The sequence below is a fragment of the Lactiplantibacillus sp. B652 genome (assembly GCF_023806745.1).
Classification (GTDB): Bacteria; Bacillota; Bacilli; order Lactobacillales; family Lactobacillaceae; genus Lactiplantibacillus; species Lactiplantibacillus pentosus.
On the sequence record NZ_JAMSKY010000010.1, the window covers coordinates 57,220 to 172,562 of the forward strand.

92 protein-coding genes, 1 tRNA gene and 2 pseudogenes (2 of these 95 only partly in view) are annotated in these 115,343 nt (G+C 46.6%); 78 read left to right on the forward strand and 17 right to left on the reverse strand.

Annotated elements, in window-relative coordinates; genetic code table 11:
- Window positions 1-569, reverse strand: the 5' end (the start) of a protein-coding gene (locus tag MZO40_RS12365; protein ID WP_105961336.1) for an ABC-F family ATP-binding cassette domain-containing protein. The gene continues 1,414 nt to the left of window position 1, outside the view; the window shows 569 of its 1,983 coding nt (coding positions 1-569); the start codon lies at window positions 567-569; its stop codon lies beyond the left edge, outside the window.
- 168 nt (window positions 570-737) lie between these two features.
- On the opposite strand from MZO40_RS12365, the gene MZO40_RS12370 reads away from it, so the two are divergent.
- Window positions 738-1,415, forward strand: coding sequence for a redox-sensing transcriptional repressor Rex (locus tag MZO40_RS12370; RefSeq protein WP_050339161.1), 678 nt, complete (start codon window positions 738-740; stop codon window positions 1,413-1,415).
- 111 nt (window positions 1,416-1,526) lie between these two features.
- On the opposite strand, the gene MZO40_RS12375 is transcribed toward MZO40_RS12370, so the two are convergent.
- Window positions 1,527-2,171: a CPBP family intramembrane glutamic endopeptidase gene (locus tag MZO40_RS12375; protein WP_105920649.1), complete on the reverse strand. Its 645-nt coding sequence runs from the start codon at window positions 2,169-2,171 to the stop codon at window positions 1,527-1,529.
- Between the two features lie 1,075 nt (window positions 2,172-3,246).
- Here MZO40_RS12375 and groES point away from each other — a divergent pair.
- The 5 genes from groES (at window position 3,247) to MZO40_RS12400 (ending at window position 10,014) form a co-directional block, all read left to right on the forward strand.
- Window positions 3,247-3,531 (forward strand): co-chaperone GroES, encoded by a 285-nt coding sequence (groES, locus tag MZO40_RS12380; RefSeq protein ID WP_003637813.1) that lies wholly within the window; start codon window positions 3,247-3,249, stop codon window positions 3,529-3,531.
- A gap of 55 nt (window positions 3,532-3,586) precedes the next feature.
- On the forward strand, window positions 3,587-5,212 hold the full coding sequence (groL, locus tag MZO40_RS12385) for a chaperonin GroEL (RefSeq protein ID WP_003637814.1): 1,626 nt from the start codon (window positions 3,587-3,589) through the stop codon (window positions 5,210-5,212).
- A gap of 251 nt (window positions 5,213-5,463) precedes the next feature.
- Complete coding sequence (locus MZO40_RS12390; protein ID WP_252133309.1) at window positions 5,464-7,299, forward strand: APC family permease; 1,836 nt, start codon at window positions 5,464-5,466, stop codon at window positions 7,297-7,299.
- Between the two features lie 216 nt (window positions 7,300-7,515).
- Entirely contained in the window at window positions 7,516-8,613 is a 1,098-nt protein-coding gene (locus MZO40_RS12395) for a glycosyltransferase family 4 protein (protein ID WP_082230276.1), read from the forward strand.
- Window positions 8,614-9,108: 495 nt separating this feature from the next.
- Window positions 9,109-10,014 (forward strand): phosphate ABC transporter substrate-binding protein, encoded by a 906-nt coding sequence (locus tag MZO40_RS12400; protein ID WP_003637817.1) that lies wholly within the window; start codon window positions 9,109-9,111, stop codon window positions 10,012-10,014.
- 79 nt (window positions 10,015-10,093) lie between these two features.
- Here the strand turns inward: MZO40_RS12400 and MZO40_RS12405 are convergent, their stop codons facing one another.
- The gene (locus MZO40_RS12405; protein ID WP_105961334.1) at window positions 10,094-10,735 is read right to left on the reverse strand and encodes a YigZ family protein; all 642 of its coding nucleotides are present in this window, start codon (window positions 10,733-10,735) and stop codon (window positions 10,094-10,096) included.
- 65 nt (window positions 10,736-10,800) lie between these two features.
- Here MZO40_RS12405 and MZO40_RS12410 point away from each other — a divergent pair, with 65 nt between their 5' ends.
- The 20 genes from MZO40_RS12410 (at window position 10,801) to galU (ending at window position 31,850) form a co-directional block, all read left to right on the forward strand.
- Window positions 10,801-12,153 (forward strand): DEAD/DEAH box helicase, encoded by a 1,353-nt coding sequence (locus MZO40_RS12410; protein ID WP_105961333.1) that lies wholly within the window; start codon window positions 10,801-10,803, stop codon window positions 12,151-12,153.
- Window positions 12,154-12,187: 34 nt separating this feature from the next.
- The gene (locus MZO40_RS12415) at window positions 12,188-12,799 is read left to right on the forward strand and encodes a ComF family protein (RefSeq protein WP_225367214.1); all 612 of its coding nucleotides are present in this window, start codon (window positions 12,188-12,190) and stop codon (window positions 12,797-12,799) included.
- Between the two features lie 133 nt (window positions 12,800-12,932).
- The gene (gene hpf / locus MZO40_RS12420; RefSeq protein ID WP_003637821.1) at window positions 12,933-13,499 is read left to right on the forward strand and encodes a ribosome hibernation-promoting factor, HPF/YfiA family; all 567 of its coding nucleotides are present in this window, start codon (window positions 12,933-12,935) and stop codon (window positions 13,497-13,499) included.
- 316 nt (window positions 13,500-13,815) lie between these two features.
- Window positions 13,816-16,179: a preprotein translocase subunit SecA gene (gene secA / locus MZO40_RS12425; RefSeq protein ID WP_003637822.1), complete on the forward strand. Its 2,364-nt coding sequence runs from the start codon at window positions 13,816-13,818 to the stop codon at window positions 16,177-16,179.
- A gap of 104 nt (window positions 16,180-16,283) precedes the next feature.
- Window positions 16,284-17,400 (forward strand): peptide chain release factor 2 gene (prfB, locus tag MZO40_RS12430; RefSeq protein ID WP_105961331.1). Its coding sequence is split into 2 segments (ribosomal slippage): window positions 16,284-16,355 and window positions 16,357-17,400, totalling 1,116 coding nucleotides; the frame shifts between segments, so codons are not numbered across the junction.
- Window positions 17,401-17,584: 184 nt separating this feature from the next.
- Window positions 17,585-18,760, forward strand: coding sequence for a PDZ domain-containing protein (locus MZO40_RS12435; RefSeq protein ID WP_056952481.1), 1,176 nt, complete (start codon window positions 17,585-17,587; stop codon window positions 18,758-18,760).
- The gene (locus MZO40_RS12440) at window positions 18,760-19,488 is read left to right on the forward strand and encodes a response regulator transcription factor (RefSeq protein WP_082230274.1); all 729 of its coding nucleotides are present in this window, start codon (window positions 18,760-18,762) and stop codon (window positions 19,486-19,488) included. Before MZO40_RS12435 ends, MZO40_RS12440 begins: the two co-directional genes overlap by 1 nt.
- Window positions 19,481-20,881 carry a two-component system histidine kinase PnpS gene (gene pnpS, locus MZO40_RS12445; protein ID WP_088769988.1) on the forward strand — a complete coding sequence of 467 codons (1,401 nt, stop codon included), beginning with the start codon at window positions 19,481-19,483 and terminating at the stop codon, window positions 20,879-20,881. The genes MZO40_RS12440 and pnpS overlap by 8 nt, the downstream gene beginning before the upstream one ends.
- Window positions 20,882-22,125: 1,244 nt before the next feature.
- A complete protein-coding gene (locus tag MZO40_RS12450) occupies window positions 22,126-23,001 on the forward strand; it encodes a phosphate ABC transporter substrate-binding protein PstS family protein (protein ID WP_050339151.1) in 876 nt (291 codons plus the stop codon).
- A 10-nt stretch (window positions 23,002-23,011) separates the two neighbouring features.
- A complete protein-coding gene (gene pstC / locus MZO40_RS12455) occupies window positions 23,012-23,941 on the forward strand; it encodes a phosphate ABC transporter permease subunit PstC (RefSeq protein ID WP_003637827.1) in 930 nt (309 codons plus the stop codon).
- Window positions 23,931-24,815, forward strand: coding sequence for a phosphate ABC transporter permease PstA (gene pstA / locus MZO40_RS12460; protein ID WP_003637828.1), 885 nt, complete (start codon window positions 23,931-23,933; stop codon window positions 24,813-24,815). Before pstC ends, pstA begins: the two co-directional genes overlap by 11 nt.
- A 14-nt stretch (window positions 24,816-24,829) precedes the next feature.
- The gene (gene pstB / locus MZO40_RS12465) at window positions 24,830-25,639 is read left to right on the forward strand and encodes a phosphate ABC transporter ATP-binding protein PstB (protein ID WP_105961330.1); all 810 of its coding nucleotides are present in this window, start codon (window positions 24,830-24,832) and stop codon (window positions 25,637-25,639) included.
- 11 nt (window positions 25,640-25,650) lie between these two features.
- Window positions 25,651-26,406: a phosphate ABC transporter ATP-binding protein PstB gene (gene pstB / locus MZO40_RS12470; RefSeq protein WP_003637830.1), complete on the forward strand. Its 756-nt coding sequence runs from the start codon at window positions 25,651-25,653 to the stop codon at window positions 26,404-26,406.
- A gap of 11 nt (window positions 26,407-26,417) precedes the next feature.
- Complete coding sequence (gene phoU / locus MZO40_RS12475; RefSeq protein ID WP_003637831.1) at window positions 26,418-27,092, forward strand: phosphate signaling complex protein PhoU; 675 nt, start codon at window positions 26,418-26,420, stop codon at window positions 27,090-27,092.
- 100 nt (window positions 27,093-27,192) lie between these two features.
- On the forward strand, window positions 27,193-27,510 hold the full coding sequence (locus MZO40_RS12480; RefSeq protein WP_050339150.1) for a PspC domain-containing protein: 318 nt from the start codon (window positions 27,193-27,195) through the stop codon (window positions 27,508-27,510).
- A gap of 15 nt (window positions 27,511-27,525) precedes the next feature.
- Window positions 27,526-27,891 (forward strand): phage holin family protein, encoded by a 366-nt coding sequence (locus tag MZO40_RS12485; RefSeq protein ID WP_088769986.1) that lies wholly within the window; start codon window positions 27,526-27,528, stop codon window positions 27,889-27,891.
- A 145-nt stretch (window positions 27,892-28,036) separates the two neighbouring features.
- Window positions 28,037-28,987 (forward strand): HPr(Ser) kinase/phosphatase, encoded by a 951-nt coding sequence (hprK, locus tag MZO40_RS12490; protein ID WP_003637834.1) that lies wholly within the window; start codon window positions 28,037-28,039, stop codon window positions 28,985-28,987.
- 15 nt (window positions 28,988-29,002) lie between these two features.
- Window positions 29,003-29,851, forward strand: a complete 849-nt coding sequence (lgt, locus tag MZO40_RS12495; protein ID WP_050339148.1) for a prolipoprotein diacylglyceryl transferase — start codon at window positions 29,003-29,005, stop codon at window positions 29,849-29,851.
- Window positions 29,852-29,867: 16 nt separating this feature from the next.
- On the forward strand, window positions 29,868-30,884 hold the full coding sequence (locus MZO40_RS12500; RefSeq protein ID WP_105922692.1) for an NAD(P)H-dependent glycerol-3-phosphate dehydrogenase: 1,017 nt from the start codon (window positions 29,868-29,870) through the stop codon (window positions 30,882-30,884).
- A gap of 42 nt (window positions 30,885-30,926) precedes the next feature.
- Window positions 30,927-31,850, forward strand: a complete 924-nt coding sequence (gene galU / locus MZO40_RS12505; RefSeq protein ID WP_050339146.1) for a UTP--glucose-1-phosphate uridylyltransferase GalU — start codon at window positions 30,927-30,929, stop codon at window positions 31,848-31,850.
- 274 nt (window positions 31,851-32,124) lie between these two features.
- On the opposite strand, the gene MZO40_RS12510 is transcribed toward galU, so the two are convergent.
- Entirely contained in the window at window positions 32,125-32,805 is a 681-nt protein-coding gene (locus MZO40_RS12510) for an EAL domain-containing protein (protein WP_050339145.1), read from the reverse strand.
- A 549-nt stretch (window positions 32,806-33,354) separates the two neighbouring features.
- On the opposite strand from MZO40_RS12510, the gene MZO40_RS12515 reads away from it, so the two are divergent.
- The 8 genes from MZO40_RS12515 to trxB all read left to right on the forward strand — a co-directional run bounded on the left by MZO40_RS12515 (window position 33,355) and on the right by trxB (window position 45,242).
- Complete coding sequence (locus MZO40_RS12515; protein ID WP_105924316.1) at window positions 33,355-34,767, forward strand: FAD-dependent oxidoreductase; 1,413 nt, start codon at window positions 33,355-33,357, stop codon at window positions 34,765-34,767.
- Window positions 34,748-35,899, forward strand: coding sequence for a glycosyl hydrolase family 8 (locus tag MZO40_RS12520; RefSeq protein ID WP_252133310.1), 1,152 nt, complete (start codon window positions 34,748-34,750; stop codon window positions 35,897-35,899). The genes MZO40_RS12515 and MZO40_RS12520 overlap by 20 nt, the downstream gene beginning before the upstream one ends.
- 16 nt (window positions 35,900-35,915) lie before the next feature.
- A complete protein-coding gene (locus MZO40_RS12525; protein WP_216746693.1) occupies window positions 35,916-37,412 on the forward strand; it encodes a hypothetical protein in 1,497 nt (498 codons plus the stop codon).
- Complete coding sequence (locus MZO40_RS12530) at window positions 37,405-38,982, forward strand: hypothetical protein (protein WP_105961328.1); 1,578 nt, start codon at window positions 37,405-37,407, stop codon at window positions 38,980-38,982. The genes MZO40_RS12525 and MZO40_RS12530 overlap by 8 nt, the downstream gene beginning before the upstream one ends.
- A gap of 1,018 nt (window positions 38,983-40,000) precedes the next feature.
- The gene (locus MZO40_RS12535; protein WP_050339140.1) at window positions 40,001-41,278 is read left to right on the forward strand and encodes a glycosyltransferase; all 1,278 of its coding nucleotides are present in this window, start codon (window positions 40,001-40,003) and stop codon (window positions 41,276-41,278) included.
- Window positions 41,217-43,361 carry a cellulose biosynthesis cyclic di-GMP-binding regulatory protein BcsB gene (locus MZO40_RS12540; RefSeq protein WP_252133311.1) on the forward strand — a complete coding sequence of 715 codons (2,145 nt, stop codon included), beginning with the start codon at window positions 41,217-41,219 and terminating at the stop codon, window positions 43,359-43,361. The genes MZO40_RS12535 and MZO40_RS12540 overlap by 62 nt, the downstream gene beginning before the upstream one ends.
- A complete protein-coding gene (locus MZO40_RS12545; RefSeq protein ID WP_003637845.1) occupies window positions 43,354-44,211 on the forward strand; it encodes a diguanylate cyclase domain-containing protein in 858 nt (285 codons plus the stop codon). The genes MZO40_RS12540 and MZO40_RS12545 overlap by 8 nt, the downstream gene beginning before the upstream one ends.
- Before the next feature lie 92 nt (window positions 44,212-44,303).
- Window positions 44,304-45,242, forward strand: coding sequence for a thioredoxin-disulfide reductase (gene trxB, locus MZO40_RS12550; protein WP_003637846.1), 939 nt, complete (start codon window positions 44,304-44,306; stop codon window positions 45,240-45,242).
- Window positions 45,243-45,372: 130 nt separating this feature from the next.
- Here the strand turns inward: trxB and MZO40_RS12555 are convergent.
- Both MZO40_RS12555 and MZO40_RS12560 read right to left on the reverse strand, forming a co-directional pair.
- Window positions 45,373-46,004, reverse strand: a pseudogene (locus tag MZO40_RS12555) (DUF421 domain-containing protein).
- Window positions 46,005-46,457: a DUF3290 domain-containing protein gene (locus MZO40_RS12560; protein WP_050339138.1), complete on the reverse strand. Its 453-nt coding sequence runs from the start codon at window positions 46,455-46,457 to the stop codon at window positions 46,005-46,007.
- 218 nt (window positions 46,458-46,675) lie between these two features.
- On the opposite strand from MZO40_RS12560, the gene MZO40_RS12565 reads away from it, so the two are divergent.
- Window positions 46,676-48,403 carry a phospho-sugar mutase gene (locus tag MZO40_RS12565; RefSeq protein ID WP_105961326.1) on the forward strand — a complete coding sequence of 576 codons (1,728 nt, stop codon included), beginning with the start codon at window positions 46,676-46,678 and terminating at the stop codon, window positions 48,401-48,403.
- Between the two features lie 177 nt (window positions 48,404-48,580).
- Here MZO40_RS12565 and MZO40_RS12570 read toward each other — a convergent pair whose 3' ends face one another.
- Window positions 48,581-49,294 carry an EAL domain-containing protein gene (locus tag MZO40_RS12570; RefSeq protein ID WP_105961325.1) on the reverse strand — a complete coding sequence of 238 codons (714 nt, stop codon included), beginning with the start codon at window positions 49,292-49,294 and terminating at the stop codon, window positions 48,581-48,583.
- Window positions 49,295-49,447: 153 nt separating this feature from the next.
- Here MZO40_RS12570 and MZO40_RS12575 point away from each other — a divergent pair, with 153 nt between their 5' ends.
- Window positions 49,448-50,806, forward strand: coding sequence for an FAD-dependent oxidoreductase (locus tag MZO40_RS12575; RefSeq protein ID WP_105961324.1), 1,359 nt, complete (start codon window positions 49,448-49,450; stop codon window positions 50,804-50,806).
- A 66-nt stretch (window positions 50,807-50,872) separates the two neighbouring features.
- Here MZO40_RS12575 and MZO40_RS12580 read toward each other — a convergent pair whose 3' ends face one another.
- Window positions 50,873-51,430, reverse strand: a complete 558-nt coding sequence (locus MZO40_RS12580) for a M15 family metallopeptidase (protein ID WP_105961323.1) — start codon at window positions 51,428-51,430, stop codon at window positions 50,873-50,875.
- Between the two features lie 356 nt (window positions 51,431-51,786).
- Here MZO40_RS12580 and MZO40_RS12585 point away from each other — a divergent pair, with 356 nt between their 5' ends.
- The 12 genes from MZO40_RS12585 (at window position 51,787) to MZO40_RS12640 (ending at window position 70,253) form a co-directional block, all read left to right on the forward strand.
- The gene (locus MZO40_RS12585; RefSeq protein WP_209040960.1) at window positions 51,787-52,983 is read left to right on the forward strand and encodes an MFS transporter; all 1,197 of its coding nucleotides are present in this window, start codon (window positions 51,787-51,789) and stop codon (window positions 52,981-52,983) included.
- A gap of 1,193 nt (window positions 52,984-54,176) precedes the next feature.
- Window positions 54,177-54,824 (forward strand): HD domain-containing protein, encoded by a 648-nt coding sequence (locus MZO40_RS12590; RefSeq protein ID WP_050339134.1) that lies wholly within the window; start codon window positions 54,177-54,179, stop codon window positions 54,822-54,824.
- Between the two features lie 148 nt (window positions 54,825-54,972).
- A complete protein-coding gene (gene uvrB, locus MZO40_RS12595) occupies window positions 54,973-56,976 on the forward strand; it encodes an excinuclease ABC subunit UvrB (RefSeq protein WP_003637855.1) in 2,004 nt (667 codons plus the stop codon).
- A gap of 37 nt (window positions 56,977-57,013) precedes the next feature.
- Window positions 57,014-59,869, forward strand: coding sequence for an excinuclease ABC subunit UvrA (gene uvrA / locus MZO40_RS12600; RefSeq protein WP_252133312.1), 2,856 nt, complete (start codon window positions 57,014-57,016; stop codon window positions 59,867-59,869).
- Between the two features lie 61 nt (window positions 59,870-59,930).
- Window positions 59,931-60,407, forward strand: coding sequence for an S-ribosylhomocysteine lyase (locus tag MZO40_RS12605; protein ID WP_003637857.1), 477 nt, complete (start codon window positions 59,931-59,933; stop codon window positions 60,405-60,407).
- A gap of 467 nt (window positions 60,408-60,874) precedes the next feature.
- On the forward strand, window positions 60,875-62,116 hold the full coding sequence (locus MZO40_RS12610) for an argininosuccinate synthase (RefSeq protein WP_021337461.1): 1,242 nt from the start codon (window positions 60,875-60,877) through the stop codon (window positions 62,114-62,116).
- Window positions 62,116-63,519, forward strand: coding sequence for an argininosuccinate lyase (gene argH, locus MZO40_RS12615; protein ID WP_050339130.1), 1,404 nt, complete (start codon window positions 62,116-62,118; stop codon window positions 63,517-63,519). The genes MZO40_RS12610 and argH overlap by 1 nt, the downstream gene beginning before the upstream one ends.
- 1,107 nt (window positions 63,520-64,626) lie before the next feature.
- Complete coding sequence (locus MZO40_RS12620) at window positions 64,627-65,163, forward strand: HdeD family acid-resistance protein (RefSeq protein WP_105961321.1); 537 nt, start codon at window positions 64,627-64,629, stop codon at window positions 65,161-65,163.
- Window positions 65,164-65,351: 188 nt separating this feature from the next.
- A complete protein-coding gene (gene rapZ / locus MZO40_RS12625; RefSeq protein WP_003637861.1) occupies window positions 65,352-66,236 on the forward strand; it encodes an RNase adapter RapZ in 885 nt (294 codons plus the stop codon).
- On the forward strand, window positions 66,233-67,234 hold the full coding sequence (gene yvcK, locus MZO40_RS12630; RefSeq protein ID WP_003637862.1) for a YvcK family protein: 1,002 nt from the start codon (window positions 66,233-66,235) through the stop codon (window positions 67,232-67,234). The genes rapZ and yvcK overlap by 4 nt, the downstream gene beginning before the upstream one ends.
- 12 nt (window positions 67,235-67,246) lie before the next feature.
- Window positions 67,247-68,179 carry a DNA-binding protein WhiA gene (whiA, locus tag MZO40_RS12635; protein ID WP_003637863.1) on the forward strand — a complete coding sequence of 311 codons (933 nt, stop codon included), beginning with the start codon at window positions 67,247-67,249 and terminating at the stop codon, window positions 68,177-68,179.
- A 451-nt stretch (window positions 68,180-68,630) separates the two neighbouring features.
- Window positions 68,631-70,253, forward strand: coding sequence for a peptide ABC transporter substrate-binding protein (locus MZO40_RS12640; RefSeq protein WP_165860999.1), 1,623 nt, complete (start codon window positions 68,631-68,633; stop codon window positions 70,251-70,253).
- Window positions 70,254-70,403: 150 nt separating this feature from the next.
- On the opposite strand, the gene MZO40_RS12645 is transcribed toward MZO40_RS12640, so the two are convergent.
- From MZO40_RS12645 to MZO40_RS12655, 3 genes are all read right to left on the reverse strand, one after another.
- Entirely contained in the window at window positions 70,404-71,375 is a 972-nt protein-coding gene (locus MZO40_RS12645) for a 2-hydroxyacid dehydrogenase family protein (RefSeq protein ID WP_105961319.1), read from the reverse strand.
- Window positions 71,376-71,588: 213 nt separating this feature from the next.
- Window positions 71,589-72,179: an ATP-dependent Clp endopeptidase proteolytic subunit ClpP gene (gene clpP / locus MZO40_RS12650; RefSeq protein ID WP_003637866.1), complete on the reverse strand. Its 591-nt coding sequence runs from the start codon at window positions 72,177-72,179 to the stop codon at window positions 71,589-71,591.
- A 282-nt stretch (window positions 72,180-72,461) separates the two neighbouring features.
- Complete coding sequence (locus MZO40_RS12655; protein WP_105961318.1) at window positions 72,462-73,205, reverse strand: SDR family NAD(P)-dependent oxidoreductase; 744 nt, start codon at window positions 73,203-73,205, stop codon at window positions 72,462-72,464.
- A gap of 85 nt (window positions 73,206-73,290) precedes the next feature.
- Between MZO40_RS12655 and MZO40_RS12660 the strand changes: the two genes are divergently transcribed.
- Window positions 73,291-73,428, forward strand: coding sequence for a MerR family DNA-binding transcriptional regulator (locus tag MZO40_RS12660; protein ID WP_082230272.1), 138 nt, complete (start codon window positions 73,291-73,293; stop codon window positions 73,426-73,428).
- Between the two features lie 615 nt (window positions 73,429-74,043).
- Here the strand turns inward: MZO40_RS12660 and MZO40_RS12665 are convergent.
- Window positions 74,044-74,115 (reverse strand) — tRNA-Arg (locus MZO40_RS12665).
- An 82-nt stretch (window positions 74,116-74,197) separates the two neighbouring features.
- Between MZO40_RS12665 and rpoN the strand changes: the two genes are divergently transcribed.
- The 17 genes and pseudogenes from rpoN to MZO40_RS12745 all read left to right on the forward strand — a co-directional run bounded on the left by rpoN (window position 74,198) and on the right by MZO40_RS12745 (window position 97,902).
- The gene (gene rpoN, locus MZO40_RS12670) at window positions 74,198-75,532 is read left to right on the forward strand and encodes an RNA polymerase factor sigma-54 (protein ID WP_088769968.1); all 1,335 of its coding nucleotides are present in this window, start codon (window positions 74,198-74,200) and stop codon (window positions 75,530-75,532) included.
- Window positions 75,533-75,751: 219 nt separating this feature from the next.
- Window positions 75,752-76,783 carry a sugar-binding transcriptional regulator gene (locus MZO40_RS12675; RefSeq protein ID WP_003637870.1) on the forward strand — a complete coding sequence of 344 codons (1,032 nt, stop codon included), beginning with the start codon at window positions 75,752-75,754 and terminating at the stop codon, window positions 76,781-76,783.
- 66 nt (window positions 76,784-76,849) lie between these two features.
- On the forward strand, window positions 76,850-77,872 hold the full coding sequence (gene gap, locus MZO40_RS12680) for a type I glyceraldehyde-3-phosphate dehydrogenase (protein WP_003643974.1): 1,023 nt from the start codon (window positions 76,850-76,852) through the stop codon (window positions 77,870-77,872).
- A gap of 117 nt (window positions 77,873-77,989) precedes the next feature.
- Window positions 77,990-79,192, forward strand: coding sequence for a phosphoglycerate kinase (locus MZO40_RS12685; protein WP_003637872.1), 1,203 nt, complete (start codon window positions 77,990-77,992; stop codon window positions 79,190-79,192).
- A gap of 26 nt (window positions 79,193-79,218) precedes the next feature.
- On the forward strand, window positions 79,219-79,977 hold the full coding sequence (gene tpiA / locus MZO40_RS12690) for a triose-phosphate isomerase (protein ID WP_003637873.1): 759 nt from the start codon (window positions 79,219-79,221) through the stop codon (window positions 79,975-79,977).
- Window positions 79,978-80,057: 80 nt separating this feature from the next.
- Window positions 80,058-81,386, forward strand: coding sequence for a phosphopyruvate hydratase (gene eno, locus MZO40_RS12695; RefSeq protein ID WP_003637874.1), 1,329 nt, complete (start codon window positions 80,058-80,060; stop codon window positions 81,384-81,386).
- A 147-nt stretch (window positions 81,387-81,533) separates the two neighbouring features.
- Window positions 81,534-82,409 (forward strand): hypothetical protein, encoded by an 876-nt coding sequence (locus MZO40_RS12700; protein WP_252133313.1) that lies wholly within the window; start codon window positions 81,534-81,536, stop codon window positions 82,407-82,409.
- Window positions 82,410-82,427: 18 nt separating this feature from the next.
- Window positions 82,428-83,977 (forward strand): annotated as a pseudogene (locus MZO40_RS12705) (ClC family H(+)/Cl(-) exchange transporter).
- A 99-nt stretch (window positions 83,978-84,076) separates the two neighbouring features.
- Window positions 84,077-84,313: a preprotein translocase subunit SecG gene (secG, locus tag MZO40_RS12710; RefSeq protein ID WP_003637877.1), complete on the forward strand. Its 237-nt coding sequence runs from the start codon at window positions 84,077-84,079 to the stop codon at window positions 84,311-84,313.
- Between the two features lie 63 nt (window positions 84,314-84,376).
- On the forward strand, window positions 84,377-84,457 hold the full coding sequence (locus MZO40_RS17655; RefSeq protein WP_323128385.1) for a hypothetical protein: 81 nt from the start codon (window positions 84,377-84,379) through the stop codon (window positions 84,455-84,457).
- A 137-nt stretch (window positions 84,458-84,594) separates the two neighbouring features.
- Window positions 84,595-85,344, forward strand: a complete 750-nt coding sequence (locus tag MZO40_RS12715; protein WP_105961315.1) for a carboxylesterase — start codon at window positions 84,595-84,597, stop codon at window positions 85,342-85,344.
- A gap of 8 nt (window positions 85,345-85,352) precedes the next feature.
- Window positions 85,353-87,755, forward strand: coding sequence for a ribonuclease R (gene rnr / locus MZO40_RS12720; protein ID WP_050339120.1), 2,403 nt, complete (start codon window positions 85,353-85,355; stop codon window positions 87,753-87,755).
- 25 nt (window positions 87,756-87,780) lie between these two features.
- Window positions 87,781-88,251 (forward strand): SsrA-binding protein SmpB, encoded by a 471-nt coding sequence (gene smpB / locus MZO40_RS12725; RefSeq protein ID WP_252133314.1) that lies wholly within the window; start codon window positions 87,781-87,783, stop codon window positions 88,249-88,251.
- Window positions 88,252-88,644: 393 nt separating this feature from the next.
- On the forward strand, window positions 88,645-93,432 hold the full coding sequence (locus MZO40_RS12730) for a BspA family leucine-rich repeat surface protein (protein ID WP_105961313.1): 4,788 nt from the start codon (window positions 88,645-88,647) through the stop codon (window positions 93,430-93,432).
- A 517-nt stretch (window positions 93,433-93,949) separates the two neighbouring features.
- Window positions 93,950-95,386: an amino acid ABC transporter substrate-binding protein/permease gene (locus tag MZO40_RS12735; RefSeq protein ID WP_003637882.1), complete on the forward strand. Its 1,437-nt coding sequence runs from the start codon at window positions 93,950-93,952 to the stop codon at window positions 95,384-95,386.
- 2 nt (window positions 95,387-95,388) lie between these two features.
- Window positions 95,389-96,123: an amino acid ABC transporter ATP-binding protein gene (locus tag MZO40_RS12740; RefSeq protein WP_088769962.1), complete on the forward strand. Its 735-nt coding sequence runs from the start codon at window positions 95,389-95,391 to the stop codon at window positions 96,121-96,123.
- A gap of 1,026 nt (window positions 96,124-97,149) precedes the next feature.
- A complete protein-coding gene (locus MZO40_RS12745) occupies window positions 97,150-97,902 on the forward strand; it encodes a Fic family protein (protein WP_105960668.1) in 753 nt (250 codons plus the stop codon).
- A gap of 63 nt (window positions 97,903-97,965) precedes the next feature.
- Here MZO40_RS12745 and MZO40_RS12750 read toward each other — a convergent pair whose 3' ends face one another.
- Both MZO40_RS12750 and MZO40_RS12755 read right to left on the reverse strand, forming a co-directional pair.
- Window positions 97,966-98,553, reverse strand: coding sequence for an LURP-one-related/scramblase family protein (locus tag MZO40_RS12750; RefSeq protein WP_050339116.1), 588 nt, complete (start codon window positions 98,551-98,553; stop codon window positions 97,966-97,968).
- A gap of 23 nt (window positions 98,554-98,576) precedes the next feature.
- Entirely contained in the window at window positions 98,577-99,446 is an 870-nt protein-coding gene (locus MZO40_RS12755) for a Cof-type HAD-IIB family hydrolase (RefSeq protein ID WP_105960667.1), read from the reverse strand.
- A 115-nt stretch (window positions 99,447-99,561) separates the two neighbouring features.
- On the opposite strand from MZO40_RS12755, the gene MZO40_RS12760 reads away from it, so the two are divergent.
- The 4 genes from MZO40_RS12760 (at window position 99,562) to MZO40_RS12775 (ending at window position 102,354) form a co-directional block, all read left to right on the forward strand.
- On the forward strand, window positions 99,562-100,254 hold the full coding sequence (locus MZO40_RS12760) for a uracil-DNA glycosylase (RefSeq protein WP_050339114.1): 693 nt from the start codon (window positions 99,562-99,564) through the stop codon (window positions 100,252-100,254).
- A gap of 23 nt (window positions 100,255-100,277) precedes the next feature.
- Window positions 100,278-101,255 (forward strand): phosphate acetyltransferase, encoded by a 978-nt coding sequence (gene pta / locus MZO40_RS12765; protein ID WP_003637888.1) that lies wholly within the window; start codon window positions 100,278-100,280, stop codon window positions 101,253-101,255.
- A gap of 116 nt (window positions 101,256-101,371) precedes the next feature.
- On the forward strand, window positions 101,372-101,833 hold the full coding sequence (gene tsaE / locus MZO40_RS12770; RefSeq protein WP_050339113.1) for a tRNA (adenosine(37)-N6)-threonylcarbamoyltransferase complex ATPase subunit type 1 TsaE: 462 nt from the start codon (window positions 101,372-101,374) through the stop codon (window positions 101,831-101,833).
- A 5-nt stretch (window positions 101,834-101,838) separates the two neighbouring features.
- Entirely contained in the window at window positions 101,839-102,354 is a 516-nt protein-coding gene (locus tag MZO40_RS12775) for a GNAT family N-acetyltransferase (RefSeq protein ID WP_050339112.1), read from the forward strand.
- Window positions 102,355-102,414: 60 nt separating this feature from the next.
- On the opposite strand, the gene MZO40_RS12780 is transcribed toward MZO40_RS12775, so the two are convergent.
- Window positions 102,415-102,951: a 3'-5' exonuclease gene (locus tag MZO40_RS12780; protein ID WP_252133315.1), complete on the reverse strand. Its 537-nt coding sequence runs from the start codon at window positions 102,949-102,951 to the stop codon at window positions 102,415-102,417.
- 62 nt (window positions 102,952-103,013) lie between these two features.
- Entirely contained in the window at window positions 103,014-103,778 is a 765-nt protein-coding gene (locus tag MZO40_RS12785; RefSeq protein ID WP_021337446.1) for an exodeoxyribonuclease III, read from the reverse strand.
- Between the two features lie 1,150 nt (window positions 103,779-104,928).
- On the opposite strand from MZO40_RS12785, the gene MZO40_RS12790 reads away from it, so the two are divergent.
- The 4 genes from MZO40_RS12790 to MZO40_RS12805 all read left to right on the forward strand — a co-directional run bounded on the left by MZO40_RS12790 (window position 104,929) and on the right by MZO40_RS12805 (window position 109,736).
- Window positions 104,929-105,831 (forward strand): Gfo/Idh/MocA family protein, encoded by a 903-nt coding sequence (locus MZO40_RS12790; RefSeq protein WP_105960666.1) that lies wholly within the window; start codon window positions 104,929-104,931, stop codon window positions 105,829-105,831.
- A 184-nt stretch (window positions 105,832-106,015) separates the two neighbouring features.
- Window positions 106,016-106,924 carry a UDP-N-acetylmuramate dehydrogenase gene (murB, locus tag MZO40_RS12795; protein WP_105960665.1) on the forward strand — a complete coding sequence of 303 codons (909 nt, stop codon included), beginning with the start codon at window positions 106,016-106,018 and terminating at the stop codon, window positions 106,922-106,924.
- A gap of 34 nt (window positions 106,925-106,958) precedes the next feature.
- Window positions 106,959-109,088 (forward strand): sodium:proton antiporter, encoded by a 2,130-nt coding sequence (locus MZO40_RS12800; RefSeq protein WP_050339109.1) that lies wholly within the window; start codon window positions 106,959-106,961, stop codon window positions 109,086-109,088.
- A 135-nt stretch (window positions 109,089-109,223) separates the two neighbouring features.
- A complete protein-coding gene (locus MZO40_RS12805) occupies window positions 109,224-109,736 on the forward strand; it encodes a MarR family transcriptional regulator (protein ID WP_003637896.1) in 513 nt (170 codons plus the stop codon).
- Between the two features lie 84 nt (window positions 109,737-109,820).
- On the opposite strand, the gene MZO40_RS12810 is transcribed toward MZO40_RS12805, so the two are convergent.
- On the reverse strand, window positions 109,821-110,480 hold the full coding sequence (locus tag MZO40_RS12810) for a DUF1361 domain-containing protein (RefSeq protein WP_105960664.1): 660 nt from the start codon (window positions 110,478-110,480) through the stop codon (window positions 109,821-109,823).
- Window positions 110,481-110,662: 182 nt separating this feature from the next.
- Between MZO40_RS12810 and cdaA the strand changes: the two genes are divergently transcribed.
- From cdaA to glmS, 4 genes are all read left to right on the forward strand, one after another.
- Window positions 110,663-111,505: a diadenylate cyclase CdaA gene (gene cdaA, locus MZO40_RS12815; RefSeq protein WP_050339106.1), complete on the forward strand. Its 843-nt coding sequence runs from the start codon at window positions 110,663-110,665 to the stop codon at window positions 111,503-111,505.
- Entirely contained in the window at window positions 111,502-112,479 is a 978-nt protein-coding gene (locus MZO40_RS12820; RefSeq protein ID WP_050339105.1) for a YbbR-like domain-containing protein, read from the forward strand. The genes cdaA and MZO40_RS12820 overlap by 4 nt, the downstream gene beginning before the upstream one ends.
- Window positions 112,480-112,509: 30 nt before the next feature.
- Window positions 112,510-113,868, forward strand: coding sequence for a phosphoglucosamine mutase (gene glmM / locus MZO40_RS12825; RefSeq protein ID WP_050339104.1), 1,359 nt, complete (start codon window positions 112,510-112,512; stop codon window positions 113,866-113,868).
- Between the two features lie 768 nt (window positions 113,869-114,636).
- Window positions 114,637-115,343: the start of a glutamine--fructose-6-phosphate transaminase (isomerizing) gene (glmS, locus tag MZO40_RS12830; protein WP_105920629.1), read on the forward strand. The gene runs 1,111 nt beyond the window's last position; only the first 707 of its 1,818 coding nucleotides appear in the window; it begins with the start codon at window positions 114,637-114,639; its stop codon lies off the right edge, out of view.

Below are 115,343 nucleotides of genomic sequence, written 5' to 3' on the forward strand. Positions count from 1 at the left end.
AGAATCAGTAAATCGCGCTTTTCTAGTAGTAGCTTTGCTAAGGCCAGTTGAGTTTTTTGTCCACCGGAAAGTTCGGTGACCGACTTGTCATAAACATCGGCATCGAACTGAAAACCGTGTAGGACACCACGGATTTCGGCCTGGTAGCCATAGCCATTTTTCTGTTGAAATTCTGTCTGAACTTGGTCGTAAGTTTTTAAGGTTTGTTGGTAGGCCTGGTCATCGTTCATGATGGCGGGGTCGCTGAGCTGATTTTCAAGCGCATGCATCCGCTTTTCAATGGCGTGTAGTTCAGCAAACACGCTGCTCATTTCTTCCCAGATCGTATTTTGACTATCCAATCCTTGGTCTTGAGCTAAGTAACCGATCGTTAGACCCTTGCGCATCGATATTTGGCCTTCGTCAGGCACGGTCTCGCCGGCAATCATTTTAAGTAAGGTTGATTTACCAGCACCGTTGCGGCCGACTAAGGCAACGCGGGCGTGTTCTTGGATGTCCATTTGTACGTTATCGAACAAGACATCGGCGCCAAAACGCCGCATAACTTGCTGTACTTGTAGTAAAATCACGCTTTATTAAGCTCCTTTCACATTTGATTCGTGAGATAATTGTAGCATATTGTTACGGTTCGACCCAATTATTCGGAATAATAAGTAATTATTATTTCACAAAGTCACAGGTTATGCTAGAATAGTGTCAGCAAATTCACAAACTTTTGATTGGGAGGAAACGTCCGAATGGCAGAGACAAAGATTCCACGGGCAACGGCAAAACGATTACCAATTTATTATCGCTATTTGAATATTTTACTAGACGCAGATAAGAAACGGGTATCGTCAACTGAATTGTCCGAGGCGGTTAAAGTAGATTCAGCAACGATTCGGCGTGATTTTTCGTATTTTGGGGCCCTCGGTAAACGCGGGTATGGATACGATGTTGAAACGCTGCTGGCATTTTTCAAAAAAATTCTAAATCAGGACACGCTAACCAACGTCGCGCTGATTGGGGTCGGTAATTTAGGCCACGCCCTGTTGAATTTTAATTTCCATAAAAATAGTAATGTCCGGATCTCAGCGGCTTTTGATGTTAATGAAGCCATTGCAAATACGGTCCAGAGTGGGGTTCCCGTCTATCCAATGACGGAACTCAAAAAGCAATTGATCGAACAACAGATTGAAATTGCCATCTTAACGGTGCCAACAACGGTTGTTCAAAAGATTACCGATGAGTTAGTTGATGCGAATGTTAAAGGCATCATGAACTTTACCCCATTGCGGATCTCAGTTCCAGAAACAGTGCGGGTTCAAAACGTTGATTTAACCAATGAATTACAGACCTTAATTTACTTTATTGAACATTATGGTCAACAATTGGGTGACAACGGTCAAGATGAACCAGACGAAGATGAAGATTAGTCTGCGCATGCATCTCAAGATTATGATACCAAAAAGCTTCTCTGAAATAAATTTTCGGAGAAGCTTTTTTGAACGTCTAAATTAATGCCACGAACGAATAAGCGACGCAATCTAATGAAGTGCAGTCAAGAGCGTCGGTACTACGACCGCAGCGTTCATCAAAATATGAGACGTCATCGAAGTCTGAATTCGGCCGGTATGTTGATAGAGCCAGCAGAACAGCAATCCAACGAAGGCGTAGAGAATTAGATGACCATCTGCGTGGGCGAGGCTGAAGAGAAAGCTCGAAATCAAGGCGGCCCCGATTTTGCCGGTCACCGCACTCAAGTTGCCAAAGATGACCTTGCGGAAGACGATTTCTTCCATAATTGGGGCACCCACGATAATGGCTAAGAAAAATACCGGGTATTGTTGCCCAACGGTGAGTAGGGTCGACGTATTGTTGGAAGCCGTCGATTGCCCCAACATCGCAGTTATTTTAAGAATCAGGACTTGGCCGACAATGACTAGGACGAGCCCAATCAGGCCCCATAGGATGGCGACCAGCCAGTTACTGCGCTGCTGCTCAACGGCGTTTTTGGCTGTCATTCGGCGTGCTAGCCACAGCAATAACAGTGCGCCGACCAAGTAGTCGACCGTTTGAATCAAGAAGACTTGGGACCCCAGTTGATGAAAGGCGGCCACTAAGACGCTTGGTAGCGCATAAACAATAAAATAAATAATCAGAATTAAGATTGATTGGCGGCGATTAACCATCAGCTCACGTCCTTTTTGAAAGTTTGTTTGATTTTTTCATTAACACACGCATTGTGTTCGTTAATTTATCATGAATCATGATTAAATCATGGTGTTTTCTGAGTTCAAGCCCGCCAGCTGAGACCCGCTGGAAACAGTGCGAATTTGCGTAAACCTGCTGTTGTGGATGCTTCCTACGCCGGCTGGAAGGTATTTCTGACAACGCTGGAACGCGATGGACACAGATTTAAGCCGACAAACCACGTCTTAAATACTGGTCTTCCACTAACCAAGCACACAACGCTTGCTAAGTGGAATTTCATCGCTGAGCATTGTCAGAAACACCTTCCAGCCGGGGATGGTATTCGAAAGGCAGACATGTGCGGCCCCAACATTTTGTTGGATTAGTCGTTGATTCCCTGGTACAGGGCCATTTTGACTTTAACTGTCAGACCGACTCCAACATATAGCAATACTTTTTACCAATGCTTTAAGGTTCCTGACAAACAGCTTCACTTAGCTTGTCAGAATCTTCTTTAGTCGTTTGAGATAGCAAAGTTTCGAATTATAAACAAAGGCTATTTTATCGACTAAATTCAAAACTAGTGTCCGTTGAAATTAGTGAATCATATCCAAGTAATCTGATCAGTACTAAAATGCCATAAAACAGCATCAATACTGATCAAAAAGTTTGCCTGAAGGGCCGGTCACTTAATATCCAGTGGTCAATTGTACCAAGATAGCTGGGCGTTCATCCGTCATTCGAGCGGTTTCCCGACCGGAGGGGCTGGCTGACAATGCTCAAATCGATGTCCGCCCTGTTCCAGCGTTGTCAGCCAGCCCCGGAGGTCGGAATCGGACGCGCATCGGCTGACGAACAGGAATCCACCAACTGGCACATTTTAATTATCATGAATACAAAATAATAACAAGCACAACACATATTAACACGATAATACCCATTATAGTCGATTTGACATTCTTTGACTAATAATTGACAAATCACTTGCAATCTCAAATTAAAATGATATAGTTGACAATGTAATTAGCACTTGAGGTTCAGGAGTGCTAAAAAAGAATAAATGGAGGGATTCACGTGTTAAAACCATTAGGAGATCGCGTTATCTTGCAACAACAAGAAGAAGAAGAACAAACCATTGGTGGTATTGTTATCGCCAATAACGCTAAGGAAAAGCCCCAAAGCGGCAAGGTTGTTGCCGTCAATGACGGTCGTGTTTTAGATAACGGGACAAAAGTTGACCCCAGCGTGAAGGTCGGCGATCAAGTCTTATTTGACAAGTATGCCGGTACTGAAGTGAAGTACCAAGGTGATAAGTACTTGGTATTGCACGAAAAAGATATCGTTGCAATCGAAGACTAATCCATTTAAAGGACGCAATTTAAAATAAACTAAATTCATGAGGTGAATAAGGATAATGGCTAAAGAATTAAAGTTCTCTGAAGATGCACGTTCAGCTATGCTAAAAGGTGTCGACCAATTAGCTAACACAGTTAAGTCAACGTTAGGGCCTAAGGGTCGCAACGTCGTATTGGAACAATCATATGGTTCACCAACCATTACTAATGATGGGGTTACCATTGCCAAAGCCATCGAATTAGATGACCACTTTGAAAACATGGGTGCCAAGTTAGTTTCTGAAGTTGCTTCAAAGACTAATGACATCGCCGGTGATGGGACGACCACTGCGACTGTTTTGACGCAATCCATCGTAACGGAAGGTATGAAGAACGTTACGGCCGGTGCTAACCCTGTTGGCATTCGTCGTGGGATTGAAGAAGCTACTAAGACGGCTGTTGACTCATTACACGCGATGGCACACGAAGTTAAGACGCAAGAAGATATTGCGCAAATCGCTTCTGTTTCATCAGCAAGTGAAGAAACTGGTAAGTTAATTGCTGAAGCCATGGAAAAAGTTGGTCATGATGGTGTCATCACGATTGAAGAATCCCGTGGTGTTGATACGAGCTTGGACGTTGTTGAAGGGATGCAATTCGACCGCGGCTACTTATCACAATACATGGTTACTGATAATGATAAGATGGAAGCCGACTTGGACAACCCTTATATCTTAATCACAGATAAGAAGATTTCAAACATTCAAGATATCTTACCATTGTTACAATCCATCGTTGAACAAGGCAAGCCATTGTTGATCATTGCTGATGACATTTCTGGCGAAGCTTTACCAACCTTAGTATTGAACAAGATGCGTGGGACGTTTAACGTTGTCGCTGTTAAGGCACCCGGTTTTGGTGATCGGCGTAAGGAACAATTACAAGATATCGCTATCTTAACTGGCGGAACGGTTATCACTGACGATCTTGGCCTTGAATTGAAAGATACGACGATCGATCAATTAGGTCAAGCGAACAAAGTAACGGTTACTAAGGACAACACGACCATCGTTGAAGGTGCGGGTTCTAAGGACGCCATCTCCGAACGGGTTGAATTCATCCGTAACCAAATCAGCGAAACGACTTCTGACTTTGACAAAGAAAAGTTACAAGAACGTTTAGCTAAATTAGCCGGTGGGGTTGCCGTTGTTCGTGTCGGTGCCGCTACTGAAACTGAATTGAAAGAACGCAAGTACCGGATCGAAGATGCTTTGAACGCCACTCGGGCCGCTGTTGAAGAAGGCTTTGTTGCCGGTGGTGGTACTGCCTTGATCAATGTCATCAAAGACGTTGCTGCATTGAAGGAAACTGGTGACGTTCAAACTGGGATCAACATTGTCAAACGTGCTTTGGAAGAACCAGTTCGTCAAATCGCTGAAAACGCTGGTTTGGAAGGCTCCGTTATCGTTGAAAAGATGAAGGAACAAAAGCCAGGTGTTGGTTTCAACGCTGCGACTGACGAATGGGTCGACATGATTGAAGCTGGTATCGTGGATCCTACTAAGGTTACACGTTCTGCTTTACAAAATGCCGCATCTGTTTCAGCCTTACTCTTAACGACTGAAGCCGTTGTTGCTGAAAAACCTGAAGAAAATGCACCCGCTGCACCAGCCGCACCAAACCCAGGTATGGGCGGTATGATGTAAACAAATCGTAACATTAAGCACTTACTCGGCTGAGTAAGTGCTTTTTTAATGCTGTTGGGGTGCAAATCAACTAAAATATGGGTATTGATTTATCCATAATGGAGCGGTAGGATTAGTCGTTAACGCAAAACAGGGGTACCTGGTCGTGCCCGGTAGTTTTAACTGGTAGTATTAATCAAGCTAAAGTAGTAGAATCTACTTTGACTTAGCTTACTTGGGATAATTATTTTGGACATAAAGGAGTTATTATCATGTGGCGTTATTTAAAACGGTTAGTTATTGGGAAACCGTTAAAAACCATGGACGAGGGTGGGCAAGCGCTCACTAAGTTCAAGGCCCTGGCGCTGCTGTCGTCAGATGCGCTATCATCAGTGGCTTACGGTACTGAACAGATTACGACGGTCTTAATTACACTTTCAGCGGCTGCTTTGATGTATCAATTGTATGTCGCGGCGTTAGTGCTGGTCCTACTGTTTGCCATCACGATGTCGTACCGGCAAATTATCCGGGCTTATCCATCTGGCGGGGGCGCCTACGTGGTTGCTAGTACTAACTGGGGTCGTCCAGCTGGACTAGTGGCTGGGGGCTCGCTGCTCGTCGACTACATGCTGACGGTGGCGGTTTCAGTGACTTCAGGGACTGAAGCCATTACGTCGGCAGTTCCGGCGTTAGCCAATTACCAAGTGCTGATTGCGGTACTGATCGTGATCGCAATTATGGCGCTGAATCTGCGTGGAATGCGTGAATCCGCATCATTCTTAACGTTCCCCGTATACTTTTTCATTATTATGATTATTGGCATGATTCTGTGGGGCATTATGAATATTGCGAGTGGTAACTTAACTTACCATGCATCCGCCGCTGTTGGGGCGCCCGTACAAGGTATGACGCTAGTACTGTTCCTGCGAGCCTTCTCCTCTGGGTCGTCATCACTGACCGGGGTTGAAGCCATCAGTAACGCGGTGCCAAACTTTAAACGGCCTAAGCGTAAAAATGCGGCCAATACACTTGCCATTATGTCGCTCGTGTTGGCAGTATTCTTTGGTGGAATCACTTATTTGAGTTACTACTTGGGAATCAAACCGCAAGCAGACAATACCGTGCTGTCACAAATTGCGACGGCGGTCTTTGGTCACGGCTTGTTCTACTACTTGCTCCAATTAGCCACTGCCTTGATTTTAGCGGTTGCCGCTAACACCGGTTTTTCCGCGTTTCCAATCTTGGCGTACAACTTGGCGAAGGATAAATTCCTGCCACATGCTTACATGGACCGGGGCGACCGGCTAGGCTACTCTAATGGGATTATCTCGTTAGCCGTCGGGGCGATCGCGCTCATCTTTATTTTCCATGGTAAGACGACGCTCTTGATTCCGTTATACGCGGTCGGGGTGTTCGTGCCGTTTACGTTATCTCAATCCGGGATGATCGTGCACTGGTTGCGCGAACATGGTCAATGGTGGTGGATGAAAGCCGCTGTTAACTTCCTCGGTGCCTTGATTTCGTTAGGACTAGTGGTCTTCTTATTCTTGCTCCACTTCGGCAACGTTTGGCCATACCTAATCGTGATGCCACTGTTGCTTTACATGTTCTTCCGGATTCACGTGCATTATAAACGAGTAGCTGCCCAGTTGCGGGTAGTCGCAAAGGAAAAGGCCGCTATTCATGATTATGACGGGGCTACGGTGATCGTGCTCGTTTCAAATGTTACGCGGGTAACGGCCCAAGCGGTCAACTATGCGCGTTCGATTGGGGATTACGTGATTGCGATGCACGTGTCCTTTGATGAAAATCCTGAAAAGGAACATAAAACGGCCGCGGAATTCAAAGAAACCTTCCCGGATGTTCGGTTCGTCGATATTCATTCGTCGTATCGTTCGATTGCCACGCCAACGTTACGCTTCTGTGATGTGATTGCCAAACGGGCGGCGGAACGGAACTTCTCTACTACCGTTTTGGTCCCACAATTTGTGCCTAAAAAGCCTTGGCAGAATATTTTGCATAACCAGACCAGCTTACGGCTACGCGCGGTATTAAATTCGCGTGAAAATATTATTGTGTCGACTTATAACTACCATTTAAAAGAATAGTAACTTGATATTGAAACCCGGTATAACTGCCGGGTTTTTAATTTTGTGTCATAATATGAGTAACGATGGTTATAATTTAAGGGTTTGATTAGCACGTGACGGTTCAAATGTGAACGAATTGTGTTGCCTTTCCTAAGTTTTGGTGAAGCAAGTTGTCAAGCGTCATTGGGATTTGTATAATTATCATAATAAGAGTGAGAAGGGGGTTGCGCACAAATGATCAGGTTTGAAATTTTAGTATGCCTAGTGGCAACCATGATAGTTTCTGCAATCTTGACGCCGTTTGTGCGGAAGCTCGCATTTAAAATCGGGGCGGTGGACAAACCGAATGTCCGGCGGGTCAATAAAATACCGATGCCAACAATGGGTGGCTTAGCGATTTTTATTTCCTATACCGTCGGGACAACTGTCCTCTATCTGATGCACCAATTTCCTAGTCGCATCTTTTTCGCGCTATTAGGTGGCGAGCTGATTATTATTGCGACTGGAATTATCGACGATATTTATGAATTAAAACCCCGTCAGAAGATGTTGGGTATCACATTAGCGGCACTTGAAGTTTACTTTATCGGTGGCATCCGAATGACGACCTTTACCTTTCCGTTGCTGGGACTGATTCATTTCCAATGGTTAAGTTTGCCAGTGACGCTGTTATGGATTTTAGCCATCACCAATGCGGTGAACCTAATTGATGGTCTGGACGGTTTAGCGACCGGGGTCTCAATCATTTCACTCACGACGATGGGGATCATCGGGTTATTCTTCTTGAATGCCAACATGTTTGTGTCGCTGCTGATTTTTACCCTAGTTGCAGCGATGATGGGCTTCCTGCCGTACAATTTCTTCCCAGCAAGAATTTATCTGGGGGATACGGGTTCCTTGTTCATCGGCTTCATGACGGCGGTGTTCTCACTGTTTGGACTCAAAAACGTGACGTTGATTTCCGTTGGGATTCCAGTGATGATTTTAGGCGTGCCAATCACGGATACGGTCTACGCGATGATTCGCCGGATCTTGAATAAAAAGCCGATTTCGCAGGCGGATAAACATCACCTGCACCACCGGCTGATGCAATTAGGATTGACCCATCGACAAACCGTCATGGTCATTTACGGGATTGCATTGATTTTTTCGTTCATTTCATTGCTTTACCCGATTTCATCGATCTGGGGTTCAGTTCTCCTGACGATTGGCTTGTTACTGGGACTGGAACTCTTCGTTGAAGCAATTGGCTTAGCTGGCGATAATCGTCAGCCGTTACTCGATTGGATCAAACGAACCGTTGCCCGGCTGACTTCCAAGACTAATCATTAAAAGTTAAGTCAACAAATCAGTTGAATGTAAGGCCCTCTGATATTGTGATTGGTGGCGACGTCATCAGTACGCGTTAGTTAGTGGTCTAACTTGCTGCCAGTTCTGAGTGAGTCCACCGTGTTAGTTTGGCTGCCAGATTGATGGCCTCGCGCTTAAGACAATGGTCACTGCTGATATCATTCAAATGAAAATACACTTTAAATTATTACAGGCATCCGCCACGTCAATCGTGCGGGTGCCTGTTTTTCGTTATCGCTGCTTGCGTTCATCAACCTCGACTTTACCAAAACTATACAAGCATTTTACACAATCGTCATTCACAATTTACAAACGATCAGTAATATTAAGCATGTTCCAAGCAATCAACGAAGTGTAACCGTCGAGTGGTGATGCTGCTCCATCACCAGCAACAATACTCCTACCCAGTTATGCGATGACGGTTATCATGTTGGTTGCTTCATTTTGATAGTCAATTGAAGAAGGGGAGTTTCAATTATGAAAAAAGCACTGACACTCGGCGCATTGGCAGTAACGATGACCGTTTTACTAGCCGGTTGCGGCAGTAGCTCAGCTACGAGCACGAAGAACACGAGTAGTAGTGGTAGTGGCAGCTCAAAAACAACCAAGATTGTGGCAACCGGATCAACCGCGTTACAACCACTGGTCGAACAAGCTGGCCAAGCTTACCAAAATGAACATGCCAACGTGACGATCAACGTTCAAGGTGGTGGTTCCGGTGCCGGCCTTAGCCAAGTTGCTAAGGGCTCAGTTAATATTGGAAACTCAGACTTATTTGCACAAGAACAAAAAGGGTTAGACGCCAAAGGGTTAGTTGATCATAAAGTGGCCGTTGTGGGGATGGCACCTGTCGTTAATAAGGATGCCGGGGTCACGAATGTTTCTAAGCAAGAATTAGTTAAGATTTTCCAAGGCAAGATTACCAACTGGAAAGATGTCGGTGGTAAGGACGAAAAGATCACCGTTGTCAACCGGGCACAAGGTAGTGGGACGCGGGCAACGTTTGAAAAATGGGGCTTAGATAATGCCAAAGTGGCAACGAGCCAAGAACAAGATTCAAACGGGACGGTTCAAAAAATCGTCAGCACCACACCGGGGGCAATCAGTTACTTAGCGTTCTCATACGTTAAGTCTGATGTTCAAGCCTTAGCCATTGACAATGTTAAACCAACTGAAGCCAACGTTGCCACTAACAAGTGGAAGATCTGGGCATACGAACACATGTATACTAAGGGTCAACCAACTGGCGAATTAAAGAACTTCTTGACGTACATGACGTCCAAGTCAGTTCAAGGCAGTTTGGTTAAGAAATTAGGTTACATTCCGTTGACTTCAATGAAAGTTGACCGGGGCCAATCAGGTGCCATTACTGATTTGAAATAACCGCAAAAAAGTCGAGCAAGTTGTGCTCGGCTTTTTGTGTATCCTAAATATGATCTAGCAGAACTACCGGTAATCCAGCTTAATCCTGAGATACCGGTACTTCCGCAAACTGTTCACCCTGTTCAGTGAAGGTCACTTGACCACTCAATAAATTAGTGATGGCCGTTTGCACCGCGGCTAACTCTGCTGCACTCACTGCGATCGTCTGGGTGACTTGAACGCCGTAATCGGTATTTAGTATGACCAGTTGGTTTTGCTGCAAGTAATAGTTCAACGCGTCGACGTTGCGGTAATCAAGAGCAATCGCCAGCCGCATCTGTAAAACCCGTTCGACTTTGCCACACGCTTCGATTGCAGCGGCCGGGGTCCCGTTGTAGGCGCGAATTAGGCCGCCAGCCCCCAGCTTGATCCCGCCAAAGTAGCGTGTCACGACCGCCAAAACATCGTGAACGTCGTTGGCTTTAAGGACTTCCAGAATTGGGGAGCCGGCCGTTCCTGAGGGTTCACCGTCATCACTCATCCGTTGAATGTGGTCGTCGTCGCCTAGCATGTAGGCAAAGCAATTATGGTTCGCCTTCGGGTTGGCAGCGCGGACCGCGGCAATTTTAGCCTGGGCATCATCCTCACTGGTAATGCGGTAAAGGTGTGCGATGAAGCGCGATTTCTTGATGGTCTGTTCAAAGACCGTGTCTTGGGTAATGGTGTAATAGGGTTTCGTCAAAATTATCGATTCCTTTCGTGGATTCCAGCATGATTTGCGTATGTAATCTATAAAGGGGTGAAGACGTGCAAGCACAAGAACTATATGGTCGGCAGTTAGCCTTATCCGCCGAGGCCGCGCGTGACTTGCCGGCTGGCTGTCAAGTTTTGCCAGCGATGCAAGTGACGGCGATCCAGGTCCAGTGTCAACGCTGTGGCAGTCAGCTGGACCGCCAGCGCGCGCAATTACCGAACGAGCAGTATTATTGTTACCAATGTCTGAATCTAGGCCGTATCAGCACCCTCGTTAAACTCTATCATATGTCAGAACCGAATGCTTTTGCAACGGTCCCGACCTGTACTTGGACTGGTCAGCTAACGGCCCAACAAGCCGCGTGTGCACAAATGATTCAAGAAAAGTTTGCCGCACGAGAACGACAATTATTGTGGGCGGTGACCGGTGCAGGGAAAACGGAAATGCTGTTTCCCGGGATCACTTGGGCCTTAGCACAACGGTGGCGCGTGGCCATTGCGTCACCGCGAGTCGATGTTTGTTTGGAACTGGCGCCCCGATTGCGAGCAGCATTTGCGGATGCGCCAATTGCCGTGCTGCATGGCCGTGACCCGGAACCGTATCAATATACGCAATTGACGATTTGTACGACCCATCAATTGTTACGTTTTCGCCACGCCTTTGATGTCCTGATTATTGATGAAGTTGACGCTTTTCCATTCGCAGCTAATCCGCGGTTGGCATTTGCAGTCAAGCAAGCGCTCAAACCAGATGGCGCACTACTGTATTTAACGGCGACCCCTAGTCCGGCGCTGTTACGGCAAGTTCGACGAGGACAGTTAGCGATTAGTTATTTGCCATTACGGTTTCATCAACACTTACTGCCGACGATTACGGTGCGATTGCAGCCCAACTGGCCCCAGCTACTAGCACACGGCAAGTTGCCGCGGTGCCTAATTCAACGGTTACGGCAGTATCAGACGCGGTACCAACGCTTTTTGTTATTTGTGGCGCGAATCGAACAGTTGGCGCCCGTGCATCATCTGCTCCAACAGTTATTTCCGCAAATGGCGGGGCAGACGGTACATTCGGCGGACCCAGACCGGTTGACGAAGGTCCAGCAGATGCGAGATAAAGCCGTTCAATACTTAATTACGACAACGATTCTGGAGCGCGGCGTGACACTGCCGGGAATCGATGTCATTGTCTTAGGTGCGGATGATGCCGTGTTTTCGACGGCGGCGCTGGTGCAGATTGCGGGCCGGGTCGGTCGTAGCAAGGCACGACCAACTGGACTAGTCTGGTTTATTTGTCAGCAGCATGGCCGTAACATTAAGCAAGCACAGCGCCAGATTCGTACCGTCAATCGAAAGGGGCGAGCATTGCGTGCCAGCATGCCTATTGTGTCAAAGTCAGATTCAGATTAAGTTAACCTTGCCGTGGTTATTAAGCTGGCAACCCATGCGCCGCCCAGTGGTTTGTGACCGTTGCTGGCAACGCTTTGAGTCGATCAAGCGTCTCCATGCTTGTCCAGGTTGTGGGCGCGCACAAGACCAACCGACGCAATGTCTCGATTGTGCCCGCTGGCCGACATTAGCTGGTTTTCATAACGAAGCCCTATTTCGTTACAATGAGGCGATGCAAGCTTATTTTCATCAGTATAAATTCAGCGGCGACTATCAATTGCGACAGGTGTTTGCGACGGTGCTTCAACAAGCTGTTCGCCAGCGCATCGCCCATACCGCAGCAATAGTTGTGACGATTCCCGTCACGCCCGCGACGATGCAGACCCGGGGATTCAACCAAGTGAGTGGGTGGATACCCACGATTGAAACGGCGGCAGTACTGACGACTCAAGCTACGACTAAGTTAGTGCCGCAGTCCAAAAAAGACCGGCACGCGCGGTTGCTGACGCCCCAGCCGTTTAAATTAACCACGCCGACAGATATTACCGGTCAGTCGATTTTAATTGTCGATGATATTTATACGACGGGCCGCACGATTCGGCATGCGGCCAGCCTGCTTTTAGAAAACGGTGCCAAGAGCGTGACAGGGCTGACCCTCGCCCGTTAATTTCGGTGGAAAGTGCCGTTTGGATTGTTTATTGTAGCGCTTTCTATTATAATGAAATTAAGCAAAGTAATTAGAGAGTGGTCCTTTAATTACTTTGGGTACACAGTAATGTGTGTGAAGGGAGAGAAGATCTATGCTAAATTTTAATATTCGCGGTGAAAATATCGAAGTGACCCAAGCAATTCGGGACTACGTTCAAAAACGGGTGGGCAAGTTACAGAAGTACTTTGACAATAATGTTGACTCAATTGCCCATGTCAACTTAAAAGTTCACCCAGACAAGACGGCTAAAGTCGAAGTCACTATTCCACTTCCCTATTTAGTTCTCCGGGCAGAAGAAACTTCTCCTGATATGTATGCGAGCGTTGATTTGGTGACCGACAAGTTGGAACGCCAAATCCGTAAGTATAAAACTAAGGTCAACCGTAAGTCCCGTGAAAAGGGCTACAAAGCGATTGACTTTGCAGCGACTGATGAAACAGTTGCCGCTGCCGACAATGATCAGGACGATAAGTTAGACGTTGTACGCACGAAACGCGTGGCTTTAAAGCCAATGGATAATGAAGAAGCAATTCTGCAAATGGATATGCTCGGCCATGACTTCTTTATCTACGAAGATGCGGAAACCGACGCAATTAATATCGTCTATCGGCGTAACGATGGCCGTTATGGTTTGATTGAAACCGACGACAATCACTAAATTTTGAAACGTAACTAACGAGGACTGGTCAGTTGACCAGTTCTTTATTTTTGACCATGGAAGTCAGTTAGGGGCAGATGTTCGGTTAAGAAATGCTGTCCGACTGAATTAAAGAACCCGGGTCAGCGATTGGAAATATGGGGTTAAAGACTAATATTTAGTTAAGGATGTAAATAAAACGGCTGACGGTATCGGTTACATAGGGGCCCGTGGTTTTCATTACTAGTAAATAATGGTAAAATGACAGATGGTATTTTATTTTGAAATGGACAATTGAAATTAAAATTTAGATTAATTATTTGGAGAGGATACGTAAATGGCCAACATTTTAAAACGCTGGGTTGAAAGCGACAAGCGGACTATTCGGCGTCTGGATAAGATTGCTAATAAAGTTGAAGCTTATGCTGACGAATACGCCAAGTTAAGTGATGCTGACTTGCAAGCGAAGACCCCAGAATTTCGTGAACGTTACAAGGAGGGCGAATCGTTAGACGATTTGTTGCCAGAAGCATTTGCTACGGCGCGTGAAGGTGCTAAACGGGTGCTGGGACTTTACCCGTTCCACGTTCAAATCCTCGGTGGAATCGTGTTGCATCAAGGTGACATTGCCGAAATGAAGACTGGTGAAGGGAAGACCTTAACGGCCACCATGCCAGTTTATTTGAACGCCATCTCTGGTAAAGGGGTGCACGTTGTTACGGTTAACGAATATTTGTCAGCTCGTGACGCGACCGAAATGGGTGAGCTCTATAACTGGTTAGGCATGAGTGTCGGCATTAACGGTGCTGAAAAGTCACCAGAAGAAAAGCGGGCTGCCTATAACGCAGATATTACTTATTCAACCAATGGTGAAATCGGGTTTGATTACTTACGTGATAACATGGTGGTTTACCGTGAAGACATGGTACAACGCCCATTGAACTTCGCGATTATTGATGAAGTTGACTCCATCCTGATCGATGAGGCGCGGACGCCGTTGATTATTTCTGGTCAGTCAGAAGGGACGACTGGGATGTACAAACGGGCGGACCGGTTTGCCAAGACGTTGACTAAGGATGAAGATTACAAAGTCGACCTCGAATCCAAGACGGTTGCGTTATTGGACGAAGGAATTCGAAAAGCAGAAAAGTATTTCGGTTTAAAGAACTTGTATGATACTGATAACACGGCTTTGAACCATTACTTGGACGAAGCCTTACGGGCCAACTACATCATGCTCAAGGATAAGGACTACGTGATTTCTGACGGTGAAGCGTTAATCGTTGATTCCTTTACGGGTCGGATCATGGATGGTCGGCGTTTCTCTGACGGGTTACACCAAGCGATCGAAGCGAAGGAACACGTTGAGATTCAAGAAGAGACCAAGACCATGGCCAACATCACTTATCAAAACTTATTCCGGATGTATAAGAAGCTTTCCGGGATGACTGGGACGGCCAAGACGGAACAAGAAGAATTCCGTGAAATTTACAACATGGAAGTTATTACGATTCCAACCAACCGGCCAATGATTCGTGATGACCGTTCTGATTTACTGTACCCAACGTTACAAAGTAAATTTAACGCGGTTGTTAAAGAAATCAAAGAACTCCACGAAAAGGGCCAACCAATGCTAATCGGGACCGTTGCCGTGGAAACATCAGAATATTTATCACACCGTTTGGATGAAGAAAATATTCCGCACGTGGTCTTGAACGCCAAGAACCATGCCAAGGAAGCCGATATCGTTGCCAATGCCGGTCAACGCGGTGCCGTCACGATTGCCACCAACATGGCTGGTCGTGGGACGGATATCAAGTTAGGACCGGGTGTCAAAGAAGTCGGTGGGTTAGCCGTTATTGGGACCGAACGTCATGAATCACGGCGGATCGATAACCAATTGCGGGGCCGTGCCGGTCGTCAAGGTGATCCTGGGATGTCACAATTCTACCTATCACTTGAAGATGATTTGATGCTGCGGTTCGGTTCTGAACGAATCAAGAACTTCTTACAACGGATGAACGTGGAAGATGACGACGCTGTGATCCAGTCACGGATGATTACGCGTCAAGTTGAATCTGCACAGAAACGGGTCGAAGGGAATAACTACGACTCACGTAAAAACGTGCTTCAATATGATGACGTCATGCGGGCCCAACGTGAAGTGATTTACGGGGAACGTCAACAAGTGATCATGGAAGAAAAATCCTTGAAGCCAGTGATTATGCCAATGATCAAACGGACCGTCGAACGCACCGTTCAATTGCATATGCAAGGCGATGAAAAGGATTGGGACCTTGGTGCCGTGGTTGACTTTGCACAAGCGGCCATGGTCAAGGAAGATTCAATCAGTGTCGATGACCTGAAAGGCAAGTCACCAGCTGAAGTTGAGGATTACTTGATGAAGCGGGTCGACGAAGTTTACGATGCCAAGACGAAGCAATTATATGATGCTGGTCAAATGCTTGAATTTGAAAAGGTCGTTTTATTACGAGTGGTCGATTCACATTGGACAGATCATATTGATTCAATGGACCAATTACGGCAATCAATTGGGTTGCGTGGTTACGGTCAGTTGAACCCATTAGTTGAATACCAACGTGACGGTTATCAGATGTTTGAAGAAATGGTCGCCGATATCGATTACGATACGACACGTCTCTTCATGAAGTCAGAAATTCGCCAAAATATTCAGCGTTAAGATTAAGGTTAACGAAAGCGAGTCTGAGACTGAGGTCTTGGGCTCGTTTTACGGTTGCAAACGATATTAAATAAATAATAAATAAGTTGAAAGAAGGGTTCTTTGTGGAATTAAGTGAATATAAACACCTGATCACGGAAATGCAAAGTGCTGTCGACGACTTTAGGGGGTCGCTTTGACTTAGATGCGTTGAACGAAAGCATCCAAGAAAACGAAGCCCGAATGGCCGAACCAGGATTTTGGGATGACCAGGCTGCGGCGCAAAAAGTCATTGACGATAATAATGCGTTAAAGAGTAAGTATGAGACGTTCAAACAATTGTCTGATGAGGTCGGCGACTTAGCGGTGGCGTACGAGTTACTTAGCGAGGAGCCGGATGCTGAGATGCAAGCTGAGTTCGAAACGGACTTCAAGCATGCCGAACATGATTTACAACAGTACCGCCTCAGTTTGCTATTAGATGGCCCGTATGACCGTAATAATGCAATTCTGGAAATCCATCCCGGTGCTGGTGGAACGGAATCACAGGACTGGGGATCGATGTTGCTGCGGATGTACACGCGTTGGGCCGCTAGTCATGATTTCAAAGTCGAAACGGTCGATTATCAAGCGGGTGATGAAGCTGGCATCAAGAGTGTCACGCTACTTATTAGTGGACATAATGCGTACGGTTATTTGCGCTCCGAAAAAGGCGTGCACCGGTTAGTTCGGATCTCGCCGTTTGACGCAGCTGGACGGCGGCATACGTCCTTTGCCAGTGTCGACGTGATGCCGGAACTAGACGAGACGGTCGATATCGATGTGCGGCCAGAAGATCTGAAGATCGACGTTTATCGGGCGAGCGGTGCTGGGGGTCAGCATGTTAACAAGACTTCTTCAGCCGTTCGAATCACGCACATTCCGACTGGAATCGTGGTGGCTAGTCAGGCACAACGGTCGCAATTGCAGAACCGGCAAACGGCCCTGAATATGTTGCGGGCCAAGTTGTATGAGCGTGAAGAAGAGAAGAAGGCCAAAGAACGCGCGGCGATTCAGGGTGAACAGATGGACATTGGTTGGGGCTCACAGATTCGCTCCTATGTCTTCCATCCGTACACCATGGTGAAAGACCACCGGACCAATTACGAGTCCCATGATGGTCAAGCCGTGATGGATGGCGACCTTGATCCATTCATGGACGCCTATTTACAATGGAAATTAGCGCAACGGAACCCCCAATAATGATGGGGTAATACTAAGGTGACCTATCGTTGTGTAGGTCGTCTTAGTATTTTTTTTGCCAAAAGTCTTATAATATAGAAATATTAATGCGGTAATAGCAAGGCTGACCAGTTTGAAACGGCGTTGGTCTACACCGGTAAAAATGCTATACTAACTTCAGAGTTTAACGTTAGGGGTCACGCACATGCAGGTATTGAAGATATTCGAATTGTTCCTTTTACAGCCACTCGTTTGGATTGGTTTACTGCGCAGCTATTTAACTGCCAAACGCCGAGTCACCTATGAACGCCAAAATTTTCATAGCGCCATCAATTCACAATTGGTCGAGGTCCGGCACTTTTTCATGGACGGCTGCTTATTGGGAATTTTAATGACCATCATTAGTTTGGCACTCGGGTTAGTGGTCTCACCAGTCTGGGTCGTCCTGTATGAGGCACTTGCGACCATTAGTCTGATTATTCTGCCAGGAATGCTAGTTCCGGTGACGGTCTTTGGCTTGAGTTGGTTGGGATACTGGCTCATGAGCCCCCAATTGACAACAGTTGGCGGAATTCTGCAACAACACGGCATTTCAACGACGAGCATGAGTGGCAACTTGGTCGTTAATGGCTTGATGTTATTAGCCGTTGTTTTGGGGACGACGGCATTACTGCTACGTTGGCATGACCATCAAGGCCGTTCGCCGAAGTTGCAACCAGATCAGCGTGGCAAACGGCTGGTTCGTTACCAATGGCAGCAATTATTAGTCTTACCAGTTGGTGTGTTGATTCCAGGAGATTGGATTCATGCGACGCTCAGCTGGTGGCCGGTATTCACAGTTGGCGAGCGGTCATTTAGTATTATATTATTGCCATTATTAGTTGGTGCCAGTGCGCGGGTTTACAAGCAGTTGCCCCAAATTGCGTGGCGCCAACTCGCGACCCGCTTGGGGGGTGTCGCGGTGGTCAGCGTGATTCTCGCCATTGTGGCCCGCTTTGCAGTACTCAGTCCACAGTGGTTGCTGGGGCTATTAGCATTCGTGGTCGTGTTGACTTGGGTTGTGATGATTCAACATCGATTTGATGATCGGCATCAGCAATTGCGTTTCTCTGATACTGAACAGGGCGTGCGCGTGATTGGTCTCAGACCGAATACACCTGCAGATAAGTTGAATCTAGACTTAGGCGACGTGATTCTGGAATGTAATCGGCAACCGGTCAACACAGAAGCGGAGTTTTATGCTGCGCTATTGAAAAGCCCAACCTATGTCCATTTAAAAGTACGTAACCGACAACAAGAATTGATTATTACCGAAACGGCGATTTATAATGGCGCCCCACACGAGTTAGGAATTGTGTTATTCACTGATCAGGAGGATTAATGACCATGGATAAGATTTTAGTGGTAGACGATGAACCGGCAATCGTAACGTTATTGTCATACAACTTAAAACAGGCGGGATACGAGGTCGTGACGGCGACGAATGGTGCGGACGCGTTGTCACTAGGTCTGGAACAATCGTTTACATGTATTTTGTTAGATTTAATGTTGCCGAAATTAGATGGAATGGAAGTCACTAAAAAGTTACGGCAAGAAAAGATTCAAACGCCGATTATTATTGTGACAGCTAAAAATGATGAATTCGATAAGGTCTTTGGATTAGAACTTGGTGCGGATGACTATATCACCAAGCCGTTTTCACCCCGGGAGGTCTTGGCGCGAATCAAAGCGGTGATTCGGCGGACAACCCCTGATGAACCGGTGACGCCACCAACACCAATCGCACCCGCTAATCGTTCCGTGATGCTAGTCGGGGATTTGCAGATTGACCAGAATAAATATCGGGTCGCGCGCAACGGTGAAAATATCAGTTTGACGCCAAAAGAGTTCGAGTTACTGATTTATTTTGTCGAACGTGAAGGTCGGGTGCTCAGTCGTGATGCGATTTTAAACCATGTCTGGGGCTATGATTATGCCAGTGAGACACGCATTGTGGATATTCACATTTCACATTTACGAGAAAAAATCGAAGCAGACCCAAAACATCCGCGCCTGATTCGGACGGTCCGGGGCTTCGGCTACGAATTCGTGGGTGACAGTCATGCATAATCGCTGGCAACAGACGACCAGAATCTTAGTCATGGAAAACGTCCTGATTACATTGATTGTCCTGGTCGTGTTGCAGCATTTTTCGCCAATCAAGTGGTCGTGGGGCTTAGTGCTGAGCCTCTGCTGCGGGCTCATTGGCTTAGCGATTATTGAAGGCGTCATTACCTGGCATCAGCAATATAATCGCCAAAAAACGATCGACCGGATGGAAGCCAAACTGCGACAGATGAGCAGTCAGCAGTTTCCACCCCACATTTTACTGCCACAGTCAGACCCGTTATATAGTCTGGCCCAGGCAGTCAATCAATTAGAAAGCTTTCAAAAGCATCAAACGCGGCGTGCGGAGTTACAAGAAAAAGAACTGATGATGATCATGCGCTATTTACCCGTTGGGGTGATGGTAATTGACCATCGCCGACAAGTACAACTGTCCAATCCAACGATGAGTGAGTTGTTACAGGTTTCCGTTAACTCTGTTGCCCACATTTATACGAAGGACATCCAACTGTACGCGTTGACCAAGTTGATTGAAGATACGATTACTAGTGGTGACAATCAACGGGCGACGATCACATTGACGCCGGCACCTAATACGCAAGTGGTGGAAGCTTCCACTGTTTACATTCAAGGGAACCGCGGCCAGTTTCAAATCGTCTTGATTCTGTATGATATTACTGAGGTCTATATGATCGAACAGATGCAGGATGATTTTGTTAGCAATGCCAGTCATGAATTGAAGACGCCGATTACGGCGATTGCGGGGTTCACTGAGACGTTACTTGGCGGGGCTAAGGATGATCCAGAAACGCTCGACCAATTTTTACACATTATTGCGGATGAGAGTCAGCGGCTGATCGATTTGATTCAAGACGTGCTCTCGTTGTCACGCATTCGAGCTCAGAACACGACCAAGTTAACCTTGTCGTCAGTTGCGGTGCGACCGTTGATTACGCAAGAACTAGCGGTCGTTCAGCAGGCCACCGACCGGCAACACTTGACGATTAATAATCAAGTTGATCCGGATTTGACCGTGACCAGTGATGCTCAAAAACTCAATCAAATCGTCAAAAACTTGCTGACGAATGCGATTAAATATAATCGACCACAGGGGAGTGTGACGATTGCGACCCATGTCGGTGAACAATCTTGGTCGTTGATTATTAAAGATACTGGGATTGGAATTAGCGCGGACGACCAGCAACGGATCTTTGAACGCTTCTATCGCGCCAGCCCATCCCGCTCACAGCAACTCGTGAGCGGCACGGGACTCGGACTAGCCATCGTCCAGGAACTCGTGAATGCGATGCAAGGCACGATCGAAGTGGTCAGTCAGCGAGGCGTCGGCACAACGATGACGGTGACGCTACCTTTGATTGCGCCGGAATCAGATTAACTAACAGGTGATACGCATTGTAGGCGTTATTCTTTAGCATTAAAGATAATTAAAACGTGCTATTTTCTAAGTTCAAGAGCCGCCAGCTGAGACCCGCTGGAACAGTGCGAGTTAGCGTAAACTTGCTGTCGTGGAGACGTCCTAGGCCGGCTTCCAGGCATTCTGGGCAATGGCCGGAACGTCGTGGACACAGATTTAAGCCGACAAACCACGTCTTAAATACTGGTCTTCCACTAACCAAGCCAAGAACGCTTGCTAAGTGGAATTTCACCACTGGGCCTTGCCCAGAATACCTTCCAGCCGGGATGGTATTCGAAAGGCAGACATGTGTGGACCCAACATTTTATTGGATTAGTCTTTGATTCCTTGGTACACGGGGACTTTGATATTGAACTTTCAGATCGGTTTCTAACAATCGTTAACTTTCTTACCCATGTTTTAGCTTTTCGAATCAGCAACTCCACGGTACTTGTCAGAACTTTTCCTAGTTGTCTGAAATAGCAAAATCTTGGATTCTCAACGAAGATAATCCTATCGACTAAGTCCAAGACCAGTTGCTATTGAAGTTGGTGGCATTAAGATGGGTGAATAATATTTGCTAATCTTCTCAGCAGTTAAATGCCATAAGTCATCATCGATACTGATTAAAAGTTTGCTTGAAGGACCAGTCACCAAATATTCAGTGGTCAATTGCACCTAGATAGGTGGACGTTCATCCGCCATTCGAGTGGCTTCCCGACTGGAGGGGCTGGCTGACAATGCTCAAGGGCGAAATTCTTCTTGTCCGGGCGGGTTTCCCGGGCTAGAAGAAGACTCGTATTTGAAATCGCGCAGTGGGTTTCTGTGTGAGTTCAAATCGATGTCCGCCCTGTTCCAGCGTTGTCAGCCAGCCCCGGAAGTCGGATTAGAAAGCGCATCTGCTGACGAACAGGACGCCAACTTGGCACGTTTTAATCATGATTCATGATAAATCAACTAACACATTGTGTCCGTGATATTAATGGTGCCCACTGACAAGTCACCATTAAAAATGATTCAAAACATAACGATTTTCAAAGTGAAATGTAAACTTTGAAAATCGTTTTTTTGTGCACTTTTCTCATGTTCTTGCCATTTTAGGGCGGATAAATCGTCAAATCCTTAAAAATAATTCGACGTTTACACAATCTTTACAAAACTCATATAAAGCATTTACACAAACTTTGTATTATTGATATTGAGCAATGGGTAGGAGGTATACATTTATGAAAAAAAGTCGGGTCATCCAATTAATTGGGTTGGTCGTGATTATTGGATTGGTCGGGTTGGCGTATGTGCGTCGTGACCGGACCAGTGCCAGTGAATCGATCACAGCAGTTGGATCAACGGCCTTACAGCCACTAGTTGAAGCTGCCGGTGAACAATATAGTAGTACTCACACCGGGGTGTTCATCAATGTGCAGGGTGGTGGTTCTGGAACGGGGCTGAGTCAAATTCAGTCGGGCGCTGTCGCTATTGGTAACTCAGATATTTTTGCAGAAGAACAATCGGGTATCACCGCTAGTAAGTTGATTGACCATCGGGTTGCCGTGGTCGGCATCGCACCAATCGTCAACAAACGCGCGGGTGTCACTAATTTGACGCAACAACAGCTCATCCAGATTTTCACGGGTAAAGTGAAGAACTGGCGTGAAGTCGGTGGACGGGACTTACCAATCACACTGATCAACCGCGCACAGGGCTCTGGAACACGTAAAACCTTTGAGCGGTATGCCTTAAAGGGTCATGAAAGTATTGAATCTCAGGAACAGGATTCTTCCGGATTGGCACGCTCAATCGTTGCCAGTACGCCGGGTGCCATCAGCTACGTGGCATTTTCATATTTAGACAAATCTGTTCAGACCGTCAAAGTTGACGGTGTTCGACCAACAGAGCAAAATGTGCGGAATAATCGCTGGTACATTTGGTCGTATGAACACTTATATACTGGGAAAAATCCCAACCAATTAACTAAAAAATTTATTGATTACATTTTATCAACCGCTGTTCAACAAAAGTTAGTCAAGCAGTTAGGTTATATTTCGGTCCATGACATGCAAGTTCAGCGGAATGCGGCCGGTAAAGTTTCAGTTGTGAAATGAGGGAGAGCGCATGGATAAAATTAGAGAGAGTTTATTGAAAAAATCAGTTGCTAGCAAGATCGAACGACGTGGTAAAGCCATTAGTTTGCTCTGCCTAGCTTTAATTGTCGGCGTCGTTTTTTTGATTTTTTACTTTGTGGCGTCACGGGGACTCGCAACGTTCTTCGAAAATCACATTAATATTTGGCAATTCTTGAGCGGCACACAATGGAATCCTGGCACGATTGGCAGTAATGGTCAACCGGCCGTGGGCGCCTTACCAATGATTGTCGGGTCGTTCTTGATTACGATTCTTTCCGCATTGGTTGCAACGCCCTTTGCCATCGGAACTGCCGTCTTTATGACTGAAATCTCACCTCGTCGCGGGGCACAAATCTTGCGGCCAGTTACTGAGTTATTGGTTGGTATTCCATCAGTTGTTTATGGGTTTATCGGTTTACAAGTTGTTGTACCATTCGTTCGCAATACGTTTGGCGGTAGTGGTTATGGGATCTTATCAGGGACGTTCGTGCTGTTTGTCATGATTTTACCGACTGTGACGTCCATGACGGCCGATGCGTTGAATGCGGTCCCTCGTTATTACCGAGAGGCGTCCTTAGCTTTGGGTGCCACTCGTTGGCAAACAATTTATAAAGTCGTGTTACGCGCGGCGATTCCTGGTATGCTGACGGCGGTCGTCTTCGGGATGGCCCGGGCGTTCGGGGAAGCCCTCGCGGTACAGATGGTCATCGGGAATGCGACGCTGTTACCACACAACTTAGTCTCACCAGCAGCAACCTTGACGAGTATCTTGACGATGGGAATTGGAAACACGGTCATGGGGTCATTACAAAATAATGCACTCTGGTCATTAGCAATGATCTTGTTACTGATGTCCTTAGTCTTCAACCTAGTTATCCGCTACATTGGGCGAAAGGGGAAATTAAACCATGAACGCTAAACGAACTGATAAAATGGCGACCGGGATTCTCTACGGCGTCGCGGCCTTCGTGGTCATTATTCTAGTCGCCCTGTTAGGGTACATTTTGATTCAAGGGGTGCCCAAGATTTCTTGGCACTTCTTAACATCACCAGCGTTAGCCTTTGAAGCTGGTGGGGGGATTGGGATTCAATTGTTCAACTCCTTCTACCTGTTATTTTTAGCCTTACTGATTTCGCTTCCAATCTCGCTGGGTGCCGGAATTTATTTAAATGAATACGCGCCACAAAATACGGTCACTGGTTTGATTCGGACGACCATCGAAATTTTGAGTTCTTTACCTTCCGTGGTCGTGGGGTTGTTCGGTTATTTATTCTTCGTGGTTCAGTTCAAGTTAGGCTTTTCGATTCTGTCTGGGGCGTTTGCACTGACTGTTTTCAACTTACCGATTTTGACGCGGAGTATTGAAGAAGCCTTAGCCAATATTTCAGATAATCAGCGAGAGGCGGGTTACGCCCTTGGATTATCACGCTGGGAGACGGTGACCAAAATCGTCGTTCCCGCTGCGTTACCAAGTATCATTACGGGGGTCGTCCTCAGTGCCGGCCGAATCTTTGGGGAAGCCGCAGCCTTGATCTACACGGCGGGCCAAAGTGCACCAGCGTTGGACTTTACCAACTGGAATCCGTTTGACATTAGTAGTCCGTTGAGCCCCTTACGACCAGCCGAAACGTTGGCGGTCCACATTTGGAAGATCAACTCTGAAGGGATCATGCCGGATGCCAAAGCCGTTTCAGCCGGTGCTTCAGCCGTGCTGATTATTGCGGTCTTACTCTTCAACTTCCTGGCTCGTTGGCTTGGAAAACGCTTGTACAAACACTTAACCGCTGAATAAAGGAGGCCGTTTTGATGGCAGATAACACAATGATGACAACGCAACGAAATATTATGACGTTTGATCCTAAAGACCACGAAATCGCGCTCTCTACCGAAGACCTACACGTCTTTTACGGGAATTCGGAAGCCATTTCGGAAGGTGATTTGCAATTCGAACGGTATAGAATCAGTGCGTTGATTGGCCCTTCTGGTTCCGGGAAGTCGACTTATTTGCGGTCCTTAAACCGGATGAACGACCGGATTGCGACTGTAAAGGGCAAAATTATGTATCGCGGCTTGGATATTAATAGTAATGACATTGATGTCTATGAAATGCGTCGGCACATTGGGATGGTGTTCCAACGGCCGAACCCGTTTGCAAAGTCGATTTATGAGAACATTGCCTTTGCATTGCGGCAGCGTGGGTTGAACAATAAACAACAGTTGGATGAAATCGTTGAACGTTCACTCCGTCAAGCTGCGATGTGGGACCAAGTTAAGGACGATTTGAATAAGAGTGCGTTAGCGCTATCCGGTGGGCAACAGCAACGGCTCTGCATCGCGCGGGCAATTGCGGTCAAGCCTGATATCTTATTACTGGATGAACCGGCGAGTGCCCTCGATCCAGTCTCGACTAGTCAAATCGAAGATACCTTACTAGAATTAAAGCAAAACTACACGATTATTATCGTGACTCATAACATGCAACAAGCGTCACGGATTAGCGATTACACGGCGTTCTTTAACCTTGGAAAGGTCTTGGAATACTCAGAAACTGGTGAGATTTTTACGAATCCGCAAGTTGACCTGACAAACGACTACATTTCCGGGAACTTTGGATAGGAGGATCGTTCATGAGTACAATTTTAACGACTGAGAACTTATCATTATTTTATGGTAAAAAAGAAGCGCTGAAAGGTGTTAACCTTGACTTTGAGGACCGCGGGATCACCGCGTTGATTGGCCCTTCCGGTTGTGGGAAATCCACTTTTCTGCGCTGCCTGAACCGCATGAATGATCTGATTCCAAACGTCACGATTACTGGTGAAGTTAATTTTAACCAGCATAATATTTACGCTCCGACGATGGATACGGTACAATTACGGAAAGAAATTGGGATGGTGTTCCAACAACCCAATCCTTTTCCGTTCTCAATCTATGAGAACGTGGTCTATGGGCTACGCTTAGCTGGTGTCCATGATAAGGAACGTTTAGATGCGGCCGTTGAAAAGAGTTTGAAGCAAGCGGCAATTTGGGATGAAGTTAAGGACCGCTTGCACGCCAATGCGTTATCACTGTCTGGTGGGCAACAACAACGGGTCTGCATCGCACGGGTGCTTGCTGTGGAACCCGATATCATTCTCCTAGATGAAGCAACCAGTGCGCTGGATCCCATCTCTAGTCGAATGATTGAAGAGACCCTATTGAATTTACGTCAAGATTACTCTATCATAACTGTTACGCATAACATGCAGCAGGCTTCACGAATTTCTGACCGCACGGCGTTCTTCTTGAATGGTGAATTGATTGAAGTGAACGATACCAAGCAGATTTTCATGAATCCGGTTAGACAAGAAACCAATGACTATATTTCGGGACGATTTGGTTAGGAGGAAAAAACATGCGACGACTTTTTGATGATGAACTAAATGATATTGATGCAAACTTCACTGAGATGGGAATGATGGTCAGCGAAACGATCGAAAAGGCGGTTAAAGCCTTTATTGACCATGACCGCGATTTGGCCCAAGAGATCATTGATAATGATAAAAAAATCAATCAACGTGAAGTGGAACTAGAACAAAAATCGTTTGAAATGATTGCGTTATACCAGCCCGTGACTTCCGACTTACGGGAAATTGTCACCATCTTGAAAGCCGTTTCTGAATTGGAACGTATGGCTGACTACGCGCGTAACATTGCCCACGCCACGATTCGGGTCAAGGGTAACGTTCGTGTTCCTGAAATCGAAGCCGCGTTATCCGAAATGGGTAACCGGGTTCGGAAGATGGTAGAAGACATGTTAGCCGCCTACGTGAAGAGCGATGACCAAGAGGCGCGCCGCGTTGCCGCTAAGGATGCCAAAGTCGGTGAGATGTACGACAAGATCAACGCTAAGGGCATCTCTAAGATGGAACGGCACCCAGAGACGGTAATCGGGTCGACCGATTATTTAAATGTGGCGACTTACCTGATGCGGATTGGGGCCTTAGTAACGAATATCGGCGAATGGATCGTTTATTTGAACACGGGCGAAATCATCGAACTGAATCCAGAAAGCTCCAACTTAGTCTAGTTAATCATAAATAATTCTTTAAAGCCGGTCGTCTCGTTTGCAACCGGCTTTTATAATTAGTAAGATAAAGTTAGACCAGACTTATAAGGAGTGGCTAACGATGAAATCAAATACAAAACAAAAATTAACTAAATCCAATAATCGCGTTTTTGCCGGAGTCTTGGGCGGAATTGCTGAATATTTAAATTGGAATGCAAATGTATTACGAGTCTTATATGTTATTTTGACCTTAATTACCCATGGCTTTGGTCTTTTGGTATACTTATTACTAATGACAATTATCCCAAGTAAGCCAGAAAATACCGGCTTCTTCGAACAGATGCGGCAGAGTGCTGGCCAACCAGCACAACCAACCAAACATGGACGAAAAGAAATTCATAATGTTCATGAGGAGGATGAGCCGCGTCACCAAGATTAATGGAGTGATAAAAAAGTGGGTTTTGTGAAACGAATTTTAATCAATACGATCCTATTTATTGCGATTGCGGGCTTCTTTCAGAGTAGCTTTCACGTTGCCAATGTGTGGATGGCATTATTAGCAAGCTTAGTGTTGGCGTTCCTGAACGCTGCCATTAAGCCGGTATTGATCATCCTTTCATTGCCAATTACGTTAATCACGTTAGGGCTGTTTAGTATTGTCATCAACGGGTTTATGCTCCAAATGACCTCGTTTGTCGTTGGCAAGAATAACTTTGGCTTTTCGAGTTTTGGCATGGCGATTCTTGTCTCCGTCCTGATGTCGATTGCCAATGTGATCGTATCCAATTTTTTCGCAAAAGACAGCATTGATGGTGAATAAAGCGCTTTAAAGTGCTAAAATTAGCAGATAGGGATAATCCGTTTTCAGTCATAAAAGTGTGGCCGCTTGAAAAGGTAGCGTAATAGCGCGACTGGACAACGCCGGTCACACTTTTTTATTAACGGAACGATTTGGAGGGATTCATTTGGCAGAGAGTGTAACCGTTGCCGATTTGGTTAAAAATACGCGTCTGGACGTTTACCATGGCGCTGATTTATTAGATAAAAAAGACATTACGACTAGTGATATTTCACGCCCGGGACTCGCGTTGACCGGTTACTTCAACTACTATCCACGTGAACGGGTTCAATTATTAGGCAAAACTGAAACCGCTTATTCAAAGAACATGAGTCATGATGAACGCTTGATGATTTTTCGTAAAATGTGTCAATTAACGACGCCAGCGTTTGTGATTTCAACTGGTTTACCAGTGCCAGAAGAACTGGTTCAAGCTGGTGAAGAGAATGGGGTGCCGATTCTGGGCACTAAGATGACGTCGTCACGGATCTTGAGTAATATGACCAATTACTTGGAAGGCAAGCTCGCTGAACGGCAGTCCGTTCATGGGGTCTTGGTCGATATTTATGGTCTCGGTGTCTTGATCACTGGTGACTCCGGTGTTGGGAAGAGTGAAACCGCGTTGGAATTAGTCAAACGGGGCCATCGTTTGATTGCCGATGACCGGGTCGATGTTTATCAACAAGATGAACAAACACTGGTTGGTGAAGCGCCTGCAATTTTGAACCACCTATTGGAGATTCGCGGTATCGGAATCATTGATGTCATGAACCTCTTCGGGGCTGGTGCGGTCCGTCAAGATACTGACATTGACCTCATCGTCCACTTAGAGAATTGGACGCCTGATAAGCAATTTGATAGACTAGGGAATGGAGAACAGAATCGGAAATTCTTTGATGTTGAAGTTCCAGAAATCTCAATTCCAGTCAAGACTGGGCGTAACCTTGCCATTATTATTGAGGCGGCGGCCATGAACTTCCGTGCCGAGAGTATGGGATATGACGCAACCAAGGTATTTGATGATAACTTGAACAAGCTGATCAAAACGAATTCCGTCCACGATTCTCACAAGGCATAAGGAGATGGCAGTAGCGTGAATACCGTTTTAGGGGCACTTAACCCGATTGCACTACGGTTGGGACCAATTCAGGTCCATTGGTACGGCGTCATTATTGCGAGCGCCGTCGTGATTGCGGTGGCACTCGCGGTACGTGAAGGTCAGAAGCGGGGCATTCGTCCCGATGATATTTACGACATGATTTTATGGGCACTCCCATTTACGTTGATTGCGGCGCGGACGTATTACGTCATCTTTCAGTGGTCGTATTATAGTCAACACCCGAGCGAGATTATTCGTATCTGGGATGGTGGGATTGCCATATACGGTGGCTTGATTGGTGCTGGAATTGTGGTCGTCCTATTCTGTCGGTCGCGGTTCATTCCCACCTGGTTAATGTTGGACGTTGCGGCGCCCACGGTGATTATGGGCCAAGGAATTGGTCGCTGGGGTAATTTTATGAACCAGGAAGCCTTTGGACGCGTCACGAGTCTGAGCTTCTTGCAAGGGCTTCATTTGCCCGAATGGCTCATTAATCAGATGTATATCCAAGGCGCGTATCGCCAACCGACTTTTTTGTATGAATCAGTCTGGGATTTATTGGGGTTTGTGATGTTGATGGTGACCCGCCATCGAACGAATTGGTACAAGCAAGGTGAGGTCTTCTTGACGTACGTTGCTTGGTACGCCTTTGGTCGCTTCTTTACGGAAGGGATGCGTACTGATTCGTTAATGTTATTTAACGTCATTCGAGTCTCACAAGCATTATCAGTCGTGCTCTTCTTCGGGAGTATCGGCCTGATGATCTGGCGGCGGCGACGTCATCCAGAGAATCGCTGGTATTTAGCTGGTTCAGGGCAAAAGATTGCCACGGAAAACAAGTAGAGTAGAGGTTATTTACATGTCAAAACAAATTGCCGTCTTAGGTGCTGGCTCATGGGGCAGCATCTTGGCAAATTTATTAGATGAAAATGGTCATTCCGTTCGTTTATGGTCGTACGCACCTGCACAGGTCGCTGAACTCAACGAACACCACACGAATCAGCGCTATGTGCCTGATTTTCACTATTCAGAAACATTGACGGCTTATTCAGATTTAGCAACCGCAATCGACGGTGCCGACGTGATTTTATTCGTCGTTCCAACCAAGGCAATTCGAAGCGTCGCACACCAAGTTGCCGACGTGTTAGCGAAAACGAATGCCCACCCAATCATTGTTCACGCAAGTAAAGGGTTGGAACAAGAGACCCATAAACGGTTGTCGCAAGTCTTGGCTGAAGAAATTCCAGTCGCGCAACGTGAAGCAATCGTCGTATTATCAGGGCCAAGTCACGCTGAAGAAGTTGCACGGAAAGATATTACGCTGATTACTGCGGCGAGTGATAATGAGGCGGCGGCCGAAACGGTACAACAACTCTTCATGAACGATTACTTCCGAATTTATACGAATACGGACGTGGTCGGTGTTGAGCTGGGCGCTGCGCTTAAAAACATTATCGCGTTGGGTGCTGGTGCGTTACATGGCTTAGGCTATGGTGACGATGCCAAAGCAGCCTTGATGACGCGGGGACTAGCTGAAATCAGTCGGTTAGGTGTTGCGCTAGGGGCGAACCCGCTAACGTTTATCGGCCTTTCTGGTGTCGGCGATTTAATCGTTACTGCGACGAGTGTGCATTCACGTAACTGGCGTGCTGGTAACGAGCTCGGCTCCGGTCAAGATTTGAAGACGGTCATCGATACGATGGGTATGGTTATTGAAGGTATTCCGTCAACTAAAGCGGCTTATGAATTAGCTCAGCAACAAAATATCGAAATGCCCATCACGGAAGCGATTTATGATGTATTATATAAGAGTGCTGATATTAAGGAAGTCATTCCACAATTAATGCGGCGCGAGGGGAAACCTGAGATTCAGTAGGAGTTTCCAAACTAATTTCACTATTTTTAGGAGGATTATCACATGTCAAAAGTTAGAAAAGCCGTTATCCCAGCGGCCGGTTTAGGGACCCGGTTCTTACCTGCTACTAAAGCGATGCCTAAGGAAATGTTACCAATCGTTGATAAGCCAACGATTCAGTTCATTGTTGATGAAGCACGCAAATCTGGTATCGAAGATATTGTTATCGTTACTGGTAAGAGTAAGCGGAGTATTGAAGATTACTACGATTCTAATCCAGAACTTGAAGATAATTTACGGGCCAAGCACAAGGAAGAAATGCTGAAGCTGGTTCAAGAAACGACCGATATTAACTTATACTTCATTCGTCAATCACACCCACGTGGCTTAGGGGATGCGGTCTTAACGGCCAAAGCGTTCGTTGGTGACGAACCATTCGTTGTCATGCTTGGTGATGATTTGATGGAAGATAAAGTGCCATTAACGAAGCAATTGATGAATAGTTACGATAAGACACATGCTTCAACCTTGGCCGTTATGAAGGTTCCTCACGAGGAAGTTTCGAAGTATGGGGTCATCAATCCTGAAAGTGAAAAGGAACCTGGCTTGTACAACGTTAACAACTTTGTTGAAAAGCCATCACCTGAAGATGCACCTAGTGATTTAGCCATCATTGGTCGTTACTTACTAACACCAGAAATTTTTGATGTTCTAGAACATCAAAAACCTGGTAAGGGTGACGAAATTCAATTGACCGATGCTATTGATACGTTGAACAAGACGCAACGCGTTTTCGCCCACGAATTCAAAGGCACGCGGCATGATGTTGGTTACAAGTTCGGTTACTTGAAGACGACCATCGAATACGGGTTGACCCATCCAGATGTTAAGGACGACTTACGGACTTACATCAAGGACTTAGGTGCCCAATTAACCAAAGAAGATAGCACAACGGCACCAAAGACCACTAAAAAAACAACCAAATAAGCGCCATTGATTAAGTTGAGCATCGTCTTAACTTGATTGACGAGCGAGAATCGGCAGCCATTCCAATCTGGAGTGACTGCCGATTTTTTTGCGGTGGTCAAATGAGGTGAAGAGTCGTATGGCTGACCAATGTCAGAAACGCTGAACAATGAAATGACTGGCTTACGGTATGCTGCATAAAAAAGCCATGAAATCTGGGTAAGATTTCATGGCTGTGATCCAGGACAATCGCACGTCGTTATCAGTGTGAGGCCCAATTAATGATGAATAATAGCTAATGGTCGGCCTTTAATTTGAATAAATGTGGTTTGCCGTAATAGTAACCTTGGCGTAATGCGATATTTAAGTCGTCCGCCATCTGGTCTTCAACGTCATTTTCGACGCCTTCTAGAATCAGGCGAATATCATGCTTTAAAGCGATGTCGCGCCAAAATTTCAGTTGAATTGGAATCTCGTTTTCGCGATCTTCCGCGCGAAAGTTTTGCATCGCAAACTTGATTTCTTCAGCTGATTCTAACAATGGTTTGATGTGATCATACACGTTGATGCCAGTCCCAACATCATCAAGACTGAATTGTAAACCGCTGGCCTTGTACTTGGCAATTTGTTGTTGCATGGCCGCCAACGTATAGGTGTCTTCACCTGGTTCTTCGGTGACTTCAACGATGACGTGAACCGGGAATAATTTCTTCTGCGCGTCAATGACGGCGTTGGCGATGTCATCGTTCAGAAATTGTTTGCGGTTGAAATTAATCGACACCGAGCCAATTTTAAGTGCTAGTTCACTGGCCGTAGCCTTTAGTAAGCTGACTTGTACATCGATTGGAATATTATCGAAGCTCTCCGGTAATGTCCAGCGGTCCTGATCAGTTTCACGATAGCGAATCAGCATTTCGTAACCAATCAGTGAATTATTAAATTTATTTAACTGAGGCTGAATAAAGTAACGGTACATGAGCTGGCTCCTTTGATTGGATTAAAACGTTGAACCTTTCACTAATACATACTATACCAAATAACGACTTAGGGAAACTGTTTGTCACTGACTTTTTTGCATTGTATTGAATGTCAATTGGGATAATGATAATTGTGCTCAATCAACTAGTTGGCCAGTTAAGTGCTCACAGTCAGTTGATAAGCGCAGAAATTAAACGCGTTCAGATCCCGCATCGCAGTCTGTCATTCGGAGGTTTGATGGTTACGGATGGGCGATATGTCTCGTGCAGCGTCAGCATACTTTGTGGTGGTCTTAATTCGCGACGAGATGAGTATGAGATTGCACGACCGAGTCAGTTGAATACTTGCTGTTTTTAGGGCGACTAAGCTGTTCAAGAAGACTGGTTTCAATTCGGCCGTAACAACCGTCAGCCAACCCTGACCATAACGACGGTTATCAGGTTATCAATAACTGTGTCAATTGTTGATTAAGTAATGTAAATTTAGAGAGAAGCAGTTATAATTGATTATGTTTAAATAAATCAAATTAATAATGGGAGTAAATGAAATGAAAATCGTAATTGTTGGGTGTACCCATGCTGGGACTGCCGCTGCAGCCCAAATTTTGAAAAGTCATCCTGAAGCCACAGTTCGAATCTATGAGCGTGATGATAATATCTCCTTTCTATCCTGTGGGATTTACTTGTACTTGGGGGGCAAAGTCAATCACCTAGAGGACATGTTTTATTCTTCACCAGAGGCCTTAGCCAAGCTGGGAGCGTGTGTTAAAACACAGCATAACGTGCTCAAAATTGACGCGCAGGCTAAAACGTTGCAAGTCGTCGATATGCAGACGGGGAAAGTCTTCGATGATACCTACGATAAGCTGATTATGACGACGGGGTCAAACGTGGCCGTGCCACCGATTTTTGGGATTGATGAATCCAAAGTGTTGCTCTGCAAGACTTATCAGCAAGCCCAAGAAATTTACGAGACTGCCAAGGACAATCAGCGCATTGCCATCATTGGGGCGGGCTACATTGGTACGGAACTATCCGAAAGCTATGCTAATACGAATCATGACGTCACCTTGTTCCAATCACATGACCAGATTTTGAATAACTACATTAGTCCGGATATGTCCGACCAGGCGGTGCAATTGTTGAAAGCGCACGGCGTCAACGTGTTGCTGAACCATCAAGTGACGGCCTTTACTGGTGGGGATGATGGCGAACTCGTTATCGAAACCAATCAGGGCGATTTTACGGCTGATTTGGCAATCGTCGGGACCGGGTTTGTGCCGAATACGGAATTGTTGCGGGGACAGGTCGAGATGGATAAGCACGGTGCCATCATTATCAATGACTATGTTCAGACCTCGAATCCTGATATTTACGCTGCCGGGGACTCGTGCGTCGTCAACTTTAATCCGACGGGGGCGTCAGCCTATACGCCACTAGCGACTAATGCCGTTCGTCAAGGTGCCTTGGCGGGGTTAAACGTCTTTGGCAATCAGCAACGTTACATGGGGACGCAAGCGACGTCCGCGATGCAACTCTTTAACCACACACTGGCAACGACCGGGTTAACACTGAAAATGGCCCAGCAAAGTCATATTCCAGCCGAACGGGTCACGTTTGACGGCACGTGGCGGCCTAGCTATATGCCAAGCACCGATAAGCTCACGATCGAACTCATCTATAATCCGGAGAATCGTAAAATTTTGGGTGCCCAATTCTTGAGTGCCCATGAGGTCGCCCAGTCCGCGAACGCAATCTCGATTGCGATTCAAAATGGGAATACGATTGACGACCTATCCTTTGTCGACATGTTATTCTCGCCTAATTTTGATGACCCGTTTAACTACCTGAACTTGGTCGCACAACAAGCCGTTGAACAGGAACGTCAGGCCGGACGCGATAACCCCCGTATCACGGCCTATGGCGATTGGGCAAAACAAAATGACCGTGACTTACAGTAAGCCGTTACGTCGATATTGGTGGTTAATCGGCTTGCTGATAGCGTTGATGGGACTGAGTGGGTGTCGACAGCAGACGACCGTGAAACCGCCCAAACAAGCGCCCAGTGGCTTTGTCGTGACTACAAATTATGCGGCTGATTCTAAGCAGCAACGCCAACGCTTGGCGAACTTTATTAAGCGCGGCTTGTTGACCAAGCAGGGCCTATACACGAATTATTTGGATACGGCCAAACGGACCACGGCGACTGCAAGCGGCCACGAGATGCTGAGCGAATCTTCCGGGATGTGGCTACAGTATCTGGCTACCACGCATCAGTGGGCGCAGTTTCGGCAATTTTACCGGCAGACTAAGACGACATTTGATGAAAAGGGGTTGTTCAGCTATCGCTATGATCCGCGGACGAAGAAACGCTACAGTGTCAATGCGACGCTGGATGATTTACGGGTCATCCGAGCATTATTAACTTACGATGAAGCCCGCCAGACGACGCATTATCGGCAAGAAGCGGCCCAACGCTACCAGACCTTAGCCCAGACGACGATCAAGAATGGACACTTAGTCGATTATTATGATGTTCATTCGCATAAAGCGGCGACGACCGCCAGCTTAGCCTATTTTGATATGCAGACACTCAAGTATTTTGAGCAGGAGACCAAAAGTGGCCGGCAAGCTTATCATAAACAACTGATCGTGCTCAAAGGCGGCTACTTAGGCGACGTCTTTCCATTGTATGCCAAAAGCTATCAATGGACGACGGCGACTTATAGTTCGGGCAACTTGAATACCTCTGAAGCGCTGGAGACACTGTTGCATTTAGCCGAAATTAAGCAACTCAAAGCGACCAGTCGACGATGGCTGATTCAACGGGTCACTAAGCGCGACTTGGCAAATGGCTATACGATGTCCGGGACCGTCAGTGTTGGTGGTGAATCGGCCGCCAACTATGCCTTAGCCGCGGCGATTTTTGCTCAGCTACATGACCGTAAACACTATCAGCTCGCGATGAAGAACGTGTGGCGTCTGCAAGTTGATCAAGCTGATTCGGCCATTGACGGGGGTATTGGTGATGTCAAGACCAAGCAAGTCTATTCGTATAGCAATCTGACGGCGCTTAACGCAGCGTTTTATTAAAGGGGGGCTCAGCACGGTGACGATAGTTAAACAACGACTGCAAAGCGGATTGCGCTGGTTGCAACGCTTACTGCCGCCCCCGCTGTTAGCGACCCTGATTTGTGCCGGGCTAGCGGCTTACGTTGCCTTGGTGCCACCGATTAACGGGTTGGCCGACAATGGTGATTTTTATCGCGCAATGTATTCGAATGGCATCTATAAGTTATTAGGAAGCCACTACAATTATTTTGATTTTGTGACGCAAAAATTTGGCTTGATGAAATATTACAACGATTATCAGTCCGTTAATTTTTCATCACAACCTTTGTTTGTCAAACTCGCAATTGGTTTAAACAAGCTATTTTATAGTCGCACCGTCTTTGATATCCGGTTTATGGCGCTCGTCAACATCGGCTTGTACCTAGTCGGGATTTATCTGTTGACGGATGCCCTGACGTTTCCGTCTAAACGCTGGCGTAATTATGTGATTGCTGGATTGGTCGTCTTCGTGTTTGGCGACTCGTCATTTACCTTGTACTTCAATTCGTTTTTTGCTGAACCGCAGATGCTTGGGTTAACGCTAATTGCATTCGGCTCGTTCTTATTACTTGCTCGTCAACGCTACCGACGACGGTGGCCGTTAATTCTGCTGTACTTTCTCAGCAGTGGCCTCCTGATTACCAACAAGTCGCAAAACGCCCCGTTGGCCTTGAGTTTTGTGGTCATTACGATTGGCCTGCTGTTCTTGCCTCGCGCACGTGCCATGCGTGTCTATCTATTGCTGGGCATGGGCGCGTTACTGATAACGGGTGGGCTGACCTACAAATTAATCGGGCAGGACTTCGTCGATATCAATACCTATCAAACGTTTTCACATGGTGTGTTGACGCAGACGACTGACCCGAGTAAGGACTTAGCCAAAAGTGGCATCGATGAGCAGTACGCCTTGATGCAGTCGCAGGATTACTATGCGAAGCAATTCGCGACGATTCAGGCTTCGGGACCGTACGTCAAAAAGAACCTGATTGCTAAGCTAGGTGTCGGTTGGGTCGTGAAATATTATGCGACTCACCTTAAACAGTTCGGTAAACTGATGGATCTGGCTGCGGCGGATGTCATGATTACGCAGGTCAAGGCGGTTGGTGATTACACGAAGGCTTCCGGCGCACCTGCCGGTAAACAGCTGACTTTTTTTACGACCTATAGTCAGCTAGCAGGGGCCTTCTTCCCGCAAAAATTTGCTTTCAACTGCTTATTAGCCGTCGCGTTGGCAATCGTCTACTTAGTCGGCTTTTATAATGACTTACGGCAACAGCGCATTGAGGGTGTTTTACGGTTCTTTCTAGTTCTTGGTTTACTGACGATATTTATTTTTGTGCCAGTTATTTCGCTGATTGGTGACGGCGATGCTGACCTTGCCAAACACTTATTCATGGTGCCAGTCAGTATTGATTTGATTTTCTTATTATTTATCTCAGATATTTTGAATCATCGTCTGTGGCATGCTTATCGAGAGGAGGCGTCGGATGCGTAAAGCAAGTTGGTGGCTGGTACTCGCCAGTTTGGTTATGACGATGATGGTTGTGACCACCCCCAAAACCGTGCAGGCGGCCGAAAATTCCAAACGAGTCTTGCTCGTATACGACTCTCAGAATGTGGCTGATCATGGGCAGGCAAAGATTGCGGCGGTCCAGCGGATTTTGACCGGACTGCATGTGCGGGGGACGACGATGGCGGCTGAGGACTACCGTGCTGGTGAATTAGCCGATTATTCAGGTGTGGTGACGCTAATCAATTGGCCTCAGACGAAGCTCGATAACGCAGCGTTTGTGCGTGACCGCAATCGATTTAACGGTCCGCAGCTACACATTGGGATGAATCTGACGTCCACGGAGGCACAACGACTTCACGCGCACCGAACGAATCTTTATCAACAGCAGTTTAGTTTACAGGCCGCGCACCAAGGCGTGCAGCAATTATTGCCGTTCAAAACGTCGCTGACAACGCTGACGGATTTGCCAACGGATGCCCGAACAATTGGTTGGTTGACGCCGCAATCGTTGAATGACCGACGTTACCCCTATGGAACGATCGTTGACCGCAACGGGTATTTGCCGTTTCTGTCGACGGGCGGCTACGCATTCATGTTGGCAACGCAAACCATCGCGACCCTATTCGGTACTAGTGGTCACTATCAACCACTGTTGACGATTGCCAAGGTGACGCCGTATTCCAATCTCGAATTGCTCGACCAACTCAGCGCCTGGTTATATGCACAAGGTATTCCATTTGCCGTAAGTACGACGACGGTTGGTGACAATGGCAGTTTTAAAGCCTATCAACGTTTTGCGAAAGTGTTACGGCGCGTGGAAAACCGGGGCGGCGTTATTTTCCTGAAAACGCCGGTTGTTGGTGGCGTCACGGCTAGTAGTGGTCCGGGACTCAATAAGTTGATGAATAGCTATTTGATTCAGTTTGCGCAAAACCAAGTCTACCCAGTGGGCATTAGTAGTTCAGCTTACTGGAATCAAGATCGCGTTTATCGGACGAATTCCTTGGCGAAAGCGAACCAAGTCCTCTTGCTTCCTAATCCGGCAACGACGACTTATGCCCATCAGGACAATCAGGCAACCATTTTTAAGCAGGCGTTTTATGGCATCAGTGCGACATCGTTTGAATCAGTCAAACAAGGCGCGAGTTTGAGCCGCTCGGGATTGGATTTTGCGATTCCAACGGCCCTAACGATGACGATGCCGAATCGTCAGGCGAGTTTGGAAGACGTTACTCGTCGTATCCACCGCATGAATTATCAATGGTATGACCCAACCCAGCAGATGCCGCAAACGCTCATCAAGGCAGGCACTGCGACGATTGGTTATCACCAGGGGACTTATTTCTTAAATGGTGCAGCGACGCAAGTGACCAATGAAGCGCCGAAGACCCAGACCCTGGCACCCGTTAAACCAGCGCAAAGTTGGATGAACCGCTTCTTCAAAACGCAAGGGGTCGTGTTGCTAGTCTTCTTTTCACTGACTTTAGGCATCTTTGGGTTGTTCATCCTCATCGGCCGTCGCGTTTATCTCAACATGTTTAAACCAAAGTAGGGTTGCATCCAGTCGCTGAAGGGCAGCAAGTCAGCTCATACAACTAGTACGCGTTGTGCTGGTTATGATTTAGCATCAAAGATGATTGAATCATGCTAATTATTTGGATTGTTGTTCGTCAGCCGATGCGCGCCTTAGTCCGACTTCCGGGGCCGGCTGACAACGCTGGAACAGGGCGGACATCGATTTGAACTCACGCAGCAACCCACTGCGCAATTTCAAATACGAGTCTTCTTCTAGCCCGGGAACCCCACCCGGACAAGAAGAATTTCGCCCTTGAGCATTGTCAGCCGACCCCTCCAGTCGGGAACCCGCTCGAATGGCAGATGAACGGCCACCTATCTTGGTACAATTGACCTCTGAATATTAAGTGACTAGTCCTTCAGGCAAACTTTTAATTGGCCTCAATAATGCTTTATCACGCTTAATCATTGAAAAAATCAGTTGAATTTTATTCGCAAGATTCAACGGACATTAGTCTTGAATTTAGTCGATAAGATTACCTTCGTTTATAATTTGAGACTTTGCTATCTCAAACGACTAGGGAAAGTTTTGACAAATTCAGTGAAACTGCTGATTCGAAAAGTTAAAACATGGGTTAGGAAGCATAGCTATCATTAGAAACTAGTCTGACAGTTGAATATCAAAATGACCATGGACTATGAATCAACGACTAATCTAAGAAAAAGTTGAGTTCGCACACGTCTGCCTTTCGAATACCATCCAGGCTGGAAGGTGTTTCTGACAATGCTCAGCGATGAAATTTCACTTAACAAGCGTCTTTTGCTTGGTTAGTGAAAGACCAGTATTTAAGACGTGGGTTGTCGGCTTAAATCTGTGTCCATCGCGTTCCAGCGTTGTCAGAAATGCCTGGAAGCCGGCCTAGGACGTCGTCACAACAGCAAGTTTACGGTAACTCGCACTGTTTCCAGCGGGTCTCAGCTGGCAGCCCTTGAACTTAGAAAATAGCATGCTTTAATCATTATCCATGACAATTAACGAGTTGGTACAGATAACCATGATGGATGAGGGGGAACGCATCATTAGTGTTTTAGATTATTTTTTGTTTTTAGCAGTGTTGTCGATTTGGGGCATCCTCGTCGTGAACGTGATTTTGACGATTGCGGGTTATGTTAATTATTTACAAAAGGTGCGGCAGCCTAAGCCGCAATTGCCAGCGCAGGTCCCGTTCGTTTCAATCATGGTGCCGGCCCATAATGAGGGCATCGTCATTGTTAAAACGTTACAAGCCTTACTGAACTTCGACTATCCCAAAGACCGCTATGAAATTATTATTATCAACGATAATTCGGATGATAACTCAGCTGAATTATTAGCTGAGGTGCAGTCGCTCTATCCGCATCGTAATCTCAAGGTCATCAACACCGATAAGACTAACGGCGGTAAGGGTAAGTCCAACGCACTGAACATAGGGCTCAAGCAGGCGCGGGGCACGTTGATTTCAATCTATGATGCCGACAATACGCCTCAGCGCAGTGCGTTGCGGTACTTGGTGGCTGAGTTAATGCAGGATTCCCAGTTGGCCGCGGTCATTGGTAAATTTCGGACTCGGAATAAGAACGCGTCACTGCTGACAAGGTTTATTAATATCGAGACATTATCTTTTCAATGGATGGCGCAAGCGGGGCGCGAGAAGTTGTTCAAACTCTGTACGATTCCCGGTACGAATTATGTGATTCGACGCGATATTTTGGAAGAAATTGGCGGCTGGGACGTTAAGGCCTTGGCGGAGGATACCGAAATCAGTTTTCGCGTTTACCGAATGGGGTATCGGATCCGATTTCAACCGCTCGCCGTCACGTGGGAACAGGAACCACAGACGCTGGATGTCTGGTTTCACCAACGGACGCGCTGGGTCAAAGGCAACATTTACGTGATTTTAAAAAATGCGCGACTGTTGTTTACCAAATCGGGGCGACCGATTCGATTTGATTTGCTGTATTTTTTGGCCATCTATTTCTTACTGATGACATCACTAATTTTGTCCGATAGCATGTTTGTGCTTTCGGTTGCTGGCATCGCACACTCGAACTTAGTTGGGTTCAGTAATGCACTGTGGGTAATGGCCGTTATCACGTTTGTCATTAGCACCTTTGTCACGATTACGACGGAAAAGGGTGAAATGACGCTGGCCAATTTACTCATTATTATTTTTATGTACGTTGTTTATAGTCAAATGTGGCTCGCGGTAGCCGCACATGGAATGGTGGGGTATGTTCGTGAACAAGTTTTTCATCAACAAGCAAAATGGTATAAGACCAAACGCTATCAATAGCTGGCTGCTGTGGGGAATAGTCGTATTGGCGTTACTGGGCGGCAGTGGTTGGACACTTGCCCATCCGTTGATTGGTCAAGCGGCTGATAAGACTCAGACCTACACGCAATCGTTTCAAAACACAACGACGACGCTATCTGGTGACGCGGTCGAAGCTAATATGTACTTCATTAAGATGGACTACTGGCAAGTCAAAAAAGTGACCATCAACCTGAATTTCCAAGTCTCTCAATTAACGAATCGAGAAACTTCAGATATCACGTTGTCGCTCAATGGCACCAAGTTTGAGTCTTTTCGACCGCGCAACCAGACTGGCTTGCAGACGAAAACAGTGAACGTGCCATTGCGCTTGTTACAAGGTGAGAACCAACTTAAAATTAGTGGTCAAATCGTCACTAAAGCCGGTGACAAGGGCAGCCAACGCATTCAGACACCAGCAAATTGGTTGACGATTTATTCTGGCGCCAACGCGAATTTTACTTATCAATTAAAAGCGCCGACGACTGCTATCAAGTCGTTTTACGCCCATTTTTCGGGGACGGATACGATTGCTAACGCTAACTCGGTGATCATTTTGCCAGCACAAGCGACGAATGGTGAGTTGACGGCTGGCATGTACGCCTTGACGGGTGAAGCACGGACGATTACGACCGAAAATAACCAAATTCCAGTCACGACTGCCGATACGACGGCAGCAAAAAATGCGGATTATCGGCTGGTCATCGCCACTTATGCGCACTTGCCTAAGTCGTTGCAACGCCAGATTAAGCCCTCAGAACTAGCGCAACGGGCAGTCATTAAGACGGTTTATCATGATGGCCACCACGCCTTAATTGTTACTGCGCGCACCGCCCAACTGTTACAAAAAGCGAGTCGCTTCATTGCCAATCAGGAGTTGATGCAGGAAACGACTGCCAGCACGAAAACGATTAGTGCTCAGACGGCCACGTACACTTCGGAGGTTCGAAATGGCGGCAAAACACAACTGACGACGAGTGACGATTATTTGACGGGTGCTAACCACCAATCGAGTACCTACTTTGTCAGTTTGCCAGTCGATCGGACCAACGCCAATGGCTCTAAAATTAGGATCCATTTCAGATATGCCAAGAACTTGGACTTTAAACGGTCATTAGTGACCGTTTACGTCAATGATAAGGCCCTGGGAAGTAAACGGTTGACTGCAGCCAACGCGGACGACGACGAACTGACCGTTAGTTTGCCTAAGGGTCAGGCGTTGGGGCATGATTTTACGATTCGAGTGGCCTTCGACTTGGAACTCCCTGGAAAAACTGCGACCAACAATGCACAGACACCTTGGGCCCTGATTCGCTCGAATTCTGAGGCGACCATCAAATCGCAACCGGTCGCTGACTTATTGTTGACGAATTATCCGTATTTGTTTCTGAAAAATGACACCTTCAATCAGTTGGCCGTCGTTCGGCCGAGTCGGTTGAACGCGGATGATTATCAGACGCTGACCAACATCTTCAATCTGATTGGGACCTATGCCAAAAGCAATACCGGACAGATCAAATTTTATACGCATCGGCCAAGTTCAACGGTGTTGAAAAATAGTAACGTCATCGCGTTTGGAACGCCCCAGCAGAATGCGTTCATCCGCGCGCTCAATTCCAAGCTGTATTTTAAATACAATCGCCATTTTACGGGCTTCGTGTCGAATGAAAAATTGAGTATCGAAAAGACGTATGGCCAAAATATCGGCACGGTCCAGCTACTACGCTCGCCGTACAATTCGCATTCTGGCCTGTTGGTGGTGACCGCTGCCAAATCCAGTGACGTCTATCGTGCGTCGACACAAATCAACTTTCAACGCAATATTGCGCAATACCAGGGCGATGCAATTGTGGTCGACCATGATAATAACCACAACGATTATCGCTTTAAGAAGCACGCGACGGTTAAAAATCAGACAACGGTCAAAACGGTGGTGCAGAAAAATTCGAAGCTGGTGCTTTATCTGGGCATCGCCGTGCTGATCATGGTGCTGATTTTGATTGCCGGTTTTCTGATTATTCGTAAGAATGGGTTGCTAGATCGGAGGGATGACCATCATGAATGATGACCAACGCGCGTCACTGCTCGCTGACATCTATTTGCTGCTGTTTTTAGCGTTGATTTGTACGATGGCGGTACTCATGGCCCTGACGCCCAATTTGACGTTAAACACGCTTTATTTGGGCGTGACGGTCGTCATGATCTTGATGACCTACTTCTTTGGCGTCATCGTGGGCTTGATGGCGAACCTCGCCTTTATCTTCGTGCAGGCGGTCGTCATGATCTATCTCAACACGACTCAGCACGCGATGTTTTCACTGATGATGATTTTTTGGTTGATCATGCCCTTGTTGTTGTCAGTGACGTTCTATGGGATGACGCGGCGTCTGACCCAGCTACAGGCTGCTAACGCCAAACTACGCGCAGATATGATGAAACGTGGGGCTTTTGATGAGCAGACCAATCTGCGGACGACCGTCGCCTATATTCAGGATGCCCGCGTTTTCATTGAAACCAATCGACGTTTTCAACTGCCAGTCACGACGGTGATTATTCGGGTGCGCTATTATAATGAGATTCGGCGGATGATGAGTGAACAACAAGCGCGTGATTTGTTACGCCTCGTTTCGGATACGATCACGTCCGCGACTCGCGATAACGATATCACGTATTCGCTGGACCAGGACAACCCGACCTGGGCGATTCTGCTGTTTTCAAATCAACCTGGGGCCCAGATTGCGGCTGACCGAATCAAAACGAACTTTGCGAAGAATTTGCAGCGGTCGACCAGTTTGAATGCCTTAGAAATTTTATTGGTCGTTGGAATCGCCAGTTGGGATGCCGATAAAATGCAGAGCCCATATGACTTTATGAATACAGGCATCAAGGAGACGGAATACGATGTGGCGCGTTGATTTCGGTTGTGTACAAACAAGATAGTCGACAAATGTAAATTTTGGGGGTATATTAGGCGTCATAGTAATTTAAGTGGAAGGGGTCTTTAGAAATGGCAAAGAGTTACGACGTGATTATTATTGGTGCGGGGCCTGCCGGCATGACAGCCGCCCTCTATGCTTCACGGGCCAATCTATCAGTACTGCTATTAGATCGCGGAATCTATGGTGGACAAATGAATAATACCGCCGCAATTGAAAATTATCCTGGCTTTAAATCAATTTTAGGGCCGGATTTGGCTAAAGACATGTATGAATCAGCGACCCAATTTGGGGCTGAATATGCTTATGGTAGTGTTGAATCTGTTGAGGATCGTGGCGATGTCAAAATCGTGACGACCGACAGTGATACGTTCGAAACGAAGGCCCTCGTCATTGGGACCGGTTCTGAATATCGTAAGTTAGGCGTTCCTGGCGAAGATACGTATGGTGGCCGGGGTGTCTCATACTGTGCCGTTTGTGACGGTGCGTTCTTCCGCAACAAGCACGTGGTCGTTGTCGGTGGTGGCGATTCCGCAATCGAAGAAGGCACGTACTTGACGCAACTCGCTGATAAGGTCACGGTGATCCATCGTCGGGACCAATTGCGGGCACAACAAATCTTACAAGACCGGGCATTCGCAAACCCTAAGATTGAATTTGTCTGGAACAGCAATGTGACGGAAATCGTCGGTGACGACAAGAAGGTCACTGCGGTTAAGGTCAATAACAACAAGACGGGCGAAGACAGCGAAATTGCAGTCGATGGTGTGTTTATTTATGTTGGGATCAACCCAATTACCAAGCCATTCAGTAATCTTGGCATTACCGATGAAAATGGCTGGATTGAAACCAATGATCACATGGAGACCAAGGTTCCTGGTATCTTTGCAATCGGCGACGTTCGTAAGAAGGACTTACGTCAAGTTGCCACAGCCGTTGGTGAAGGTGGGACTGCCGGACAAGGCGTCTACAACTACATCACTGCGTTAGGTGACAAGGTCAAAAACTAAATCTGATTAAATTCACTGAGACGACCATGGCTGGTGATTAAGTTCGAACTTAATGACTGTCTGGCGTTAAAGTGCAACACAAAATGCGCGACTAACCTGAGATTAGCCGCGCATTTTTTAGTCATTATCCTCAATGTTGGTAGGGGAACAGTAACAACTGTTTATTCGTATAAGTTGCGAGGTAGATCTCACTGATTTGATACCCCTGTGCCTGCAACTGTGTCAGTAGCCACGTTTCGTCGTGCTCGCTGGTTTCCAGTGCATCAGTGTTGACTTGACCGTCGACGATCAGCGGATATTTGACAGTGTCGTCACCGACTTGCGTAATCGTCAGTTGCCGTTTTGCTCCAGCACGGCGCGTTTGACGTTGCGAATATCGGTAATGCCTTCTGTTCGCAAGCGGAACGTCAAGTCGTTGGCACTCAAACCGTTTTTAAGTGCGGTACTGACTAATAGCTCACCGTTTTTGATGAGTAGCTGTGGGCGTCCATCAATCATGCGTTTGACGAAATGATTGTGATTCGTTAAGAACCGTAAGACCAGTACTAACAACGTCCAAATAAGTAAGACCAGAATATACTGCAGCACGGTGACACTGGTGCTATAAATCATACCACCGACAATTGCACCAAGGACGTAATTCTGCACTTGGTCCAATGCGCTGATTGGGGCTAAGTTACTCTTACCAGAGAGGTTGATTTGGATGATGATGGTTAATAACCCGAGTGCGAGTTTGATGGTCACATCCCAGTATGAGAACATTTACTCACCCTCCTTAACGTAATTGATTTTAGACTGAATCGGGGTCGCTTTGGTCAGGGTATAGCTATTGCCATCCGTATTGACGGTCACGTTGTAGATATGGTCCTGAACTTTGATGAGCATCCCACTGCTGACGGAGCTCGTGTTGGACCAGACGGCCGTCTTCTTAACGCCCTTTTCCTTGGCCACCCGCTGCATGATTTGGGTGACCTGTGACTTCTGATTGAAGCTGTTTTGCAAGCTCTCCCATTCATTGTATTGAATACCGACGAGTAACAATAATAAGAGAACCATGATAATGAATAAATCACGGTATTTGAGGTCCGTCTTGTGACGATACCAGAGCCAACTGAGCACGGCAATGATTAAAATTGTAATACCGATGATGCCGAGCTGAATTAGCGTATGATTGCTGTTTTGATGGACTAAGTAGTTGTATGAATAAAAAGTCATGTCGCCCTCCTTATAAGATTCATTATAGCAAGTTTTGCGACTGACTTTACAAACCGACACTTGGTTAGCACCCCTGTACAGCGCTTACATTAACGAACTAACCGCGCGAAAGTCGGGGATTAATGGATTTTCTTAGTAAATTTTACTTTGTTAAGCCTAGCAATGTTGTATACTATTTTTGTAAGCACTAACAAATATCGGAATTGGAGATGGTTTTTGTGAGTTGGCAAGATACTTATAATACCTGGAAAAACCAAGCGACACTTGAAACAAGTTTAAAACAAGAATTAACGGCGATGGCTGGTGATGATTCAGCCTTAGAAGATGCCTTTTATGAACCAATGGAATTCGGAACTGCCGGCATGCGCGGGGTCCTCGGACCTGGAATCAACCGGATGAATATTTATACTGTTCGTCAGGCAACGGAAGGGTTAGCCCGGTTCATGGATACGCTACCCGCCGATGTTAAGGAACGCGGCGTGGCGATCAGTTTTGATTCACGGCATCATTCTGAAGACTTTGCCCACGAATCCGCACGGGTCTTGGGGCAACACGGCATCAAGTCATACGTGTTTGAAAGCTTGCGGCCAACTCCAGAATTGTCCTTCACGGTACGGCATTTACACACCTATGCCGGCATTATGATCACGGCTAGCCACAATCCTAAGCAGTATAACGGCTATAAGATCTATGGTGAAGATGGTGGTCAAATGCCACCAAAGGAATCCGATTTGATTACGTCATACATCCGGAAAGTTGACGACGTGTTCGCCATTGCGGTTGCTGATGAACAACAATTATTAGCTGACAAGACTGAAACGATTATCGGTGATGACGTCGACCAAGACTACTTGGCAAAGGTCAAGGAAGTCACGATCAACCAAAAATTAGTCGATGAAGTTGGCAAAGACATGAAGCTGGTCTTCACGCCACTGCACGGGACTGGTCGGATGCTTGGTGAAAAAGCCTTGAAGAACGCTGGGTTCAAAAACTTCAGTGTCGTTAAGGAACAAGCAGTCGCTGACCCTGACTTTTCAACGGTCAAGTTCCCGAACCCTGAATTCCCAGAAGCCTTCAAGATGGCGATCGATTTAGGGAAAAAGGAAGGTGCCGATGTATTGATTGCGGTCGACCCAGATGCTGACCGGTTGGGGACAGCTGTTCGGCAACCAGATGGCGAATACGTCTTATTGACTGGGAACCAAATTGCGGCCGTCTTATTACACTACATCTTGCAAGCCAACAAGGATGCAGGGACCTTACCAAAGAACGCTGCCGCGGTCAAATCGATCGTTTCCAGCGAATTTGCGACGAAGGTTGCGGCTTCCTATGGTGTTACGATGATCAACGTCTTAACTGGATTTAAGTATATCGCTGAACAAATCGAACACTTTGAAGCCACCGGTGAACACACCTACATGTTTGGCTTTGAAGAAAGCTATGGCTATTTGATCAAGCCATTCGTCCATGACAAGGATGCCATCCAAACGACGGTCTTATTAGCCGAAGTTGCCGCTTACTACAAGCAACAAGGTAAGAACCTCTATGACGGGCTTCAAGACCTATTTAAGGAATATGGCTACTTCCGTGAACAGACGACTTCTGAAGAATTTGACGGTGTCGGTGGTAGTGACAAGATTGCAGCCTTAATGACCAAGTTCCGTAGCGAAGCCCCAACGGACTTTGCTGGTTACGCGGTTCAAGGGACGGAAGACTTCCAGAGCCAAACGGAAAGCTTTGCGGATGGTCACACGGCCCCAATCGATTTACCACAAGCCAACGTGTTGAAATATCACTTAGAAGACGGCACTTGGATCGCCATTCGGCCTTCTGGGACGGAACCTAAGATCAAGTTCTACATTGGTACCTTGGGCAGCACTCTCGATGAAGCCAATGATAAATTAGCTAAGTTTGAAGCTGCAATTCAAGCGTTTATCAAAGAATAACGATTAGTCTGCGCAGGCTACCTGCCTGACTTTAATTAGAGACATCAAAATAACACCCGCTAGTTTCAGTAACTTGCTGAGACTAACGGGTGTTATTTTGGATTCGATAATAGCAATCGTTGGAAATCCAGTAAAAAAACTGGATGACTGACGCAGCTATTTGTGTGGTGGTGACGATTAAGCTTGAGCGGATGGTAATTCAAAGTTGATGGGATCGCCAGGGAGCCGTAATAATTGCGGCTTGCCATAGTAGTAGCCTTGTCGTAAATTAATGTCAAAATGACTACTTAGGCGGTCGTCATCCTCGTCTTCGATGCCTTCGAGAATTAAACGCAACCCATATTCACTACTGATGGCACGCCAGAAATGTAACTTCTGTTGGATTTTGGGGTCCTTCATATCGCTGCGGAAATTCTGCAAGGCAAACTTTAATTCGGAAGCTAATGGCAGAATCTCCTGAATGCTCTTGAAATCATTGATCCCGGTGCCCACGTCGTCTAGTGAAAGTTGCATACCATGTTCAATGAACCCCCGTAAGTGCGGGATCAACTGCGTATCTGGGTACTGCTTAGGCCCGCGTTCCTCAGTCAATTCGACCACGAGTTTGGCAGGGTAGAGCTGGACTTGACTCTGAATAATGGCTTTAGCGACCGTGGTGTCCATCAGTTGTTCACGACTGATGTTGACCGCACAGTAGCGGACCTTGAGTGCCAGAATCTTCGTCGTGGCAATCAATAAGTCTGAGGTCGTCTTGGAACTAATGGCCGCAAAGGACTCTGGTAGGCGCCAACCATATGGCGTCAGCTGTTTAATGAGCAGTTCATAACCATAGACGGTATTATTCAATAAGTTTAATTGGGGTTGTACGAAGTAGCGGTAAATTGGTTCCATAAGTTCCATCGCCTTTTATAGTAAGTTTTAAGTCATTGAATCGTTTTAAAAATAACCAAATCGCTGTATACTCTAAGTATACGTCAACCTAAATGAATGTTTAACCATTCTGTGGTTTAATTTTAATATTTTATGAAAGCTGTGGTCGAATCAATGAAAGTTGCTATTATCGGCTGTACACATGCGGGGATTGCCGCCATGCGGCAAATTTTGAAATACTATCCAGGCACTGAAATTACCGTGTATGAGCGGCACGCGACGATTTCGTATATGTCCTGTGGTACTTATCTACACTTAGGGGGAACCATCAAGGATTTGGATCAAGCACTATACGCTAATCCTGATGAGTTCAGTAAGCAAGGCGTCCAAATGCGGATGCAACATGATGTGATCAAGGTTGATGCGACGAAACACACCATTTTGGCCCAAAATCTACAAACCAAGACGATGGAAACTGACCACTATGACAAATTGGTTATGGCGACCGGATCACTGACCGCGATTCCGGCAATTCCTGGTGTTGAGAACCCGAAAGTGATGCTGTGCAAGACTTGTGAACAGGCTCAGCAACTTTATGAGGCTGCTCAGCATGCCAAACAAATTGCCATTGTGGGTGGCGGCTATGCCGGTGTGGAGCTTGCTGAGGGCTATATCAAGTCTGGACACGCCGTCACCTTATATCAACGAGGGCCACAGCTCATCGATGAATACTTGGATGCCAAACTGGCGAACAAGGTCGAGACCTTATTGACGAGTCACGGCATTGATGTGCGCACCAATGCCCAAGTCACTGGGTTTCAAGATACGCCTGACAATCGCTTGCAAGTGACGACGGCCGATTCTGAAACTATCTATGATATGGCCGTCATTTGTCCCGGAGTCATTCCGCAATCAGAATTGCTGGCCGGGCAGGTCAACCGCACGAAGCAGGGTGCCATCGTGACGGACCGCTACATGGGGACTTCGAATCCTGACATTTTTGCGGCCGGTGATGTAACGGAGGTCAAATTTAACCCCACCAAAGATCACGCCTATATGCCATTAGTTTCGCACGCGATTCGTCAAGGCGCCTTAGCGGGGATCAATATTTTTGACAAACGGCTCGGTTCGATTGGCACACAGGCGACGACCGGCATGTTGATTTTTGGGCAGACGATTGCTTGCACCGGGATGACGCTCACGGCAGCCAAAGCCGCCCATTTTGAAGCCAAGACGGCCGTTTATGAAGGCAATTATCGACCAGACTTCATGCCAACGACTGCCAAAATCACCATCGAATTGGTGTATGATCAGCAAACCCGTAAAGTACTAGGCGGCCAATTGATGAGTGCCCACGAAGTCTCGCAATCAGCCAACACGTTGTCAGTGATTATTCATAACGGTAACACGATTGATGAGCTGGCCTTTATGGATATGCTCTTCTCACCGAATTTCGATGAACCGTTCAATTATCTGAACTTGGCAGCTCAGGCCGCAGTCGACCAGGAACATGGGTATCGACGGAATAATTAAGACCATCTTGATTTAGATGATCGTATTTAAAAAAGTTCACGTCGCGTTGACGTGAACTTTTTGTGGTTAAGCATAATCGTTGGGGTCGGCTGCTAAGGGCTGGTACGCGTCCATGTCTGCGTCCCGATAGTCCCACCATTCGTTAACGTAGCCGACAAAGCCAGCGGCGCGCATCGCTTCATCTAAACGTTGATAATACTTGTCTTGTTCAGCCGTCCGTGGTGCATCACGGTGTGCGCGAGCGGTAAAATCATCAAAGGGCGTTGGCATCGGTAGGTCACTGCCGTCTGCGTTGACTAGGGTCAAATCGAGCGTGACGCCTTTTTGATGGCTAAAATTCGGATTTGGGCGCGCAACGAATTCGGGGTCAGGGTAGACTTCAAACAAACGTTTTTGCGCACTAACGGGGCGGTAGGCATCCCAGATTTTGAGCCGGTAACCTTCCTGTTTGACGATGGCACTGGCCTGCGCGAGTTTGTGAGCAGTGCCAGTCCGAACGATTGCCGTCGTAAAGTCGTAAATAACTTGATGCGTGAAATTGTCAGTGGTGGCGTAGCGTAGGTCAACAAGGATATCGGGGTCTAAACGTTGGACATTGGTAAAACCGGTAAGTGCTTGCTCCATGGTGTGGCCTCCTCATATAAGTTACCGTTATTGTAGCTGATTTCGCTGCTTTTTACTGGAAAAAGGATTGTCGGTTTGACCACAAACTTTTAACTAGCTTTCGACAGGGCGCCCTGATAAGATGTAAAGCGGTGTGTATTTATGATTATTTTTGTATAACGTAATTTGACATCGTTATGAAGCAACCTTAAAAGCAGTCAGTTGTACTTAGCTGAGGACCGCTCGAAGCCGAACAAACTAGCGGCCATAGTGGTCGACGTGCATACGCTAGTTGCCAGTTGAAACGGCACGTATCCAGGCGAATTAACAACAATTCAAACGATGCCAGCGATAATTAACAGAAGAGGTGAGGGCATATCGATCGACAAACACGACGAGCCATCTTAATTTTAGTATTTAGTGAATTTTTAGTCTGCTTAGGGATTAGTTTAGTGATTCCAGTGATGCCGTTTATTAAAAACGAGCTGCATTTAACCGCAACGGATATGGGGATCATGAACGCGTTATTTGCGTTGGCACAGTTTGTGGCTTCGCCGATTATCGGGCGGGTGTCTGATAAACTCGGTCGTAAGCCGGTTCTGGCCACGGGACTCTTCCTATACATGGTGTCAGAAGTGTTGTTTGCGTTAACCAATCAACTGTGGGTGTTCAACATTTCGCGGATCGTCGGTGGCCTGTCAGCTGCGATGGTCGTACCGACCGCAATGGCGCTTGCTTCAGATATCACGACCAAACGGCAACGGGCCCGCGTGATTGGCTGGCTGTCAGCGGCGTTCAGTGGTGGCTTGATACTAGGCCCTGGGATTGGTGGTATTTTGGCGGGAATCAGTTACAAGACCCCGTTTTGGGTTGCGGGTGCGCTAGGCTTATTAAGCGCGATTGTGCTGATCATTCTATTGCCAGCTGACCGGCAAATCGACCCAGACCGTGAGGCCAAATCGGCTGCCGCAACGCCTGAACATCATCCGATGACGCGGGCGTTCTGGACGGTGCCAATTATTATTTTGTTCACGATGATTTTAGTCTCATCCTTTGGTCTGCAAGGGTTTGAAAGTATCTATAGTATCTACGTCAACGAAGTCTTTCACTTTAGTCTGAGCAACATTGCGTTAGTGCTGACGCTAAACGGGCTGATTTCGTTGTTCCTGCAAGTCGCACTTTTCGACACGTTCGTGCAGCGCTGGGGCGAACGGCGCGTCATCCGGGTATGTTTTGCAGCCGCGGCGATTTGCACGATTTGGATCACTCAAGCCCATTCCAAACTCGCGGTGATGATTGCCACACTCGTCATCTTCTCAGCCTTCGACTTGCTACGGCCCGCCATAACGACGCTGCTGACGAAAGCTAGTGAAACGAATCAGGGCCTGATCAACGGACTGAACATGTCTTTGACGAGTGTTGGTAACGTGGTAGGACCAATCATGTCTGGAATGCTATTAGATATGAATTACCACTATCCATACCTAGTCGTTGCGGGATTCTTGATTGTGTCTTATCTGATGGCCTTCATGTTGCGCTTACCAGGACAGGTGCAGTCCCATCAGCACGTCTAGAACTCGAATTTGTCATGAATTATGATTAACACGTGCTATTTTTTAAGTTCAAGAACCGCCAGCTGAGACCCGCTGGAAACAGTGCGAATTTACGTAAAACTGCTGTTGTGGCGACGTCCTATACCGGCTTCCAGGCATTCTGGGCAATGGCCGTGACGTGGTGGACACAGATTTAAGCCGACAGCCCACGTCTTAAATACTGGTCTTTCACGTGCCTGCGATATGGACGAAACGTGTTCGGGTCAGACTGGGACTTCCGGTTAGCTACGCCAGAACGCCAAGCGGAAATGCGCCGCTTAACGCTCTAGCTAGGCTAATCCTCAGTCCCAACCCGTCTGAACCTCACACTCTGAAAACACTGGGCCTTGCCCAGAATACCTTCCAGCCGGGATGGTATTCGAAAGGCAGACATATGTGGACCCAACTTTTTGTTGAATTGGTCGTTGGTTCATTGGTCCACGAGAATTTTGATATTGAACCGTCAGACTGTTTTCTAACAATCACTAACCTTTCTTACTCATGTTTTAAGGTCTCTGACAAGCGACTTTACTGAACTTGCCAGAATTTTATCTAGTCGTCTGAGATAGCAAAATCTTGAATTATAAGCGAAGGTCGTTTTATCGACTAAATGCAAGACTAGTGTCCGTTGATATTAGTGAATTATATTCAGTAATCTTCTCAGTACTCAAATGTCATAAAGCATCAGCGATACCAATTCAAAGCTTGCTTGAAGGACAAGGCCCTAACATTCAGTGGTCAATTGCACCAAGTTAGGTGGCCGTTCATCCGCCATTCGAGCGGGTTCCCGACTGGAGGGGCTGGCGGACAATGCTCAAGGGCGAAATTCTTCTTGTCCGGGCGGGTTTCCCGGGCTAGAAGAAGACTCGTATTTGAAATTGCGCAGTGGGTTTCTGCGTGAGTTCAAATCGATGTCCGCCCTGTTCCAGCGTTGTCAGCCAGCCCTGGAAGTCGGATTAGGAAGCGCATTGGCTGACGAACAGGACGCCAACTTGGCACGTTTTAATCATTTTTAATGCTAAATAATAATTAACACGCGTGCTCTCTCCCAAAAATGTGTGATAAATAGATTTTAAGAATCGTTACAATAATCCTGATCAAAAGCGCCCCAAATTTGCGTCACTGGGGCGCTTTTGGTACACTTAGGCCAAATTAGATTAAGGATGGTGGCTGCAATGGGAATGCATCAATATTTTCAAAGTTTGAGTAATTTAGAAACGATTCAACGCGCGCCGGGCTTCTTTAAGTATCAAAATCATTCAGTTGCGGCCCATTCGTTTAAGGTGGCGGAAGTGGCCCAGTTTTTAGGCGATGTGGAAGAAAATGCGGGTCAAACGGTGGACTGGCGGGCTTTATACGAGAAGGCCCTTAATCACGATTATAATGAGCGTTTTATCGGCGATATTAAGACGCCGGTCAAGTATGCGACGCCAACGTTACGGTCGATGCTCGCAGATGTGGAGCACAAGCTTTCCCAGAACTTTGTTCAAAATGAAATCCCGGCTGAATTTCAGGCGGCCTATTCGCGGCGTTTGTCCGAGGGTAAAGACGAGACCTTGGAAGGCCAGATTCTGTCAGTGGCCGATAAAATCGACTTACTATATGAATCATTTGGTGAGATTCAAAAAGGTAATCCAGAGCCAGTGTTCACCGATATTTATCAAGAAAGTTTAAAAACAATTGTGGCGTTTAAAAAAATGACCAGTGTTCAATATTTCTTAAAAGCAGTCCTACCGGAGATGTTAGCGGAACCGTTCACGCATCAGGACCAGTTACAGGCATTGACGACGCAAATATTAACGGCCACCACGCAATCCGATTAATGGCGAAAGTATGTTCGATGTGCTAAAATTAAATGCGATTTGAATCTGATAGGGAAGCGCGGGCTTGCCTATTTTTTATGGTGGGACGGCAAGTTATCGTTATCAACAAATGAACTGAACGGGCAACCGTTTCAAAGGAGGACTACGTTTGATTGATCGGGTAAATAATAATCATTTTGACTTGGTTTCAGATTACCAACCAACTGGGGACCAACCCCAAGCGATTAAGCAATTGACGGCTGGAATTGAGTCCGGTGAGAAAGAACAGATTTTGTTAGGGGCCACCGGGACCGGGAAGACGTTTACGATTTCCAACGTGATTGCACAAGTGAACAAGCCGACCTTGATTTTGTCACACAACAAAACGTTGGCGGGACAACTTTACGGCGAATTTAAAAAGTTTTTCCCGAATAATGCGGTGGAATATTTTGTCAGTTATTACGATTATTATCAACCGGAAGCGTACGTGCCTTCGAGTGATACTTATATCGAAAAGGATTCCGCAATCAATGATGAAATCGATAAGCTGCGACATTCTGCCACGAGTTCATTATTAGAACGTAATGATGTCATTGTCGTGGCGTCGGTTTCCAGTATTTTTGGTTTAGGGGATCCGCATGAGTACCAAGACCACGTCGTTTCACTGCGGGTCGGTATGGAAATCGACCGCAATGACTTGTTACGGAAGTTGGTCGATATTCAGTTCGACCGCAACGACATTGATTTTCAACGGGGCCGTTTTCGGGTGCACGGGGACGTTGTCGAAATCTTCCCAGCGTCACGTGATGACCACGCCTTACGTGTCGAGTTTTTCGGTGATGAGATCGACCGGATTCGCGAAATCGATGCATTGACTGGTGAAGTGGTTGGGGACCGCGAACACGTGGCCATTTTCCCAGCGACCCACTTTATGACCAACGATGATATTATGGAACACGCCATTAAAGGCATTGAAGAAGAACTGGACAGCCGGTTGAAAGAATTGACTGCGGACGGTAAGTTATTGGAAGCGCAACGTCTGAAGCAACGGACGACTTACGATATTGAAATGCTCAAAGAAATGGGCTATACGAGTGGTATCGAAAACTACTCACGGTTCATGGACGGCCGTAAACCGGGCGAACCGCCATATACGTTGCTGGACTTTTTCCCGAAGGACTTTCTACTAGTTGTCGATGAATCTCACGTGACGATGCCGCAAGTACGCGGCATGTATAATGGTGACCGTGCTCGTAAACAGATGCTAGTAGATTACGGTTTCCGGCTGCCAAGTGCGCTGGATAACCGGCCATTGAAGCTCGAAGAAGTCGAACAACACATCAACCAGGTCGTTTACATGTCTGCGACGCCAGGGCCTTATGAAATGGGCCGGACGAAGCACATTGCACAACAAATTATTCGACCGACTGGCTTGTTGGATCCAACCATTGAAGTTCGGCCAATCATGGGCCAAATCGATGACTTAGTTGGCGAGATCAATAAGCGGATCGAGCTGAATGAACGGGTCTTCATTACGACGTTGACCAAGAAGATGGCCGAAGATTTGACCGACTACTTCAAAGACTTAGGAATCAAAGTGCGGTATTTGCACAGTGATATCAAGACGCTGGAACGGACCCAAATCATTCGTGATTTACGATTGGGCAAGTTTGACGTGCTCGTCGGGATCAACCTGTTGCGGGAAGGTATCGACGTGCCAGAAGTCTCATTAGTTGCCATTTTGGATGCTGATAAGGAAGGCTTCCTGCGTAATGAACGGTCATTGATCCAAACGATTGGACGGGCGGCCCGGAACGAACACGGGGCAGTCATCATGTATGCGGATACGACAACCGATTCGATGCAAGCGGCCATTGATGAAACCGCGCGGCGTCGGACGATTCAAATGAAGTATAATGAGGACCATCATATTACACCACATACCATTCAAAAGGCCATTCCAGATTTGATTGCGTCTACCAAAAAATCTGAGGATACTGGTGAAAAGGATGACTTCTTGGAAACTGACTTTGATGATATGACGCACGAACAACAATTAGATATGATTGCAAAACTTGAGGAACAAATGAAGACTGCCGCGAAGAAGCTTGATTTCGAACAAGCTGCTACTTTGCGGGATACGGTCATGGAATTGAAAGCACAAATCAGCTAGCTTTGGCTGGTGATGGTTAGATTGAGGAGGCCTTTTTTTGGCAAATGATAAGATTGTCATTCACGGTGCGCGTGCCCATAACTTAAAGGACATTGACGTCACCATTCCCCGCGACAAACTCGTGGTCATTACCGGGTTATCAGGTTCGGGTAAGAGTTCTTTGGCGTTTGATACCTTGTATGCGGAAGGACAACGGCGCTACGTTGAAAGTTTGTCCGCGTACGCTCGCCAATTTTTAGGACAAATGCAAAAACCAGACGTGGATTCGATTGATGGGCTGAGTCCAGCCATTTCGATCGACCAAAAAACGACGTCCAAGAACCCGCGGTCAACGGTCGGGACGGTCACTGAAATCAATGACTACTTGCGGCTATTGTGGGCCCGGGTCGGGGAACCAATCTGTCCAAACGATGGCACGCCAATCGCTAGCCAAACGATTGAACAGATGGTTGACCGGATACAGAAGCTACCTGAACGGACTAAGCTCCAGATTCTGTCACCAATCGTTCGTCAAAAGAAGGGCGAACACAAAAAGATCTTTGAAAAGATCAAGCGTGAAGGCTTCGTCCGCGTCCGCGTAGATGGCGAGATTCATGACATCAGTGAGACGTTTGACTTGAACAAGAATCAACAGCACACGATTGAAATCGTAATCGACCGGATCGTTGTGAAACCAGGGGACCGCTCACGGTTATTCGATTCATTTGAAGCGGCTTTACGTTTGAGTGGCGGCTACGCGATCGCCGACGTGATTGGCGGCGACCCAATTATGTTCTCAGAACATTATGCCTGCCCAATCTGTGGCTTTACGGTCGGTGAACTCGAACCACGGTTGTTCTCCTTCAACGCGCCACAAGGGGCTTGCCCGGACTGTGAAGGACTGGGGATCAAGCTGGAAGTTGACGAAGACTTAGTTGTCCCTGACCGCCAATTAACGTTGGCCGAGGGTGCGCTGGCGCCTTGGAATCCAATCAGTTCACAGTATTATCCTGAATTATTAAAGCAAGCTTGTGAACAATTGGGGATTCCGATGGACGTGCCGTTTGAAAATCTTTCCAAAGCAGACCAACAGACTGTTTTGTACGGTTCTAATGGTAAAACGTTCCATTTCCACTATCAAAACGATTTCGGTGGCGTTCGCGATGTTGATGCTGTCTTCGAAGGGGTCATTAACAACGTTGACCGGCGTTATCACGAAACTAATAGTGATTTCACCCGCGATGTGATGCGCAAGTACATGACCGAATTGACTTGTCAGACTTGTCATGGTTTCCGTTTGAACCGCAAAGCACTGGCCGTTAAGGTGGGTGGCGAACACATTGGAGCCGTCTCAGACCTCGCAATTGGCAAGGAATTAGACTTCTTCAATGACTTGAAATTATCAGAACAGAGTTTGGTGATTGCCCAACCGATTTTGAAGGAAATTCGTGACCGGCTTTCCTTCTTACAAAACGTTGGGTTGGCCTACTTGACGCTCAGTCGTTCAGCGCGGACCTTATCCGGTGGGGAAGCGCAACGGATTCGCCTAGCCACTCAGATTGGATCGAATTTATCAGGGGTCTTATACATCTTGGATGAACCATCGATTGGGCTGCATCAGCGTGATAACGACCGTTTGATTGGCTCACTTAAGAAGATGCGAGACTTAGGCAACACGTTGATCGTGGTCGAACATGATGAAGATACTATGCGGGCCGCGGATTATATCGTTGATATTGGTCCGGGTGCTGGTGAAAATGGTGGCGAAGTCATGGCGGCCGGGACACCGAAGCAAGTCGCGCGTTCACGTAAGTCACTGACTGGACAGTATTTGTCTGGCAAACGGTTCATTCCGCTACCTGAGACGCGGCGTCCGGGCAATGGTAAGAAGATTCGAATTACCGGTGCGGCTGAAAACAACTTGAAAAATATCACCGTTGATTTTCCACTGGGTGAATTTGTGGTCGTCACGGGGGTTTCTGGTTCCGGTAAGTCGACGCTTGTGAATGACGTCTTGAAACGGGTCTTAGCTCAGAAGTTGAATCGAAATTCTGAAAAACCCGGGAAGTACAAGAGTGTCAGTGGCATCAAAAATATTGAGCGCTTGGTCAATATTGACCAAAGCCCCATTGGCCGGACACCACGTAGTAATCCCGCCACTTATACGGGCGTCTTTGATAACATCCGCGACTTGTTTGCGCAGACCAATGAAGCCAAATTGCGGGGCTACAAGAAGGGCCGCTTCAGTTTCAATACGAAGGGTGGCCGTTGTGAAGCCTGCCACGGTGATGGGATCTTGAAGATCGAAATGAACTTCTTGCCCGACGTGTTCGTACCTTGTGAAGTTTGCCATGGTAAGCAGTACAATTCAGAAACCTTGGAAGTAGAATATAAAGGCAAAAACATTGCGGATGTCTTACAGATGACGGCATCTGAAGCAGTTAAGTTCTTTGAACCAATTCCTAAGATTCGTCGTAAACTCCAGACATTAGTTGATGTTGGCTTGGGCTACGTCAAGTTAGGTCAGCCAGCAACGACGCTTTCTGGTGGTGAAGCCCAACGGATGAAGTTGGCTTCTGAACTGCACAAGCAACAGTCCGGTAAGAACTTCTATATCTTGGATGAACCGACGACCGGGTTACACAGCGAAGATATTCGCCGTTTGATTGGCGTTCTGGATCGCTTAGTGGATGCCGGTAATACGGTCCTCATCATCGAACATAATCTGGACGTGGTGAAGTCCGCAGACTACTTGATCGACCTGGGTCCAGAAGGTGGCGATGGTGGTGGCACGATTGTTGCGACTGGCACCCCAGAACAAGTGGCTGAAGTGGCCGAAAGCTATACTGGTCAATACTTGAAGCCCGTTTTAAAGCGCGATCGTGAACGGCAGGGAACGATGACTGCCAAATAGGCAACATTGTGCTACACTTGAGTTTGTAATGTGATTTTAATTTAGAGGAGTTGTTGAATACATGGCTAAAGTAGAAAGTTTTACATTAGATCATACCAAAGTTTTAGCACCTTACGTTCGTAAAATTACGGTGGAAAATGGGCCTAAGGGCGACGCCATCACTAATTTTGACTTACGGTTAGTTCAACCTAACAAGGCGGCCATCGATACGGCTGGTTTGCATACGATCGAACACATGTTAGCAGGGTTATTGCGTGACCGGATGGACGGCGTCATTGACTGCTCACCATTTGGTTGCCGGACTGGTTTCCATTTGATTACATGGGGCGAACACGATACGGTCGAAGTTGCTAAGGCATTGAAGTCCTCATTAGAATTCATTGCTGGCCCAGCTAAGTGGGAAGATGTTCAAGGAACGACCATTGATAGCTGTGGGAATTACAAGGATCATTCCTTATTCTCCGCTAAAGAATGGGCAAAATTAATTCTTTCACAAGGTATTTCATCCGACCCATTTGTACGTAAGGTCGTTGAATAAGCGATAATCATATCACCGGTTATTGTGAAGATGACTAGGACTACTAAAGACGCCAACTTTCTGAACATAGAAGGTTGGCGTCTTTTTTGGTTGCTTAAAACCTTAAAGCTTAATGAGTTCGATTACTTCGGATAGTGGGCGGTTTCAAGTTCATCGAATCTGACCGGGTACAGTGGAACCGAAAACGAAGCTGCGCGAACGCTGGTATGACGGGGATCAATTAGAAGTCTTGACGTCACAGCGGAACATTACTGAATTCGATGATTGAAGCCGTTAAGGGACGGATGACCGGCTGAAACTAATAAAAAATATACTAAAATAACTGAATAAATGTATAAAAATCCACAAATTAAATGAATATCACCGAAATAAAGAATATTTTACAAAAATTATTGCATAAAATGAAATGAGGTGGTACGATACTGTCATTGAGAAATACAAAGATAAAATTTCGGAGGTACAAATCAATGGTCAAACAAAATGATAAAATTATTCTCGCTTATTCCGGTGGTTTAGATACGTCAGTTGCAATTAGTTGGTTAAAGGACAAGGGCTACGACGTGGTTGCTTGTGGTATCGATGTTGGTGAAGGTAAAGATATGGATGCCATCAAGGAAAAAGCCTTGAAGCTCGGTGCCGTTTCCTCATACATGATTGATGCCAAGCAAGAATTCGCTGAAGAATACGCTTTGATTGCGTTACAAGGTCATACCTTATACGAAGGCGAATACCCATTAGTTTCAGCGTTATCACGTCCGTTAATTGCCAAGAAGTTAGTCACTTTGGCCAAACAAGAACACGCCGTTGCGATTGCCCATGGCTGTACCGGTAAAGGGAACGATCAAGTTCGGTTTGAAGTCGCAATTCACGCTTTGGCCCCAGATATTAAGATTGAAGCCCCAGTTCGTGACTGGCACTGGTCACGTGAAGAAGAAATTGATTACGCTAAGGAACATAACATTCCAGTGCCAATCAACCTCGACAGCCCATACTCCATCGACGAAAACTTATGGGGCCGGGCCAATGAATGTGGGATTTTGGAAGACCCATGGCAAGCTGCTCCAGCCGACGCGTTTGACCGGACGAACGGCTTAGCTGACACACCTGACACGCCAACGACCCTTGAAATTACTTTCGAAGCTGGTGTTCCGGTTGCTTTAGATGGCGAATCCATGAACTTAGCCGACTTAATCATTAAGTTGGACAAAATTGCCGGCGAACACGGTATCGGTCGGATCGACCATATCGAAAACCGGTTGGTCGGAATCAAATCTCGTGAAGTCTATGAAGCACCCGCAGCAACTGTGCTATTAAAGGCACACAAAGATTTGGAAGACTTGACGTTTGAACGGGAATTAGCGCACTTCAAGCCAATCATTGAACAAAAATTAGCCGATACGATTTATAACGGCTTATGGTTCTCACCATTAATGGAAGCCATGGTTGCTTTCTTAAAGCAGACTCAACAAGTTGTTAACGGGGTGGTCCGGGTTCAACTCTTCAAGGGTAACGTCATTACGGAAGGTCGGAAGTCACCAAACTCCTTGTATGACACGAACCTCGCTACTTACACGTCAGCAGACTCATTCGACCAACAAGCGGCAGTTGGTTTCATCAAACTTTGGGGCTTACCAACCCAAGTTAATGCGCAGGTCCAAGCTAAGGCTCAAGCTGAAGCCAAGGCCAAAGCAGACAAGGCGCACGCCTAATGAGCACCAAAAAGTTATGGGGTGGCCGTTTCACTGAAACGGGTGCTAAGTACGTTGATGATTTTGGCGCATCCATCAGCTTTGACCAGTTGCTTGCCGCAGAAGATATTGCTGGTTCCTTAGCACACGTGAAAATGTTGAAAAAAACGGGCATCCTACCAGCCGAAGACGTGGACAAAATCGTTGCTGGCCTGGAAACGTTAGCGGCTCGCCAAAAAGCGGGTGAGTTGGAATTCTCAACGGTCAATGAAGATATTCATATGAATATTGAATCCTTATTGACTGAAGAAATCGGACCAGTTGCCGGTAAACTGCATACGGCCCGCTCGCGGAACGACCAAGTCGCAACCGATTTTCATCTCTATTTGAAGCATCAATTGCCACTGATTTTAGACCGGCTACACGAGCTTGAAACCGTGTTAGTTGATAAAGCTAGTGAAAATGTGGAAACGGTGATGCCGGGGTATACGCATTTGCAACACGCCCAACCAATTTCATACGCGCACTACTTATTGGCTTACTACCAGATGTTCAAACGTGATATGGAACGCTTTGAATTCAACATGCAACACACTGATATTTCACCATTGGGAGCGGCAGCCTTAGCCGGCACGACCTTCCCGATCGACCGTGAATATAGTGCTAAACTATTAGGGTTTAGTGACGTTTATCATAATAGTTTAGATGCTGTTTCTGACCGGGACTTCGTGTTGGAATTCCTCAGTAACGCGTCAATTCTGATGATGCACTTGTCACGGTTCTGTGAAGAAATCGTCAGCTGGAGCAGTTATGAATTCAAGTATATTAGCTTGAGTGACCAATTCTCGACGGGTAGTTCAATTATGCCGCAGAAGAAGAATCCAGATATGGCTGAGTTGATTCGGGGCAAATCTGGCCGGGTCTACGGTAACTTGATGGGCTTGTTGACAGTCATGAAGGGCATTCCGTTGGCTTACAATAAGGACCTTCAAGAAGATAAGGAAGGCGCCTTTGATACGGTGACCACCGTCTTGACTAGTTTGCACGTCTTTACTGGCATGCTGGCAACGCTCACGGTTAATGAAGATCGGATGGCAGAAGCCACCACCAACGATTTCTCAAACGCTACCGAATTAGCAGATTATTTGGCGAACAAGGGGATTCCATTCCGCGAAGCCCACGCGATCGTCGGTAAGCTTGTTTTGGACGGCTTGAAAAAACAGCGGCCATTACAAGATATTCCATTAAGTGAATATCAGCAGATTTCACCACTGATTCAAGAAGACGTTTATCATGATTTGGATGCCAAGGTTGCCGTGCAACGGCGGCATTCACTCGGTGGTACCGGCTTTGACCAAATCAAACAAGAGTTGCAACGGGCACAAGCGCAACTCGCCACCTACCAGTCTTCAACGACTGACTAAATATTGTTATCAATTTGACCATTGATAGTTTTCGAATCGACCGCCAAGTGTGTATGCACTTGGCGGTCGTTTTCTTGATGGAAATTTTGAAGACGAAACAGACTTTAGGTTCGTTCAAAAGCAGCCAGCTGAGGGACGCTGGAAACAAGGCGAATTAGCGTAAAACTGTCGTGTTGTTCGTCCTACACCGGCTTCCAGGCATTTCTGACAACGCTGGAACGCGATGGACACAGATTTAAGCCGACAACCTACGTCTTAAATACTGGTCTTTCACGTTCTATGCAATATTGTTGAAACGTGTTCGGGTCAGACCGGGACTTCCGGTTAGCTACGCCAGAACGCCAAGCGGAAGTTCACCGCTTAACGCTCTAGCTAGGCTAATCCTCAGTCCCAACCCGTCTGAACCTCACACTCTAGGAGCCGCTGAGCATTGTCAGAAATACCTTCCACCCGGGGATCGTATTCGAAAGGCAGACATGTGCGGACCCAACTTTTAGTGAACAGGTCGTTGGTTCTTAGTGATGAGTCATTTTGGTATCGAACTGTAAGACTGGTCTGCAGCAATTTCAAGTAGTCATACTTTTTTATTCAATTGACCGTCAACACCATTGAACGTTATCGAAAAATTTCCTAGTTGACTCAGCTGGTGAAGCCTTAGTTTTCGACGATTGGCGGTACTATCAGCCATCCTTGAGACTGATTTTCGTCGCGATTTGCTGATAATCGTCAGACCGTCTTTTTAGTATCTAAATCCCATAAATCATCATCCATGTTGATTTAAGATTTGCCTGAAGGATCGGCCACTTAATGTTCAGGGGGTAATTGTACCCAGATAGGGGGTCATTCATCCGCCATTCGAGCGGGTTCCCGACTGGTCGGATTGGCTGACAATGCTCAAACCGATGTAGCCCTGTTCCAGCAATTGTCAGCCAGCTCCAAAAGTCGGAATAGGGAGATCATTGGCTGCCGAACAATCAGCCAACTGTTTGATTCCTTTTACCGAAAAACAATACTGATTAAAGTCTAATAAAGTCCATCAGAAAAATTGGAAACTCTTACATTAACTGGTAAGATAGAATTAATATCGGATATGGGAGATGTTAAGAGATGTTTAATGATCATCGATGGGGTTTTGACTGGACAGAGTTTATGACCGGAGTCGTTTTCTTGATTGCGGCGTACTTTGTCATCAAACAACCCCAAGCAGCATTATTGAGCTTGGTATTTCTATTTGCAATTGCAGCAATTATTAGCGGAATCACAACGATTGGTGGCTACACTAAGTTGCGGCGCGAAACTGGGTTACGAGCGAACTTTGCACTGGTATTTGCAATTATCGATATTTTAGTCGGTTTACTATTCTTATTCCACGCACCAGCAGGGATCCTCGTCCTCGGCTACGTCTTTGCCTTCTGGTTCTTGATCGACTCGATCGAACGGTTGACCGTGGTCTCACATTTGCGAGTCTTCGGAACGGGCTACTACGTGTTATCACTGATTCTGGATATCATTAGTTTGGCGTTAGGAATTATGCTGATCATCAATCCAATGATTGCGGTCATTAGTTTCAACGTCCTTGTCAGTTTCTATTTCGCAGTCTTTGGTATCAATGCCATTTTGATTGCCTTTGCACGGCGCAACTAAACGCAAAATGATTTAGTTTGTCTGTACAAATTAACGTAGCTCGCTACCAGAGATAGCGGGCTATTTTTGACGCAACTTTCAATAGATTTTATGGCTAGCATGGTACTAGCCAACCGGACTGTCAGTAGAAATGACACGCCCGGTGTGTTATACTACCAACAATATGGACTTTAGGAGGCCAATATAGCATGGCAGAGTCATTACAACTCGTTATTATTTCTGGGATGAGTGGTGCCGGTAAGACGGTCGCTGTTCAAAGCTTTGAAGACCTAGGCTATTTTTGCATTGATAATATGCCGCCAGCGTTGTTACCGAAGTTCTCAGAATTAGTTGAGGAGTCGGGAAAGATTAAGAAAGTGGCATTGGTGATCGACTTACGGTCACGGGCCTTTTACGATGAAATTATGGATATGTTGGCCAATCTGGACAACACCGACTTTGTGTCGACTCGGATTCTGTTCTTAGATGCTTCCAATGAGGAATTGGTCTCCCGGTATAAGGAGACGCGGCGTTCGCATCCGCTGGCAATGGAAGGCCGGGTCATGGATGGTGTACGTAAGGAACGTGAACTTCTGGCACCATTGAAAGACCGGGCTTCTTACGTAATCGACACGTCGGCATTGACGCCCCGCGAATTACGAGAATCAATTTTTGATAAATTTGAAACTGATCAGGATGAAACCTTCCACATCGAGATGCTGTCGTTTGGCTTCAAGTATGGTTTGCCAATCGATGCCGATATCGTGATGGATGTGCGCTTCCTGCCGAACCCGTATTACATTCCGGAATTAAAGACGCAGACCGGATTGGATAAACCGGTGGCGGATTACGTGATGGAACAACCAGCGACGGAGAAATTTTACCAACAATTCCTAGGCATGTTGGAAAGTATCATGCCTGGCTATGAAGCTGAGGGCAAGAGTAGTTTGACGATTGCCATCGGCTGTACGGGTGGTCAACATCGCTCAGTCGCATTGACGCAACGCATCGGCGAAGCGCTGGCTAAGCACTATAAGGTGCATATCAGCCATCGCGATATTGATAAACGAAAGGAAACTGTTAATCGCTCATGAGAAAGTACACATTTAAGACCCAGCGGCCTAAAATTGTGGTGATTGGCGGGGGGACTGGTTTGCCAGTCGTCCTGAAAGGCTTGCGCAAACAAGCTGTTGATATCACGGCAGTTGTAACGGTCGCTGATGATGGTGGCTCGTCGGGTATTATCCGCAACTATGTTAACGTCGTGCCGCCTGGTGATATTCGAAATGTCATGGTGGCATTGTCGAATTGGCCCCATTTGTATAAAGATATTTTTCAGTATCGTTTCCAGGGCGACGACCAGTTCTTTGCCGGCCACGCGATTGGAAATTTGATTATTGCCGCCCTCACTGAGATGAAGTCGGGGGTGTTTGATGCGGTCCAAGAACTGTCTAACATGATGCAAGTTGACGGGCACGTCTACCCGGCAGCCAATGAAGCGCTGACGCTACACGGACGGTTCAAAGACGGCACTGAATTAGTGGGTGAAGCTGAAATCACCGCTGCCCACAAGTCGTTGGAACGCGTTTGGGTCACTGATAAAAATGGTCAGGAACCACAAGCCGTTCAACCAGTGATCGATGCCATCATGGCGGCGGACCAGATCGTTTTAGGACCTGGTAGTTTATTTACCAGTATCCTGCCCAACTTGACCATCAGTAATATCGGTCGCGCCGTTTGTGAATCCGATGCGGAAGTGGTTTATATTTGCAACATCATGACGCAAAAGGGTGAAACGGATAACTTTTCAGATGCTGACCACGTGCGAGTCTTGAACCGGCATCTCGGTCAGAATTTCATCAACACGGTACTCGTTAATACGGAAAAAGTGCCGGAAGATTATATGGATTTCCACAAATTCAACGAAGTCTCTCGGCAAGTCAGTCATGATTTTCGGGGGCTACGTGAACAAAATTGTCGGGTCATCTCGTCTAATTTCTTGAAGCTTCGCGACAATGGGGCCTTTCATGATGGCGACCAGGTCGTGGCGGAACTCATGAACTTAGTGGGCCATTCCGACGTTTTTAGATAAGGGGGTCGTGGCATGTCATACGCCAGTGACGTTAAGAAAGAACTAACTAACCTCGCTGTCCATCGCGAGAATGCAAAGGCTGAATTAATGGCCTTGATTCGAATGAATGGGGCAATTAGCCTTGCCAATCACCATTTCATTTTGAATATCCAGACGGAAAATCCGGCCATCGCGCGGCGTATTTACCGGCTACTCAAACAATTTTACGACGTGGATAGTGAACTGATCGTCCGTCGTAAAATGAAGTTAAACAAAAACAATTTATACATTGTGCGGCTGAAGACGGGGACTGACATGGTGCTGGCTGATTTGGGAATCTTAAAAGATTATCAAATCGTCGAAGTCGCACCAACGGAAGTGCTTACCGATGATGCCGCGGTCCGCTCGTACTTGCGAGGGGCCTTTCTGGCGGGTGGCTCCGTCAACAATCCGGAGACATCGCGCTACCATCTTGAAATTTACTCACTTTACGAAGCCCATAATCATATGATTTCTGAAATGATGAATAAGTATGGGTTGAATTCACGAACGACTGACCGGCGTGGCGGCTACATCACGTACATCAAGGAAGCTGAAAAAATCGCGGACTTCTTGTCATTAGTCGGTGCGACGAATGCGATGTTGAAATTCGAAGATATCCGAATCATGCGTGATATGCGGAATTCAGTCAATCGGTTAGTTAATTGCGAAAACGCCAATATGGACAAAGTGGCGAACGCGTCTAGTAAGCAGATTGAAAATATTTTATTGATCGACGAAACGGTTGGCTTACAACAGCTGCCGCCTAAGTTACAAGAAGTGGCGGTCGCGCGGTTAGCACACCGAGAAGTCAGTTTGAAAGAACTTGGCACCTTAGTCCCTGGTGGCCCGATTTCCAAATCTGGGATCAACCATCGTTTGCGCAAAATCAATCAGTTTGCAGAACAGTTACAAAAAGAAGCTTAAATACTGGTCTACCGGTCTTCTGGTATGACCTGTTAATATTGCGTCAAGCTGTGGGTTACGACCAGCGCTTGGCGCAATTTTTTGCGTAGGTGCCACTGACGATTAAATTGGTACGCCTTAAAAAACACTTGACAAAAGTAAGTAAAGCTATTTATACTGTACACAACTTATGAAATCGGAGAGACGTTAACTATGCAAAAGTCAGCTACTAACATGATGATGTGCTGCCCATGTTGTGAATCACACAACATGGTTATTTGCGTAGGATTACAAGCGTCTCAGCATCAAAAATAACGGGATTGAGCTCACAACGTTAATTTTGAAACGCCTGCTTGGAATCTGACGAGATTCTAAGTGGGCGTTTTTTGTTACCACCGATGGGGATAAGTCATTTAATTTGGGAAATAAAGGGGCGATCAGGTTGAAAAAACGAGCAATAGTTGCAGCAATTATGAGTTTAGCATTAGTAACGGTGTTGGCCGCGTGTGGCAAGCAGAGTAGTCAGAGCACTGGCAGCGGCAAGTATGCCAGTAGCCAAGTCCTGAATCTGTCCTACCCGAGCTCATTAGATTCGATTGATATTTCTAACATGTCCGGTTATGGCAGTACCGGGAATATTTTTGAAAGTTTGTACCGCTTGGGTAAGAACGGGAGTATTACACCTGGTTTAGCGAAGTCCACCAAGGTTTCAAAGGACGGTAAGACTTATACATTCACGATTCGCAATGCCAAGTGGAGTGACGGGTCCAAAATCACCGCACAAGATTTTGTTTATTCATGGAAACGCACGGTGACGCCCGCAACGAAATCACAATACGCCTACCTATTTTCAGGGGTGAAAAACGCGGATGCAATCGTTGCTGGTAAAAAATCACCAGATACGCTAGGTGTGCAAGCCAAGGGTCAACATACCTTCATCGTCACTTTGGATAAGCCAATCACGTACTTCAAGAAGTTAATGACTTACCCATTGTTTGGACCAATCAGTGAAAAAGCGGTTAAAAAGTGGGGTAGCAAGTATGCCACGAAAGCCCAATACATGCTCTACAGTGGTCCATTTAAGCTGACGGGTTGGACTGGGACCAACAACAAGTGGCAATTCGTCAAGAACGACCAGTATTGGGATAAGAAAGCCGTTCATTTGCAGAAAATCAACTATACGGTGAATGAAAGTACGACCACGACGTTGAACTTGTTCCAAGAAAAGAAGCTCGACCTCACTCAGCTATCCAGTGAACAGGTTAAGAATCTTAAGTCCAACGCTGATTACACCACGTACCCATATTCCATTACGGCATTCTTGATTTATAACTTCCAAGACAGCAATGCCACGATCAAGAAGGCACTGAATAATAAGAACATTCGCCAAGCCATTTCATTGTCGATCAACCGCAAGACGCTGGTCAAAAACGTGATTGGTGATGCGTCGACCGTCTCCAAGACATTCGTGCCGCAAGACTTGGTCAAAGATCCTAAGAACGGTAAGGATTTTGCGGATGAATCGACAGTTAAGAATTCAACGTCTTATAACAAGGCCTTAGCTCAGAAGTTATGGAAACAAGGGTTGAAGGAGACTGGGATTAAGAAATTATCATTGACGCTGTTGGCTTCAAATGATGACCCGAATAAGCCAATTTCACAATACTTGAAGTCAGCGCTGGAAAAGAATTTAGATGGCTTGACGGTCAACCTTTCTAATATTCCTTCTAAAGTCGCTTCTAGCCGGGCGCAAAGTGGTAACTTCGATCTTTATCTGAGTGGTTGGGGCGCAGATTTCAATGACCCAATCTCACACTTGCAAATCATGACCAACAACAGTGGTTACAACTATGGGAAGTACAATAGTTCGACCTACAATGCCTTAGTCAAGAAGGCGCAGGATCAGGATGCCAACAAGGCAAGTGCACGCTGGCAAGACATGATTAACGCCGAAAAGACGATTATGCAAGACCAAGGCATTACGCCGTTGTATCAGACGAACTATTCTTACTTGCAGAATCCGAAGGTCAAAGGAATTATTCACAACACCGCCGGAACGCAGTGGAATTATAAGTATGCTTATATTGCAAAGTAAACAACTAGTTTCTTAATATTGGTTGTTAAGCGATACTTTTAGACACGAAAGCCCACCATAATTAGGTTGCAGCAATTGCAACCGATTATGGTGGGCTTTTTGTCTGCGATTTGCGACAGTATTACGGCTGTTCTTTTGAGTTAATGCAGGCTAAGGGGTGACGTGATTAACAACATACTTGACTGGTTGATGATTGGCCATCGCAATCACGTTTTCAGCAACGATTGCCGCCATTCCGTCACGCGCTTCGACGGTCGCATTGCCCAGATGTGGCGTCAAGATAACGTTGTCCATTGTCGTCAGTGCGGGTGTCACTTGGGGCTCATGCTCGTAAACGTCGAGGGCTGCGCCAGCAATTTGGTGTGTTTGTAACGCAGTAACTAGGGCCTGTTCGTCGACAATTGGGCCACGCGCGGCGTTGATCAAGAGGGCAGTGGATTTCATCTTTTTGAAGGCCGCTTGGTCAATCAGATGCGTCGTTTGCGGGGTGAGTGGCAAATGCAAACTCACGATATCGGACTGGGCGAGTAAGTCGTCTTCAGAGACGAAGGTTGCGCCCAGTTGCGTCTCAACACTGACGGGGAGCGGGTGGTGTTGCGTGTAGAGGATTGGCATATCAAAGGCGTGTAACCGTTTGGCAACGGCTTGGCCGATTTGGCCCATGCCAATGATGCCGAGTGTCTTAGCTTGTAAGTTGTGACCGAGAAAGAAAAGTGGCGCCCAACCGTCGAATCCGGTTGTTCGCATCAAATGGTCGCCTTCAACGATGCGGTGTGCGAGGCTGATAATCAGACCAGTTGTCGATTCAGCGGTGGCGACTGATGAAACATTCGGCGTGTTGGTCACAGGAATGTGGCGGGCGGCCGCGGCCGCTAAGTCGATATTATTAGTCCCGGCACCAAAATTCGCGATTAATTTTAACTTTGGCGCGTGTGCCAAGATGTCTTCGTCAACCTGCGTGGAAAGCGGGGTGATGAGATAGTCAGCGTCAGCTACGCGGTCAATGAGTTCGTCGTGGCTAATCAGTTGTTCACCGGTATAGGTGTCGATGGTCAGCTGATTTTGGCGCAGTAACGTATTTGCTTTCGCCGGCAATTGACCGGCAACCAAAACTTTAGGCATAGTGGAAACTCCCTTTACTGATAAATTAAGCCACGGTGAATCTGCTGTTTTAGCAAGAATGCCCGTCGCTTGAAGTCAATTGCAGTATGGCCTTTTTACTTGCAAAAAACAAGTCAGAACGCTGCACGAACCATGCAACGCGCCTTGTGAATGGTTAAAAGAAAGCACAAAAAAACTGAACCAACCCGAAGGCGGTTCAGTTTGATGTTGCCATTATTTTAAGTTGTTGTTTTCCATGATATCATCGATCAAACCATATTCTTTAGCTTCTTGTGCGCTTAAGTAGTTATCACGTTCAGTATCGTGGTTCAACTTTTCAACAGTTTGACCAGAGTTGTCTGCCAAAATCTGGTTGATCTTCTTACGAGTCTTCAAGATTTCTTCGGCAACAATTTCAATTTCCGTTTGTTGACCTTGAGCACCGCCGGATGGTTGGTGAATCAAGATTTCGGAGTTAGGTAAAGCGAACCGCTTGCCCTTTGTACCGGATGAAGCTAGGACGCTGGCCATTGATGCGGCCATCCCCATAACGATGGTTTGAACATCAGACTTGATGAAGTTCATCGTATCGTAGATTGCTAAGCCGGCAGTAACCACACCACCTGGTGAGTTGATATAAAGGTAGATGTCCTTACCTGAGTCTTGGGCATCCAAGAAGAGTAATTGGGCAATGATCGCATTGGCCATGTTATCTTCAATCGGGCCGGAAAGCATAATGATACGGTCCTTTAATAGTCGTGAATAGATGTCATAAGCACGTTCACCACGTGATGACTGTTCAATAACTGTAGGAACTGGATACATGATTTGTTAGCCTCCTAAGGTTGCAATATTTGATTAGCTTGGTTGCTAATTAATAAGTGTAGTTTACCGCAAAGGTCAGTGAAGGTCAAAAGAAAAACCTCAAAAACTAAATTCCGTTTTGTGACTTAACGTGGTATACTTAGGTTTCTATCATATACGGCTTGAGATTGGGTGATCCCAATCTCTTTTTTTACGTCAAACTTCAATGGTCAACAACATAACGAAAATTGCAGATTGAGCCAGTTGCCGAATTGCGATTAGATTGAACAGGGACGTTGGCTGTTACCAAGCAACCGGTCCATCGGTGTTTGAAAACGTGCCAGTGGTGGTATTATCCTTATCCGTAGCTAAATCAATTGTTCGTTGGATTCCGTGAGCAATTGATTTAGCGCCGTGCTGGCTAGCTAATTCCGGGGTAATCCCGCCGAATTCAGTAGCAACCATTCCGGGATCAACGGCGTTAACCGTAATATTGGTGGTTTGAAGCTCTTTGGCGAGCTGAATCGTGAACATGTTGAGTGCGGCCTTAGAAGCTTGGTAGCCAATCGCGCTGGCATGATAAACGCTCGACTGGGGGTCTAATGCGTTCGTGAGCGAGCCCATCATGCTAGAAATATTGATGATTTTGGATGGGCTAGACTTAGTCAACAATGGCAGGCAAGCTTGAGTCATGGCGATTGTGCCTAGAAAGTTCAGATTCAGGTCGGCTTGAATTGTCTCCAGTTTGATGAGTGAAGGTCGTTGGTGATGGTCAAATGCTGCCCCAGCATTATTAATTAAAATGTCGAGCTGACCATATTGGTTTTGAATTGCGTTTACGGCAGCTTGAATGGATTGGGAATCGGTGACGTCCAGTTGAACAACGGTCACGTCTGACAAGTGGGCTACTTCAACGGCCGATCGCCCCTTTGCTAAGTCTCGGCTACCCATAATGAGCTGTTGCCCCTGGGCGTGTAGTGCTTTAATCAGTGCCAGTCCCATACCGCGGTTGCCGCCAGTGACGAGCGTAACAATTTTATTGGTCATCTGAATCACACTTTCTTAATAGAATAATGGTAATCTTAACACGCTAGCGTTACACTAGCGCAAGTAAAAAAGTTGGGGGAAAACGATGGTGGCATCAATCAAACAAGTCGCACAGCAATTTGGGATCACTTATGATACATTGCGATTTTATGAGCGCTGTGGGTTGTTGACGGATGTGGCGCGAAATAAACATGGTCAACGGATCTCCTCAGCTGAATGTTAAAATGATTGTGTACCAAGGAACCAACGACTAACCCATCAAAATATTGGGTCCGCACATGTCTGCCTTCCGAATACCATCCCGGCTGGAAGGTATTTTGGGTAAGGCCCAGTGGTGAAATTTCACTTAGCAAGCGTCTTGTGCTTGGTTAGTGAAAGACCAGTATTTAAGACGTGGGTTATCGGCTTAAATCTGTGTCCACCACGTTCCGGCCATTGCCCAGAATGCCTGGAAGCCGGCATAGGACGCATCCACAAGAGTATGTTTACGGTAACTCGCACTGTTCCCAGCGGGTCTCAGCTGGCCGCTTTTGAACTTAACACCTGACATGATTTAATCATATTTAATGATAAAGCATAACTCGTATTCTGATATGTAGAAATAAAACTTTTGCTATCATTAAATTCATCGAACAACTATACTGATAGATGGTCCAATTATATTGACGGCTAACTAGATGAAATAAATCACGCGGTTGCCAATGTCATACGGTTGGTAGTGTCTAACTTGTGATTAGGTTTAAATTCAGTTACCATAGAAAGATGTAAGCGGTATAGGCCACCAATTCAGCAGAATTAGGCCACAAAAAAAGCTGAGAATCACTTCTCAGCTTTGCGATGCGCCCGGAGGGAATCGAACCCCCATTTCAAGAACCGGAATCTTACGTGCGATCCATTACACTACGGGCGCCTAAACAACATATTATATTCTAGCGAATAATGGATAAAAACACAAGGGTTTTACATAAAAATTTATTTTGGGAGGTATTTTTATGGCACTGGGACAAGGCTTTCGCCAGCAACAACGGCAATCGCAGAAGTTAGCGATGACCCAGCGGCTGCAACAATCTATTCAGATGTTACAGTTCAATGTGGAAGAATTGCGGGATTTTCTCACGCAAAAAGCCCTTGAGAATCCGTTGATCGATGTGGATACGAATTGGAATAATAATCACGCCAGTTTAAGTGCAGCTAAGAACGTGACTGCAAAGGATGATTTTATTGAACGGGTGTCGACGTCGAATCAGCATTCCTTATTTGAATACTTATTGGATCAGATTCATTTAACGATGCGCGATACCCATTTGCGGCAAATCGTGCTGTATCTTATTGAATACGTGGACGTCAATGGTTATCTGCATCTTGATGAAGCTCAAGCACGGCAAGAAACACAGGCAACACCGATTGAACTACTGGATGCCATCACGTTACTCCAGCAACTTGATCCACCAGGTGTCGGTGCCCGCAGTTTACAAGAGGCCTTAATGCTTCAGACGGAAAATGATGACCACGCGCCTAATTTGGCATACATTATTTTAGAAGAAGACTTCGACGCGTTTGTTAATCGTCACTGGGATGGCTTGGCGAAAAAGTACCAGGTCGACCTGGCGGATATTTCTAATATCTATGATTACGTCCGGACGTTGACACCAGTACCGGGTGCAGCGATTGGACAAGAAACGACCGGCTACATCTTTCCAGACTTAGTCGTCACTAATCATGAAGGTCAACTCGCATTAAAGACTGCGTCGATGGCTCAGCCGGTGGTGAAGTTCCGCCGCAAGTATTATCAGCAGATGGGGCAGCACGATGACCGGGAAGTGACGGAATATCTGAAGGAAAAGAAAAATGAGTATGACTGGATTGCCAGTAGCTTACAGCAACGTGAAGCAACCATTTTTCGGGTCGGCACTGCGATTATCGAGCGCCAGGAAGATTTCTTCTTAGAAAAAAGTCAAGATTTAAAGCCGCTATTATTACGAGATGTGGCCCAACAGCTACAAGTTCATGAGTCGACGATCAGTCGTAGTATCAATGGGAAGTATATTCAAACAGACTTCGGGATGTTTGAACTTAAACGTTTCTTTACCAAAGCGGTCAGCAAACGTCCCACTGGGGGCAAAATTGTGTCTGCAGACAGTGTCCAACACCGAATTATGACCCTGATTGAGCAGGAAAATAAAGAAAAACCGCTTTCAGACCAAAAAATTGTTCAGATTCTTAATGCAGAAAATGTCGAACTTTCTCGTCGAACAGTGGCAAAATATCGGGAAAATCTTAACATTCCGTCTTCATCCAAACGGAAACAGTACTTGAGAACCGAATGATAGTTTGTGACCGGTTTTGGACCAGTCGGTTATAAGGCCCCACAGGGTTTCATTTGCAACCACCTGATGAACCTGTTATAATTCATGTTGTGGTAAGAGAGGTATGCAACATCGATTTCTTAGTAAATTAGCGTTGTGTGCTTTGTTTTTTGAAGTCTTTGGGTCGTTTTTCGACATAGCTGGACCAGACCCGTCCCACTAGAGAGCAGGTTGGATGCCATGCATTCAGATATTCAATGGATTGAGGCAATTGCCCCAGATATGGTTGACATGCTGAGTCGTCGTTACTTAGTATTACGAACCATTAATTGGATGGCCCCAGTTGGACGTCGGCTATTAGCTCAGACATTAGGTGTTAGCGAACGGACGTTACGAACCGAAACGGATACGCTACGCAAGCTTGATTTGATCATGACGAACAAGTCAGGCATGCAAGTTACCCAGCAAGGTCAGGACGTGTTGGTCGGATTAAGCCACTTCATGGATGAGTTAATGGGCATTCGCCAGAAGGAACGGCAGTTGGCGCAATACTTTAACATTAAGCGTTGCATCATCGTTTCTGGTGATTCCGATCGACAGTTGAAAGTTATTGGGACCATGGGCGAAGAAGTGAACCAACTATTACAGCAGTTATTGCCAGAAGGTCATAACATTATTGCCGTGATGGGTGGTCATACCATGGAACATGTCGCAAGTCACTTAACTAATAAATTAGGTGATAAACGTGATTTGCTATTTGTTCCGGCACGTGGTGGTGTTGGTGAGTCGGTTGCGATTCAGGCAAATACCATTGCGTCACAAATGGCACAACATACTGGCGGTAAATTCCGCTCGTTGTTCGTGCCAGAACAGGTCAGTGAACGGACGTATGAACCGCTCCTCAAAGAACCTAGTATTCAAGAGGTGTTGGCGATTATCGGGCAAGCTAACGTGGTTGTGCATAGTATCGGTGAAGCCATTTCGATGGCGCATCGCCGTAATATGTCAGAAGATCAGATTAAGGTATTACGCAGTCGCGATGCGATTGGTGAAGCCTTTGGTTATTTCTTCGATAAGAAGGGTAACGTGGTCTATCGGATTCCACGAATTGGGTTGCAAATCGGAGAACTGGCCCATCGGGAGATTATACTCGCGGTTGCGGGAGGTGCTTCTAAGGCACCGGCAATTGGCGCGTATATGAAGAACATCGCACCTAAACAGACGTGTTTGATCACGGATGAGGGTGCAGCTAACTTGATTTTAAAAAAGTAATCTTCTATAGTGAAGTTGCTTTTTAAAATAAAACTATTTTTATTTCCACAAGGAGGAAATTCTAGTATGTCTGTAAAAATTGGTATTAATGGTTTCGGACGTATCGGTCGTTTAGCATTCCGTCGTATCTTAGAACTTGGTGAAAAGTCAAGTGATATCGAAGTTGTTGCTATTAACGATTTAACTTCACCTGCATTGTTGGCTCATCTTTTGAAGTATGACTCAACTCATGGTACTTTGAACGCTGACGTTTCAGCAACCGACGATTCAATCGTTGTTAACGGTAAGAACTACCGTGTTTATGCTGAACCACAAGCACAAAACATTCCTTGGGTTAAGAACGACGGTGTTGACTTCGTTCTCGAATGTACTGGTTTCTACACTTCAAAGGCTAAGTCACAAGCTCACTTGGACGCTGGTGCAAAGCGTGTCTTGATTTCTGCTCCTGCTGGCTCAGACTTGAAGACCATCGTTTACAATGTTAACGATGACATCTTGACTGCAGATGACCGTATCGTTTCTGCTGGTTCATGTACTACTAACTGCCTTGCACCATTAGCATTCTTTGAAAACAAAGAATTCGGTATCAAGGTTGGTACTATGACTACTATCCATGCTTACACTTCAACTCAAATGTTACTTGACGGCCCTGTACGTGGTGGTAACTTCCGTGCTGCCCGTGCTGCCGGTGTAAACACTATTCCTCATTCAACTGGTGCTGCTAAGGCTCTTGGCTTAGTTATCCCAGAATTGAACGGTAAATTACAAGGCCACGCACAACGTGTTGGTGTTGTTGATGGTTCATTAACTGAATTAGTTGCTATCTTAGACAAGAAAGTTACTGCTGACGAAGTTAACGCCGCAATCAAGAAGCATACTGAAGGTAACGAATCATTCGGTTACAACGATGACGAAATCGTTTCATCTGATGTTATCGGTACTACTTTCGGTTCAATCTTCGATCCTACTCAAACAGAAGTTACTTCTGATGGTGACAACCAATTAGTTAAGACTGTTGCTTGGTACGATAACGAATACGGCTTCACTTGCCAAATGGTACGTACTTTATTGAAGTTCGCCACTCTCTAATATAAATTAGATAGTTCAGAACTTTAAAACCGCATATGGTTTTGACGGCGGGGGGAGGCAAACTCCTCTTGCCGTTTTTTTAATTTAACAGTCACGAATTCTAGGAGGATTTTAACATTGGCTAAATTAATCGTTTCAGATTTAGATGTTAAAGATAAAAAAGTTTTAATTCGTGTCGACTTTAATGTTCCGATTAAAGACGGCAAAATTGGTGACGACAACCGGATCGTCGCTGCTTTACCAACGATCAAATATGTGATTGAACATGATGGTAAAGCCATCTTATTCTCACATTTAGGCCGGATCAAGAGCGAAGACGACAAGAAGGGCTTAAGCCTACGTCCAGTTGCAGAACGTCTTTCAAACTTGTTAAACAAGCCTGTTACCTTCGTACCTGTTACTGAAGGCGAACAACTTGAAACTGCCATCAACAACATGAACGACGGTGACGTCTTAGTTGTTGAAAACACGCGTTTTGAAGACGTTGTGAACGGCGAACAAGTTAAGCGCGAATCTGGTAACGACCCTGAATTAGGTAAGTACTGGGCTTCACTTGGTGATGTCTATGTCAACGATGCATTCGGGACTGCTCACCGGAGCCATGCTTCAAACGTTGGGATTGCTTCAAACATGGACCAAGTTGCCGCTGGTTTCTTAATGGAAAAGGAAATCAAGTTCTTAGGTGACGCCGTTGACAATCCTAAGCACCCATTCGTTGCCATCTTAGGTGGTGCCAAGGTTTCTGATAAGATCGGTGTTATCGATCACTTAATCAGCAAAGCCGACAAAATCATCATCGGTGGTGGGATGACTTACACGTTCTATGCTGCTAAAGGCATGGGCATTGGTAACTCACTTGTTGAAAAAGACAAGATTGAATTAGCTAAGTCAATCATCGAAAAGGCTGGCGACAAGTTGGTCTTACCTAGTGACTCAGTTGTTGCTGAAAAGTTTGACAACGATGTTCCTAGCAAAGTTGTTGAAGGTTCAATTCCTGATGGCTACATGGCCTTAGATATTGGTCCTAAGTCAATCGAAGAATTCGAAGACGTTTTACGCGACGCTAAGACCGTTGTTTGGAACGGACCAATGGGTGTCTTTGAAATGAGCAACTACGCCAAGGGTACGCTTGAAGTTGGTAAGTTCTTAGGAACCTTATCAGAAGCAACGACTATCGTTGGTGGTGGTGACTCAACTGCCGCTGTTAAGCAACTTGGCGTTGGCGACAAGTTAACCCACATCTCTACTGGTGGCGGTGCTTCACTTGAATACCTTGAAGGTAAGGAATTACCTGGTATTGCTGCTATTTCTGAAAAATAATCTGTTCTCCGAAAGGAAGGTTTATCGTGCGTACACCTATTATTGCCGGTAACTGGAAAATGAACAAAACTGCTAGCGAAGCTTTAGCTTTCGTTAACGCGGTTAAGGATCAATTACCAGATCCATCAAAAGTTGAATCAGTCGTTGCTGCACCAGCTCTTTTCTTACAAGAAATGGTTGAAGCTGCCAAGGGTTCTGATTTAAAGATTGCTGCTGAAAATGCTTACTTTGAAGATGCTGGGGCCTTCACTGGTGAAACTTCACCAGCCGCTTTAGCTGACTTAGGCGTTGACTACGTTGTTATTGGTCACTCAGAACGTCGTGGCTACTTCCACGAAACTGACGAAGACATTAACAAGAAAGCTCACGCAATCTTCAAGAACGGCATGAAGCCAATCATCTGCTGTGGCGAATCACTTGAACAACGTGAAGCCGGCGAAGCAGAATCATGGGTTTCTGGCCAAATCAAGGCTGCTTTGAAGGACTTATCAGCTGACCAAGTAAGTTCATTGGTTATTGCCTATGAACCAATCTGGGCCATCGGTACTGGTAAGACTGCTTCAAGCGACCAAGCTGAAGAAATTTGTGCAGTTGTTCGTAAGACTGTTGCTGATCTTTACTCACAAGAAGTTGCGGATAAAGTTCGGATTCAATACGGTGGTAGTGTTAAACCAGCCAACGTTAACGAATTAATGGGCAAAGAAGATATCGACGGTGGTTTAGTCGGTGGTGCTTCATTACAACCTGATTCATTCTTGGAACTTGTTAACTACCAAAATAACTAATAATAGTTATTGCAAGTTGTTGGACAAACTTCTACAATAAGTGTGAAACAAAAACAAGCCAATTTTAAGGAGAGAAATTAATGTCTATTATTACAGATATTTATGCTCGCGAAGTCTTAGACTCACGTGGTAACCCAACTGTTGAAGTTGAACTTTATACTGAAAGCGGCGCATTTGGTCGCGGTATCGTTCCTTCAGGTGCCTCAACTGGTGAACATGAAGCCGTTGAATTACGTGACGGTGACAAGAGCCGTTTCATGGGCAAGGGTGTTACTAAGGCCGTTGACAATGTTAACAAGTTAATCGCTAAGGAAATCGTTGGTTACGATGTAACTGACCAACGTGCCATTGACCAAGCGATGATCAAGTTAGACGGTACTCCTAACAAAGCTAAGTTAGGTGCTAACGCTATCTTAGGTGTTTCCATTGCTGCCGCACGTGCTGCTGCTGACGAACTTGAAATGCCTTTATACAACTACCTTGGCGGATTCAACGCCCACGTCTTACCAACACCAATGATGAACGTTATCAATGGTGGGGCCCACGCCAACAACGACGTTGACTTCCAAGAATTCATGATCATGCCTGTTGGTGCTTCTTCAGTTAAAGAAGCTATCCGGATGGGTTCAGAAACTTTCCACAACTTGAAAGCGATCTTGAACGAACGCGGTTACTCGACTGCCGTTGGTGACGAAGGTGGTTTTGCACCTGACTTGAAGAACAACGAAGAACCATTCGAAATCTTGGTTGAAGCTATCGAACGTGCCGGTTACAAGCCTGGTAAGGATATTGCCATTGCCTTTGACTGTGCCGCTTCAGAATTCTACAACGAAGAAACTGGCAAGTACGACTTGAAGGGTGAAGGCGAAAATGGGAAATCATTTACTGCCGAAGAATTCGTTGACTTACTTGACAGCATCGTTGACAAGTACCCAATCGTTTCCATCGAAGATCCTTTGGATGAAAACAACTGGGAAGACTGGCAAATGGCAACTGCCAAGCTTGGTAAGAAAGTTCAAATCGTTGGTGACGACTTATTCGTTACGAACACGGACTACCTTGCAAAGGGTATCAAGATGGGCGTTGCTAACTCAATCTTAATCAAGGTTAACCAAATTGGTACTTTGACTGAAACTGTTGAAGCTATCGAAATGGCTAAAGAAGCTGGCTACACTGCCATCGTTTCACACCGTTCTGGTGAAACTGAAGACACGACCATTGCTGACTTAGTTGTCGCAATGAACGCTGGCCAAATCAAGACTGGTTCAATGAGCCGTACTGAACGGATTGCTAAATACAATCAATTAATGCGGATCGAAGACCAACTTGAAAGCACTTCAGAATACAAAGGTATCCACGGCTTCTACAACTTAGACGAAGCTGCACGGAACACCATTACTAGCAAGTAATTTGAAGTTCTAATAGAGACGTCGTTCCCTCTGGAGCGGCGTTTTTATTATACATATTTTAAGGAACATCTGTTTGAGTTTAACGCCTGGACCATGGGAAGTCGTGGTAAAATAAGAGCATGTGTATTTGAGTAAGGAGAGAACGGAATGGATGACTTTCAGCAACAAATCAATGTGTGGTCTGATTGGCAAGGACTGCAAACTAATGCATTAGCTTTTGAACCAGTGCTTCAAAAAATCTATGCCAGTGAAAATGAACCCTACAAAACACCAGAACCAGTTGCCGACCAGTTCGCGGCACGGTTTACCATCGGCCCCACAGAAATTGCAATTTTCCCGCCAAGTGATGTCATGGCTGAAACCCGGGCGTATTATCAAGCGGAACGCTTTGGCCTGACTCGGATGGCGCGCCTTAAGCTGGGTGCACCACGGTTATTACATGCTGGTTTTGTTTTCGATAAGTATCAATTCTATTATGTTATTTATCGGCCATTACAAGGCATTACGCTGACTGAATTCTGCGCGACGGCCAAACCGTTGGCTAAGTCGACACTCGGTCGTCAGATTGGCACGATGTTGACGCAGCTCAATACCGAAGTTGCGACGTTCGGCCCAGAAAGTCAACCAGTTGGCGACTGGCAAGTGTTAGGAAACGACTTCGCAGCTGAACGGGAAGCGTGGTTGGCCCAACATCCAGTGACGCCTAACCAGTTTGTACACGGTAACTTAACCGGTGATAATCTGATTGTGACTAGCGGTGAATTAGGCCTGCAACGCTTTAGCACGGCACATCAAGCTGCTAAGCAGACGGAGCTCGTGCCCTTGATCTTTGACGCGTTCAATGGTGACGCTGAGTTGTTAACTGGCTTTAAGGCCACTTACCAGACGAGCGATTTAGCGACCGACCTGATGTTGGGATTGCTATTACGAGCAGATGGGCCACAACAGATTCAAGCATTATTACCAGAACAGACCGTTACATTGGCTGCGCTTCAACAGAATATTGCAACATTACTATCATAATTTGGAGGGGGACTCGCTGTGGCACAACGGCCGCACAATATCAAACAACATTTTGACTTCACACGCTTTAGTTCAATCGGCCGGGCATTGATTGTCGGCGTGATTGCGGGGTTCGTCGTTAGCATTTTTCGTTTCAGCATTGAACAGGGCTTAAAGTTCGTTCAATGGGCTTACGGACAAATTCATGCCAATTGGCTGCTACTGATTCCTTGGCTGATTTTAACAGTGCTAGTTGCCGTATTCGTCGGTTGGCTGGTCAAAAAGGAACCCAACATCAAGGGCTCCGGGATTCCACAAGTCGAAGGGCAGTTAGCCGGTGAGTTAGACTACGGCTGGTGGTCGGTCCTGTGGCGGAAGTTCGTTGGTGGCGTGCTGGGCATTGGTTCTGGCTTATTTCTGGGGCGTGAAGGACCGTCGATTCAATTGGGCGCTACGATTGGCCAAGGGGTCGCTGCCAAGCTCCGTCAGACGGGTTCGAATCGGCGCTCACTGATTGCCGGTGGTGCTGCTGCGGGGCTCTCAGCGGCGTTCAATGCGCCAATTGCCAGCACGTTGTTTGTGCTTGAAGAAGTTTACCATAACTTCTCACCAATTATCTGGACGACTGCATTAGTGAGTGCGATGGCTAGCGACTTTATTTCGCTGAACTTTTTTGGCCTGGTGCCAGTGTTGCACATCCCTTATGACTATAATTTGCCGTTGAGCCAGTACGGGAATTTAATCGGCCTCGGCATCTTTTTAGGCGTGTTTGGTTATCTGTATCAAAACGTCACGTTGACGATGCCCAACTGGTACGCGAAGTTGCGGTTGCCGAGTTGGTTCGATGGGTTGATCCCGTTTCTGCTGGTGATCCCGATTGGCTTACTGTGGCCACAACTATTAGGTGGCGGTAATGCGGTTATCTTGAATTTAGCCGCTGCTACGCCAGCATTAATTGCCTTATTAGGGATTTTTGTCTTGCGCTTCAGCTTTTCGACGATTTCATACGGGTCCGGGTTGCCCGGCGGTATTTTTCTACCGATTCTATCGTTAGGGGCCATTCTAGGGGCGATTTATGCCCAAGTCATGGTCATGTTGGGCTGGATGCCGACTAACTTGATTCCCAATTTTATTATTTTTGCGATGGCCGGCTACTTTGCTGGGATTGGGAAAGCCCCTTTACCGCGATTCTGCTAATTACCGAAATGGTCGGGACGCTGCACCATTTGATGCCGTTAGCCGTTGTCTCGATGACGGCCTACTTAGTAGTGGACCTCTTAGGCGGGGCACCCATCTATGAAGCCTTATTGGAAAAGCTCATTCGGCCACGGATGCCCGAGCACAGTGGCGTTCAGGACCGGCTCGAATTGCCGATTTTTGAAGGCTCTAAGTTGGAAGGACACCAGGTTCGTGATTTTAAATGGCCAGCAGAGTCGCTGTTGATTGCGATTCGTCGTGGTGAACAACAGGTGATTCCACATGGGGATACCTTGATGCGCGCGGGGGATACCTTAATTATCTTAACCGACCGCGATAACCGTGCTTGGGTTCGCCATCAAATCTCGCATTTGACAGTCGCGACGCCCTGAGTACTGAACAAACCAACGAATTGTCCAGGATACTGGAAAAACAAGGCAAAATATGTTAAATTGTTATAGACATAGCGGACTCTTTAGGAGGCACATTTCTTGTATAATTTATTGTTAACGTTAATACTGGTCATTTCCGTCTTGATTATCATCGCGGTAATGATGCAACCATCCAAAACTAATGATGCCATGTCTTCATTGACCGGTGGTGCTGATGACTTGTTCGCCAAGCAGAAGCCCCGCGGTTTTGAAGCGTTCATGCAGAAGGTAACCGTGGTATTAGGAATCGCTTTCTTTATCCTAGCGTTAGCTCTAGCATGGTACTCATCGAAGTAATTGACCGTCCTCCTGTGATTTCAGGAGGATTTTTTTGAAATTTAGCGAGGAAACACGTTAGATATTCGTGAGTGGACTTGTCCTCATTATGGTATTAGCCATGACCGGGACATTAGCGCTACTAAGAATATCTTAAGTGCTTAACCGACTAATTAGGCGCGGGATGCGCCATAGTAAATAGCCGTAACCTCTGCACAAGTGCTAGCCACTGATGTGTAAGTTAGCGGTGTTCCTAGAAGCTCGGTCATTTATGGCCGAGTAGTTCACGAAAGTTGGTGGTAATGATGTTAAAACAACCGGAACCATTTTACTTTGAACACGGTGAACGGGCCGTTATCTTACTCCACGCTTATGCTGGCAGCGCCAATGACGTGCGGATGTTGGGGCGGACGCTGGAACGGTCTGATTATACCGTGTACGGCCCGCAATTCAGTGGTCACGCGACGAATGATCCGCGTGATATTTTAGCCCAAACACCCGACCAATGGTGGCAAGATACCCAACAAGCAATATCATTTCTACGGCAAAAAGGCTATACTGAAATTAGTATCTTTGGCCTTTCATTAGGGGGGATTTTTGCGACTGCTGCGTTGGAACGTGATCCGCAACTACTAGGTGGTGGGACGTTTAGCTCACCGCTATTTGCGGGTAATCGCAGTGATGTCGCCGAAATGTTCATTACGCTTAGTCACCATCAGTTGGCGCATAGCCAATTTTCACTGGCCGAACGGGAACAAATCTTGGCAGTACTGCCAGAACTCGTCCAGCAGCAGTTACAAGCCGTTAATACCTTTACTGAGCAAGAGGTTACGACCAAGTTAGCCAACGTCACACAACCGTTTTTCATTGGTCAAGGCGGTCAAGATGAATTGATCGATCCGAACGTGGCGCGTCGGCTACAAGCAGCGCTAACGCAAGTGCCCGTTGATTTTCATTGGTATGCCGATGCGGGGCATGTGATTACCGTGAATAATGCCCATCATCAATTAGAACAAGATGTCTTAACATATTTAAAATCTATATATAAATGAGGTAAATGATGTCAGAAGCAAACTTACAAGAACAAATCCTGACTTTTCTGCAGGCCCATCCTGATCGCACTTATAGTGTCGAACAGTTGACGGACGAACTGCATTATACAGGCGCAACCGCCTTTACATTTTTAGTGAAGGAACTTGCGAATATGGAACGCAAGAAACTCGTCAGCACCGACGACCATGACCATTTTAAGTTGGTCCAAGAAACCAAGACCGTTGAAGGGTCATTTCATGGCAATGATAAGGGCTTTGGTTTCGTGCGCTACGATCCAGATTTGCCCGATATTTACATCAATCCCGACAATACGCAGTTTGCATTGACCGGTGACGATGTTGCGGTTGAAATTATTCGGCCAGCCCGTCCTGGTTCAGACCGCGGTCCTGAAGGTAAAATCGTCAGCATCGTTAAACGTAACTACACCCAAATCGTCGGTGCCTACACGCCTAGCTCTGATGAAGCTGGGTTTATTGGAACTGTCGAAATCAAGGACAAGAAGCTCTCTAAATATCAATTATTAATCACTGACCAAGGTCTCCACCCAACTGAAGGTGAAGTAATCATCGCCGAAGTCGCCGCTTATCCGGATGCCCAACATCCAACGCGAATGATTGGGATCGCGAAGCAGGTGATTGGGAGCGTTGATGACCCTGGGATGGACGTCCTTCAAGTGGTCTACCAACACGATGTGCCATCCGTCTTCCCTGAAGAAGTCACGGATGAAGCCAACCGGATTCCAGACTACGTGACGGATGAAGAAAAAGTTGGCCGGGTCGATATTACTGACCAACCATTAGTGACGATTGATGGCGCTGAATCAAAAGATTTGGATGATGCGGTCGTTGCTTGGCGGTTGCCAAATGGGAACTTCCACTTAGGGGTCCACATTGCAGACGTTAGTCATTACGTGACTGAAAACTCTGAGTTGGACCGTGAAGCATTCAAACGCGGGACCTCCGTTTATTTGACTGACCGTGTGATTCCAATGTTACCACGGCGGTTATCTAACGGAATCTGTTCATTAAATCCAGATGTTGAACGGTTGGCCATGAGTTGTGAGATGGAAATCGATCCAACCGGGGAAATCGTCAATCACAAGATTTTCCAAAGTGTGATTCGGTCCCACGCGCGGATGACATATGACGCCGTCAACCAAATTCTGGAAGCCCACGATCCTAAGACGCGTGAAAAGTACGCGGACTTGGTCGATATGTTTGATACGATGGGTGATTTACACCGTATCTTATACAAACACCGTCGGCACCGGGGCGCGATTGATTTTGATGATAACGAAGCTAAGATCATCGTTGATGAAGCGGGTCACCCAATCGATATCCAATTGCGGGTGCGGGGCTTAGCTGAACGGATGATTGAAAGTTTCATGTTAGCCGCTAACGAAACGGTTGCTAAAAATTATAGTCAACTCAAGGTACCGTTTATCTACCGGGTCCATGAAACACCTGATAGTGACCGGATGCTGAGTTTCTTTGAATTTGTCACCAACTTTGGCGTCAGTGTCAAGGGGAGCTCCAAGGATGTTAAACCGAAGATGCTCCAGGATGTTTTGAAGAAGGTCGCTGGCAAGCCGGAAGAAGCCATGGTCTCAGTGATGATGCTCCGGAGTATGAAACAAGCCCGGTATGCTGACCAGTCACTTGGACACTTCGGGTTAGCTGCGCCATACTACACCCACTTCACGTCACCAATCCGGCGTTATCCAGATATGATGGTCCACCGGTTGATTCGGCACTACGCTGAAAACGGGACTGGTGAAGAAGCGCGGGCACGTTATCGGGATAATTTACCAAATATCGCAGAAACGACTTCTGACCACGAACGCCGGGGTATCGATACGGAACGTGACGTGGATTCCATGAAGAAGGCTGAATACATGGCTGACCATGTTGGTGAGACCTTTGAAGCTGTCGTTGATTCCGTCATGAAGTTCGGCTTGTTTGTTGAGTTGGAGAACACCGTTGAAGGCCTTGTCCACATCAGCACGATGGACGATGACTACTACGAATACGTTGAAAAACAACTCGCATTAGTCGGGCGTAAGACGAAGCGGACGTTTAGAATCGGCCAACCAGTCAAAGTTCAATTGATGCGGGTGGACAAGGACCAACGCGAAGTCGACTTCAAGTTGTTGAATCCAGAAGAAGCGCCAAAGACGGATTTATTACCAAAACGGGAACATTCCGATAATTATCGTGGTAATAATCGTCGTGGCGGTAACAATAATTACCACCGTAATGGTAACAACAATAATCGCAACAATGACCGGCGGGGTGGCAATAATAACCATCGCAATGGCAACAGCAACGGCCGTCGTAATAACAATGGTCGTTCGAATAATCACAGTAATAATAATAGTAATCGACGGTCAACTAGTGATCGTCGGCGCTAATTTTTAACTAAGGGGGTGTGCGGCAATGGCCAAACAACACGGTAAGCACCCAGATACCGCCCTCGCTCAAAATCGGAAAGCACGTCACGACTATGCCGTCGAGGACACCTATGAAGCAGGAATCGCACTGACCGGGACGGAAATCAAATCCGTCCGTGATCGGCGTGTGAACTTGAAAGATGGGTTCGTTCAGATTCGTAACGGTGAAGCGTGGATGCAAAACGTTCACATTAGTCCGTTTAAAGAGGGGAATCGCTTTAACGTTGACCCACTGCGTAACCGGAAACTCTTGTTGCATAAGAAAGAAATCAGCAAGCTCGGTGCCGCAACGATGACCAAGGGTGTCACCATCATTCCACTCAAGATGTATCTCAAACACGGGTTTGCGAAAGTCTTGATTGGGATCGCTCATGGGAAACGGGAATACGATAAGCGCCAAGATATTAAGAAACGTGAACAACAACGGCAAATCGACCGGGTCATGAAACATTATTAGACCGGGTATATAAGGACACTTCGACGAGATTTCGTTGAGGGGTCCTTTTTTGCGTCCCTCATTAGACCAGTTGGATTGTAGCTTGAAACGGTCGCTGAGCGGTCGCTGCAGATCGAGCGATGGCGCACATTTAAGATTTTCATCGTTAGCAAACTGAGTTATCAGACTATAAATTAATTTAGCTAATAGCCATATATTAATTGCTTTATATAACGAGTTTATGTTACGTTATAAGTGGATGAATAATTAAAGCAATCGTTAGTTAATGTCATAAATTAAAGACGAACGTTAATTTTATGCCATTCGGATTGGAGACCCGAAAAGTAAACGATACTTTAATGAATCAAAACATGTACAAACTGACACACGGTTATTATCTAGGGGGACATCGATATGCGTCATGTACAAACGGAAAAACAGTATTATAAAATGTATAAAAAGGGCCGTTTCTGGGTATTTGCAGGGATAACGGTCGCAACCATTGGCATTAGCCCAATTATTGGACGTGCAGACCAGGAAAATAAGGTTTCGACTCAGTCAACGACGAGTGCGGCGATGACCAACCAAGCCAGCGTGGCAACAGGTAAAACGGTGGTTTTGAACAAGCAGAATGAGCAGGGGGCTTCACAAGCTCAGACTGATGAGACGAGTACCAAAGGTGAATCAACATCTAGTGCGGAAAATCAGCAGACTGAAAATGTAACCGATTCTAGCAATAACACATCTGGGTCGGCTACGGGACGGGTCGCTATGAAGACTGATACTAGTGTGACCAACGATAATGCACAGTCAAATGCGACTGATACGCAGATGCCTGGCACATCAACAGCAAACCAATCAGCCACTCAGCCGACATCGAGCCACGCGCAAGCTAGCATTACTAATCCAGCTAATGACACTCAACAAGCTACAGTGAATGGCAAACAGACCTCCACAGCAACCACCGAAACTAAAGCGGTTACGACGACAACAACCGACGAGAAAAATATTACGACTGCGAACACCGAACCGGATGCAGCATCACCGACAACATCCACAGACTCGGTGGTCAACCCAGCTGCGACAGCAAAAACGACGGATACCTCGGCCGATGCCTCATCAACGACCAACACTACCGACGCGACGATTAATGCAGTAACCACGTTAACTGAATCTGAAGCGGCGACCAATCAGACACGAACGAACACTGAGTCCACCGTTCAGGACGATTCGAGTACAGTCCCAACAGCTGCCAAGATGAGTCGAGCAGTATTAAGAAGCGTGCAGCCGGCAACCGTAACTTCCAGTGGAACGATTGGAACCAGTGCCTGGACGATGACCGATGATGGCGTACTGACAATTGGTGCGGGCGATTGGTCGAATGCTGACGTGGGATCACTTGTTGGCAATTTCGGCAAACAACTCACCCAAGTCGTGATTGATGGCAAAGTCAATGCTGGCGACGATCTCAGTTGGCTATTTTTCAGTACGTCCAACCTCAAAACGATTCAAGGATTCGAAAATTTGGATACTTCCAAAGTAACGGATTTCAGTCACATGTTCACTAACACGGCGATCAGTGATTTCTCTGGCATTGCGAATTGGGATGTCAGTGCAGGAACGGGCTTTAACAGCATGTTCGCGAATAACAAGTCCCTGCAAACAATTGATTTAAGTCACTGGCAGCTCAATCAGACTAAGCCGGTCAATCTTTTTATGATGTTTAATTCAGATACGGCACTGACCACGATTGATTTGAGTGCTTGGGATACGCGCATGGTGACCAATATTGGCGGGATGTTTGCCGGTGCTGCTAGTGGGACCATGCAGTTGAAATCGGTAGATCTGCATGGTTGGCAATTGCCAAATATGACCAGCATGGGTTCGATGTTTATTTATGATGACCAATTGACCCACGTTGACTTGAGTGGCTGGCAAACTTCTGCCAAATTAACCGACATGAACTACATGTTTCAGGGAACATCTAAACTGACTACCTTGGATTTGTCGGCACTCGACATGCGTTCGGCGACAATGACTAAGATGTTGATCAACCAAGATAATCGGCAAAATTCGGTGCCATTTAATTTACAACAGTTGACCCTTGGCGCGACGAGCAAATTAACGGGTAGTATGTTGCCCGCAATTTCAACGGGGACCGGTTATTCCGGCTATTGGGTCAATCAGGCAGACGCCACGCAGCGCTATGACTCAGCTGGTTTGATGGCCTTATATAATGGCACGACCAATCCAACTGCAACAACTACTTGGGTCTGGGAAACGGCGCCTTCGCAATCTGAGTTAACAGCGGCCGATGTGACGGGACTAATTGCTGGGCCCAATACGACCTGGAAGCTAGCTGATAGCGTTGCGACCTTGAAAGACGTGACCGGTGCTGATATTAGTGCCAACGTTGACGAGGTAGTCAAAGTATTGAGTGTCAACGGAGATACCGCCGTGACGACGGTGGATGCGCAGACGGCTGGCACCTATCAAGTGGCCTTACAATATATTGATGGTTACGGTGTGAAACATGAGGCAACTAGTACGATTGTGATTGCCCCGAACCAGACCAAACTCGTCGGTCGAGCAGTAACGATTAAGATGGGGCCACACGCGGCCTATCAACTGTCAGACTTGATTGATGCAACCCAATCTCTAAATGCTGCGGGTCAGCAATTGAGTGCGGCGGAAATTGATCGAATCACGGTCAGCGGTCTCGATATGAGCCAACCAGGCACACGACAAGTAACCCTAGCTTTCACGGATGACACTGGCCAGCGCCACACGACTGAGGTGCCCGTCACAATGATTGCGAGTCAAGCGACCTTAGCTATCCAGGATAGTACGATTGGTATTGGTCCTAATCAGACGAGCTGGGATTTTCATGATTATCTGACCCATGTCACTGATTTTGACGGCCAGATGATTGCGCCAGAACAATGGGACGCTTTGAATATCGTGGCTGACAAACAACCCGACTTAAAGACGCCAGGTACCCAACGGATTACGTTGACCTACACGGATGCGCTAGACAACGTGCATACTGTGACAACGACGGTCAACGTCGTAGCGTCTGCGGCAACCCTCAACAGCCAACCAGAAGTGATTGTGTTCGCTGATAAGGCTGCTCAGGTGAGTGCTAAGACACTGGTCACTGAGTTGACGGATGTGACTGGTACAGCATTGACTGATACAAGTGCGGTCACAATGCAGGGGTTTGACGCGAAGACTAGTGGTCCGCAAACCGTAACGCTGACTTACACGGACGCTTATGGCAATGTGTTAACGACGCAATCAGTTGTGACGGTCGATTTTGCGACGATCAGTGGGAAAAACACGACGTTAATCGCTGGGCCAACCGCTACTTGGAATTATATAGACAACATTGAGACGCTCACGGACTCGAATGGCCAAACGATTGATGCACAACAGGCCAAGCTCAGTTATGATCAGCCTAATTTAACGAGCGCCATGGTGGGTGTCCCGCAATCAATTACACTGACTTATACCGATGACCTCGGCCAGATACAACAAGTTACTGTTGTAGTAACGACGCAAGCGTCCAAAGCTGGCATCACTGCCAAGGCTGACCAAGTAATTTGGCCGCATGAAGTGACCAATCTCAAGGCAACGGACTTAGTGGCCAATGTTCAGGATGCAACCGGACAAACACTCACTAATTTGGCGGCTGGCCAATTGACGATGAGTCCGGTTACTGCCGACCGTGCTGGCGCTCAATTAGTCACGCTCACATTTATGGATGAAGTGGGTAACTTGAAAACTACACAATTAAAAGTGACTGTCGATCAAGCAACGATCACGACGCAACCGACGACGGTTATTGCTGGGCCAACTGCGACTTGGCAGTATTTGGCCGCAATTCAACAAGTGAGCGATGGAATGGGCCAGCCGATTGAGGCGACGACTGCCAATATTCAGTTGCTTAATCATCCGGATTTGAGTACTGCCAAAATTGGGCAACCGCAGACTGTTCAATTTCGTTATTTAGATTCATTAGGTCAGCAACATATCGGCCAGTTTGACGTGACAACGGTCGCTAGTCAAGCGGTCTTGGTCGGACAACCGGTCAGTTTGATTGTTGGTCCTCAGACCACTTGGCAGCTTGATGACAGCATTGATGGGGTCCATAGTCTTGCGGCTAATGGGCAAGCACTGACTGCCGCACAGCTTAAACAAGTGACGACTGACAGCCTGCCAGATTTAAGTACGCCGGGGACGTATCAGTTAACGTTACGATACCTTGACGAAGCGGGAAACCTAGTCATGGGTCAAACGATTGTCACGGTTGCCGCGAGTCAAGCAGCGATTCAAGTCCACGACAGTCAATTGACGGTCGGTACTGCTTGGCAAGCTGCGAATAACCTCGTGCAAGCGGTTGATGCAACAGGCCAAGCGCTCGCGCTAACTGATTTGACCGTGACTGGTAAAGTCGATACTCAGACGGCTGGTCGTTATCAGATGACTTATGCCTACACGGATGCAGTCGGTAATACTGTCAGTGAAACGGCACAGATTACCGTCGTCGCAGCACCGGTTAATCCCGACGAAAATGGCAACGGTGACGAGGTAAAGCCGGATGAACCAGATTCAGATGGTGGTCAGACTAAGCCCGATGACAATAATCCTGATCAATCCAAACCAGACGATGGTGCGGATAATACGAAACCTGGCACGGAGGATACAGATAGCCCTAAACCAGATAACGATACGGATGACACCAAACCCAATACGGGTACAACCAATCCAGGTGGCAATGACCAGGAGACCAGCACGCAACCTGATGTGATTCCCGATGATCAGTCGACACATGAGACGACACAACCGGAAACGAACCATCCTGGTCAGACGTCAGCTAGCCGGCCAGGTCGAAGCCGGCCAACTGCGACTGTTCGACCAGCGAAAACGACCCAACATCATAGCAATGGTGGAGGCACCGCTAAGACACTGGTCCGGTCGGCAAAAGCGGATGCAATTGCACAAAATGCAACCGCTAACGTCATGTCAACTGATTCGACGCAATCAGCTGAGTCAAATGTAACTAACCGCCATGGACAGTTGCCACAAACGAGTGAAGCAAATACCTCGGTATCCGTGGGCGCAGTCGTATTAGGATTAGTCGGTCTATTAGGCCTTAGTGGACTGGCGTCATGGCGGCGACGCTTCGAGCATGAAGATTAAGCTGATGTTCCGAAGGGTGTACTCGTCATTGGCACGACTAGTCAAACTGAGCTCAAAAGTGCAATTCTAAGGTTCACCATGATTGCTGGTGAGCTAACTAGCAGGCAGAGCTTAAAATAACTATTGTCAAAACGGCAGTCATTTCGTAACTTGAAGTGACTGTCGTTTTGAGACTGATTATTGCCAAAGCCCATTCTGGAAAAGTGAACATTAAGTGTGTGGTGAAACGTTTTCTATCATCACAACAGCTTGGTCAGCCTATTCTACAGATGAGGTTGAGTTATATGGACCTAAGATGACAGGCTCACTAAATTATAAAACGTTAAATTACGGTGCTTTCGTTAGATTCTTTTTTGAAATTGGCATTTAACTTAATTTTATTAAGTTAAACCTCGTTTTTAGCGCCATCCTTAAAGCATAATGAGAAAAAGATAACAAATCGGATTGGTCGTGAGCCATGAATTATGTTATATTTTATGACATACCGTTTCGGTAATTTTTTGAGGAGGTCTCGTCGATGAGAAAGTGGCAAGTTGCGGTTGTCATGTTGTTAGCAGCGTTGGGAAGCTGGTTTGCAGTTGGTACCCAGGCGCAGGCGAAAACATACACCATTGCAACGGATACGACCTTTGCGCCGTTTGAATTTCAGGCCAAGGGTGGTAAGTACAAGGGAATTGATATTGATATTTTAAAAGCGATTGCTAAAAAAGAAAACATCAATTATAAACTTAAAGCGATCAGTTTTGGTGCCGCCGTTCAGCAGCTTAGTGCAAACCAAGTTGACGGGGTGATTGCCGGAATGAATATTACGGCCGAACGTAAGAAGACGTTCGATTTTTCGAATGCTTACTATACGTCTGGCGTCGTCATGGCGGTCGCGAAGGATAGTAAGGTCAAGAACTTTAAGCAGTTGAAAGGCAAGACGGTCGCGTTGAAGACTGGGACGGCCGGTGCTGCTTATGCGAAGTCGATTCAAAGCAAATATGGCTTTAAAATCAAGTATTTCAATGATTCCAACAATATGTATAACGACGTGAAAGTCGGTAACTCGGCAGCCTGTTTTGAAGACTACCCCGTGATGTCATATGGGATTAAAAATGGGATTCAATTGAAGATCGTGACCAAGCAATATGCCGCTGGTGACTATGGCTTTGCCGTTAAAAAGGGTAAAAATGCCGAACTGTTGAAGAAGTTCAACGCTGGGCTGAAGGCCATCAAAGCGGATGGAACTTACAAGAAGATCGTCAATAAGTACTTGAATTCCAGTGAATCATCATTGACTGGTGAAACAGCCAGCAGCCGGACCTTTATCGGTTTGTTCACGCAAAACCTTGATACAATTGGTTCTGGGTTATGGATGACTTTGGAATTAACGGTTATTTCAATTATTTTAGCCACGATTCTTGGCCTCATCCTCGGAGTGCTCGGCGTTATGCCTGGTAAAGTTGGTCCAGCAATCTCTAGCACGATCATTTATATTTTCCGGGGGATGCCACTGATGGTGCTGGCTTTCTTCATCTACATCGGGTTCCCAGATCTGATTGGGCACGGGTTTAAGATTCCAGCGTTCATCGCCGGGATGATTACGCTGATGCTGAATGAAGGGGCCTATACCGGGGCGTTCGTCAAAGGGGGCTTTGCGGCCGTTGATGATGGTCAAATGGAAGCGGCGCGCTCACTGGGCTTACCTTACTGGACGGCGATGCGCAAGGTCATCATGCCTCAAGGAATTCGGATTATGATTCCGTCATTTATCAACCAATTTATTATTACGTTGAAGGATACGTCGATTCTGTCCGTTATCGGGATCGTTGAATTGACTCAAACTGGGACGCTGATTATCGCCCGGAACTTTGAAGGGTTCAAGATTTGGCTGATGATTGCGATTATTTACTTGGTTATCATTACGTTATTAACATGGTTATCTAACTGGGTTCAAAGGAGGATTAACTAGGCATGGCGAAAGTAAGTGTCAAAGATTTGCATAAGAGTTACGGTGACAACGAAGTCTTGAAGGGGTTAAACCTCGAAGTTCAAGATAACGAAGTCGTTTGTATGATTGGGCCCTCTGGTTCCGGTAAGAGTACGTTCTTGCGCTGTCTTAATGATTTGGAAGTGCCAACGCAGGGGCAAGTCGTGATTAGTGGCTACGACCTATCTGACAAAGGGACCAACATCAACTTAGTGCGTGAAAACATAGGGATGGTGTTTCAACACTTTAACTTATTCCCGCACTTATCGGTGTTACAAAATATCACCTTAGCACCGACTCAGCTTAAAAAGGAAACCCAACAAGAAGCCGAAAAAACGGCGCGTGATTTGTTAGCGACGGTTGGGTTGTCTGATAAAGCTGACGCAATGCCGAAATCATTATCTGGTGGGCAAAAGCAACGGGTCGCCATCGCCCGCGCGTTAGCAATGCATCCCAAAATCATGCTATTTGATGAACCGACGTCTGCCCTGGACCCTGAAATGGTCGGCGATGTCTTGGACGTTATGAAGAAGCTAGCCGCCGATGGAATGACCATGATTGTGGTCACACACGAAATGGGCTTTGCCAAAGAAGTCGCAGACCGCGTTGTCTTCATGGCTGACGGCCTGATCCAAGAAACGGGTAAACCTGCGGATGTCTTCAATCATCCTAAGAGTCCCCGGCTACAGGACTTCCTCGAGAAAGTTATTAATGTTTAGTGAATAAGATATTTGATTGGCACGTCTCATGATGGAGGCGTGCCAATTTTTTAAGCCTTACACGTGTTGTGCTAGTTATTGGTATTAAAAATGATCAAAACGTGCTAATTATTAAGTTCAAAAGCAACCAGCTGAGGCCCACTGGAAACAAAACGAATTAGCGTAAACCTGATTTGATAGCTGCGTCCTACACCGGCTTCCAGGCATTTCTGACAACGCTGGAACGCGATGGACACAGATTTAAGCCGACAAACCACGTCTTAAATACTGGTCTTCCATGTCTCCTGCGATATGGATGAAACGTGTTCGGGTCAGACTGGGACTTCCGGTTAGCTACGCCAGAACGCCAAGCGGAAGTTCACCGCTTAACGCTCTAGCTAGGCTAATCCTCAGTCCCAACCCGTCTGAACCTCACACTCTAGGAGCCGCTGAGCATTGTCAGAAACACCTTCCAGCCTGGATGGTATTCGAAAGGCGGACATGTGCGGACCCCACCTTTGAGGAGTTGGTCGTTGACACTTAAGTAAACAGCTATTTGACATCTAACTGTAAAACTTGGGCCACTAGTCGCCATGTTGGCAGACTCGTGTTGGCGAAACAGCAGCGTTGCAGAAACGTTAAATGGGTCTTGTCAAATCACATAAAATATCAAACTCTAGCAGTTAAACGAAAGGCAATTCTAGCGACTTCTTTCAAGATTAGTTACTATTGAAGTTAATGAATAATCTTCCTAGCATTTAAATGCCATAAATCATCATCCATGATGATTCAAAAGTTTGCATGAAGAGCCAGCCCCGGAGGTCGGAATAAGACGCGCCCCGGCTGACGAACAGGAATCCATTGATTGGCACGTTTTACTCATGATTCATGACAAATTAACTGGCACAAGGTGTGATTTATGATTGTCTACATGGTCGAACCCGACGCGACCGTCTGGGACGCTGTTTGTAACTGTGCGCGCCAAGCACAGTAAAATGCCGTCTCACGACTAGGCATGCTATACTAAATGTGAAATGAGATGAAGCCATGAAAAATTTAGTCGCTGAGCTAAAGAATGAACGTGACAAGCAATTATCAGGAAGTTTATATTACTGGACACAAATATTGTTTTCTTATAACTCGAATCATATGGAAGGCACACAGTTGACTGAAGATCAGACACAACAGATTTTTGATACGGGAACGGTTTTTGCCAATGACGGGCAGGCAATCAAAGTTGATGATGTCCTAGAAACAGCTAACCATTTTCGCGCTTTTGACTATCTTTTAGATACTGTTGAGGTACCGGTAACCAGTGCGTACGTCTTCGAATTACATCGCATTCTCAAACGCGCGACCAGTCAAGAAAATGATGCCAAGTATCATGTGGGCGGCTTCAAAATAGTGCCGAATCAGATTGGCTTTCTCGATGCCACGGAAACGACTAGTCCCGCAGATACCCCTCAAGTGATTGCTGACTTGTTTTCAGAGTGGGAAGCTTCAGGCCAAACAGGTCGTGATTTGAGCGCCATCGCCAAATTTCATTGGCAGTTTGAAAGGATTCACCCATTCAGTGATGGCAATGGCAGAATCGGACGCTTATTAATATTCAAGGAACTTTGCCGAAGTGGGGCGGTCCCATTGATTATCCGTGAAGACACTAAACCTTATTATTTGCGTGGGTTAAAGACCTTTAAAACGATACCTGGGTATTTAATTGATACGCTAGGGCATGAGCAAGATAATTATCAAGGCATGATTGCCCGCTTCTTCCCAGAACCCAATCATGAATTAGACTAAAAAATCTGAACGGCTAAATTCAACATTTAACCGTTCAGATTTTTTGGCTATTATCAGTACTCGTCAGTGTGAACCGCGTCCGCAGTTATAGTGTTGGGCGACTTTATCATGGGGCGTCAGGGTGTAGTTGCTTTCACCAAAACTAACTTTAAGGCCCTTTTTTGCAACGGGTGTCCGGGTGCGATTTGTTGGCTTTTGCCAATGGTCGAGAATCGCTGCAATGCAGATACAGAGCGGTTCAGTGGTCGGCTCGGTGATGGCTAATTCGAAGGCTTCACCGTTCGTCGTGACGACTGGCCGCATCGTCATCACTAATTCAGTCCCGTGATAAATGCGGTAGCTTTCAGCGTTTAAACTGCCCATGATGATCCAGCGAAGTTTGCGAACGTAGAGCATCTCGTGCCAAAAACCGAGCGTTTTACTGATGGAGCCGACGTTTTGGCGATTATAGTACAAATCAAATTTTGGTAATAAGCCCAGAGTCGTTTGTCGAATCTCGGCCAGTAGTTCACCTTGGATGGCATATAGACTGAGCGCATCTTGGCGTCGCCCCCAGCGTCCGACTAAGAGGTAGTGGGATTGATTATGCGCGTCGCGAACAATCCGAGCACCTTGGGCGAAGCTATTGCGGCTGAAATATAATTTACGCATCTTCAACCTCCGTTTTCCGGAAACTATTGTTTCGCAAGCACCTCGAGAATCGCTTTGCCCACGCCATCGTTGACGTTGGTATCCGTGATGTAGCGCGCCAGTTGTTTGACTTCAGGACTGGCATTGCCCATCGCGTAGCTGACACCAGCGAGTTCGAGCATCGAGACGTCGTTGTTATTGTCACCAATCGCCATCACGTCACTCATTGGCGTGTTGAGCATGTTGGCGTAGCGTTCGACCGCGATCCCTTTTTGCGCGTTGATGTTATTGATTTCAATGTTGGAAGCGGATGAAGACGTAATCTTAAGCGATGAGTGTTTGGCGAGAATCTCGTCGCTCAGTGGCTTGAGCTTGCTAGGACCTTCTTCACTAAACGCGATAATCTTCATCACGTGCTTAGTCGGGTCGTCTAGTAGCTCGTTATAATTATCCACGTAATTGATGTCCATTAATTCCAAACGAGCAGAAGCAAGTGAGACCGCGATTTTAAAAGTCGTGTCTGTATTCAAGTTGGTTAAAAGATGGGCAATTTGTTCGATTCGTTTGGCTTTGTTATTGGAATAGATTCCGTCGTTGCCCACAACTTCAAAGTAATAGCCTTGAGCCGTTAACGTATGGAATACAGCGCGGGCAACGCTATTCGTAATTGGCACCATGTCGAGCATCTTGCCGGAAGCATCATATACTTCGGCACCATTCAACGTAATGAGTGGGGCGGTAATTCCCTGGGCAGCCAGGAGCGGTTGGGCTTCGGAAAAGCGGCGTCCGGTGGAAACGATAAAGTGCACGCCTTGCTGTTGTGCTTGACGGATGGCGTCAGCGTTAAAATCAGAAACGACCATTTCATTGTTGAGTAACGTTCCGTCCATGTCAGAGGCGATAATCGAAATCATGTTGTCACATCCTTAGTTGTCTTAATAATTACATTCTAACATGTTTGGGTCTGAATACAGAATTATTATCATTACCGGTTTTGGTTATGATACAATAAAACGAGAGGTGTTAAGGATGAAAGCGTTTATTCATACGGACTGGTGGGACGTCTTAAAACCGGAGTTTGAGAAGCCCTATTACCACCAATTGCACGAATTTTTGAAAAATGAATACCGAACGAAAAATATTCACCCGGACATGTACAATATTTTTCAGGCCTTTGAATGGACGCCATTTGCTGACACAAAGGTCGTTATTTTAGGTCAGGATCCGTATCATGGTCCTGGTCAGGCGCACGGATTGAGCTTCTCCGTGCTACCCGGAGTGGCGGTACCGCCATCATTAGGCAATATTTATAAAGAATTACAGGATGATGTCGGCTGTACACCGGTCGAGCACGGGTACTTAGAGAGCTGGGCCAAACAGGGCGTGTTGTTGTTGAATTCCGTCTTAACGGTCCAAAATGGGGTCGCTTTTTCACACGCGGGCAAAGGCTGGGAACGGCTAACGGACGTTGCTATTCAGCGATTGTCAGAACGGGAGACGCCGGTCGTCTTTATTTTGTGGGGCAAGGCCGCCCGTTCGAAAATCAAACTGATCAACACGCAGACCAACGTGGTGTTACAAGCACCGCATCCGAGCCCGTTATCAGCTTACCGTGGCTTTTTCGGTTCGAAGCCATTTTCCAAAACAAACATTGCGTTAACATCCTTTGGCGAGCAGCCAATTAACTGGCAGTTACCAGAACACGTCAATCTCGAGCATTAATTAATTTATTGGAGGGTTATCACATGGATTTATTCGAGTCATTATCACAAAAGATTACTGGTCAAGATCAAACAATTGTTTTTCCTGAAGGCACTGAACCCCGAATTGTCGGCGCCGCTGCACGGTTAGCAGCGGATGGCTTAGTTAAGCCGATCGTGTTAGGCGCAACGGACAAGGTTCAGGCCGTGGCTAAAGACTTGAACGCTGATTTAGCAGGTGTTCAAGTCCTTGATCCTGCGACATACCCGGCTGAAGATAAACAAGCAATGCTTGATTCACTGGTTGAACGGCGTAAGGGTAAGAACACACCAGAACAAGCTGCTAAGATGTTAGAAGATGAAAACTACTTTGGCACGATGCTCGTTTACATGGGCAAGGCTGACGGGATGGTTTCTGGTGCCGTGCACCCAACTGGTGATACGGTGCGTCCAGCCTTACAAATCATCAAGACCAAGCCAGGTTCACACCGCATTTCTGGTGCCTTCATCATGCAAAAGGGTGAAGAACGGTACGTCTTCGCGGACTGTGCCATCAACATTGATCCCGATGCAGATACGTTAGCTGAAATTGCGACCCAGAGTGCGGCGACTGCCAAGGTCTTTGATATTGACCCGAAAGTCGCAATGCTGAGCTTCTCGACTAAGGGTTCTGCCAAGGGCGACATGGTCACTAAAGTTCAGGAAGCAACGGCCAAGGCACAAGCGGCTGCCCCTGAATTAGCGATTGATGGTGAAATGCAATTCGACGCCGCCTTTGTTGAAAAGGTCGGGTTACAAAAGGCGCCAGGTTCAAAAGTTGCGGGTCACGCCAATGTCTTCGTCTTCCCAGAACTCCAATCTGGTAACATTGGCTACAAGATTGCGCAACGTTTCGGTCATTTCGAAGCCGTTGGTCCCGTTCTGCAAGGCTTGAACAAGCCCGTTTCTGACTTGTCACGTGGTTGCAGCGAAGAAGATGTCTACAAGGTCGCCATCATTACCGCGGCTCAAGGCTTAGCTTAAACGCTGACTTAGTTTGTTAAATGAGGGAAACTTCAGAGCTTGTACTTTGAAGTTTCCCCCGTTTTTTCTATAATAAGAGCAGTCAAGCTGTAAATAGGATGAGGAGTTGGAAGAATATGGAATCAATCACGGTAACGTCGCCGGAAGGGACCATGCAAGTCGGGGCCAAACTTGGGCAGTTAGTTCAACCAGGAGATCTAATCTTACTAGATGGTGACCTGGGTGCTGGCAAGACCACTTTTACGAAGGGGTTAGCGAAGAGTCTCGGCATCCCGAATAATGTCAAAAGTCCGACGTTTACGCTTATTCGTGAATATCATCAGGGCAGATTGCCACTGTATCACATGGACGTTTATCGGCTAGAAGATGGTGGCGCGGAAGATTTAGGTTTGGATGAGTATTTTGATGGTGATGGTGTCAGTGTTGTTGAATGGTCACAATTTATTGCTGAGCTGTTGCCCGCAACCTACTTGAGAATTGCCATCAGCCGTGACACGGACGCTGACGATCAACGTGTGATGACATTCAAACCGCAGGGCGACCATTATCAACACCTGGTTGATCAATTGAAGGAGTGACAACCATGGCAGAAGAAGTTGTCGACGTTCGTCCGGCTGAAGTGACGGATGCAGCGCAATTATTGGCGTTGTTAGCGCAACTGGGACGTGAGAGTAACACGTTCACGGTTGATGATGGCATCGAAGAATTAAGTGAAACGGATGAAGCGGAACAGATTGAACGCATCAGCGGCACCACGACCAACGTCATTTTTGTGGCGGTGCTGGGAGATCGACTGATTGGCGTTAGCACCGTTCAGGCCAGTACGGATTTTAGTGCTGCGCAAGGTGAAGTCGGAGTCGCCGTCCTCAAGGAATTCTGGGGAATGGGACTCGGGACCGCGTTAGTCGAAGAAATCCTTGATTGGGCCCGCAATTATAGTTCACTCGAGCGACTCGTTTTGACGGTCCAGCTACGCAACACCCGTGCCGCCAAGTTGTACCAACACTTAGGGTTTGAAAATTGTACGGCCACCAGTTATGAGGTCGTCGACCCGACTGGCCAGCGGGTGGCCGCAATCGATATGAGCCTTTGGGTCTAGACTGGCTTGAATTGCACAAAAAAAGCCCAGCAATTGCTGAGCGATGATTGATGGATGTGATTAGCCCTGAACGCGGACGAACGGTTTGAGCTGTTCGGTGCCGAAAGTTTGCGCCTCAGTTAATAGAATATTGGCGCAGGCCAGGCTATCGTCTAAGGCGTTGTGATGATGTTGAAGCTCGATATCAAGTGCACGGCAGAGCGTGTCAAGCTTATGGTTCGGCAGTTCTGGGTAGAACTTCTTACTCGTCTTGACCGTATCCATGGATAGGTATTCGGGTGCGCTGATGCCATAGTGTGCGAGCGTATTGCGTAGCACCCCAATATCAAATGCGGCGTTGTGTGCAATCACTAACCGATCACGCTGGAAGAATGGCGCAATGTGCTGCCAGACTTCCGGAAACTTCGGTGCATCGGCGACGTCTGCTTCATGAATCCCATGAATTTGAACGTTACGCCAGAAGAAGTCACTTTCCGGTTTGATGAGGGTATAAAACTCATCACTGATTTGATTGTTCCGGACGACGGTCAGTGCGAGTGAACAGGCACTATCCCGTTTGGCGTTCGCCGTTTCAAAGTCCATTGCGACAAAGTTCAAAGTTGCCACCACCGTTTCTAAAGAATAGCTTTATCGTACAAAGCTTGCGGTAAAATTTCAAGTTAACGGTTCGGTAAAATAATATCAAGTTCCACTGGGCAGTGATCGGAACCGAAGACGTCGTTAAGAATGCGGGCGTTGAGGAGTTGACCGTCCAATTGTTGCGAGGTGATGAAGTAGTCGATGCGCCAACCAGAATTATTGTCACGAGCATGACCACGATAGCTCCACCAGGAATAAATATCCGTTTGGTCGGGATAGAAGTGACGGAACGTGTCCGTGTAACCGTTCGCTAAGAGGCGGTCAAACTTGCCCCGTTCTTCATCGGTGAACCCGGCACTATGATGATTGCTGCGCCAGTTCTTCAAATCGATATTTTCATGGGCGACGTTCAAATCACCACAGAAAATCAGCGGCTTATTGGCGCTTAGACTATTGATGTAAGTTAAAAAGGCGTCTTCCCAATGCTGGCGATAATCGAGGCGTTTCAATTCGCCACCGGAATTAGGCGTGTAGCAAGTCAGCACATAGTAATCGGCGTACTCTAAGGTAATGACGCGTCCCTCAGTATCAAATTCTGGTACCCCGATGCCATAGGTGACATTCAGCGGGGTGTGCTTGGTGAAGATCGCGGTACCTGAGTACCCCTTACGTTCCGCGTAGTTCCAATACTGTTGATAACCGGGAAAGTCGAGGTCGATTTGACCCGCTTGTAATTTGGTTTCCTGCACGCAGAAAAAGTCAGCATCCTGTTCATTGAAAACATCAATGAAGCCATGCTTGACGGCAGCGCGCAGTCCGTTAACGTTCCAAGAAATAAGTTTCACGTGAATTTCAGACCTTTCGAGTCATTTACAACTATTGTAACACGGTCAGCAGTCATGATTGGGTCGATTTGTCATGGGATGCGATGTGTCATTAAGTTCAAAAGCGGCCAGCGTAGACCGCTGGAACGAAAGCGAGTTGGCGTAAACTTGCTGTTGTAAGCGTCCTAGGCCGGCTCCCAGGCATTCTGGGCAATGGCCGTGACGTGGTGGACACAGATTTAAGCCGAAAACCACGTCTTAAATACTGGTCTTCCACATTAGCTGCAATATGGATGAAACGTGTTCGGGTCAGACTGGGACTTCCGGTTAGCTACGCCAGAACGTCAAGCGGAAGTTCACCGCTTAACGCTCTAGCTAGGCTAGTCCTCAGTCCCAACCCGTCTGAACCTCACACTCTGAAAGGCACTGGGCCTTGCCCAGAATACCTTCCAGCCTGAATCCTATTCGAAAGGCAGACATGTGTGGACTCAACTTTAAATGAACTGGTCGTCGATTTTTAGTATCCAGTCATCTTGTCATTCAACTGTAAGATTGGCTTCTGACGAAAGCTATTGTACTCATGTTCAAATTACCGGATTCAATAGCAATGCTGAATGTTATCATAATCTTCTCCAGTTGGTCTGAGATGGAAAAGTATGAAATGCTAGATGGGTGGCAAATCCTTTGTCTAACTCTAAGAATAGTTCCATCAAAATTGATCAATAATCTTCAGACTACTAGATCAGTTTTTTAATCGGACAAGTATTTGAGTTCAATAAATCATGGTTGATGCTGATTTAAAATTTGCACGAAGGCCCCGACGCCTAATGTTCAGTGGCCAATTGTACCAAAATAGGTGGCCGTTCATCCGCCATTCGAGCGGCTTCCCGACTGGAGGGGCCGGCGGACAATGCTCAGTAGCCAAATTATTCTTAGCCGGAAGTGGGTTGCTTCCGGCTTAGAATAAGACTCGTATTTGAAATTGCGCAGTGGGTTTCTGCGTGAGTTCAAATCGATGTCGGCTTACGTTCCAGCAATTGTCAGCCGGCCCTGGAAGTCGGAATAGGACGCTCGTCGGCTGACGAACAGCAAGCCAGCTAACTAGCATACTTTAATCATGATTCATAAAACGTCATAATCAGTCAAAAAACAAGTTACGGGAGGATTCTATATGTTAAAAATTGGTGTACTGGGGTTAGGCAATATCGCGCAAAAGGCGTATCTACCAGTGATGGCAGCGATGCAGGATCAGTATGAATTTCATTTGACCACACGCAATGCGGAAAAGCGGGCGAAGTTGGCAGCCATGTATGGGTTTCAACACACGCACGCGACGTTGGAAGAATTAATTGATACAAAGCCGGATGCGGTATTCGTGCATACGCCAACTCAGACGCATGGTGCGATCATCAAGCAGTTGTTGTTGGCCGGCATCCATGTTTATGTGGATAAACCAGTCGCAACAGACTTACAAGTCGTCCAGAATTTATATGATTTAGCAGCTGCTCGTCACTTACTATTGACCTGTGGTTTCAATCGCCGCTTTGCCCCGTTTAATCAGGAGTTGAAGGCCTTGCCAGACAAACGACTGATCGTTGCGGAAAAGGTTCGCGAAGCGGGTGGGCAGGATCCCGAAACAGCGGTTTTTGACTTGATGATTCACATGGTGGATACTGGGTTATTTTTATTGGACGAACCGTTAGCAGACGCTACCGGCCGAATCGTCACGACAGATAGTGGCGCCTTAGCGCAAGGCTACTTAACCGTTCAGACCGCGCACGAACAACTTCAGGTCGTGACGAACATGTACGGCGGCGTAAACTTAGAACAAGTGACGGTCCAAACGGCACAGCAGCGTGCGATGGTCACTGATTTAAGCACGAAAACGGTGTTGACGACGGCTGAACAGCTGACGACTAGTTTTCCTGACTGGACACCAACGCTTGAAAAACGTGGGTTTGCGCCATTGATTCGGGCCTTCTTAACGGCTGTCGCGACTCACGGGGAGAATCCGGTCGCACCGTCGTCCGCGATTACGAGTCACGCGGTGTGCCGTCATTTATTAAGTGACTAAAAAGTGATAAAATTGAATAATGGACTTACAATTTCAACAGGGCCATAGCGTTAGCGTAGCGTTTCAACTTATCGACCCGTTGTCATGGGAAGCTTTTAGACCTGCTAGATTAACGAATACGCTGTGAGACCGGTATATGTTGAAGTAAGTGAATTAAATTGAAACACGAAAGGAACTTTTCACCATGACCCAAGATGTCTTGGCCACTTTTCCAGCCATCGAAATTAAAAAAGATGAATCACTAAGTCATTATACGAATACCAAAACGGGAGGCCCCGCAGATTACGTGGCGTTTCCCAAGTCGATTAGCGAGACCAAAGCATTGATTACCTATGCCAACGAGCAAGGCTTACCCTTAACGGTGATTGGCAACGCCAGCAATTTAATTGTTAAGGACGGCGGGATTCGTGGGCTGACCATTATTTTAACGAAAATGAATCAAATCCATGCCAGTGACAATAAAGTCGTGGCTGAAGCAGGGGCCGCGATTATTGAGACGACCAAGGTGGCTTGTGGTGCCAGCCTGACTGGGATGGAATTTGCTGCGGGCATTCCTGGGAGTGTCGGTGGTGCCGTCTTCATGAACGCCGGGGCCTACGATGGTGAGATGAGCGAAGTGGTTGAGACGGTCACCGTTTTGACGACTTCAGGTCAACTCAAAACGCTAGACAACGCGGATTTGGATTTCGGATACCGCCACAGTAGTATTCAAGATTACGATGACATTGTGGTCTCGGTGACGTTCGGCTTGAAGCGCGGCAATCAGACTAAGATTCAGGCGCGGATGGATGAACTCAATACGTTGCGGGCAGCAAAACAGCCGCTTGAATGGCCGTCTTGCGGAAGTGTCTTTAAGCGACCAACCGGGTACTTTACTGGTAAACTAATTCATGATGCTGGTTTACAGGGCCATCGAATCGGTGGTGCGGAAGTTTCTAAAAAGCACGCTGGTTTCATCATTAACGTCGACCACGCCACGGCGACGGATTATATGGATATGATTCACTACGTCCAAAAAGTTGTATTTGAACGGTTCGGCGTTCATCTTCAAACCGAAGTACGGATTATTGGAGAGGATGTTGACCAAAGTTAGCATTGTCAATTTAACAAAGGAGGCAACCACTTAGATGCCGATTATCGAATTAGTGATTTTACTGGCATGTTTAGTGCTGCTGTCGAATGTGTTGAGCCACTATCTAGTCGCAATCCCGGTCAGTTTAATTCAAGTCGGGCTCGGTCTAGGAGTGGCTTTATTATTAAACGTACAAGTTAAGCTGCAAACAGATTGGTTTATGCTCGTCTTTATTGCGCCAATGCTGTACAACGACGGCAGAGAGTTCCCTAAGCAAGAGCTGTGGGAACTACGCGGGGCGATTTTCGCAAATGCAATCGTGCTCGTTTTTATTACAACCATTTTAGGCGGCTTTTTGATTCACGTCTTGATTCCGACGATTCCACTCGCAGTCGGAATCGCACTGGCCGCCATCCTATCACCAACCGATCCGATTGCCGTGCAGTCGATTTCGGAAGGGGTCAAATTACCGAAAGAAATTTTACACCTGGTTAGCGGTGAAAGTCTGATCAACGATGCGAGTGGCCTGATTGGCTTCAAATATGCGTTAGCAGCCGCCGTCACCGGGACCTTTGTTCTGAGTAAGGCCATCGGCGATTTCTTTTACATCAGTCTGGTCGGGCTAGCAGTCGGGCTGGCGCTGATTACGGTCATTCAGTTGATTCGTGATATTTTGAGACGAGAAGGGATCAACGACATTGTGTTCAACGTCGTGTTACAGATTACGACGCCCTTTGCCATTTACTTCATCGCTGAAGAATGGTTCCATGCTTCAGGCGTTGTCGCCGTGGTTGCGGCCGGCGTGCTGGCACATATTCAAAATTCACATGAGAGTGAAGATGCGCCCGAATTACGACTCGTTACCGAGCGCGTTTGGAACGTCGTCGTTTACTTATTAAACGGAATCGTCTTTTTGATTCTAGGAATTGAACTCCCGGTTGCCACTCAGGCGACGATCAAAGGGGCGCACACGAACACGTTCCATGCGGTCTTCGATGTGTTGATCGTTTGGGGCATTCTACTACTCATTCGGGTCGCATGGACCTATGCGTACATGCTGTTCAATTGGCTGCGGCACCATAAAAAGGTCAAGCCAAGTCTGCGAATCGCCGCGTTATCCGGTTTGTCCGGTGTTCGGGGTGCCATCACGATGGCCGGGGTCTTTACGATTCCGACCGTGATCGCGACTGGCGAAGCCTTTCCAGAACGCTCACTGGTGCTCTTTATTGCAGCGGGGGTTATTATCCTGAGTCTGGTTGCGGCGGCTGCCATCTTACCATTGATGGCGTCGAAGTCGCTGCCATTTGTGACCCGGGGTTCGAGTCCTGATGAAGATGATACTGTTTTGGCTGAAGATTTGGATGAAGCCGAAGATGCGGACGGCGGCTTGCAACAGTTAACTTATAAACAAGCTCGGATTTACATTCTACAATTAGCCGTTCAAAACATCGAGGAACATCGTCGTCCTGAGAATCAGCGCGCCGCGTATGATTTGATCTTAGACCAACAGTTTCAAATTCGGCGGTTAGAAGTGGCGTCCCAGACTGCGGATGAATTAGCACCAATGCTGACGGATGAGTTGCAGCTCCGGTTAGTCGCATTGAATGGCGAACGGGCGGCAGTTCGTGAGTTAATTACGTCGAAGAAAACGACTAAATTAGCGGGGCAAGTTTACTTGCGGCGAATCGACCGCCGAGAACAACGGTTCTTACAAGCGACGCACAAACCAGGACTACCAACCTTGCGCTCATTGCAGTTATTATTTAACCGCGCCATGCAAGGAATTCGCCTCTGGTTGGCGCCAGGGGACAGCGACGCCTTACGTTCGGAACTGTTGAATATTCAGCGGGAGGCTTCGAAAGCGGCCATCAAAGCGTTGTCGCAGTATTTGAAGCAAGCCAATGTCGATGAGCAACAGTTTGACCGCCAAGCCTTGTATCACTTGATCGTGCATTACCGAAACCGCATCGAAAACGCCAAGAATGATCATACCTTGTCGCGTGATGATTATGAGCGGCAACTTCATAGCTTACGAATCAAGAGCCTGGGTGCTGAACGTGCTGGTGTACAACATTTGCTGGAAAGTGGGCAAATCAGTCTGCGCACTGCGGCAAAGTTACGGCAGTTCATTAATTACTCAGAGAACCTATTAATGCTCAATGATATTGAGGCTGATGACGAATAGTTAACTTTTTAGATTGTAAATTAGTAGTTCTACGTTATAATGATGTAAGAGTAGTATTGACGGTAAAAGGTTGGGTCTGCAAAAGAATCATTATTTAAAAGAAGGATAAGGGCGACCTTACAGGGGGACATCATTATGACAGAATCAGAGATACACGAACGTTTTGTAGACACTTATATGCATATTTTGAAGTACGTTGGCGACTTTGTGTCGGTCCCAACGCGGCCGTATAAAATCACGTTTGAAGCTTACACCGTGATGCGGATGATTGCGACAAGTGACGAACCATTGACATTGGTTAAGATTGCGAAAGCTCAACGGGTTTCACGCAGCGCCATCGCACGACAAATCAATGTGTTATTGGACTTAAAGTATATTGAACAGACGACTAACACCAATGACCGGCGCATCAAGTATTTGTCGCTGACGCCGGCGGGAGTCAAAGTTGAAAAGGAAATCACGAAAGCTTCTGAAGAACGCTTCCACCAGTGGGTCCAAGTCTACGGTGAAAAGCGGGCGAGTGATACCTTACGCTATATCAACGATGCTGAACAAAAGGCGACTGAACTGGGCTTTAGCGGGTTCAGTGGCTTGCATGATAAGCGGGGCCGGCATACCGAATATAGTGATCCAAAAGCCAAAAACTAATTAAGAATTAGTTAAATTTTAAGCAATAATAAGAAACACCGTTCAAACGAATGCTTAGTCATCGTTTGAACGGTGTTTCTTTGTTTAATCGGTTGGGTGGTTGTCAGTAGCTGGCATCGTAAACCGCCACGCCGCGTAGATGAGTAGCTGCAGGAGCCACATCATGAGAACGAAGGCGAGCATTTTTGGCGACCACATTTCGAGTAATTGTTTGATAATGTATTGCGGTGTAATCAACAAATAGATTGAATGCAGGCGCATGAAGCGACCAACATAAACACCGATACTTGAGAATAAGAAGAGCGCCGCACAAATCAAAACGCGGTTGGCGGGTAACTTTGTTAAGTGTAACCGCTGCGTCAATTGCTGGGCCACGCGGTCGACGCCCCACGTACCGACGATTGTGGCGACCATCATCGGCCCGACCAAGTAGGCGAAATCCCGCCACATCGGTAAATCAAATCGCAGGAGACCGTTAATACCATAGGGCTTGAGTAAGCTGAGATGGAACAGGTCCGTCATCAGGTAAGGGGCATTCGGGTAGAAAAGCAACCAAATGACCGCAATCAGCCAGAATAGTAATGGGCTTCGCCGCGTTGTCAACCAGAAGCTGAGCTCGATTGGAATATAGGCCAGAATTGAGTTGAGTAGTAAAAAGTGGAACGCGCCGTGCAAATCGAGCGCTGCGAAGACGAAGAATCCCCAGAATGCGAGACGAATCAGCCAACGCTGTAACTTAGTCATTTAGTCACTTCCTTTCACCACCAATTTTAACAGAAATATTAATCAAGCTATATTAAATAACATCAAGCTTAATATTTCTTCAAAATATGACTAAAAACAGTGTCCACCCCTAAATCAATCCGCGAGAAGCGGGTTCCCGTGCTATAATGTGAAAGTAAATGATTTTCATGAGGAGGAGGACTATGACTTTCAATTGGAGCGGTTTGCTGACCTTACAAAACTTCGTCCGGCTCCTTGACATTCTGGCAGTCTGGTTTGTCATTTATGAGCTGATCGTCTTGTTGCGAGGAACCAAAGCCGTACAACTATTTCGCGGCATCGTGGTCATTGCGGTCATTAAAGCCATTAGTGTGTTGATTGGTCTGGACACGGTTTCGTGGATCATGGACCAAATTATTAATTGGGCGGTTATTGCAATGGTCATCATCTTCCAGCCCGAAATTCGGCGTGGGCTAGAACATTTAGGACGAGGCTCCATGTTTGCCCGTGGAAAACGTCAAAATGAAGACGAAGAGCGGATGATTGCCGAATTAGATAAAGCCATTCAATACATGGCCAAGCGGCGTATCGGTGCTCTAATGTCCATTAAGATGGACACTGGTTTGGAAGATTACATCGAGACTGGAATCGCACTGGATGCCGATATCACGGGTGAATTATTGATCAATATTTTCATTCCGAATACCCCCTTGCATGATGGTGCGGTCATTATTCAAGACAATCAAATCAAGGTGGCGGCAGCTTATCTGCCATTATCCGAAAGTAATTTGATTCCCAAGGAACTTGGGACTCGGCATCGCGCGGCGGTCGGTATCAGTGAAGTGACGGATGCGCTGACCATCGTTATCTCAGAAGAGACGGGTGAAGTGTCAATTACTAAGGATAATGAGTTGATGCGGGGCATGACGCGTGAGAACTACTTACGTTATTTCCGGCAAGTCTTGTTAACGCCTGAGGATTCAACCAAGCAAAATGCGTTCCAAAACTGGTTTGGACGGATTTTCGGAGGAGGTCCCCGAAAATGAAAAAATTTATGAATAGCAATTGGTCGATGCGCTTACTGGCCTTAATTTGTGCCCTGGTCCTGTTTGCTTACGTGAACTCGATGAAGTCGACGCATAATTCAAGTGTGCTGACGAATAGTTCATCCAAGACGACGCTGACTTCCAATCGGAAAGTGACCATTAGTGCGCCACTTGAATTGAACGTCAATAGCACCAAGTACTTTGTGACTGGCTATCCGGAAAATATCAAAGTGACGCTGGAAGGGCCCGCTGCGCTCGTGACGACGACGGCAAACACCCAGAACTTTAAGGTGTACGCGAACTTGTCCAAACTAGCGGTCGGTCGGCATAGTGTCAAAATCGATGTCGATGGGTTGAATAAAGAGTTGAGTTATAGCCTTAGTCAGAAGTATATTCATGTGAATATTCAACCGCGGCGAACGGCGACTTATAAGGTCAGTGCAGATTTTAATAAGGCCAACGTCGCGGATGGTTACGAAGTCGGGACGGCGCGTCTCGGCACCTCGTCTGTCAAAGTGACGGGCGCGGTCAGTGAAGTTAGCAAGGTTGCTAAGGTCGTGGCGGTGGTCAACACGGATAAGAATCTTGAAAAGTCCGTCAACCAACAAGCCATCATTGAAGCTTTGGATGCGAATGGTCAAAACTTGAATGTCGTCTTGACGCCTTCGACCACCTCGGTGTATATTCCAATTACCCAGGCAACGACGACTAAGGATGTGCCGATTGATTTGAAAGCGAGTGGGACGACGACTGCCGATACGAGTTATTCCTTCTCCTCGGATACCAAATCGGTGACAGTGACTGGGACCAAGTCGGCATTAGCCAAGCTTAAGTCATTGCCGGTCAATGTTGATGTGACGGATGTGGATGAAACGACGACTAAGACGGTTAAGGTCTCAGCGAGTGATGAAGATGGCATTTCATCCGTTAGTCCAACGTCGGTCAAAGTAAAAATTACAGTCAAAAAAGATTAATAACGAAATTTTGAAATGAGGTAAATGATAATGAAATATTTTGGTACTGATGGTGTTCGGGGAATTGCGAACTCGGGCTTAACACCTGAGATGGCATTTCGTTTAGGCCGTGCCGGTGGCTATGTCTTAACGGAACATGCGGAAAATAAGGACACCCAGCCACGCGTTTTAGTTGCACGGGATACCCGGATTTCGGGCCAAATGTTAGAAGAAGCCTTGATTGCCGGCTTACTTTCAGCTGGAATCGAAGTGCTGCGTTTAGGTGTGATTACCACACCTGGAGTGGCTTATTTAGTTCGGATCCAAGACGCGGATGCCGGGGTCATGATCTCCGCTTCCCATAACCCGGTTGAAGATAACGGCATCAAGTTCTTTGGTGGCGACGGCTTCAAGTTGTCAGACGCCAAGGAAGAAGAAATCGAATCCTTATTAGACGAACCTAAGGATACCTTGCCACGGCCAGCTGCTGAAGGGTTAGGAACGGTTGCTGATTTCCCAGAAGGTAACTTGAAGTATTCCCAATTCTTGGAACAAACGATTCCTGATGACTTAAGCGGCATTCACTTAGCTGTCGATGGTGCCAACGGATCGACCAGCAACTTAGTTTCACGGATCTTTGCCGATTTGAACGTTGATTTCGATACGATGGCCACGTCTCCAGACGGCTTGAATATCAACAAGGGCGTTGGTTCGACGCATCCAGATGCCTTGGCCAAATTCGTCGTTGAAAAGGGCGCCCAAGTTGGGCTAGCGTTTGATGGCGATGGCGACCGGTGCATCGCGGTGGACGAATTGGGTAATGTCATCGATGGTGACAAAATCATGTACATCTGCGGGAAGTTCCTCAGCGAACGCGGTAAGTTGAAGCAAGACACGGTCGTCACGACGGTTATGAGTAACTTAGGCCTTTACAAAGCCCTTGAAGCCGCTGGATTACACAGCAAGCAAACTCAAGTCGGTGACCGTTACGTGGTTGAAGAAATGTTGAAAGATGGCTACAACCTCGGTGGTGAACAATCTGGTCACGTGGTCTTCCTAGACTTCAATACGACTGGTGACGGGATGCTGACTGGGATTCAACTTCTCCACGTTATGAAGGAAACTGGCAAGAAGCTATCTGAATTAGCTGCTGAAGTGACGACGTATCCACAAAAACTTGTGAATGTTAAGGTCCAAGACAAGAAGGCTGCGTTGAACAACGACAAGATCCAAGCCGTTATCAAAGCGGTTGAAGACGAAATGGCCGGTGACGGTCGCGTCCTCGTACGTCCTTCCGGGACCCAAGACCTGTTGCGGGTCATGGCTGAAGCTAAAACTGACGAATTAGTTAATGCCTACGTTGACCGCATCGTCGACGTTGTCAAAGCTGAAGTTGGCGTTGAAGCTTAATAATTGAACGATTGAAAACCGTTGCTCATGTGAGTAACGGTTTTTTACTGCACTGAAATCCGGAATAGTTGATACAGTGATTCTGATAGGGATCAATCTGCGAGTGCAAGTCAACTGCAATTAGTCTTTAACATGTTACACGTTTTAAGTTCAAAAGCGGCCAGCTGAGAACCACAGGAAACAAGGCGAGTTGGTTTACTGTTCGTCAGCTTCGGTGCGCCATATTCCGACCTACGAGGCCGGCCTAGGACGCGGCTACCACAGAAAGTTTACGGTAACTCGCACCGTTTCCAGCGGGGCTCAGCTGGCCGCTTTTGACCTTGAAAAGAACTAGTTTCCTTGAGCGTTCATACGGTTGAGGTTCAACCTGACCACCGCAGAATATTTTACCCACTAAAAAGTTACAAAAAATTCGCAATTCGGCAATGGCCTTGATTTGGTCGCATTTTAGATTGGTCTACATGCAAACAAACACATATACCAATGTATTATCTAGTTGACATTTATCGGGTGTAACGGTAAAGTTAACTTGTTTCTAGGAAATATACCAATCGGAGGTTAGACTAGACCAATTGTTAATTGGTTAAAGCGGAATAGCGCCAGGACTTTAGAATCTAAAGTTGACGAGGATGACGTTTATCGATAATCGACGGGTGACGTCAGGGACTGCACTCTACAGGTCAATTACAAAAACCAGTTGTGAAATTGGTGACAGATATTTTGACCACGCAGCTAGAAACAATTCAAACAGTAAAGGAAGAATTATTTATGTGTGGAATTGTTGGTGTAACTGGAAAAGATAGCGCAGTATCAATCTTATTAAATGGATTGGAAAAATTGGAATACCGGGGCTACGATTCGGCCGGTATCTATGTTAACGACCAAGATGGTCATGATTATTTAGTTAAAGAAAAGGGTCGCATCGATGACCTTCGTAAAGAAGTGGGCGAAGCCGTTCATGGCTCAACTGGGATCGGCCATACGCGTTGGGCAACCCATGGTGAACCAAGTGTTGCTAACGCCCATCCACAAGTTTCCGCTGATGGTCGTTTCTACTTAGTCCACAACGGTGTGATCGAAAACTTCCAAGATTTGAAACAAACTTACTTAAGTGATGTTACTTTCAAATCTCAAACTGATACCGAAGTCATCGTGCAATTAGTTGACCGGTTCGTGACGAAGGAAAACTTGAGCACCTTGGATGCCTTCCGGAAGACACTGAGCTTATTAGGCCACTCTTCATACGGTTTCTTATTAATGGACAAAGAAGATCCTGATACGTTATACGTGGCTAAGAACAAGAGTCCACTATTGATTGGGGTTGGCGACGGCTTCAACGTGGTCTGCTCAGATAGTTTGGCAATGCTTGACCAAACCAAGGATTTCTTGGAACTTCAAGATGGCGAAATCGTTGTGGTTAAGCCTAATGAAATCAAGATTACCAACCAAGCGGGCGAATCCGTTGAACGGAAGCC

Bases quoted from the DNA above. Each gene is read 5' to 3' on its own strand.
- murB (WP_105960665.1), top strand. From the start codon at position 106,016: ATGACCCAAGATGTCTTGGCCACTTTTCCAGCCATCGAAATTAAAAAA.
- MZO40_RS12510 (WP_050339145.1), bottom strand. From the start codon at position 32,805: ATGTACCGTTACTTTATTCAGCCTCAGTTAAATAAATTTAATAATTCA.
- MZO40_RS12610 (WP_021337461.1), top strand. From the start codon at position 60,875: ATGGTCAAACAAAATGATAAAATTATTCTCGCTTATTCCGGTGGTTTA.
- MZO40_RS12800 (WP_050339109.1), top strand. From the start codon at position 106,959: ATGCCGATTATCGAATTAGTGATTTTACTGGCATGTTTAGTGCTGCTG.
- phoU (WP_003637831.1), top strand. From the start codon at position 26,418: ATGCGACGACTTTTTGATGATGAACTAAATGATATTGATGCAAACTTC.
- MZO40_RS12370 (WP_050339161.1), top strand. From the start codon at position 738: ATGGCAGAGACAAAGATTCCACGGGCAACGGCAAAACGATTACCAATT.
- MZO40_RS12395 (WP_082230276.1), top strand. From the start codon at position 7,516: ATGATCAGGTTTGAAATTTTAGTATGCCTAGTGGCAACCATGATAGTT.
- trxB (WP_003637846.1), top strand. From the start codon at position 44,304: ATGGCAAAGAGTTACGACGTGATTATTATTGGTGCGGGGCCTGCCGGC.
- MZO40_RS12580 (WP_105961323.1), bottom strand. From the start codon at position 51,430: ATGGAGCAAGCACTTACCGGTTTTACCAATGTCCAACGTTTAGACCCC.
- MZO40_RS12730 (WP_105961313.1), top strand. From the start codon at position 88,645: ATGCGTCATGTACAAACGGAAAAACAGTATTATAAAATGTATAAAAAG.
- MZO40_RS12435 (WP_056952481.1), top strand. From the start codon at position 17,585: ATGCAGGTATTGAAGATATTCGAATTGTTCCTTTTACAGCCACTCGTT.
- MZO40_RS12390 (WP_252133309.1), top strand. From the start codon at position 5,464: ATGTGGCGTTATTTAAAACGGTTAGTTATTGGGAAACCGTTAAAAACC.
- MZO40_RS12660 (WP_082230272.1), top strand. From the start codon at position 73,291: ATGGTGGCATCAATCAAACAAGTCGCACAGCAATTTGGGATCACTTAT.
- MZO40_RS12755 (WP_105960667.1), bottom strand. From the start codon at position 99,446: ATGATTTCGATTATCGCCTCTGACATGGACGGAACGTTACTCAACAAT.
- clpP (WP_003637866.1), bottom strand. From the start codon at position 72,179: ATGTATCCAGTTCCTACAGTTATTGAACAGTCATCACGTGGTGAACGT.
- hpf (WP_003637821.1), top strand. From the start codon at position 12,933: ATGCTAAATTTTAATATTCGCGGTGAAAATATCGAAGTGACCCAAGCA.
- MZO40_RS12810 (WP_105960664.1), bottom strand. From the start codon at position 110,480: ATGACTAAGTTACAGCGTTGGCTGATTCGTCTCGCATTCTGGGGATTC.
- cdaA (WP_050339106.1), top strand. From the start codon at position 110,663: ATGACTTTCAATTGGAGCGGTTTGCTGACCTTACAAAACTTCGTCCGG.
- MZO40_RS12675 (WP_003637870.1), top strand. From the start codon at position 75,752: ATGCATTCAGATATTCAATGGATTGAGGCAATTGCCCCAGATATGGTT.
- MZO40_RS12790 (WP_105960666.1), top strand. From the start codon at position 104,929: ATGTTAAAAATTGGTGTACTGGGGTTAGGCAATATCGCGCAAAAGGCG.
- MZO40_RS12760 (WP_050339114.1), top strand. From the start codon at position 99,562: ATGAAAGCGTTTATTCATACGGACTGGTGGGACGTCTTAAAACCGGAG.
- pta (WP_003637888.1), top strand. From the start codon at position 100,278: ATGGATTTATTCGAGTCATTATCACAAAAGATTACTGGTCAAGATCAA.
- MZO40_RS12620 (WP_105961321.1), top strand. From the start codon at position 64,627: ATGTTTAATGATCATCGATGGGGTTTTGACTGGACAGAGTTTATGACC.
- MZO40_RS12750 (WP_050339116.1), bottom strand. From the start codon at position 98,553: ATGCGTAAATTATATTTCAGCCGCAATAGCTTCGCCCAAGGTGCTCGG.
- MZO40_RS12820 (WP_050339105.1), top strand. From the start codon at position 111,502: ATGAAAAAATTTATGAATAGCAATTGGTCGATGCGCTTACTGGCCTTA.
- MZO40_RS12480 (WP_050339150.1), top strand. From the start codon at position 27,193: ATGAAATCAAATACAAAACAAAAATTAACTAAATCCAATAATCGCGTT.
- tsaE (WP_050339113.1), top strand. From the start codon at position 101,372: ATGGAATCAATCACGGTAACGTCGCCGGAAGGGACCATGCAAGTCGGG.
- MZO40_RS12545 (WP_003637845.1), top strand. From the start codon at position 43,354: ATGAATGATGACCAACGCGCGTCACTGCTCGCTGACATCTATTTGCTG.
- MZO40_RS12775 (WP_050339112.1), top strand. From the start codon at position 101,839: ATGGCAGAAGAAGTTGTCGACGTTCGTCCGGCTGAAGTGACGGATGCA.
- MZO40_RS12735 (WP_003637882.1), top strand. From the start codon at position 93,950: ATGAGAAAGTGGCAAGTTGCGGTTGTCATGTTGTTAGCAGCGTTGGGA.
- MZO40_RS12540 (WP_252133311.1), top strand. From the start codon at position 41,217: ATGTTCGTGAACAAGTTTTTCATCAACAAGCAAAATGGTATAAGACCA.
- MZO40_RS12570 (WP_105961325.1), bottom strand. From the start codon at position 49,294: ATGGAACCAATTTACCGCTACTTCGTACAACCCCAATTAAACTTATTG.
- MZO40_RS12575 (WP_105961324.1), top strand. From the start codon at position 49,448: ATGAAAGTTGCTATTATCGGCTGTACACATGCGGGGATTGCCGCCATG.
- groL (WP_003637814.1), top strand. From the start codon at position 3,587: ATGGCTAAAGAATTAAAGTTCTCTGAAGATGCACGTTCAGCTATGCTA.
- whiA (WP_003637863.1), top strand. From the start codon at position 67,247: ATGTCATACGCCAGTGACGTTAAGAAAGAACTAACTAACCTCGCTGTC.
- pstA (WP_003637828.1), top strand. From the start codon at position 23,931: ATGAACGCTAAACGAACTGATAAAATGGCGACCGGGATTCTCTACGGC.
- MZO40_RS12590 (WP_050339134.1), top strand. From the start codon at position 54,177: ATGGGAATGCATCAATATTTTCAAAGTTTGAGTAATTTAGAAACGATT.
- yvcK (WP_003637862.1), top strand. From the start codon at position 66,233: ATGAGAAAGTACACATTTAAGACCCAGCGGCCTAAAATTGTGGTGATT.
- MZO40_RS12700 (WP_252133313.1), top strand. From the start codon at position 81,534: ATGGATGACTTTCAGCAACAAATCAATGTGTGGTCTGATTGGCAAGGA.
- MZO40_RS12535 (WP_050339140.1), top strand. From the start codon at position 40,001: ATGATGGATGAGGGGGAACGCATCATTAGTGTTTTAGATTATTTTTTG.
- rnr (WP_050339120.1), top strand. From the start codon at position 85,353: ATGTCAGAAGCAAACTTACAAGAACAAATCCTGACTTTTCTGCAGGCC.
- MZO40_RS12715 (WP_105961315.1), top strand. From the start codon at position 84,595: ATGATGTTAAAACAACCGGAACCATTTTACTTTGAACACGGTGAACGG.
- MZO40_RS12450 (WP_050339151.1), top strand. From the start codon at position 22,126: ATGAAAAAAAGTCGGGTCATCCAATTAATTGGGTTGGTCGTGATTATT.
- eno (WP_003637874.1), top strand. From the start codon at position 80,058: ATGTCTATTATTACAGATATTTATGCTCGCGAAGTCTTAGACTCACGT.
- MZO40_RS12560 (WP_050339138.1), bottom strand. From the start codon at position 46,457: ATGACTTTTTATTCATACAACTACTTAGTCCATCAAAACAGCAATCAT.
- pnpS (WP_088769988.1), top strand. From the start codon at position 19,481: ATGCATAATCGCTGGCAACAGACGACCAGAATCTTAGTCATGGAAAAC.
- pstB (WP_105961330.1), top strand. From the start codon at position 24,830: ATGGCAGATAACACAATGATGACAACGCAACGAAATATTATGACGTTT.
- rpoN (WP_088769968.1), top strand. From the start codon at position 74,198: ATGGCACTGGGACAAGGCTTTCGCCAGCAACAACGGCAATCGCAGAAG.
- MZO40_RS12500 (WP_105922692.1), top strand. From the start codon at position 29,868: ATGTCAAAACAAATTGCCGTCTTAGGTGCTGGCTCATGGGGCAGCATC.
- MZO40_RS12520 (WP_252133310.1), top strand. From the start codon at position 34,748: ATGACCGTGACTTACAGTAAGCCGTTACGTCGATATTGGTGGTTAATC.
- pstC (WP_003637827.1), top strand. From the start codon at position 23,012: ATGGATAAAATTAGAGAGAGTTTATTGAAAAAATCAGTTGCTAGCAAG.
- gap (WP_003643974.1), top strand. From the start codon at position 76,850: ATGTCTGTAAAAATTGGTATTAATGGTTTCGGACGTATCGGTCGTTTA.
- secA (WP_003637822.1), top strand. From the start codon at position 13,816: ATGGCCAACATTTTAAAACGCTGGGTTGAAAGCGACAAGCGGACTATT.
- glmM (WP_050339104.1), top strand. From the start codon at position 112,510: ATGAAATATTTTGGTACTGATGGTGTTCGGGGAATTGCGAACTCGGGC.
- argH (WP_050339130.1), top strand. From the start codon at position 62,116: ATGAGCACCAAAAAGTTATGGGGTGGCCGTTTCACTGAAACGGGTGCT.
- MZO40_RS12745 (WP_105960668.1), top strand. From the start codon at position 97,150: ATGAAAAATTTAGTCGCTGAGCTAAAGAATGAACGTGACAAGCAATTA.
- pstB (WP_003637830.1), top strand. From the start codon at position 25,651: ATGAGTACAATTTTAACGACTGAGAACTTATCATTATTTTATGGTAAA.
- MZO40_RS12655 (WP_105961318.1), bottom strand. From the start codon at position 73,205: ATGACCAATAAAATTGTTACGCTCGTCACTGGCGGCAACCGCGGTATG.
- MZO40_RS12415 (WP_225367214.1), top strand. From the start codon at position 12,188: ATGCGCCGCCCAGTGGTTTGTGACCGTTGCTGGCAACGCTTTGAGTCG.
- MZO40_RS12805 (WP_003637896.1), top strand. From the start codon at position 109,224: ATGACAGAATCAGAGATACACGAACGTTTTGTAGACACTTATATGCAT.
- MZO40_RS12530 (WP_105961328.1), top strand. From the start codon at position 37,405: ATGCGTAAAGCAAGTTGGTGGCTGGTACTCGCCAGTTTGGTTATGACG.
- rapZ (WP_003637861.1), top strand. From the start codon at position 65,352: ATGGCAGAGTCATTACAACTCGTTATTATTTCTGGGATGAGTGGTGCC.
- galU (WP_050339146.1), top strand. From the start codon at position 30,927: ATGTCAAAAGTTAGAAAAGCCGTTATCCCAGCGGCCGGTTTAGGGACC.
- MZO40_RS12645 (WP_105961319.1), bottom strand. From the start codon at position 71,375: ATGCCTAAAGTTTTGGTTGCCGGTCAATTGCCGGCGAAAGCAAATACG.
- MZO40_RS12640 (WP_165860999.1), top strand. From the start codon at position 68,631: ATGAGTTTAGCATTAGTAACGGTGTTGGCCGCGTGTGGCAAGCAGAGT.
- MZO40_RS12375 (WP_105920649.1), bottom strand. From the start codon at position 2,171: ATGGTTAATCGCCGCCAATCAATCTTAATTCTGATTATTTATTTTATT.
- smpB (WP_252133314.1), top strand. From the start codon at position 87,781: ATGGCCAAACAACACGGTAAGCACCCAGATACCGCCCTCGCTCAAAAT.
- MZO40_RS12515 (WP_105924316.1), top strand. From the start codon at position 33,355: ATGAAAATCGTAATTGTTGGGTGTACCCATGCTGGGACTGCCGCTGCA.
- MZO40_RS12740 (WP_088769962.1), top strand. From the start codon at position 95,389: ATGGCGAAAGTAAGTGTCAAAGATTTGCATAAGAGTTACGGTGACAAC.
- MZO40_RS12440 (WP_082230274.1), top strand. From the start codon at position 18,760: ATGACCATGGATAAGATTTTAGTGGTAGACGATGAACCGGCAATCGTA.
- MZO40_RS12400 (WP_003637817.1), top strand. From the start codon at position 9,109: ATGAAAAAAGCACTGACACTCGGCGCATTGGCAGTAACGATGACCGTT.
- MZO40_RS12605 (WP_003637857.1), top strand. From the start codon at position 59,931: ATGGCTAAAGTAGAAAGTTTTACATTAGATCATACCAAAGTTTTAGCA.